Annotated in this window: 112 protein-coding genes and 6 tRNA genes (2 of these 118 running past the window's edge); 62 read left to right on the forward strand and 56 right to left on the reverse strand. The window is 44.8% G+C overall.

Annotated features, from left to right (window positions below):
• The 11 genes from ACP7FG_RS01150 to asnC all read right to left on the reverse strand — a co-directional run.
• Positions 1-2,026, reverse strand: partial view of an efflux RND transporter permease subunit gene (locus ACP7FG_RS01150; protein ID WP_439225266.1) — the 5' portion only. The gene continues 1,076 nt to the left of window position 1, outside the view; 2,026 of the gene's 3,102 nt are visible here — the first part of the coding sequence; the start codon lies at positions 2,024-2,026; its stop codon lies beyond the left edge, outside the window.
• 12 nt (positions 2,027-2,038) lie between these two features.
• Complete coding sequence (locus tag ACP7FG_RS01155; RefSeq protein WP_439225267.1) at positions 2,039-3,193, reverse strand: efflux RND transporter periplasmic adaptor subunit; 1,155 nt, start codon at positions 3,191-3,193, stop codon at positions 2,039-2,041.
• Positions 3,194-3,264: 71 nt separating this feature from the next.
• Positions 3,265-4,281, reverse strand: a complete 1,017-nt coding sequence (locus ACP7FG_RS01160; protein WP_439225268.1) for a zinc-binding alcohol dehydrogenase family protein — start codon at positions 4,279-4,281, stop codon at positions 3,265-3,267.
• Between the two features lie 72 nt (positions 4,282-4,353).
• Positions 4,354-5,364 carry an ArsA family ATPase gene (locus ACP7FG_RS01165; protein ID WP_054487920.1) on the reverse strand — a complete coding sequence of 337 codons (1,011 nt, stop codon included), beginning with the start codon at positions 5,362-5,364 and terminating at the stop codon, positions 4,354-4,356.
• A 35-nt stretch (positions 5,365-5,399) separates the two neighbouring features.
• Positions 5,400-5,672, reverse strand: a complete 273-nt coding sequence (locus ACP7FG_RS01170; RefSeq protein WP_011233950.1) for a cory-CC-star protein — start codon at positions 5,670-5,672, stop codon at positions 5,400-5,402.
• A gap of 15 nt (positions 5,673-5,687) precedes the next feature.
• Entirely contained in the window at positions 5,688-7,367 is a 1,680-nt protein-coding gene (locus ACP7FG_RS01175; protein ID WP_417447476.1) for a carbon starvation CstA family protein, read from the reverse strand.
• Positions 7,368-7,488: 121 nt separating this feature from the next.
• Positions 7,489-7,662 carry a DUF1328 domain-containing protein gene (locus tag ACP7FG_RS01180; RefSeq protein ID WP_074930764.1) on the reverse strand — a complete coding sequence of 58 codons (174 nt, stop codon included), beginning with the start codon at positions 7,660-7,662 and terminating at the stop codon, positions 7,489-7,491.
• A gap of 136 nt (positions 7,663-7,798) precedes the next feature.
• Entirely contained in the window at positions 7,799-10,417 is a 2,619-nt protein-coding gene (locus ACP7FG_RS01185) for a M14 family zinc carboxypeptidase (protein ID WP_439225269.1), read from the reverse strand.
• A gap of 94 nt (positions 10,418-10,511) precedes the next feature.
• On the reverse strand, positions 10,512-11,516 hold the full coding sequence (mnmH, locus tag ACP7FG_RS01190; RefSeq protein WP_439225270.1) for a tRNA 2-selenouridine(34) synthase MnmH: 1,005 nt from the start codon (positions 11,514-11,516) through the stop codon (positions 10,512-10,514).
• Positions 11,517-12,557: a selenide, water dikinase SelD gene (gene selD / locus ACP7FG_RS01195; RefSeq protein WP_439225271.1), complete on the reverse strand. Its 1,041-nt coding sequence runs from the start codon at positions 12,555-12,557 to the stop codon at positions 11,517-11,519.
• Complete coding sequence (gene asnC / locus ACP7FG_RS01200) at positions 12,554-13,024, reverse strand: transcriptional regulator AsnC (RefSeq protein WP_222235399.1); 471 nt, start codon at positions 13,022-13,024, stop codon at positions 12,554-12,556. The genes selD and asnC overlap by 4 nt, the downstream gene beginning before the upstream one ends.
• A gap of 150 nt (positions 13,025-13,174) precedes the next feature.
• On the opposite strand from asnC, the gene asnA reads away from it, so the two are divergent.
• From asnA to ACP7FG_RS01225, 5 genes are read left to right on the forward strand one after another with little or no spacing between them, the layout of a single operon-like run.
• The gene (asnA, locus tag ACP7FG_RS01205; protein ID WP_439225272.1) at positions 13,175-14,155 is read left to right on the forward strand and encodes an aspartate--ammonia ligase; all 981 of its coding nucleotides are present in this window, start codon (positions 13,175-13,177) and stop codon (positions 14,153-14,155) included.
• Between the two features lie 20 nt (positions 14,156-14,175).
• Positions 14,176-14,802: a TetR family transcriptional regulator C-terminal domain-containing protein gene (locus ACP7FG_RS01210; protein ID WP_439225273.1), complete on the forward strand. Its 627-nt coding sequence runs from the start codon at positions 14,176-14,178 to the stop codon at positions 14,800-14,802.
• A 20-nt stretch (positions 14,803-14,822) separates the two neighbouring features.
• Positions 14,823-15,560 (forward strand): SDR family oxidoreductase, encoded by a 738-nt coding sequence (locus ACP7FG_RS01215; RefSeq protein ID WP_199493730.1) that lies wholly within the window; start codon positions 14,823-14,825, stop codon positions 15,558-15,560.
• 6 nt (positions 15,561-15,566) lie between these two features.
• Complete coding sequence (locus ACP7FG_RS01220; protein ID WP_439225274.1) at positions 15,567-16,553, forward strand: LLM class flavin-dependent oxidoreductase; 987 nt, start codon at positions 15,567-15,569, stop codon at positions 16,551-16,553.
• A gap of 32 nt (positions 16,554-16,585) precedes the next feature.
• The gene (locus ACP7FG_RS01225) at positions 16,586-16,969 is read left to right on the forward strand and encodes a glutathione S-transferase N-terminal domain-containing protein (protein ID WP_439225275.1); all 384 of its coding nucleotides are present in this window, start codon (positions 16,586-16,588) and stop codon (positions 16,967-16,969) included.
• Here the strand turns inward: ACP7FG_RS01225 and ACP7FG_RS01230 are convergent.
• Both ACP7FG_RS01230 and ACP7FG_RS01235 read right to left on the reverse strand, forming a co-directional pair.
• Positions 16,966-17,799, reverse strand: a complete 834-nt coding sequence (locus ACP7FG_RS01230) for a TIGR02285 family protein (protein ID WP_439225276.1) — start codon at positions 17,797-17,799, stop codon at positions 16,966-16,968. The two genes, ACP7FG_RS01225 and ACP7FG_RS01230, sit on opposite strands and share 4 nt — an antisense overlap.
• 11 nt (positions 17,800-17,810) lie before the next feature.
• Positions 17,811-18,680 (reverse strand): hypothetical protein, encoded by an 870-nt coding sequence (locus ACP7FG_RS01235; protein WP_439225277.1) that lies wholly within the window; start codon positions 18,678-18,680, stop codon positions 17,811-17,813.
• A 78-nt stretch (positions 18,681-18,758) separates the two neighbouring features.
• Between ACP7FG_RS01235 and ACP7FG_RS01240 the strand changes: the two genes are divergently transcribed.
• Entirely contained in the window at positions 18,759-19,250 is a 492-nt protein-coding gene (locus ACP7FG_RS01240; RefSeq protein ID WP_439225278.1) for an alpha/beta fold hydrolase, read from the forward strand.
• A gap of 17 nt (positions 19,251-19,267) precedes the next feature.
• The gene (locus ACP7FG_RS01245; protein ID WP_439225279.1) at positions 19,268-19,672 is read left to right on the forward strand and encodes an HIT domain-containing protein; all 405 of its coding nucleotides are present in this window, start codon (positions 19,268-19,270) and stop codon (positions 19,670-19,672) included.
• Here the strand turns inward: ACP7FG_RS01245 and ACP7FG_RS01250 are convergent.
• A complete protein-coding gene (locus ACP7FG_RS01250) occupies positions 19,662-21,575 on the reverse strand; it encodes a methyl-accepting chemotaxis protein (RefSeq protein WP_439225280.1) in 1,914 nt (637 codons plus the stop codon). The genes ACP7FG_RS01245 and ACP7FG_RS01250 overlap by 11 nt on opposite strands.
• Before the next feature lie 125 nt (positions 21,576-21,700).
• Here ACP7FG_RS01250 and ACP7FG_RS01255 point away from each other — a divergent pair, with 125 nt between their 5' ends.
• Positions 21,701-22,759 (forward strand): Fic family protein, encoded by a 1,059-nt coding sequence (locus ACP7FG_RS01255; RefSeq protein ID WP_439225281.1) that lies wholly within the window; start codon positions 21,701-21,703, stop codon positions 22,757-22,759.
• A 27-nt stretch (positions 22,760-22,786) separates the two neighbouring features.
• Here the strand turns inward: ACP7FG_RS01255 and ACP7FG_RS01260 are convergent.
• Positions 22,787-22,863 (reverse strand) — tRNA-Pro (locus tag ACP7FG_RS01260).
• 86 nt (positions 22,864-22,949) lie between these two features.
• A complete protein-coding gene (locus tag ACP7FG_RS01265; RefSeq protein ID WP_439225282.1) occupies positions 22,950-24,584 on the reverse strand; it encodes a DUF3413 domain-containing protein in 1,635 nt (544 codons plus the stop codon).
• 67 nt (positions 24,585-24,651) lie between these two features.
• Between ACP7FG_RS01265 and yejK the strand changes: the two genes are divergently transcribed.
• Entirely contained in the window at positions 24,652-25,695 is a 1,044-nt protein-coding gene (gene yejK, locus ACP7FG_RS01270; protein WP_439225283.1) for a nucleoid-associated protein YejK, read from the forward strand.
• Between the two features lie 76 nt (positions 25,696-25,771).
• Here the strand turns inward: yejK and cspD are convergent, their stop codons facing one another.
• Positions 25,772-25,987, reverse strand: a complete 216-nt coding sequence (gene cspD, locus ACP7FG_RS01275) for a cold shock domain-containing protein CspD (RefSeq protein ID WP_054487879.1) — start codon at positions 25,985-25,987, stop codon at positions 25,772-25,774.
• Between the two features lie 213 nt (positions 25,988-26,200).
• On the opposite strand from cspD, the gene clpS reads away from it, so the two are divergent.
• Positions 26,201-26,509, forward strand: a complete 309-nt coding sequence (gene clpS / locus ACP7FG_RS01280; RefSeq protein ID WP_011233927.1) for an ATP-dependent Clp protease adapter ClpS — start codon at positions 26,201-26,203, stop codon at positions 26,507-26,509.
• 27 nt (positions 26,510-26,536) lie between these two features.
• Entirely contained in the window at positions 26,537-28,804 is a 2,268-nt protein-coding gene (clpA, locus tag ACP7FG_RS01285) for an ATP-dependent Clp protease ATP-binding subunit ClpA (RefSeq protein WP_439225284.1), read from the forward strand.
• A gap of 71 nt (positions 28,805-28,875) precedes the next feature.
• Here the strand turns inward: clpA and infA are convergent, their stop codons facing one another.
• The 5 genes from infA to ald form a co-directional block, all read right to left on the reverse strand.
• Positions 28,876-29,094: a translation initiation factor IF-1 gene (gene infA, locus ACP7FG_RS01290; RefSeq protein ID WP_054487875.1), complete on the reverse strand. Its 219-nt coding sequence runs from the start codon at positions 29,092-29,094 to the stop codon at positions 28,876-28,878.
• Between the two features lie 27 nt (positions 29,095-29,121).
• Positions 29,122-29,832, reverse strand: a complete 711-nt coding sequence (locus tag ACP7FG_RS01295) for an arginyltransferase (RefSeq protein WP_278358707.1) — start codon at positions 29,830-29,832, stop codon at positions 29,122-29,124.
• A complete protein-coding gene (gene aat, locus ACP7FG_RS01300; RefSeq protein ID WP_439225285.1) occupies positions 29,832-30,542 on the reverse strand; it encodes a leucyl/phenylalanyl-tRNA--protein transferase in 711 nt (236 codons plus the stop codon). The genes ACP7FG_RS01295 and aat overlap by 1 nt, the downstream gene beginning before the upstream one ends.
• A 9-nt stretch (positions 30,543-30,551) precedes the next feature.
• Complete coding sequence (gene trxB, locus ACP7FG_RS01305; RefSeq protein ID WP_224797382.1) at positions 30,552-31,511, reverse strand: thioredoxin-disulfide reductase; 960 nt, start codon at positions 31,509-31,511, stop codon at positions 30,552-30,554.
• A 145-nt stretch (positions 31,512-31,656) separates the two neighbouring features.
• On the reverse strand, positions 31,657-32,784 hold the full coding sequence (gene ald, locus ACP7FG_RS01310; RefSeq protein ID WP_054487867.1) for an alanine dehydrogenase: 1,128 nt from the start codon (positions 32,782-32,784) through the stop codon (positions 31,657-31,659).
• A 141-nt stretch (positions 32,785-32,925) separates the two neighbouring features.
• On the opposite strand from ald, the gene lrp reads away from it, so the two are divergent.
• The 6 genes from lrp (at position 32,926) to serS (ending at position 39,510) form a co-directional block, all read left to right on the forward strand.
• A complete protein-coding gene (lrp, locus tag ACP7FG_RS01315) occupies positions 32,926-33,417 on the forward strand; it encodes a leucine-responsive transcriptional regulator Lrp (protein ID WP_054487866.1) in 492 nt (163 codons plus the stop codon).
• 82 nt (positions 33,418-33,499) lie between these two features.
• Complete coding sequence (locus ACP7FG_RS01320; RefSeq protein ID WP_222235384.1) at positions 33,500-35,875, forward strand: DNA translocase FtsK; 2,376 nt, start codon at positions 33,500-33,502, stop codon at positions 35,873-35,875.
• A gap of 4 nt (positions 35,876-35,879) precedes the next feature.
• A complete protein-coding gene (gene lolA / locus ACP7FG_RS01325) occupies positions 35,880-36,482 on the forward strand; it encodes an outer membrane lipoprotein chaperone LolA (RefSeq protein WP_417442493.1) in 603 nt (200 codons plus the stop codon).
• A gap of 59 nt (positions 36,483-36,541) precedes the next feature.
• The gene (locus tag ACP7FG_RS01330) at positions 36,542-37,828 is read left to right on the forward strand and encodes a replication-associated recombination protein A (protein WP_439225449.1); all 1,287 of its coding nucleotides are present in this window, start codon (positions 36,542-36,544) and stop codon (positions 37,826-37,828) included.
• Positions 37,821-38,210, forward strand: coding sequence for a fluoride efflux transporter CrcB (crcB, locus tag ACP7FG_RS01335; RefSeq protein ID WP_224797386.1), 390 nt, complete (start codon positions 37,821-37,823; stop codon positions 38,208-38,210). Before ACP7FG_RS01330 ends, crcB begins: the two co-directional genes overlap by 8 nt.
• 7 nt (positions 38,211-38,217) lie before the next feature.
• Positions 38,218-39,510 (forward strand): serine--tRNA ligase, encoded by a 1,293-nt coding sequence (gene serS, locus ACP7FG_RS01340; protein WP_439225286.1) that lies wholly within the window; start codon positions 38,218-38,220, stop codon positions 39,508-39,510.
• Positions 39,511-39,518: 8 nt separating this feature from the next.
• On the opposite strand, the gene ACP7FG_RS01345 is transcribed toward serS, so the two are convergent.
• The 5 genes from ACP7FG_RS01345 to ACP7FG_RS01365 form a co-directional block, all read right to left on the reverse strand.
• The gene (locus ACP7FG_RS01345) at positions 39,519-39,848 is read right to left on the reverse strand and encodes a TusE/DsrC/DsvC family sulfur relay protein (protein ID WP_224797388.1); all 330 of its coding nucleotides are present in this window, start codon (positions 39,846-39,848) and stop codon (positions 39,519-39,521) included.
• A 5-nt stretch (positions 39,849-39,853) separates the two neighbouring features.
• Positions 39,854-40,123, reverse strand: a complete 270-nt coding sequence (locus ACP7FG_RS01350; RefSeq protein WP_054487852.1) for a hypothetical protein — start codon at positions 40,121-40,123, stop codon at positions 39,854-39,856.
• Positions 40,120-40,437, reverse strand: a complete 318-nt coding sequence (locus ACP7FG_RS01355) for a DsrE family protein (protein WP_439225287.1) — start codon at positions 40,435-40,437, stop codon at positions 40,120-40,122. Before ACP7FG_RS01355 ends, ACP7FG_RS01350 begins: the two co-directional genes overlap by 4 nt.
• Before the next feature lie 5 nt (positions 40,438-40,442).
• The gene (gene tusD, locus ACP7FG_RS01360) at positions 40,443-40,787 is read right to left on the reverse strand and encodes a sulfurtransferase complex subunit TusD (RefSeq protein WP_439225288.1); all 345 of its coding nucleotides are present in this window, start codon (positions 40,785-40,787) and stop codon (positions 40,443-40,445) included.
• A 68-nt stretch (positions 40,788-40,855) separates the two neighbouring features.
• Entirely contained in the window at positions 40,856-41,524 is a 669-nt protein-coding gene (locus ACP7FG_RS01365; protein ID WP_439225289.1) for a Bax inhibitor-1/YccA family protein, read from the reverse strand.
• Between the two features lie 246 nt (positions 41,525-41,770).
• Here ACP7FG_RS01365 and ACP7FG_RS01370 point away from each other — a divergent pair.
• The 10 genes from ACP7FG_RS01370 to ACP7FG_RS01415 all read left to right on the forward strand — a co-directional run bounded on the left by ACP7FG_RS01370 (position 41,771) and on the right by ACP7FG_RS01415 (position 48,586).
• Positions 41,771-41,862: transfer RNA gene (locus ACP7FG_RS01370), tRNA-Ser, on the forward strand.
• Between the two features lie 215 nt (positions 41,863-42,077).
• Complete coding sequence (locus ACP7FG_RS01375) at positions 42,078-42,872, forward strand: thioesterase family protein (protein ID WP_439225290.1); 795 nt, start codon at positions 42,078-42,080, stop codon at positions 42,870-42,872.
• Between the two features lie 7 nt (positions 42,873-42,879).
• Complete coding sequence (locus tag ACP7FG_RS01380) at positions 42,880-43,473, forward strand: DNA-3-methyladenine glycosylase family protein (RefSeq protein WP_439225291.1); 594 nt, start codon at positions 42,880-42,882, stop codon at positions 43,471-43,473.
• Positions 43,474-43,683: 210 nt separating this feature from the next.
• On the forward strand, positions 43,684-44,334 hold the full coding sequence (locus ACP7FG_RS01385; protein ID WP_199494552.1) for a LuxR C-terminal-related transcriptional regulator: 651 nt from the start codon (positions 43,684-43,686) through the stop codon (positions 44,332-44,334).
• The gene (gene uvrC, locus ACP7FG_RS01390) at positions 44,331-46,169 is read left to right on the forward strand and encodes an excinuclease ABC subunit UvrC (RefSeq protein ID WP_439225292.1); all 1,839 of its coding nucleotides are present in this window, start codon (positions 44,331-44,333) and stop codon (positions 46,167-46,169) included. Before ACP7FG_RS01385 ends, uvrC begins: the two co-directional genes overlap by 4 nt.
• Before the next feature lie 23 nt (positions 46,170-46,192).
• Entirely contained in the window at positions 46,193-46,741 is a 549-nt protein-coding gene (gene pgsA / locus ACP7FG_RS01395; protein ID WP_222235372.1) for a CDP-diacylglycerol--glycerol-3-phosphate 3-phosphatidyltransferase, read from the forward strand.
• A gap of 96 nt (positions 46,742-46,837) precedes the next feature.
• Positions 46,838-46,913 (forward strand) — tRNA-Gly (locus ACP7FG_RS01400).
• A 6-nt stretch (positions 46,914-46,919) separates the two neighbouring features.
• Positions 46,920-46,993: transfer RNA gene (locus ACP7FG_RS01405), tRNA-Cys, on the forward strand.
• Between the two features lie 25 nt (positions 46,994-47,018).
• Positions 47,019-47,105 (forward strand) — tRNA-Leu (locus ACP7FG_RS01410).
• A 161-nt stretch (positions 47,106-47,266) separates the two neighbouring features.
• Positions 47,267-48,586 (forward strand): tyrosine-type recombinase/integrase, encoded by a 1,320-nt coding sequence (locus ACP7FG_RS01415; protein WP_439225293.1) that lies wholly within the window; start codon positions 47,267-47,269, stop codon positions 48,584-48,586.
• A gap of 164 nt (positions 48,587-48,750) precedes the next feature.
• On the opposite strand, the gene ACP7FG_RS01420 is transcribed toward ACP7FG_RS01415, so the two are convergent.
• The 4 genes from ACP7FG_RS01420 to ACP7FG_RS01435 form a co-directional block, all read right to left on the reverse strand.
• On the reverse strand, positions 48,751-49,599 hold the full coding sequence (locus tag ACP7FG_RS01420) for a DUF4435 domain-containing protein (protein ID WP_439225294.1): 849 nt from the start codon (positions 49,597-49,599) through the stop codon (positions 48,751-48,753).
• On the reverse strand, positions 49,592-50,857 hold the full coding sequence (locus ACP7FG_RS01425) for an AAA family ATPase (RefSeq protein WP_439225295.1): 1,266 nt from the start codon (positions 50,855-50,857) through the stop codon (positions 49,592-49,594). Before ACP7FG_RS01425 ends, ACP7FG_RS01420 begins: the two co-directional genes overlap by 8 nt.
• A gap of 85 nt (positions 50,858-50,942) precedes the next feature.
• Complete coding sequence (locus ACP7FG_RS01430; protein WP_439225296.1) at positions 50,943-51,167, reverse strand: HTH-like domain-containing protein; 225 nt, start codon at positions 51,165-51,167, stop codon at positions 50,943-50,945.
• Positions 51,164-51,673 carry a hypothetical protein gene (locus ACP7FG_RS01435; protein ID WP_439225297.1) on the reverse strand — a complete coding sequence of 170 codons (510 nt, stop codon included), beginning with the start codon at positions 51,671-51,673 and terminating at the stop codon, positions 51,164-51,166. Before ACP7FG_RS01435 ends, ACP7FG_RS01430 begins: the two co-directional genes overlap by 4 nt.
• A 186-nt stretch (positions 51,674-51,859) precedes the next feature.
• Here ACP7FG_RS01435 and ACP7FG_RS01440 point away from each other — a divergent pair, with 186 nt between their 5' ends.
• Complete coding sequence (locus ACP7FG_RS01440; protein WP_439225298.1) at positions 51,860-52,420, forward strand: tyrosine-type recombinase/integrase; 561 nt, start codon at positions 51,860-51,862, stop codon at positions 52,418-52,420.
• Positions 52,421-52,588: 168 nt separating this feature from the next.
• Here ACP7FG_RS01440 and ACP7FG_RS01445 read toward each other — a convergent pair whose 3' ends face one another.
• From ACP7FG_RS01445 to ACP7FG_RS01470, 6 genes are all read right to left on the reverse strand, one after another.
• A complete protein-coding gene (locus ACP7FG_RS01445; protein ID WP_439225299.1) occupies positions 52,589-53,581 on the reverse strand; it encodes a DUF262 domain-containing protein in 993 nt (330 codons plus the stop codon).
• Positions 53,581-54,192, reverse strand: coding sequence for a hypothetical protein (locus ACP7FG_RS01450; protein WP_439225300.1), 612 nt, complete (start codon positions 54,190-54,192; stop codon positions 53,581-53,583). The genes ACP7FG_RS01445 and ACP7FG_RS01450 overlap by 1 nt, the downstream gene beginning before the upstream one ends.
• Before the next feature lie 129 nt (positions 54,193-54,321).
• Positions 54,322-57,498, reverse strand: a complete 3,177-nt coding sequence (locus ACP7FG_RS01455) for a type I restriction endonuclease subunit R (RefSeq protein WP_439225301.1) — start codon at positions 57,496-57,498, stop codon at positions 54,322-54,324.
• Positions 57,491-58,915: a restriction endonuclease subunit S gene (locus ACP7FG_RS01460; protein ID WP_439225302.1), complete on the reverse strand. Its 1,425-nt coding sequence runs from the start codon at positions 58,913-58,915 to the stop codon at positions 57,491-57,493. The genes ACP7FG_RS01455 and ACP7FG_RS01460 overlap by 8 nt, the downstream gene beginning before the upstream one ends.
• A gap of 44 nt (positions 58,916-58,959) precedes the next feature.
• Positions 58,960-59,871, reverse strand: a complete 912-nt coding sequence (locus ACP7FG_RS01465) for a restriction endonuclease (RefSeq protein WP_439225303.1) — start codon at positions 59,869-59,871, stop codon at positions 58,960-58,962.
• The gene (locus ACP7FG_RS01470) at positions 59,868-61,850 is read right to left on the reverse strand and encodes a type I restriction-modification system subunit M (RefSeq protein ID WP_439225304.1); all 1,983 of its coding nucleotides are present in this window, start codon (positions 61,848-61,850) and stop codon (positions 59,868-59,870) included. The genes ACP7FG_RS01465 and ACP7FG_RS01470 overlap by 4 nt, the downstream gene beginning before the upstream one ends.
• Before the next feature lie 239 nt (positions 61,851-62,089).
• On the opposite strand from ACP7FG_RS01470, the gene ACP7FG_RS01475 reads away from it, so the two are divergent.
• Positions 62,090-63,058, forward strand: coding sequence for a helix-turn-helix domain-containing protein (locus ACP7FG_RS01475; RefSeq protein WP_439225305.1), 969 nt, complete (start codon positions 62,090-62,092; stop codon positions 63,056-63,058).
• Between the two features lie 171 nt (positions 63,059-63,229).
• Here ACP7FG_RS01475 and ACP7FG_RS01480 read toward each other — a convergent pair whose 3' ends face one another.
• Both ACP7FG_RS01480 and ACP7FG_RS01485 read right to left on the reverse strand, forming a co-directional pair.
• Positions 63,230-63,433, reverse strand: coding sequence for an AlpA family transcriptional regulator (locus tag ACP7FG_RS01480; protein WP_439225306.1), 204 nt, complete (start codon positions 63,431-63,433; stop codon positions 63,230-63,232).
• Between the two features lie 152 nt (positions 63,434-63,585).
• A complete protein-coding gene (locus ACP7FG_RS01485) occupies positions 63,586-63,792 on the reverse strand; it encodes a helix-turn-helix transcriptional regulator (protein ID WP_417442475.1) in 207 nt (68 codons plus the stop codon).
• Between the two features lie 133 nt (positions 63,793-63,925).
• On the opposite strand from ACP7FG_RS01485, the gene ACP7FG_RS01490 reads away from it, so the two are divergent.
• Positions 63,926-64,384 carry a JAB domain-containing protein gene (locus ACP7FG_RS01490; RefSeq protein WP_439225307.1) on the forward strand — a complete coding sequence of 153 codons (459 nt, stop codon included), beginning with the start codon at positions 63,926-63,928 and terminating at the stop codon, positions 64,382-64,384.
• 46 nt (positions 64,385-64,430) lie between these two features.
• Here the strand turns inward: ACP7FG_RS01490 and ACP7FG_RS01495 are convergent, their stop codons facing one another.
• Complete coding sequence (locus ACP7FG_RS01495; protein ID WP_011233890.1) at positions 64,431-65,003, reverse strand: phage maintenance system killer protein Doc; 573 nt, start codon at positions 65,001-65,003, stop codon at positions 64,431-64,433.
• A 148-nt stretch (positions 65,004-65,151) separates the two neighbouring features.
• On the opposite strand from ACP7FG_RS01495, the gene ACP7FG_RS01500 reads away from it, so the two are divergent.
• Both ACP7FG_RS01500 and ACP7FG_RS01505 read left to right on the forward strand, forming a co-directional pair.
• A complete protein-coding gene (locus tag ACP7FG_RS01500; protein WP_439225308.1) occupies positions 65,152-65,628 on the forward strand; it encodes a JAB domain-containing protein in 477 nt (158 codons plus the stop codon).
• A 39-nt stretch (positions 65,629-65,667) separates the two neighbouring features.
• Complete coding sequence (locus ACP7FG_RS01505; protein ID WP_278420681.1) at positions 65,668-66,105, forward strand: hypothetical protein; 438 nt, start codon at positions 65,668-65,670, stop codon at positions 66,103-66,105.
• Positions 66,106-66,173: 68 nt separating this feature from the next.
• Here ACP7FG_RS01505 and ACP7FG_RS01510 read toward each other — a convergent pair whose 3' ends face one another.
• From ACP7FG_RS01510 to ACP7FG_RS01520, 3 genes are all read right to left on the reverse strand, one after another.
• Complete coding sequence (locus tag ACP7FG_RS01510; protein ID WP_439225309.1) at positions 66,174-66,470, reverse strand: hypothetical protein; 297 nt, start codon at positions 66,468-66,470, stop codon at positions 66,174-66,176.
• Positions 66,467-66,691, reverse strand: coding sequence for an addiction module protein (locus ACP7FG_RS01515; protein WP_439225310.1), 225 nt, complete (start codon positions 66,689-66,691; stop codon positions 66,467-66,469). Before ACP7FG_RS01515 ends, ACP7FG_RS01510 begins: the two co-directional genes overlap by 4 nt.
• A gap of 143 nt (positions 66,692-66,834) precedes the next feature.
• Positions 66,835-67,491, reverse strand: a complete 657-nt coding sequence (locus ACP7FG_RS01520) for an inovirus Gp2 family protein (protein ID WP_439225311.1) — start codon at positions 67,489-67,491, stop codon at positions 66,835-66,837.
• 532 nt (positions 67,492-68,023) lie between these two features.
• Here ACP7FG_RS01520 and ACP7FG_RS01525 point away from each other — a divergent pair.
• Positions 68,024-68,986 (forward strand): hypothetical protein, encoded by a 963-nt coding sequence (locus ACP7FG_RS01525; RefSeq protein WP_439225312.1) that lies wholly within the window; start codon positions 68,024-68,026, stop codon positions 68,984-68,986.
• 351 nt (positions 68,987-69,337) lie between these two features.
• Here ACP7FG_RS01525 and ACP7FG_RS01530 read toward each other — a convergent pair whose 3' ends face one another.
• Genes ACP7FG_RS01530 through ACP7FG_RS01540 form a run of 3 tightly spaced genes read right to left on the reverse strand, consistent with a single transcriptional unit; the run spans position 69,338 to position 72,265 of the window.
• Positions 69,338-69,691, reverse strand: coding sequence for a YdbL family protein (locus ACP7FG_RS01530; protein ID WP_054487835.1), 354 nt, complete (start codon positions 69,689-69,691; stop codon positions 69,338-69,340).
• Between the two features lie 18 nt (positions 69,692-69,709).
• Positions 69,710-69,895, reverse strand: coding sequence for a YnbE family lipoprotein (locus tag ACP7FG_RS01535; RefSeq protein ID WP_199494555.1), 186 nt, complete (start codon positions 69,893-69,895; stop codon positions 69,710-69,712).
• Between the two features lie 12 nt (positions 69,896-69,907).
• Positions 69,908-72,265 carry a YdbH domain-containing protein gene (locus ACP7FG_RS01540; protein WP_439225313.1) on the reverse strand — a complete coding sequence of 786 codons (2,358 nt, stop codon included), beginning with the start codon at positions 72,263-72,265 and terminating at the stop codon, positions 69,908-69,910.
• A gap of 365 nt (positions 72,266-72,630) precedes the next feature.
• Here ACP7FG_RS01540 and ACP7FG_RS01545 point away from each other — a divergent pair, with 365 nt between their 5' ends.
• A complete protein-coding gene (locus ACP7FG_RS01545; protein ID WP_439225314.1) occupies positions 72,631-73,941 on the forward strand; it encodes a TPR end-of-group domain-containing protein in 1,311 nt (436 codons plus the stop codon).
• Here ACP7FG_RS01545 and alkB read toward each other — a convergent pair whose 3' ends face one another.
• The 6 genes from alkB to ACP7FG_RS01575 all read right to left on the reverse strand — a co-directional run bounded on the left by alkB (position 73,942) and on the right by ACP7FG_RS01575 (position 77,586).
• The gene (gene alkB / locus ACP7FG_RS01550) at positions 73,942-74,595 is read right to left on the reverse strand and encodes a DNA oxidative demethylase AlkB (protein WP_439225315.1); all 654 of its coding nucleotides are present in this window, start codon (positions 74,593-74,595) and stop codon (positions 73,942-73,944) included. It lies immediately after the preceding gene.
• Position 74,596: 1 nt separating this feature from the next.
• Complete coding sequence (locus tag ACP7FG_RS01555) at positions 74,597-75,205, reverse strand: GNAT family N-acetyltransferase (protein WP_439225316.1); 609 nt, start codon at positions 75,203-75,205, stop codon at positions 74,597-74,599.
• Positions 75,198-75,719, reverse strand: a complete 522-nt coding sequence (locus ACP7FG_RS01560; protein WP_224797426.1) for a cytochrome b/b6 domain-containing protein — start codon at positions 75,717-75,719, stop codon at positions 75,198-75,200. Before ACP7FG_RS01560 ends, ACP7FG_RS01555 begins: the two co-directional genes overlap by 8 nt.
• A 20-nt stretch (positions 75,720-75,739) precedes the next feature.
• Positions 75,740-76,030, reverse strand: coding sequence for a PepSY domain-containing protein (locus ACP7FG_RS01565; RefSeq protein ID WP_224797427.1), 291 nt, complete (start codon positions 76,028-76,030; stop codon positions 75,740-75,742).
• Between the two features lie 73 nt (positions 76,031-76,103).
• Positions 76,104-76,622 (reverse strand): acyloxyacyl hydrolase, encoded by a 519-nt coding sequence (locus tag ACP7FG_RS01570; protein WP_439225317.1) that lies wholly within the window; start codon positions 76,620-76,622, stop codon positions 76,104-76,106.
• 79 nt (positions 76,623-76,701) lie between these two features.
• Positions 76,702-77,586 carry a LysR family transcriptional regulator gene (locus ACP7FG_RS01575; protein WP_224797429.1) on the reverse strand — a complete coding sequence of 295 codons (885 nt, stop codon included), beginning with the start codon at positions 77,584-77,586 and terminating at the stop codon, positions 76,702-76,704.
• An 80-nt stretch (positions 77,587-77,666) separates the two neighbouring features.
• On the opposite strand from ACP7FG_RS01575, the gene ACP7FG_RS01580 reads away from it, so the two are divergent.
• Genes ACP7FG_RS01580 through ACP7FG_RS01590 form a run of 3 tightly spaced genes read left to right on the forward strand, consistent with a single transcriptional unit; the run spans position 77,667 to position 80,072 of the window.
• Positions 77,667-78,317 (forward strand): LysE family translocator, encoded by a 651-nt coding sequence (locus ACP7FG_RS01580; protein WP_224797430.1) that lies wholly within the window; start codon positions 77,667-77,669, stop codon positions 78,315-78,317.
• 56 nt (positions 78,318-78,373) lie between these two features.
• Positions 78,374-79,258, forward strand: coding sequence for a 6-carboxytetrahydropterin synthase (locus tag ACP7FG_RS01585; RefSeq protein ID WP_224797431.1), 885 nt, complete (start codon positions 78,374-78,376; stop codon positions 79,256-79,258).
• Positions 79,251-80,072 (forward strand): M23 family metallopeptidase, encoded by an 822-nt coding sequence (locus tag ACP7FG_RS01590; RefSeq protein ID WP_271331368.1) that lies wholly within the window; start codon positions 79,251-79,253, stop codon positions 80,070-80,072. Before ACP7FG_RS01585 ends, ACP7FG_RS01590 begins: the two co-directional genes overlap by 8 nt.
• On the opposite strand, the gene ACP7FG_RS01595 is transcribed toward ACP7FG_RS01590, so the two are convergent.
• A complete protein-coding gene (locus ACP7FG_RS01595) occupies positions 80,069-81,838 on the reverse strand; it encodes a M61 family metallopeptidase (protein WP_439225318.1) in 1,770 nt (589 codons plus the stop codon). The two genes, ACP7FG_RS01590 and ACP7FG_RS01595, sit on opposite strands and share 4 nt — an antisense overlap.
• Positions 81,839-81,914: 76 nt before the next feature.
• Here ACP7FG_RS01595 and ACP7FG_RS01600 point away from each other — a divergent pair, with 76 nt between their 5' ends.
• The 4 genes from ACP7FG_RS01600 to ACP7FG_RS01615 are packed head-to-tail and all read left to right on the forward strand — an operon-like array spanning position 81,915 to position 85,361.
• Entirely contained in the window at positions 81,915-82,607 is a 693-nt protein-coding gene (locus tag ACP7FG_RS01600) for a flagellar brake domain-containing protein (RefSeq protein WP_199494566.1), read from the forward strand.
• Entirely contained in the window at positions 82,604-83,695 is a 1,092-nt protein-coding gene (locus tag ACP7FG_RS01605; RefSeq protein WP_224797434.1) for a sensor histidine kinase, read from the forward strand. Before ACP7FG_RS01600 ends, ACP7FG_RS01605 begins: the two co-directional genes overlap by 4 nt.
• Positions 83,695-84,513, forward strand: a complete 819-nt coding sequence (locus tag ACP7FG_RS01610; protein WP_224797435.1) for a LytR/AlgR family response regulator transcription factor — start codon at positions 83,695-83,697, stop codon at positions 84,511-84,513. Before ACP7FG_RS01605 ends, ACP7FG_RS01610 begins: the two co-directional genes overlap by 1 nt.
• Positions 84,514-84,515: 2 nt before the next feature.
• Positions 84,516-85,361 carry a DUF6279 family lipoprotein gene (locus ACP7FG_RS01615; protein ID WP_439225319.1) on the forward strand — a complete coding sequence of 282 codons (846 nt, stop codon included), beginning with the start codon at positions 84,516-84,518 and terminating at the stop codon, positions 85,359-85,361.
• Here ACP7FG_RS01615 and pyk read toward each other — a convergent pair.
• A complete protein-coding gene (gene pyk / locus ACP7FG_RS01620; RefSeq protein ID WP_224797437.1) occupies positions 85,358-86,788 on the reverse strand; it encodes a pyruvate kinase in 1,431 nt (476 codons plus the stop codon). The genes ACP7FG_RS01615 and pyk overlap by 4 nt on opposite strands.
• Before the next feature lie 104 nt (positions 86,789-86,892).
• On the opposite strand from pyk, the gene msrB reads away from it, so the two are divergent.
• Positions 86,893-87,294, forward strand: coding sequence for a peptide-methionine (R)-S-oxide reductase MsrB (msrB, locus tag ACP7FG_RS01625; RefSeq protein WP_439225320.1), 402 nt, complete (start codon positions 86,893-86,895; stop codon positions 87,292-87,294).
• Here msrB and ACP7FG_RS01630 read toward each other — a convergent pair.
• Positions 87,276-88,082: a DUF2989 domain-containing protein gene (locus tag ACP7FG_RS01630; RefSeq protein ID WP_244994771.1), complete on the reverse strand. Its 807-nt coding sequence runs from the start codon at positions 88,080-88,082 to the stop codon at positions 87,276-87,278. The two genes, msrB and ACP7FG_RS01630, sit on opposite strands and share 19 nt — an antisense overlap.
• Before the next feature lie 140 nt (positions 88,083-88,222).
• Here ACP7FG_RS01630 and ACP7FG_RS01635 point away from each other — a divergent pair, with 140 nt between their 5' ends.
• The 16 genes from ACP7FG_RS01635 to ACP7FG_RS01710 all read left to right on the forward strand — a co-directional run bounded on the left by ACP7FG_RS01635 (position 88,223) and on the right by ACP7FG_RS01710 (position 109,287).
• Entirely contained in the window at positions 88,223-89,668 is a 1,446-nt protein-coding gene (locus tag ACP7FG_RS01635) for a glyceraldehyde-3-phosphate dehydrogenase (RefSeq protein WP_054487791.1), read from the forward strand.
• A 66-nt stretch (positions 89,669-89,734) separates the two neighbouring features.
• Positions 89,735-90,862, forward strand: coding sequence for a M14 family metallopeptidase (locus ACP7FG_RS01640; RefSeq protein WP_439225321.1), 1,128 nt, complete (start codon positions 89,735-89,737; stop codon positions 90,860-90,862).
• 45 nt (positions 90,863-90,907) lie between these two features.
• Positions 90,908-92,584: an alanine/glycine:cation symporter family protein gene (locus ACP7FG_RS01645; RefSeq protein ID WP_439225322.1), complete on the forward strand. Its 1,677-nt coding sequence runs from the start codon at positions 90,908-90,910 to the stop codon at positions 92,582-92,584.
• Positions 92,585-92,712: 128 nt separating this feature from the next.
• Positions 92,713-93,042, forward strand: a complete 330-nt coding sequence (locus tag ACP7FG_RS01650) for a hypothetical protein (RefSeq protein WP_054487785.1) — start codon at positions 92,713-92,715, stop codon at positions 93,040-93,042.
• 5 nt (positions 93,043-93,047) lie between these two features.
• Complete coding sequence (locus tag ACP7FG_RS01655) at positions 93,048-93,347, forward strand: YeaC family protein (RefSeq protein ID WP_199494822.1); 300 nt, start codon at positions 93,048-93,050, stop codon at positions 93,345-93,347.
• Positions 93,344-93,817: a GAF domain-containing protein gene (locus tag ACP7FG_RS01660; protein WP_439225323.1), complete on the forward strand. Its 474-nt coding sequence runs from the start codon at positions 93,344-93,346 to the stop codon at positions 93,815-93,817. Before ACP7FG_RS01655 ends, ACP7FG_RS01660 begins: the two co-directional genes overlap by 4 nt.
• Position 93,818: 1 nt before the next feature.
• Positions 93,819-94,109, forward strand: a complete 291-nt coding sequence (locus ACP7FG_RS01665; protein WP_054487779.1) for a hypothetical protein — start codon at positions 93,819-93,821, stop codon at positions 94,107-94,109.
• Positions 94,102-94,728: an RNA chaperone ProQ gene (gene proQ / locus ACP7FG_RS01670; RefSeq protein WP_054487776.1), complete on the forward strand. Its 627-nt coding sequence runs from the start codon at positions 94,102-94,104 to the stop codon at positions 94,726-94,728. The genes ACP7FG_RS01665 and proQ overlap by 8 nt, the downstream gene beginning before the upstream one ends.
• Before the next feature lie 9 nt (positions 94,729-94,737).
• The gene (prc, locus tag ACP7FG_RS01675; RefSeq protein ID WP_199494820.1) at positions 94,738-96,795 is read left to right on the forward strand and encodes a carboxy terminal-processing peptidase; all 2,058 of its coding nucleotides are present in this window, start codon (positions 94,738-94,740) and stop codon (positions 96,793-96,795) included.
• Between the two features lie 111 nt (positions 96,796-96,906).
• Entirely contained in the window at positions 96,907-98,292 is a 1,386-nt protein-coding gene (locus tag ACP7FG_RS01680; protein ID WP_054487772.1) for a sodium-dependent transporter, read from the forward strand.
• Positions 98,293-98,304: 12 nt separating this feature from the next.
• A complete protein-coding gene (gene nhaC, locus ACP7FG_RS01685; RefSeq protein WP_222235358.1) occupies positions 98,305-99,759 on the forward strand; it encodes a Na+/H+ antiporter NhaC in 1,455 nt (484 codons plus the stop codon).
• Positions 99,760-99,777: 18 nt separating this feature from the next.
• Positions 99,778-102,369, forward strand: coding sequence for an aminopeptidase N (pepN, locus tag ACP7FG_RS01690; RefSeq protein ID WP_439225324.1), 2,592 nt, complete (start codon positions 99,778-99,780; stop codon positions 102,367-102,369).
• Between the two features lie 23 nt (positions 102,370-102,392).
• A complete protein-coding gene (locus ACP7FG_RS01695) occupies positions 102,393-102,620 on the forward strand; it encodes a DUF2835 domain-containing protein (protein WP_054487765.1) in 228 nt (75 codons plus the stop codon).
• 196 nt (positions 102,621-102,816) lie between these two features.
• Positions 102,817-107,664 carry an NAD-glutamate dehydrogenase gene (locus ACP7FG_RS01700; RefSeq protein WP_439225325.1) on the forward strand — a complete coding sequence of 1,616 codons (4,848 nt, stop codon included), beginning with the start codon at positions 102,817-102,819 and terminating at the stop codon, positions 107,662-107,664.
• Positions 107,664-108,668, forward strand: a complete 1,005-nt coding sequence (pyrD, locus tag ACP7FG_RS01705; protein ID WP_439225326.1) for a quinone-dependent dihydroorotate dehydrogenase — start codon at positions 107,664-107,666, stop codon at positions 108,666-108,668. Before ACP7FG_RS01700 ends, pyrD begins: the two co-directional genes overlap by 1 nt.
• Before the next feature lie 64 nt (positions 108,669-108,732).
• Complete coding sequence (locus ACP7FG_RS01710) at positions 108,733-109,287, forward strand: cell division protein ZapC domain-containing protein (protein WP_439225327.1); 555 nt, start codon at positions 108,733-108,735, stop codon at positions 109,285-109,287.
• A gap of 88 nt (positions 109,288-109,375) precedes the next feature.
• On the opposite strand, the gene ACP7FG_RS01715 is transcribed toward ACP7FG_RS01710, so the two are convergent.
• Positions 109,376-109,452 (reverse strand) — tRNA-Met (locus ACP7FG_RS01715).
• Between the two features lie 202 nt (positions 109,453-109,654).
• On the opposite strand from ACP7FG_RS01715, the gene rlmKL reads away from it, so the two are divergent.
• The 4 genes in view from rlmKL to ACP7FG_RS01735 are tightly spaced (at most 6 nt apart) and all read left to right on the forward strand, a layout consistent with a single transcriptional unit that may run on beyond the window.
• On the forward strand, positions 109,655-111,769 hold the full coding sequence (gene rlmKL / locus ACP7FG_RS01720; RefSeq protein WP_439225328.1) for a bifunctional 23S rRNA (guanine(2069)-N(7))-methyltransferase RlmK/23S rRNA (guanine(2445)-N(2))-methyltransferase RlmL: 2,115 nt from the start codon (positions 109,655-109,657) through the stop codon (positions 111,767-111,769).
• A gap of 3 nt (positions 111,770-111,772) precedes the next feature.
• Positions 111,773-112,012 carry a glutaredoxin family protein gene (locus tag ACP7FG_RS01725; RefSeq protein ID WP_011234529.1) on the forward strand — a complete coding sequence of 80 codons (240 nt, stop codon included), beginning with the start codon at positions 111,773-111,775 and terminating at the stop codon, positions 112,010-112,012.
• Positions 112,009-113,955, forward strand: coding sequence for an ATP-binding cassette ATPase Uup (uup, locus tag ACP7FG_RS01730; protein ID WP_439225329.1), 1,947 nt, complete (start codon positions 112,009-112,011; stop codon positions 113,953-113,955). Before ACP7FG_RS01725 ends, uup begins: the two co-directional genes overlap by 4 nt.
• A gap of 6 nt (positions 113,956-113,961) precedes the next feature.
• On the forward strand, positions 113,962-115,343 hold the 5' portion of the coding sequence (locus tag ACP7FG_RS01735; protein ID WP_439225330.1) for a DUF3466 family protein. The gene runs 361 nt beyond the window's last position; 1,382 of the gene's 1,743 nt are visible here — the first part of the coding sequence; the start codon lies at positions 113,962-113,964; the stop codon falls past the right edge of the window.

The following is a 115,343-nucleotide window of genomic DNA, read 5'->3' on the forward strand; positions in this document are numbered from 1 at the left end:
TAAAACCGCTGGAAACGCCGAGTTCCGGAATTGGTGGCAGGTTAAAGGCAAAGACCATGGCTTCTTTAATTGTCGCAAAGAAACCAAAAGCTCGTCCAATAACAGCTTCAACGCTCTGGCTTTCGTCACGCTCATCCCAGTCTTTTAAACGAACAAAAGCGATACCGTTAGCCTGACTGCGCCCTGAGAAACTAAACCCAACAACGGAGAAGACGGACTGCACTGCATCTTCCTGGTTCAGGTAGTAGTCTTCAATTTTGTCCATAGTGTTGACCGATTGTTCTATGGTAGAACCAACCGGTAACTGCATTTGGGTCAGAAATACTCCACGGTCTTCGTCAGGTAAGAAAGATGATGGCAGTTGAGTAAAGAGGTAGGCAAGAACGCCAATAATACCCAAATACAGCAAGCCAAAGCGAATGGTGCGGCGTAAAATTGAATGAATGGAGTTTGTATACTTGACGGTCCACTTCTCAAGGGTACGGTTGAACCATCCAAGCGGTCCCCAGCCACTGTTTTTGTCATGCTTAACCGGTTTAAGCAGAGTAGCGCACAGTGCCGGTGAGAAAATTATCGCCACAAGAACCGATAGACCCATAGAGGTAATAATGGTCAATGAGAACTGTCGGTAAACAGCACCAGTGGATCCCGGGAAGAAGGCCATGGGTGCGAATACCGCTGCCATTACCACACCGATGGCAACCAGTGCGCCGGTAATTTGCCCCATCGATTTTATTGTTGCCTGTTTGGGTGATAAACCTTCTTCAGACATTAGGCGTTCAACGTTTTCAACAACAACGATGGCATCATCAACCAATAAACCGATGGAAAGTACCATACCGAACATGGTCAGGGTGTTAATTGAGAAGCCAGCCAAAGACATGACACCCATAGTGCCCAGAATAACAACTGGAATTGCCAGCGTCGGAATTAGGGTTGCCCGTAAATTCTGCAGGAAAACGAACATTAACAGGAAGACCAGAATGATCGCTTCTATTAGTACCTGCGCAACTTCTGAAATTGAAATCTTAATAAAGGGTGTAGTGTCATAAGCCGTGACTAATTCCATTCCATCCGGGAAAAACTGTTCAAGTTCGTCCATGCGGGCTTTAACAGCATCGGCAGTTTCTAACGCGTTAGCACCAGTCTGCAAGTTTATAGCGAGACCCGTGGCAGGCTTTCCGTTGTAATTTGCCTTAATGGAGTAGTTTTCAGCACCTTTTTCGACCTCTGCAACATCTTTTAGACGCACCTGAGAACCGTCAGGTAAAACCTTTAAGGTGATGTTTTCAAATTGATCTGCGTCAGACATTCTGGTTTGGGCAATAATTGTCGAATTAAGACGTTGGCCGTCAACAGCCGGGGTTCCGCCTAATTCACCTGCCGCAACCTGAGCATTTTGTGCTCGGATAGCGTCTTTTATATCGGCCATGGTCATGCCGTAATTAACTAACGCAGAAGGATCGACCCAAATACGCATAGCATAAGGCGCACCAAATAACTGAACATTACCAACGCCGGTTGTACGGGCTATAGGATCCTGAATATTCGAGGCAATATAGTCACTTAAGTCGGTTTGTGTGTAGCGGTCGTCGGTCGCAACAAGCGCCGCAACCATTAGGAACGAACTGCTGGATTTACTGACAGTAATGCCCTGAGCTTGTACTTCCTGAGGTAGCTGTGGAGTTGCCTGTGACAGCTTATTCTGAACCTGAACCTGAGCAATATCCGGATCTGTTCCTGACGCGAAAGTCAGGCTGATACTTGCATTACCAAAGTTGCTTTGTGAAGAGAAGTAAAGCAGGTTATCGATACCTGTCATGTTCTGTTCGATCACTTTGGTAACTGTGTTAGACACCGTTTCAGCGTTAGCACCAGGGTAGCTCACCTGAATCTCGACAGCAGGCGGAGCAATGGTTGGATACTGAGCTATAGGCAGCTGTATCATAGCGATGGCACCGGCCATCATTGTCAGCAGTGCGATAACCCATGCAAATATCGGGCGGTTAATAAAAAACTTGGCCATTACTGACTTCCCTTACTGCTGCTGTTCAGAGTTGGACGAATCGATAGTGACTTCATCGCCGGGGCGAATCTTTTGTAAGCCTGAGGTGACCACAGTGTCTCCTTCTTTCAGGCCATCAGAGATCAGCCATTTGTTGTCGATGGCACGTTCAGTTGTAATCATTCGCTGTTCGACAGTATTGTCGTCATTAACCAGCATGACATAAGGGCGTCCACGTGGGTCTCGGGTAACGGCTTTTTGTGGTACCTGAATGGCGTCACTTATGCTGCCTTCGCTGACTTCTGCACGTACGAACATGCCTGGGTAAAGCGTCTTATCCGGATTAGGGAATACCGCACGAAGTAAAATGGCACCGGTGTCTTCGTCAACGCTAACCTCTGAGAAGAGTAATTCGCCTTTCTGGTCGTAATCGAGACCATTCAGTTTTAACCGAACTGGAGCGTTTCCCTTGTCGTTGGCCTGAATACGACCCGACTTAATGTCAGCCTGTAATTTCATAAACTGTTTACTGGACTGATTAATATCGACGTAGATTGGGTCTAGTTGGTTAATAGTAACCAGAGGGTCGGCTTGTGAGGCGGTTAACAATGCCCCTTCAGTAAAGTTTGAACGACCGATAATGCCACTAATAGGGGCGTTTACTTTCGTGTATTCAAGATTAATACGGGCATTCTTCAAATGAGCTTCAGCTAAAGAAACCGCCGCTTTATTTTGATAGAAAGTGGCTTCTGCGCTATCAAATTCATCTCTGCTAACGGCGTTTTCATTGAGGAGTTCCTGAAAACGTTTATAACGTAGCTCAGAGCTGCGTAATACGGCTTTAGCACTCTCAACCTCGGCTTCAGCACTGGCTAATTCTGCTTCGTACACGGCGGGATCAATTTGATAGAGCTGTTGTCCTTTTTCGACAAAAGTACCTTCCTCAAAGGTTCGATCAAGCAAGACACCACTGACCTGAGGCCGAACCTGTGCTACGCGGTAGGCGGCAGTCCGCCCCGGTAAATCAACGCTTAGATTCAATGATTCAGGGGTTATTGTAACCACTTCTACTTGGGCCGCTTGCTGTTGGCCTTGTTGTTGCTGCTGTTGGTCACTGCAAGCGGCTAGTACTCCTGTTAACAGGATACCCGTTGCTAAAATTGGGACAAACCTAAAACGCGTGTTCATTAAACCTACCTCTGGCCTATAAATTTATTAGCATTCCGGAATTATACATACATTCATGTATGTTTGTAAAACTATTCGGCAACAGTTAATGCAATTTTTCCTATGGTTCTCTGACTTTCAATTGCTTCATGTGCTTTGCGAAGGTTCTCTGCATTCATTTCGCCAAAGGTTTTACCAAGTGTTGAGCGTATTTGACCTTTTTCGACCATTTCAGAAATATGATTAAGTAACTCCTGTTGCTTTATCATGTCGTCAGTATTGAACATAGACCGGGTAAACATAAACTCCCAGTGAAGACTGATGCTCTTTTGCTTCATTAATGTAATATCAATATTTTCAGCAGGATCATCTATTAAGCAAAAGCGTCCTTGAGGCGCCATAAACTTCATGCACTGAGTAAAGTATTGCTCGCTATGCGTCAGGCAGGCAACATCCGTTACCGGATCTGAACCCGTGCTTTCAATTTGTTCGGCTAAATCGTCGTAATGATTAATAACATGGTCTGCGCCTAAGGCTTTCACCCATTGCTGAGACTCGGCGCGTGAGGCTGTGGCAATAATCGTAGCATCGGTCAATTGAGCGGCGAGTTGAATTAAGATGGAGCCAACACCACCGGCACCGCCAATGACCAATAAAGTCCTCTTTGCGTGAGTAGAGGGTTTATCAATTTGCAACCGGTCGAAAAGTACTTCCCAGGCGGTAATGCTGGTTAAAGGCAGGGCTGCTGCCTGACAGTTGTCGAGGTTTTCAGGTGCCTTTCCGACAATTCTGTGATCAACAACCTGCATTTGAGCATTGCAACCTGGACGGGTTAAATCACCTGCGTACCAGACTCTGTCTCCTGGTTCAAAACCTGTCACTTTATTACCCATTGATATAACTTCACCAACAGCGTCCCAGCCTATAATTTTATGGCCGGATTCAGGTGCCATTCGCATTCGAATTTTTGTATCGACGGGGTTAACTGCAATAGCTTTTACTTTAACGAGTAAGTCGTTTTCCTCTGGCTTTGGGTCATCAACCGTAATGTCCAGTAATGAGTTTGAGTCTTCTACAGGAAGTGATTTTTTATATCCTACAGCGCGCATAGTGCTCTCCTTAGTAACAATGATGACACTGTATACGTATTATAAGAGAAACCGATGACAAAAAAGTGGCAGTTAAGAAGAAAAGCCGGCTTGTTCCAGGTTATCTGCAAATGCTTCCAGAGCTGCTACTCCCTGAATGTCTTCCTCTAATAAATAAAGAGAGTAACTTGGCCAGGCGTTAAAACGCTTTGCTATGTCTTCTAAATAAGACTTTTCTTGTGTGCGTCGTTTTGCAAGAAAGCTTCCATCAGCTTGTTCAGGCAAAATGCGGTTAATGATAACGCCGCCAACAGGCAACTTCTCAGTGGTTAGAGACTGCAGTGCCCGGTCCGTTTCCTGAATAGGAAGCCGCTCGGGAGTTAAAACAAAGAAAATAGAGGTGTAATTTTCATCTTGTAATAATCGGCGGGTTCGCTGGAACAAGCGTTGCCGATTTAACAACTGTTCGGTAATTGCGCGAGTGCGGTCGGTCATACCATCGCTGGCGTTGTCTTTAGGATCGGACATGGGGTTATTAATGTCTTTACCCGCTTTAGGGGACAAATGATCCAATACCGAATCTAAGTTTTCAGAGCGCTTTTGTGAACGCAGCATTCCCTGAGTCCAGGCTGCCATGGCTTCGGGCAAAGTAAGCAAGCGTAATGTATGGCCAGTAGGGGCGGTGTCGAAAATGAGTAAGTCGTAATCTTTTTCTGCCTCATCAATAACGGCACAAATTCTCTCCAGCAAAGCAGCCTCCTGTGCTCCGGGCGACTGCTGTGTTAAGCGCATCTGCCGTTCAATTTCAGGAAAAAGATCAGGGTTAGTAAAGCGCTTCATCTGTGAACTGACACGATCGATATGTGCCTTTACTTCGTGGTCAGGATCGATTTCTAATGCGGTTAAATTTTCGCGTACAACCGTTTTGTGATCACCGATTTGCTGATCGAAAACATCAGCCAGACTGTGGGCGGGGTCAGTTGAGACCAGTAAAACCTTTTTGCCATGACGAGCCGCCAGCACCGCCAGTGCCGAAGAAACCGTTGTTTTACCAACGCCACCTTTACCGCCAATCAACAAAACTTTTTTATCGCTTAACAACATGAGAAATGAACCCTGTATCTGGTCGGGTTATAAAATTAGCAGCAACGGAAGTGATCAAGAGGTGAGTGTTCCATCCCCATGCGTTGATGCCACTCGTGGAAGCGTTCCAACATTAGCGGTTGTAGCTCCAGCGTATAATAGGCGGCCGGATTCGGCACGCCCATCATTTCAGAAAAAACCAGTAGCATGAACAAGTCGTCTTCATCACGCTTTGCACGGGCAATAGCAGAGCGATAGGGCGCATTATAAAACTCGTTTGCTAAGTCGCTTGCCCGACTAAACCAACGGCGCACGGACTGAATGTTCATGCTACTTACTCCTGTTTATTCTTGTTTCTGAGCCTTTTGTTCTTTACGGATTTTAGATAATCCGGCACTGGCCTCAAGGGCAATCCAGATAGCCGCAACCAGAACCACTAAATCCAGACCCATTAAGAACCAGTCGCCACTATCATAGAAGCCTTTAAGCTGAACGATAAGCGCGAATACGGTCATTATCAGTAAGAAAATTAAGGGTAACAGGGTGTAGTACATAGGACGACCCAAGCGTACCAGCATGACAGTAATGACCAATAAAGTTAAACCGGCCAGTAACTGGTTTGTGGTACCGAACAGAGGCCAGATGACTAAACCTCCGGTACCGTCCGCTCCACCGGCACCAAATGCCAGTAATAAGCAGCTACCTACAGCTAACAGAGTTGCCGGAAGGGCTTTCTGCATCCAGTTGATGTTATACAGGTTGCCCCATTCCTGAAAAATATAACGTTGTAAGCGCAGACCGGTATCCATGGTCGTACCGGCGAACAGCACCGCCATGACAGTCAGTAAAGTCTCGGAAATACCTACGTCCAGACCCAGACCCTGACTAATGATATTGGCACCGCCTTCAACGAAAGCTGCTACACCGCCCTGACCGAAGGAAGAATAGACGGCTTCCCAGTCGGCTAACGTAGCAAAACCTGCTGTCGCAGCAATAATGGTTGCCAACGAAAGAGAACCCTCACCAATAGCACCAAAGTAACCAACAAAGCGGGCATCGGTTTCTTTATCCAGCTGTTTGGACGTTGTTCCTGAGGCTACCAGCCCGTGGAAACCAGAAATAGCACCACAGGCTATGGTGACGAACAACAATGGCACCATGGAAGGAGTGCCTTCCGGGGTGTTGCTGTTAAAGGCCGGAGCTGATATTTCCGGGGCGAGCAGTAAAGTTGCACCGTAAAGCAGAATAAGACCAATAAATAACTGCAGGCCATTAATATAATCACGAGGCTGCAATAATACCCAAACAGGTAACAATGAGGCGATAGCAGCGTAACCAAACAGGATAAGTACCCATTGGGCGTTATCACTGATTCCCATAACGGTTTCAGGTAACTGAAGTGGGAAAGATGGACCGGCCCAAATAAGTGCATATAGTGCTAAAACACCAATGATCGATATGGCACCAAGACCCATCCATTTACGGAAGATTATCTGACCGATAATAAGTGCAACGAAAATCGCTCCCCAAACAGGAACCACAGAACTCGAGAACTTGATGAGCAGACCTGATATTGCTGTGGCGAAAACGGCATTAACCATCAGCAACACGAGGAATATCACGATCATAAATAAGGTTTGAGAGCGTTTTCCGACAACGTCGCCGGTTAAATTACCAATAGACTTTGCTTTATTACGGTTGCTTGCCCAAATAGCACCTGCATCATGTACGCCAGCAAAAAATATGGTTCCGAAAATGACCCATAGGAAGGCGGGAACCCAGCCCCAAATAACGGCGATAGCAGGGCCGATAATAGGCGCTGCGCCGGCTACAGATGTAAAGTGGTGACCCCAAAGAACATATTTATTGGTAGGGACGAAGTCAACGCCGTCTTCTAATTCATGAGCTGGTGTTCTGAAGTTTGGATCAAGCTTAAAGATTTTCTCAGCAATGAATTTTGAGTAAAAAACATAACCGAGAAACATAGCGCCTAAACCCAGAACCATCATTACGATTGCGTTCATGGCAAAGCCTCATTGTTGTGGTGTTAGACAGATAACGTAAAGTACCATCGGTTATTGTAGCGTAGATTCAATAACCGATGGCATACGACCAATGTCTAATATCTATAGAAGCTTAAAGCATTTAGAGCCTTTTGTTTCCCTGAAGCAGGCGCACAACCAATGAAATTACGAATAGAACGACGAAGATAAAGAAGATAATTTTAGCGATTTCAGCGGCTGCTCCAGCAATACCACCGAATCCTAAAATGGCTGCGATAACTGCAACGACGAAAAAGATAAGAACCCAACGTAACATAGTGACCTCACTAATTATTTGAGAAGTTTCAATTAGTAAGGTAGACCATGATTATGAGAATAACTAGTATTCAGAAATGTAAAAAACTGCTAAGGCGTATAAACCTTAGCAGTTTTCAGTTTTTCAGGAGTGATGATTAGTGAGCTTCTGCTGCTGCGTCCGCTGCTGCTTTATCATCTAGCTTATCGGCGTAAACCTGAATGCGGGGCGCTAAGTAAATAGCGTTACTCAGCAATTTCGCTGTTCCCCAGAAGTAGGCGCGGAAATTGACGTTGTCGGCAAAACCAATAACCTGTCCACTACCATAGCGATGAGCGGCAATGTTGGTTTTTCCTTTCAGAATTTCCCGGTTCCGTTCATCAGTGTAGCCACTCATTAATGGTTGTTCTGAATAACGAGCTACTGAGACAAAAGGAGACTCAGGCTCTTCCATGGCAGCAACCGAGTTCTTAAATACCGGCATTTGCTCACGTGGGAAGCCAAAGAAGAGTGGGTGAGACGTGTCGACTTCCATGGAGAATATCGCACCGGCAATTCGTTGTTCCGAATAGAAGCTATCGCGATCGTCATAACTCATACGATCTTTAGCGAAGGCATCCTGAAAGACGGAGTCTTCGATGAAGCGTGTATGCAGAAGATTATTTTCTGCCAGCCATTCAGCACCACCACGTTGACCAATTATTGTGCCGCCCTGACTAACCCATTGCTTGAGCTTTTTGCGTAACGCTTTGTCGAGGTTACCGTAGCGCCCATCAACCATAATGATATGGCTATAGCGAGTTAGGTCGGCGCGTGAAAGTCGCTCTGTATCGATCATAGAAAGCGGAATGCCCACATGACGGTCCAGGTAGTACCAGGTTTCGCCAGCTTCGTAGAGGTTTACACCAGCACCAGTCAGCATCATGACGCTGGGCTCTTCTACTGGCTGAATATTGCGGCTACCTAAATCAATACCTTCTGGGGTCAACCCGGTTTCTATAGAAGTGACGTGAACGCCTTTTTCTTTTGCTGCAGTTGCCAGGCGACGCTGAACATCTCGCCAGTCACGCTCCTGGTAAGCCTTAGGCACAATGACAGAGCCGGGAGAAAACTCCTGACGACCTTGTTGAGCCTCGACAGTAAACGGCTTGGTGCTTTGACGTACGTGAATATTCTGCTCTAACAACTCCTGGAGCAAGCCCGGAGCGTGGTAGTCATCCCAGTTAAACGCGTAGGCGTAAGCGTCGGTAAGTGCCGAAGACTTACGCTCAGGAGCATCCCAGGCTGCATCAGCAATTTGGACGCGACCCCGGTGTGTCTCAAATGGGACATTAAAGGCTAACGGAAGCGTCCAGCCAGATACATCATAGAAGGTATTGTCAGGGAAGCTCTTACGAGTGCTGAAAATGCCCTGAATTAAACCGTACTGCGCTTGTGCCAGTGGTATGTAGTAACTGCTGCCGGCTTTAAACTCTTTACCGTTTTTTTCAATGTCTTTTTCGACACGGTAAGCTTTAATATCGTGTTGCTTAAAAATTTCCAGCAAGCCTTCAACGCGTGAAGGGTCACTTGAGTCACCAATTAAGTAACCATCAAAGTTCGCTTTTTTAGCGGCTTCAAGGCCTTCATCGTAAGCCCGCTCCTGAAACTCAATAAAACGACTTTTGTTCTTGTGCGTGCCATAAATGGTACTAAGCGAAGCTACGAACTGGTTTCGGATAGTAAACGGGAAACTGACTTCACCGTTAACGGAATCCTGCAAATGACCGCGGCTGGAGGCCTGCTCAAATAAAATGCCGACTGACCCCTGGATGTCCGGATAAGTCGAACCTTTGCCGTAATAAAAGTCGTCGAACGATTCTTCGGTGTAATAAAGGCTGCCAATATCGTCTAAAGAGTCAGCGTGTTCTGCGGCTAGAATCTCTGTTAAACGAACGTTTTCATCCGGCGTTAGCGGGTTTTTGCGCGACGGAATACCAGGCTGGAAGAAATAGGTGCTGTTGGTGCCCATTTCGTGGTAATCGGTCAGAACGTTCGGTTTCCACTTTTGAAAGTTAGCCACTCGTGCACGTGACTCCGGGTGTTGTAATAACAACCAGTCACGGTTCATATCAAACCAATAGTGGTTAACCCGGCCACGAGTGAACGGCTGTACGTGTTCACGGTGCTGTGGGTCGGCAACCAGGTTTTGGCTACGGTGCTGGTTTGCCCACTGTGCAAAACGAGCCAATCCATCGGGATTGAATGCGGGGTCAAGCAAGATCACAGAATCACTCAGAAGCGCGTTAACGGCTTCTCCTTCAGCAGCGGCAAGGTAGTAGGCGAATAATATCGCTGCGTTACTGCCACTGGATTCATCGCCGTGAATACTGTAACCCATATACATGACTACTGGTGTATTGTCCGGATCAGCATCACGGTCAGGGTCGGCTGCCGCTAAATGACGTTCACGAACATTGTCAATATTGGCGTGGTTGTCTTCTGAGGTGACCGTAAGCAGCAATAACGGACGTTGCTCATGCGTACGACCGGTAACTTCCAGTGTAATACGGTCTGACTCTTCGGCCAGAACTTCCATATACTTAACGATTTGTTCGGGACGTGCATGCCACTCACCAACCTGATAGCCAAGAACATCTTTTGGCTTAGTAATTTCCGGGTTGTAACTGACATCCTGTGGTAGGTAATACGAAAGGTCTTTTGTTGCTGCCATAGAGGGCAGGGCAACGATGACCAATGCGGCCGCTGTTAAACGGCTTAACATTCGCTTCAACATAGATAGATCCCCTTGGTGTTATTATTTTTCCACCATAACAAAAGCTTTGGAGATTAACTGCTGTTTTCGGTAGGTCGCAGATTTTTAGCGATGCTTATCTCTTTTTCATTTGATAGTCGTACATGGGATCGTAATAGTCGACCAGTAGGCCTTTTATCCATTGCTTGTGCAGCTCTTTACTGTTGCTGCCCAGAGCCTGCTGCAACGTATCGCAAAGTTGACGAAACCTGAGATCGCCCAATCGCTTTCGAGTGCGGGCCAAACTGTCCAGCAGGTAGTTTTCAAACTGCGTTCTTGCTGAGTAACGTTTTTCCGCCTCAACAACGTATTCCTGGTAAATAACCTCCACACGTTGTTCAACAGTGGATTCAATACGATAACGCTCCGCTTTTTGAGTTGCCAGACGCAGGCACTCGGGAACAGAAACCGAGCCTATATGGCTGCCTTCGTCTTCAATGAAAAGGGTCGTTGCACCTTGTGCTTTTAACTTAATAAGCTCAATAGCTAACTGGTTCTCAAAGTCTATCTGGGTCGGCTGAGGTTCCGGGAAACGGCCGAACGCTGAACCTCGGTGATGTGCTAAACCTTCTAAATCAATGGAGTGGGCTTGTTCTTTAATAAACTCGGTTTTCTGGCACCCGGTGCGGCCACTGACCACAATCCAGTGAAACTGCGAGACAAGCTCCTCGGTACGTTGCATTAAATGCTGTCTTAAAGCTTTGTAACCACCTTTTACACGAGGGCGTTGTATGTTTTTATCAATTAGCCATTGCTGCACTATTTCAGAGCGCAAACCGCCGCGAAAGCAATAGATAACACCCTTTGGTTCAGCACTGAAAAAATCTTTCCAGACATTCACCCTACGTTTTTTAGTCTCGCCGCTGACCAGCGCATGGCCGAGTTCAATTGCTGCTTTCTGCCCATGCTGTTTATAACAAGTGCCAACTTTCGCCCGTTCGTCATCCGTCATCAGCGGGTAATTAACGGCTGTGCTAAAAGCGCCTTTTTTAAATTCTGAAGGTGCCCTTAAATCAAGTAATGGAGTGTCGTTAATAAACAGCTCGTCGAATTGTGAGTGAGTTATCCATTTACCGGTCATTTATTCGACGACCACCCGGTATGTTTGTGGCTGCGCAGAATAAAGCTCACCAATAACCTGTATTAGCTGATTATGCTCGCGACAAGTTTGATAAACGACTTCAACGTCTTCCTTTGCCACGCTGATGAGTAAGCCACCAGACGTTTGTGGGTCACATAAGAGGTTACGCTGCTGCTCCGGCACCGGGCTTATATGTTGACCGTAACTATCAAAGTTTCGCAAACTGCCTCCGGGGACACACCCCTGACTCAGGTAGTCTTTTACGTGAGGCAATGTTGGGATCTTGTCGAACTGAATTTTTGCATAGAGTTCGGCACCTTCGGACATCTCGATTAAATGTCCGGCCAAACCAAAGCCGGTAACATCAGTGATTGCGTTCACGCCCTTAATATCGGCCAAAACAGGACCAATTTTGTTCATTTGGCACATGGTTTCAATCGCAATTCCGCTATGTTCGGGTAACAGTTTTTTCTGTTTTTGCGCGGTCGTCAAAATGCCAACCCCTAAAGGCTTAGTCAGCATTAATACATCACCCTCGCGGGCCGTATCGTTTTGCTTGAGTTTCTGTTTCTCAACCTGACCCGTTACCGCTAACCCAAAAATGGGCTCTGGCGCATCAATACTGTGACCGCCGGCCAGCATAATACCCGCGTCAGCGCAGGCTTGTCTCCCACCATCAATAACCTGTTGGGCGACTTCCGCTGACAGTTTGTTGATTGGCCAGCCGAAAATAGCGATAGCCATCAAGGGCTGACCGCCCATGGCATATATGTCGCTAATGGCATTGGTAGCAGCTATGCGGCCAAAGTCGAAAGGATCATCACAGATAGGCATAAAGAAGTCGGTGGTACTTAATACAACCTGGCCATTGCCCATGTCATAAGCTGCGGCATCGTCACGGGTGCTGTTTCCCACCAACAGTTTAGGGTCGGGTGCTATATCGAGCTTACTTTGTAATATGGTCGATAGCACTTGTGGGGATATTTTGCAGCCACAACCGGCGCCGTGACTGTACTCAGTTAATTTAACGTCCTGACTCATGGCTGTATGTCTCTGTTGATAGGTTGCTGTAACGATATGAGCGTTTCTGTTGATTGTATTTCATCAATAGCCTGAATTCGATTGATAAGCGTGTGCTGCAGCTGGTTAATTGACGGTGTCATGATCTTAATAAAAACATTGTACTGTCCGGTGGTGTAGTAAGCCTCAATAACTTCTTCGAGCTTTTCCAGTTTCTCTATTGCTGCCGGGTAGTCACCTGCGCTTTTTAAGGTTATACCGATGAAACAACAGACGTCGTAGCCTAAGCGTTTGGCGTTAACCTGTAAACGCGTGCCTTCAATAATCTTGGCTCGTTTCATCTTTTCAACGCGAACATGGATAGTGGCCGGACTGACGTTGTAACGTTTGGCCAGCTCAGCATATGGAGTGCGCGCATCCTCCATTAAGGCGTTAAGTATTGAGCGGTCCAGATCATCGATTTGATAATTTTCAGCTGATTTTTTCATCGTTTATTAATGCTTCAATAATTAATGTGTCTTTAAATTAACGGAAATTATTAAGTAAAGCTATTTCTGTTAAACAATATTGAATAAAAAAATAAAAAAGGTGTTAATTGAATCGTTTTTAGCTCTTTTATTTAAAGATTCGGAGTGTTTATGAAATCAAAGTACAGGTTACAGCAGGAGAAAATCCAATTTGTAAAAAGCGGCTTTACCCAGCAACTACAAAGTCAGCTGGGGCTTATTGAGGTGCAGTCGCCATTACTTAGTGAGCATGGTAGTGGTATTCAGGATGATCTCTCAGGTTGGGAGCAAGCGGTTTCGGTCAAGGTTAAAGCCGTGCCGGATAAAAGCTACGAAGTGGTTCACTCCTTAGCAAAATGGAAACGTTACACTTTAGGTCGCTATGGCTTTAGTGCTGGCGAAGGAATCGTTACACAGATGAAGGCACTGCGGCCTGATGAGGAAGCTTTGAGCTCAGTGCATTCGGTGTATGTTGATCAATGGGACTGGGAAAAAGTCATTACAGAGGAGCAGCGTTCACTGAACTTTTTAACCCAGACAGTCAAGAAAGTTTACTCGGCCTTGCGTGAAACGGAGCGTCTGTACGCTGAGAAATATGACGCTAAAAATGTTCTGCCTGAAACTATCCATGTGGTTCATACGGAAGAGTTAATGAAAGCCTATCCGGAGCTCACGGCTAAACAGAGAGAACGCAAAATCGTAAAACAGTATGGCGCTGTGTTTTTGGTCGGTATTGGTGGTGAACTGAGTCATGGTCATGCTCATGATGCGCGCGCGCCAGACTACGATGACTGGAGCTCTGTTAATGAGCAGGGCAGTACGGGGTTAAATGGCGATATTATTGTCTGGCATCCGGGGTTGAATGACGCATTGGAGTTGTCCTCTATGGGAATACGTGTTGATCAGCAGGCGTTAAAGCGACAATTACGTTTAAGACGGCAGGAGGAAAAGCTTCAATTAGCCTGGCACCAGTCACTTTTGGCTGGCGAGCTGCCTTTAACTATTGGTGGGGGAATAGGTCAGTCTCGCGTGGTGATGCAAGTATTGCAAAGCGATCATATTGCCAAAGTTCAGTGTGGGGTATGGCCAGAGCCTATAGCTGAAGCTTTATGAGGCCTTATTTATGACTTTCCTTGAAAGCTCTAGACGACTGGTCTAATATTAAAGACATGAAGAAGAACGATACACGACAACACATCATCACCATAGGTGCTGACCTGATTTCCATTCATGGTTTCGGCAGCACCGGTTTGAACAAAATTTTGAGTGAAGCGCAGGTACCAAAAGGCTCGTTCTATCATTACTTTAAAAGTAAGAACGACTTTGGTCTGGCGGTCATTGAAACATACGCTGAAGAGTACGAAGCGCGTATGGATGAAACTCTGGGCAACGAAAGCTTACAGCCGGTCGATCGGTTACGTTCGTACTTGCGTTGTTCAGTTGAAGATATGAAGTCGTGTGATTTTTCCAAGGGTTGTCTGATAGGCAATCTGGGGCAGGAATTGGCTTCGCAGAGCCCGCTTTTCCGTGAACGGTTAGACGATATTTTTTCTGACTGGGAGCTGCGTATTGCGCATTGTTTAAAAGCGGCACAAGAAACACAGCAAATTAAGCAGGATGTCGACACTGAACAGATGGGCGCCTTTATCCTGTCTGGTTGGCAAGGGGCATTGCTGCGGGCCAAAGTACAACGTTCTATGCTGCCGCTGCTGCGCTTTGAAAACATGATTTTAAAGCAGTTAGGGGCAGTGGACCAATAGTGTCAACCGGAGGTAAAGCTATGTCAGAAGTACAAGATAAAGTTGTGATTATTACAGGGGCAAGCAGTGGTTTAGGTGAAGAAACAGCTCGTATGCTTGCTAAAAAAGGCGCAAAACTGATGTTAGCGGCGCGCCGTGAAGATCGTTTAAAAGAATTGACTGAGTCAATTAAAAAGGACGGTGGTCAGGCAGCTTACCGAGTAGTTGATGTGACTGATAAAACCGCAGTTCAAAAACTAGCAGATGACACTAAAGCTGAATTTGGTCGCATTGATGTATTGATTAATAACGCTGGACTAATGCCGCTGGCGCCGCTCGATGCACTGAAAGTGGATGAGTGGGACACCATGATTGACGTGAATATCAAAGGTGTTCTGTACGGTGTTGCCGCTGTATTACCGGTCATGCGCGAACAGCACGTGGGTCATATCATCAATTTATCATCGGTTGCTGGTCAGAAGGTTTTTGCTGGCGGAACGGTATATTGTGCAACTAAGTTTGCGGTAAAAGCGATTTCTGAAGGCATTCGTCAGGAGTCTAATGGTGAAATTCGTGCAACGAATATTTCTCCCGGCGCTGTAGCAACAGAGTTGACGGACCATATTAGCGACAAAGACGCGAAAGCAATGGCAGACGATTTATATTCAGATGCAATTGATTCAGCTGCTATAGCCCGTGCGATTACTTTTGCTATTGAACAACCTCAGCAAGTTGATGTGAATGAAATGATCATTCGTCCAACCAAGCAAGAGCTGTAATTTGTTATGAAATATTCAGTTCTTGATTTAGCGCCTGTCACGGAAGGTGGGTCAGTGGCTGAATCATTGCGAAACTCTGCTGATTTAGCCCAGCATACAGAGCGGTGGGGATACCACCGCTTCTGGATGGCTGAGCATCACAATATGACCGGAATCGCTTCGGCCGCAACCGCGGTTGCTTTAGGTTATGTCGCTGGTAAAACCGACAAAATTCGAATTGGCTCGGGTGGTGTGATGTTGCCTAACCATGCACCTTTTGTGGTGGCTGAACAGTTTGGTACGCTGGATGCGTTGTATCCTGGCCGTGTGGATATTGGTCTGGGCAGAGCACCTGGAACAGACGGTCGTACTTTACGAGCGCTAAGGCGTAAGCCGGACGATGCCGAGCAGTTCCCGAACGATGTCCAGGAGCTATTGGGGTATTTGGAAGAAGCCCAGGAAAGCGATGCGATTAAAGCGGTTCCCGGGTTTCAACAGAAAATTCCGGTATGGTTGTTAGGCTCAAGCACATTTGGTGCTCAGCTGGCGGCGCATTTAGGTCTGCCATACGCCTTTGCATCGCATTTTGCACCAGATTATCTGCAACATGCATTAAAAGCTTACCGTGATAATTTCCGACCGTCACGTTACCTCAGTAAACCTTACGTGGCTGCGGCAATGAATGTCTTTGCGGCAGATGATGAAAGTGAAGCACGTAAAATGATGAGTTCTATGCAACAGCAGTTTATTGCGTTACGTCGTGGTATGCCGGGTCCTCTAAAAGCCCCCGTGGATGATATAAGAGCGGTCGCGGCTCCGCATGAGCTGGCAGGCGCGAACCATGCATTAACTTATACAGCAGTAGGTACCAAGGAAACGGTTCAGCGACATCTGCAACAGTTTATTGACGATACCGGAATAGATGAAATTATTCTTACCAGTCATGTGTTTGATCATGACGCCCGGTTACGCTCCTTTGAAATTGCCGCTGATGCTTTAAACGCGTTAGAATAGAGCCATCTTAAACAAGCTATTTGGTTGTATTTATGAGAATTATCATTCGTTACTTTTTCCGGGGTTTGCGACTTGTTTTGACACCCATAGTGTTATTGGTTGAAAAATTAACAACGCCAAAGGGAAAAGAACGCTCAGAACAAGAGCAAAAGAAAGTTGACGAAGCGTGCAAGGCACTTGCGTTGTATCAATTTGCTGCGTGTCCGTTTTGTGTGAAAGTTCGCAAAGAAATAGCCCGTCTTAATTTGAACATTGAGTTACGAGACGCAAAGAATAACGATGAGCATCGCGATGCGTTATTGAATGGTGGCGGACGCGTTAAAGTGCCATGTCTGCGAATTGAAGAAGGCGACAAAGTACAGTGGATGTATGAATCTGACGATATTAATCAGTATTTGGAACAACGTTTCGCTTAATCTGTTCTGGGGCGGTTACTTCCCATCCACTTATCCAGAGCGCGTTGGAAGTCCGGGTCGGCTTTTATCTGAGGAATAACTCGATTGAGTTGGTTGACAGCCTTGCGACCCCATTCATTATTGCTGCAACCAACTGCACCTTCTATAAATTCATTTTTGTATTCTTCAATTGGCAGAAAAACCAAGCCACTTGGTTTTTCTTGCGTTTCATTGTAGTAGGCCATAATACTGCTGTAATCGATGGTGTAGTCGATACGTTCGTTCGCGATCATCGTTAATAGGTTAACATTTGCATTATCGCCACTAATAAAACTAAAGTTATCTGAGTCTATCAAAAACTCTTCAAGTACCCCTTGTAAACGTCCATACCGCCTCTCTGTCGGCTGTGCGAAGCGCAGATCAGGGTCTTGTACTAATTCTGAGAACACAACGGGGTGACCGTATTTTTTGACGATTTCCGAGGCTGTGGATGCGCGAGTAATAATGCCATGGGGCTGGTATAGATGAGTTGTTTCAGTATAGTTAAATTCAGCGTTGTAGCTCGCCTTATTAATTAAACAGGGAAAACACAAGTTCTTGTTTTTCTTCATAAGCATAGTAATTCTGCGGGAGGGTAACTTGCGTATTCGATGAGAGAGTTCAGGCAATTGCCGTTGAAAAGCAGTAACCAGGGCGTCACAAAATCCCAGATTTTTATATTCACCATAAAAAACATGAAAAGGAGGCGATGAGTTTACTCCCCATATAATGTCTTCTTCATCGGCAGCCTGACTGCTTTGAAAAAACAACAGGGTAAAAAAAAGAGCAGTTACTAGCTTTTGAAAACTCATAAAGTCTACCCTCATTTGGTTGTTAGCTCGTTTAACTTAGGCCTGTCCGTGCCCAGCCAGTAATCAAGGCTTTGTTGAAAGTCCTTATTACGACGGATGTCATTAATGCCCTTATCAATCAATTGGGTTGCGTTCTTACCCCATTCGTTATTACTGCAACCGACAGCTCCTCTAATTACTTTGCCTTCATACTCTTTTATTGGAATAAAGCTAAGAGCTTCCTTACTTTTTTGAGCTCCTGCGTTCCGTTGGTATGACTGAATCATCATTTCGTAGTCGATGGTAAAATCAACTCTGTTAATAAGGATCATGGCGAGTAAATTGTATAACGCAAGTTCCCCATATACTTGCTTATGGTGTTTGGTACCCACTAAATGTTCATCAATAAGGTGTTGAATATCACCGTAGCGGCGGCCAACTGGTTGAGCGAAACGCAATTCAGACTCGGCTAGTAGCTTTTCAAGTGACACAGGGTTTCCGTATCTCTCTGTAATGTCTTTAGCCAGAGAAGCGCGGGTAATAATGCCGTGAGGAGCGTACAAATGTGTGGTTTTGCTAAAGTAGTAATTAGGGTTGTAGCTGGTACGGTTTATCATGCAGGGAAAGCACATGCTGCCTTCGCGTTTCATAATGGTTCGGATTCGACCATGTGGCATTTTACGAATAACCTGATCAGTACCGGGCAGTTCGGCCTTGATAGTCTCAACCAAAACATCACAAAAACCGCTATTCACCTGGTCTCCCTGCGTAATATGAAAGGGGGGAGACTCATTGACGCCAAAAATCAAGGGCGCGGACAGCTCATCTTCTTGAGCAATTGCACTGCCGCTCAAAAATAAGAAACAAATTAACAGTTTCACGCTGTTTAATTTTACTGTCATGATATGGGGTAACTTTGTTATCAAATGATTAACGTTCATTCCAATTTATCTAAGCATCGAAAAATAGGCAATTGTTAAATGCAGGTTATTTTTAATCACGGTAAAGAAAGCGGTCCCTGGGGGGCTAAGATCAAGGTATTAGCAAAAACAGCTGAAGCTTTGGGAATGGAAGTGAGCAGTATTGATTATCAGGGCATTGATAATCCAGACCAACGTGTGGACACTCTGAAGCAAGTTATTCACTCTCTATCAACGCCTTTTGTGCTTGTCGGTTCGAGTATGGGAGGCTATGTCGCGACTGTTGCAGCAGAAGCACCCGATTGCAGAGGCTTGTTTTTAATGGCTCCGGCTTTTTATTTAGGTGGTGAAGCCGACTTTGACAAGATAACGCCAACTTGCGCAACGGAAATTGTTCACGGCTGGAACGATGATATTGTCCCGGTAGAAAACAGTTGGCGCTACGCTAAAAGGACTCACTCGCAGTTGCATGTGGTTAATGATGACCATCGTTTAGTTGACAGCCTGCAGCAGACTAACGCACTGTTTAAGCGTTTTCTTCAAACACTTTAAAGAATAAGGGCGGTTTTATGTCATTCACAGTAGCTACGGAGTTAGCCAGAGACAGTTACCATTTAGCGGATTGGCCGTTATGTGAGGTCAGGGTAATGGATGACGGGCAGTTTCCCTGGTTTTTGTTAGTGCCGAAAGTGGCCGATGTGCGCGAAGTAATTGATTTAAGTGAAGACGACCAACTGCAGCTGTTACGGGAAAGTCGCTTTTTGTGCCATTGGTTAAAAGCGGAGTATCAACCCGATAAGCTTAATGTTGCTGCGTTAGGAAATGTCGTTCCACAGTTACATATTCATCACATTGCACGTTTTCAAAATGACGTTGCCTGGCCCGCTCCAGTATGGGGGAAGCAGCCAATGCAACCTCTAAATGAAGGTGAGGTTGCACGACTGCAATCGGTGTTTGCTGATATTACGTTTTAAATTGCTCTAGCTGGTTGCGCAGGCTATCTGCGAGTGCAGACATTTGATCACACTCGTTGTGACTGCTTTTAACCGCCGTTGAAACCTGACTGGAGAAGTCTGCAATTGCCTGAATGTTCTTAGCAACGTCCTGGCTGACAGATGCTTGCTCTTCCGTTGCTGTAGCAATTTGAGTGCTCATATCTGCTGTTTCCTGTATGAGCACAACTAACTCATTAAGTTTGTGGTTCGCATTCAGAATACGTTCGCTGGTGCTATCTGCCTGGGTCCGGTTCGTTTCCATAGCTGAAACAGCAGACTTAGAACCATGTTGCAGACGCGAAATTTTTTCACGTATTTCTTCGGTCGACTGGCTGGTGCGTTGAGACAGGGTACGAACCTCGTCCGCGACAACAGCAAAGCCTCGTCCTGCCTCGCCGGCGCGAGCTGATTCGATAGCTGCATTTAACGCCAGTAAATTGGTTTGTTCGGAAATACCCTGAATGGTATCAATCACCGTAACAATACTGGCAACTTCATCGGCTAGCTGCTCAACAGAATTTGCGGCACTTTGCATTGAAGTCGACAACGCCTGCATAGTTTCTACGGCCAACTGCAACTGCTCCTGATTCTGCGACGTGGTAGTTCTCGACTCACTGGCATGATTGGCCGTCTGGTTGGCATTCTCGGCTATTTCCCTGACAGTGGTTTCCATTTCGTTCATAGCCACCGCAACTTGGTCGGTTTTGTTTTCCTGTTCAGAAGACAAACCATCAATTTGCAGCATGGACTTATCAATAGTTTGTACTTTTTCATTAACTTCGTAGGCTGTATTTCGAACGTGGGTAATAATACTGCCTAAGTTGGCTATAAAAGCATTAAAGCCTTTCGCCAGTTCGCCGACCTCGTCATTACTTTCTATATCTAGACGCTGAGTGAGGTCGCCACCTTCGTTAGACATTCTGTTAAGGCTATTGGCGACATATTTAATTGGACGAACAATACGGCGTGCATAAAACCAACTGGCAATAACAAAGCCCAGTCCAATGACTAAACTGATAAAAACAATTGCAGTAATGGTATTGTTCAGACCCGAATAGAGTTCATCTTCCGGTAGCTCAATGACGATTCGCCAGTCACTGTTGGGAAGGTTGGTACTGGCAACAATGAGGTCTTCGCCACTTTGGCTGGTGTAGTCAATTTCCACTTCATTATTACTCATTAATTTATTTGCTACTTTATTGCCAACTTCCGATGACAACTGCCGAAAATCAGTAATACGAGGGTGAATTTGAATTCGTCCCTCAGCGTCTACCAGGTAAGCTATACCGTTCTCGCCTACATTAAAGTTGGCAATTGCATTTTGTAATGCTTCCAGACTTTGTCCTATACCGCCAACTCCAAGGGTGCGCCCGTTATCCTGAATACGAACGTTGACAAAAACAGTGGGAATTCCAGACTGTTCATCAACATCAAAATTAAGTTCTTGCTCGGTATTACTTTCTACAAAGTCGAAAAACCACTGGTCTCTTTCTTCGTTAGCTGAAACGGTTTTAAATAGACCTTCTGCGGTGTAATAGTTGTTACTTTCGGCGCTGACTGTAAATGCTGCCACGGCATTTCTCTGCTGATAAATACGGTTAAGGTAGCTAACAATTTCGTTTTGATCGGTTTGCGACTCACCATTCTTTAATGCGTCAATTAAATACTGGTTATTAGCCAGTTCCTGGGAAATTAACATTGGAGTCGCTATTAATTGGCCAACTTCCCCTCTAATTTCACCCAGTGTGGCCGGGAGTTCTTGTTTGGTTACGCGCTCTTCAATTAAAGAGCGCATCATGAAGGTTGATATTCCCAGAGCGATGACAAGTAACGTGGTTAACGCAATTGCCATGCTGAGAGTGAGTTTATTCTGTAAATTCATGAGAACCTCAAATAGTTACCCGACCGCAATTATATGCGTTAAGCTGATAGATGTTGTATCGACCAGAATAATACAAATATTAGAACAAATAACGGAGAGTAACCTCTTGGGTTACTAAAAGAATAATGGCAACACCAGATTATTTGATTACCAGTCGATGCGTTAACCTCGTGGCGCAAATTAGTACTGAATTTGGACGATGGCTGGCTTTGTTAGAGTCAGAGGGTAGCGAGTTAGCAGAGTTTAAGTCTCAACAAATGCCGTTGAAAGTATTTGCTTCGGTCGGCATTGAAGAACAGTCACAATTGTTGCAGAACATTCGTTTAAATGAAGCTTATACGCAGTTGGCGCAGTGGAGCTTTTCTTCTGAGGCTGACTTAAAGAGTGTTCATCAGTTAGTTTGTGCAGGTGTCACTCCAAGTGCTGGTGGCTATCGTGCTACCGGAATGGGCGTTTATCAGAATAATAAACTTGTACATATGACTGCGCCGGCCGGGCAAGCCCGAAAGTCGGTTAGAGATCTGCTTAACTGGCTGCAGCAAAGCGACGAACATCCATTGCTTAAAGCGGCAATATTTTTGCAGCAATTTGAGTTTATCCAGCCTTTTTCTGTGGCAAATGGTTGTATCGGGAGGCTCTGGTTTAGCCTCATTCTTGCGGACTGGCATCCGGCCGTTGCATGGCTGAGTTTTGAAGAGACATTTAAAGCCAGTAAAGATGAGTACCTTGACTGCTTAAGACGATCAATTGCAGAGAATGACAAGGTGCCGATGGTTGAATTCGTTCTGAGCTGTATGCATCAGACAATTTCCCGCACAGTTAAATCCGAGATAGCTAAATCGACTGCTAAAAAAGAGAGTAATGCCGCTAATGCTTTAACTGTCCAGCAAGCCGAAGGTTCGGTTAAAAGTTCGTTGTTTTGTTCGGTTAACGGTTCGGAGAAGCGGGCTTATTCCGGTGTAAATACAAGAAATATGGTTCTTCGACTATTAAATGAACAACCTGACTGGAGCGCGGCCAGAGTGGCCGAGGTGTTGAATATTTCTTCGCGGGCGGTAGAAAAACACATTTCAAAATTGAAAGAGCAAGGCCTGTTGATTCGAAAAGGTTCTGCTAGGGGAGGTTACTGGAGAGTAACAACCGAAATAGAAGAGCAATTGAGCTTGCCTGCCGACTGGAATTAAAAAGAGTTTGATAAAACTAGGAAGAATTGGTCGGCGTGAGAGGATTTGAACCTCCGACCCCTGACACCCCATGACAGTGCGCTACCAGGCTGCGCTACACGCCGACCGAGGAGTGCTATGTTACTGTATTGGTCTGAATTAGCAAGCACGAACGCGGTTTAGGGCAGTCAACTGCTGCTATTTTCATCAATTAATTGGTTTCTTCCGTTTTGCTAAAGCGCTTTAAGTCTTTAAGTGCGTCAATCAGCACAGGAACTGGTGGCTCGGCTTGTTTCTTCAATTCAAATTTGTCGCTGCTGTATACACTAAACTGACCACTGTTATCCAGAATCGTAATCTCTTTTTCATCGTAGATAACAATGTAAGGGCTGTAGGTTTCAACTAAAGGCCAGCGGCGTTTAAGTGTTTGCAGGCTTTCGCCGTTTGTATAGTTTTTATGAGAGCCCGCGCAGGAAATCCGGTTTTCCAGCATGGTTGGTACAATGTCCATTAGCCCGGCAATCGGTTGATCAGCCAGTTGGTAGTCACGCTGCCAAAGCGGTACTTGCATATTCTCAAGTGCAAACTGCTTATTCCCTAACAACTCTTCACTTTGTGCGGGTGATAAGGATGTTATCAGCAACTGATGGCCTGCCGTTTGCTGAAGTACCTTGTCTAGTGCTGAAATATCGCTTTCGGTCATTAGAACAACATTCAGTTGATTTTGACTACGGGCCAAAAACTTTGTGAGATTTTGGCTGTGCCAATCACTGTTGAACTGGCTCAGGCTAAGCGAATCTTCCCAGTTCTGACTATGATACCAGCGAATATCAAAGTTAAAGTCATTCAGCGGCTTCAGATACGCCGGAGTGAGTTGCTGACGCTCAATAGATTCCTGATAAAAGTCGGGCAGACCATACAGAACCTGAAACAGACCACCCTCGCGGTTAGGGTGTGCCAGCAATTGCAGCTTGGGCTTCTCCAGCCGGTGTTTAGCTGCCAGAGTCTCTAATACCTGCTGTATGTCGGAACTTGCCCGGTCAAAGAGTACAAGAGTAGTTGACTGCTGTGTGTCGGTTTTTGAACACAGCAGGGGCTGCTGAGGGTATTTTAGTTTGATCTGATCAGTCGCCATGAGCATTTGCTGTCTGGCCTGATAACTTTCAACGTCTATTACCCCATGTTTCGCCATTAAGGTTTTTGCCGTTGTCGGGTAGGACAAGGGGAACATGTCGTCTTGTTGCGTAATGGGGTCGTAAAGCACCGCATCAGCCCACACATGAACGCTGTGACTAACAAAAAAGCATAGAACAAAAACCGCTGTTACGGGGGCCCCAATTTTACGATTTTGCAGATCATCGAGGCGCTTCCAGGCTAAATTAGCGAGCAGAAGCTGAATACCGACAATAAGCAGAAAGCCAAGTAAAATGGCAGAAATGATAACGAAACTGGCTCCGGTGAACACTGCCTCGGCGTCCCGGGTCATTTGCGCCAGAGAATAGGTATTTAAATGATAACCGTATTGACGGAAAAATAATGCATCGGCGATAAGTGCTATCAGGCCGAACGAGGTGATTAAAGCGGCAAAACCTCTAAGTATCTTTGAGTATGGGACAACCAGACAGAATGGAAATATCAGAATGATAAAGAAAACGAAGGGCAAAAATGCAAAGTGGCCAATCCAGCTAACCAGCATATAGAGGTTGCCAATAGCACTGGATGGCTTGGGAGCCGCCTCAATATATAAAAGGCCAATAAATAAGCAAAGAATGATATTGGCAAAGGTAAACCAATGTCCCCAGCTTATTAATCGGGCAATTTTATCTCTACGTTGGTACTTTCCCATCGTTCGTCAGTCCCGTGTTACAATGTCGGTATAGTAACACAGCAAAACAGCAAGGATAGTCCCCGTTATGCAATTGCGGATAGAAGAAAGCATTATTCACCAGTTTTACCAAAATGACGGGCAGGTCGGCTTGCGACTGGCTCCCTCAGCGTTAACGGAAGATGACCAGTTACATGACTTATTAGTTGAGTTAACGGATGTCTATACCAGCAAACCCGCAAAAGGGTATGCCAGCTTTATAAAAGAAGGCGAAGAGGGCGAGCCGGGGCCTTTCCCCGAGCAGCTAACCTCCTGGTATGACGGACAACTGGACTTTGTTGAATTCAGTCAACAGTCTGCCAAGTTACTTCTGGAAGAGCTGCAAAACTATAATTTATTGGAAGCGGGTTTCCTGTTAGTTACTCGTTACCAGCACATTAGTACTGAATATTTATTGGTGTGCTTCTTACCAGTAAAGGAAGGGGTCACAATTAGCCCTGACTTAGCTGTTGACCGCTCGTCCCAACTTGATATTACAAAAGTACAGTTAGCGGCAAGAATTGATTTAACCGAATGGAAAACGGCTCCTGAAAGCGAAAGATACATTTCTTTTATTAAAGGTCGTGCCGGGCGTAAGGTTTCCGATTTCTTTTTAGATTTTTTAGGCTGTACCGAGCGCTTAAATTCAAAAGCTCATACACAACAACTGGTTGATTCTGTACAAGAGTATGCCAAGCAGTCTGAGCTGGAGAATGAGCAACGGCAAGCGTTAAACAAAGCAGCTTATGAGTACTGTGATGATCAATGGAAGCAAGGCGATACGGTAAAAATTAAAGATCTCTCGGAGCAGTTTGCAGAAGCTTATCCTGCAGAAAAAAGCTTTGAAAGCTTCTCTAAAGATTTTGCAGAACAGAACTCACGTGAATTAGTTGATGATTTTCCGGCGGATAAGTCGACATTGCGTAAGCTGGTGAAGTTTCAGGGGCAGGGGGGCGGTGTTAGTGTCGGCTTTGATCACACAGCCTTAGGTGAGAGAGTGCATTACGATGCAGCCACTGATACGTTGACAATAAACGGGACGCCACCGAATTTACGTGATCAATTACGGCGTTACTTTGGTATAGATAGTTAGAAGATGTTTTTGAGTGAATTAAAACGCCGGACAAGCCGGCGTTTTAAAGGCACTTAATTGTTTGGTTAAGCCGGTATTATTTATCGGCAGGACCGGGAACAATGTTGTTGGCGTGCAAACCTTTGGGACCTTCCTCGAGTTCGAACTCTACGGGTTGTCCCGCTTTCAGTGTGCGATAGCCTTCCATCTCAATGGTTGAATAGTGAGCGAAAATATCACCTTCGCGGTCCTCGCTTTCGATAAAGCCGAAGCCTTTCGAATTATTGAACCATTTGACTTTTCCGGTAGCCATACTTCTACATCCTTCTTCTGCAACAGATAGTTTATTATTATTAGGTGCGGTGGCTTGAAAAATCGCCGATTTAGCACCATGTTTAACTCTAGGTGACGTGAGTGATTAGTCAAGCCCTAAAGTTTAAAAAATAACCTACGTTGTTAATATTTTGGTTGTTTTTTTATCATTTCGGGTAAATTTAAAACTATTATTATGGCAGGTTGTTAATAAATGAGTCAGTTTGACCACCAGCACCTTAGCGATACAGAGGAAAAGCAGGAGCTCAAGCCACCATCCATGTACAAAGTCATCATTAATAACGATGACTACACGCCCATGGATTTTGTGATTGAAGTGTTGATGAGATTTTTTAAGATGGATCAGGAGCGCGCCACGGACACCATGTTACAGGTGCATTATAAAGGGAAGGCCGTTTGCGGTGTATATTCTGCGGAAATCGCCGAAACTAAAGTCGTACAGGTAAACCAATACGCTCGGGAAAATCAGCATCCGTTATTGTGTACTATGGAGCAAGAATGAGCCGAGTTGTCTGGGAAGGAGTGGTCTATGTTGAATAAAGCCCTTGAATTAACGCTAAACGATGCGTTTCGGCTAGCGCGCGAACGTAATCATGAACTGATGACAGTTGAGCACTTATTGGTTGCATTGCTGGATAACCCAGATGCATCTGAAGCGCTTCGTGCCTGTGGGGCAAACTTTCAACAATTGAAAGAAGAACTACTGAGCTACATTGACCGCAGTACACCATTATTCGGTCCTGATGAGGAAAGTCCTGATACGCAGCCAACATTAGGTTTCCAACGAGTGCTGCAACGTGCAGTGTTTCATGTGCAGTCTTCTGGCAACGCTGAGGTTACCGGAGCGAACGTTCTTGTCGCTATTTTTAGTGAGCAGGAATCACAGGCTGTTTATTTACTGAATAAGAACGACATTACCCGGCTGGATATTGTTAACTTCATTTCGCACGGAATATCTCGTATTGATGACGAGCCGGTAGATGAAGAAATGGTCGAAGAAGAGGCCATGAAAGGTAATGACGAGCAGCAGAGTTATTTACAGCGCTTCTGCTCGAACCTTAATGTGCAAGCTAAAGAAGGCAAAATAGACCCGCTGATAGGCCGCGATTATGAGCTTGAGCGTTGCGCTCAAATTCTCTGCCGTCGTCGCAAAAACAACCCGCTTTTAGTGGGGGAAGCCGGTGTGGGTAAAACAGCCATAGCCGAAGGCCTGGCTTACCGAATTATTAAGGGCGAAGTGCCTGAAATTCTCTCCGATGCAACCATCTATTCACTGGATATGGGTGACCTGCTGGCGGGAACAAAATACCGGGGGGACTTTGAGAAGCGTTTTAAAATGCTTTTGAAAGAGCTTCAGGAAAAAGAGCATGCCATTTTATTTATCGATGAAATTCATACCATTATTGGGGCCGGTGCGGCCAGCGGTGGTGTATTGGATGCGTCTAACCTGATAAAACCTTTGCTTTCCAGTGGTCAGTTAAAATGCATTGGCTCGACGACGTATAATGAGTTTAAGAACGTTTTTGAAAAAGACAGAGCATTAGTTCGCCGCTTCCAGAAAGTAGATGTGGTTGAACCTTCAGTGGAAGACACCACAAAAATATTAATGGGTCTAAAAGAGAGATACGAAAGCCATCATGGCATTCGCTACACGCAGCCAGCTATTAAAGCAGCGGCAGAACTCTCTGCTAAATACATTAATGAACGGCATTTACCGGATAAAGCCATCGATGTCATGGATGAAGCCGGTGCTTCACAGCGTTTACTGCCGCCATCGAAACGTCGTAAAACGGTCGGTGTATCGGATATTGAAACCATTATTGCGAAAATAGCCCGTATTCCAGAGCAGTCGATCTCTCAGTCCGATCAAGACTTGTTGAAACAGCTTGATCGCAATCTGAAAATGGTTGTCTTTGGTCAGGATGAAGCGATTGATAAGCTGACAGCGGCTATTCGGTTGTCACGCTCAGGCCTTGCTAACGAAAACCAGCCAATAGGTTCTTTCATTTTTGCCGGGCCAACGGGTGTTGGTAAAACGGAAGTTACTCAGCAACTGGCTAAAGCTATGGGCATTGAGCTGGTACGCTTTGATATGTCGGAATACATGGAACGCCATGCGGTAAGTCGCTTAATCGGTGCACCTCCGGGCTATGTCGGCTATGAGCAGGGTGGTTTGTTAACCGATGCGGTTATCAAGCAGCCACACTGTGTGTTGTTGCTGGATGAGCTTGAAAAGGCTCACAGCGATGTATTCAACATACTGCTGCAGGTAATGGATAACGGTACTTTAACGGATAATAATGGCCGTAAGGCTGATTTCCGCAACGTCATTATTGTTATGACAACAAACGCAGGTGTTCGTGAAACTGTTCGTAAATCCATTGGCTTTAAGCAGCAGGATCACAGTTTTGATGCGCTTGCTGAAATTAACAATATTTTCACGCCGGAATTTCGTAACCGCCTGGACGGTATTGTTTGGTTTAACCACCTGACGCCGGAAGTGCTTGAACAAGTCGTTGATAAGTTTATTTGCGAGTTGCAGGCTCAGCTGGATAAGAAAGGTGTTTCGCTTGAGGTTGATCCCTCAGCTCATGCCTGGATAGCAGAGAAGGGCTATGACAAGGAAATGGGTGCCCGTCCAATGAGCCGGGTTATCCAGGAACACCTTAAAAAGACGTTAGCCAATGAAATTCTGTTCGGTAAGCTTGCCCGTGGCGGAAGCGTGAAGGTCAGCGCGAACGACAAAGACGGATTAACCTTTGACTACGACAGTAAGAACGAAACTGTCGAAGGCTAATTAAAGACGTCAGTCAGAAATGAAAAAACCGGCCCGTTAATCAGGCCGGTTTTTTTAATCCTCAGTGCGGATTAACGTGCGCGGAAGACGATGCGGCCTTTAGTCAGGTCGTACGGAGTTAACTGTACAGTCACGGTATCGCCTGTCAGGATGCGGATATAGTGCTTGCGCATTTTTCCTGAAATATGGGCAGTAACCACATGACCATTTTCCAACTCTACTCGGAACATAGTGTTAGGAAGGGTTTCAAGAACCGTTCCTTGCATCTCAATACTGTCTTCTTTCGCCATTAAAATCCTCTAATATTTGTTTGAAGCCTAAAGTGTGTGCGATTTTAGCTCTTTTTTCCAATGATTGCCAACCAGTCGTTCATATGGCGCAAATCGAGTCTTATAATTCATCTTCTTGCAGTCATCAATTTGGTACCCAAGATACAGTCTCGATACCTGTCTTTGCTGCGCTAAGCGGAGCATTTCCAGTACGGCGTATGTTCCCGGTGAGCGTTTGTCGTGATCAGGATTAAAAAAGGTATAAACTGCTGACATGGCGTCCGCGGTTCTGTCGACAACCGAAACAATAATGAGCTCTTCCTGGTCATTACGCCATTCTAATAATTCCGGTGTTAACCAGTCACAGGAAACCCAGTTCCAAAACTTATCAGGGTCAGGCGGGTACATCTCGCCGTCAGAGTGACGTTCATTAATAAAGCGCGAGAATAGCTCATCATAGTCAGCCTCCGGTGCTTGTTTAATGCTAAGAGTTAAATCGCTGTTTTTGTTTAACAGTCGCTTTTGATTCTTACTAAAGCGAAACTCGGGCACAACTACCCGGAGAGACTGGCAGGCGCTGCATAAACGACAATGAGGGCGGTAAACGTCGTTGTGACTTCTTCGAAAGCCGTGTTGCATTAATTGCTGATAAAGATCGGCGTTAAGTGGTTCAAGCTCATTGGGGAGGGCGACAACGAGACGTTCGTCTTCTGCCGTTAAGTAGTGACACTGACTTTCTTTCGTCACTCCAAACTGCACTATAACTCTCCGAAATTAGAAAGCTCGCGAGTTTGCCAGAAAGTTTCCGGCATGGACTGTTGTTGAGCTATATTCAATTTCATTAAAAAGCGTTCCCGATGCAGATTAACCGCACCCAATGAAAATAGATGAGGGTTACCGACCTGGCAATCGATAAGTTGTCCGCCACAGTTATTAAAATGCTGGGCAAAGCGCACTAATGCAATTTTAGAGGCATCACTTTTATAATGAAACATGCTTTCTCCACAAAATGCACGACCAACAGAAATACCATATAAACCGCCGGCGAGTTCGTTATCGAACCAAACCTCGACCGAGTGTGCATGACCTAACTGATGAAGTTTGCAATAAGCCTCAATCATTTCTTCGGTTATCCAGGTACCTTCGTTCTCTGAACGCTGATCGGCACAGGCACGAACAACATCAACGAAACAACGGTTAATACTGATTTGCCAGTTTGGTTTCCGGTTTGCCTTGGCAAGAGAGCGGCTGACGTGAATTTTGTCAGGAAAAAAGACGGCTCTGGGGTTGGGAGACCACCAAAGAATAGGGTCGTTATCAGAAAACCAGGGAAATATACCTTGTTGATAAGCGTGTATTAGCCGACCCGGCGATAAATCACCACCGACAGCGAGTAGCCCATTGGGTTCGTGCAAAGCTGTCGCTGTTGGTGGGAAACTGATCGATGCCGGATCGAGCTGGACAATCACTGTAGACGACTAAGACTTAGTCAGTGCGTCAAGGTAACGCTCGGCATCCAATGCAGCCATACAGCCTGTGCCTGCAGAAGTAATAGCCTGACGGTAGATATGATCCATGACATCACCTGCAGCGAAAACACCCGGTACACTGGTTGCCGTTGCATTGCCCTGAAGACCACTCTGCACCTGAATGTAACCGTCCTGCATTTCCAGTTCGCCGTCAAAAATACCGGTATTTGGCTGGTGTCCAATAGCAATGAAGCAACCAGCGACTTCCAGCTCTTCTGTACTGCCGTCTTTGGTGTCTTTAATACGAACACCGGTAACGCCGGCATCATCACCCAGAACTTCATCTAAGGTTTTGTTGAGGTGGAAGGTAACGTTCCCGTTTTGCTCTTTTTCATGCAGCCGATCAACCAGGATTTTCTCCGCACGGAAAGTGTCGCGGCGATGAATAACGTGTACTTCGCTGGCAATGTTCGACAGGTATAGCGCTTCCTCAACGGCTGTATTACCACCGCCGACAACGCAGACCTTTTGCTTTTTGTAGAAAAAGCCGTCACACGTTGCGCAAGCTGAAACGCCTTTACCCATGAAGGCTTCTTCTGAGTCTAAGCCTAAGTACTTAGCTGAAGCGCCTGTGCTGATAATAACTGAGTCCGCGGTATACTCGCCAACGTCACCTTTTAACTGGAAAGGGCGCTTAGAAAAATCGACGCTGCTGATATGATCAAACACAATTTCTGTATCAAACCGCTCCGCATGCTGTTGCATACGCACCATAAGATCAGGACCGGTCAGACCTTCTGCGTCCCCGGGCCAGTTCTCAACATCGGTAGTGGTGGTTAACTGCCCACCTTGTTGCATACCTGTCACCATAACAGGGTTTAAATTAGCGCGTGCAGCATAGACTGCAGCTGTATAGCCAGCAGGTCCTGATCCCAGAATAAGTAACTTACAGTGTTTGGCTTCAGCCATTAGAAAAACTCCATTAATGCGTTTTTGATTATTTATTATTTAGCTATGGGGATTGATTGTAGGGTTTACAAGCTTGACCGACAAGAACCGCAACAAAAAAGCCCGCAAACTTTTGTTCACGGGCTTGTTTCTATTAGAGTCAGTATTAACCCTGCAGAGCTTCGCGTGGGTCCTGGTAGTCCAGACCTAGCTGCTGACCCAGATCGTCGTGAATAGCTTTGTAGGTAATTTTACCCTTGTGCATATTCAGGCCGCGTAACAGGTGCTCGTTTTCCAACATGGCTTTAACGCCTTTGTTCGCAAGTGCAATGCCGTAAGGCAAAGTTGCATTGTTAAGAGCGATAGTAGAGGTACGTGCAACGCCACCTGGCATATTAGCGACGCAGTAGTGAACAACGTCATCAATGATGTAAACAGGGTCCTGGTGCGTTGTCGCTTTTGATGTTTCAAAACAACCGCCCTGGTCAATAGCTACGTCAACCAGTACTGAACCGGGTTTCATCTTACTGATGTTTTCACGCGTAAGCAGTTTAGGTGCTGCAGCGCCGGGAATAAGAACCGCGCCAACGACTAAATCGGCTTCCTGAGAATATTTATCGATGGCATCAACGGTAGAGTAAACCGTTTGTACACGGCCAGCGAAAATATCATCCAGTTCACGTAAGCGAGGCAGAGAGCGATCTAGAATAGTGACTTCAGCACCCAGGCCAATAGCCATTTTTGCAGCGTTAGTTCCAACAACACCACCACCGATGATCAGTACTTTGCCCGGCGCTACGCCAGGAACGCCACCTAATAAGGTACCACTGCCACCGTGTGCTTTTTCTAAGTAGTGTGCACCTGCCTGAATTGACATACGACCGGCAACTTCACTCATCGGTGCTAAAAGAGGCAAACCGTTGCGGTTATCTGTGACCGTTTCGTAAGCAATAGCAGTACAACCTGCTTTACCCAGTAACTCCGTTTGAGTTGGGTCTGGGGCTAAATGCAGGAAAGTATAAAGAATTTGGCCTTCACGAAGCATTTTGCATTCGTTTGGCTGAGGTTCTTTTACTTTTACAATCATGTCGGCACGCTGGAAAATCTCTTCTGGTGTATCAATAATAGTCGCGCCGGCTTCCATGTATTGTTCGTTCGTGAAGCCAATAGCAGCACCACCGTTGTTTTCAACGATAACGTCGTGGCCATTCTCCACATACTCGCGCACAGCAGCAGGTGTTAAGCCGATGCGGTATTCGTGGTTTTTAATTTCTTTTGGTACACCAATTAGCATTGTCTGCCTCTTAAAATTTTCGTGTTTAAGGGAAATTATTTGGCGCAAATTATAGACGTAAACCCTAGTGTATTACTTACTTTTTTTAAGTTGTTTTTTGGTGTGATACACTATTTAAAGTTAATTATTTAGAGAATTATGATGTTTAATGCCGAGCAGCCCGTAGAAGTCACTATTGATAAAACTGACAGGAAGATCCTTCGTCTATTGCAAGACGATGGACGCATGTCAAACGTGGAGCTGGCAAGGCGTGTAGGCCTTAGCCAGACAGCCTGCCTGGAGCGTGTTCGCAAGCTGGAGCGCGAACAGGTTATAGAAAGTTACCATGCTAAAATTAATCCTGCTAAATTAGGTGCTAACCTGATGGTTTTCGTTGAAATAACGTTGACGCGAACTTCCGCAGACGCTTTTGCGGAGTTTAGTGAGGCAGCACGAAAAACGGATGAAATTCTAGAGTGCCATTTAGTGGCGGGTGATTTCGATTTTCTGATAAAGGCACGAGTTCCCGATATGCGTGCATATCGTAAATTACTGGGTGAAACTTTGTTAATGATGCCCGGGGTTGATGAGTCACGAACTTATGTGGTCATGGAAGAGGTAAAACAGGAAAATAAAGTATTAGTAAAGGGGTAACATTAGGGCTGACATCCGCTACAATCATGCGGATACTAATGAATACCAATAATAATATTAACGAAGGCGCTGCAATAAGATAATGACAGGTGTACAAAGAGTTTTAGAAGCAGGGTTGCTAATAAGTGGTGCGCTAGCCATTTTCATTTTTTTGTCATTGGTGAGCTTTAACCCGGCTGATCCCAGTTGGTCACAAACAGGTTATGAAGGAAGCATACATAATGCGGGTGGAGCCGTAGGCGCGTGGGTGGCCGATGTCCTTCTATTTGCTTTTGGCTTTGTGGCCTATCTTATTCCTTTTGGCTTTGTCGGTGTAGGCTACTTATTATTCCGAAAAACCTACCAACTGCTGGAAATGGATTACCTGGCAGTCAGTTTACGTATGATTGGCGCAATGCTCGCGCTGATTGGCGCTTCTGCGCTGTCTTCCATTAACTTCGATGATATTTATTACTTTTCAGCCGGTGGCGTCATTGGCGACGTTATCGCCGCTTCATTACTGCCGTATTTGAATTTTGTGGGTACCACCTTACTGCTACTGACTTTCTTTTTTACCGGAGTAACCTTAGTTACCGGAATAAGCTGGTTGCAGGTTGCAGACAAATTAGGTGAGTGGGTTATTGACGGTGTTTTATGGCTGATAGAAAAGGCAAAAGTTCTATGGAATAGCCGAGGTAGCACAGAAGCATCAGATAGTGAAAATGACGAAACCTACAATGAAAAGCGAGAGCAAGCGCTGGAAGAAAAAAGCGCTTCGAGCTTAACCAGCGACTTATTTGGCGCGGATAAACAAGAGCCGGTATTGAGCCTGCCGTCGATAAACTCTGTCGATGATGAGCATGATGAGAGTGGTGCACCACGGTTCAGCAAACAGGCAGCGAAGAAAAAAACAAACAGTAGCGAACCGGCAACACCAAAAACAAAAGAGCCGGAAAGCGATGATGCAGACGAAGGAGAATTACTTCCTCCTTTACCGTCGATAGAGCTTCTGGACCGCCCAAACAAAAAAGACAACCCCATTACCCAGGAAGAACTTGATCAAGTTTCACGTACGGTTGAAACCGTATTAAAAGAGTTTGGCGTTGATGTTCGTGTAGCCCACGTTCAGCCGGGACCTGTTATAACCCGGTTTGAGCTGGACCTAGCGCCGGGGGTTAAGGTTTCGAAAATATCGAATTTAGCAAAAGATATTGCTCGTACGTTGTCCGCTGTTGCGGTGCGGGTAGTTGAGGTTATACCCGGTAAATCTTATGTGGGGCTGGAGCTTCCGAATAAGCATCGCGAAATCGTACAGCTGAGCGAGGTGATCAACAGCGACCAATTCACGAACAGCGACTCGCCACTGACAATGATTTTAGGTAAAGACATTGCGGGTAAGCCTGTGGTTGTGGACTTAGCTAAAATGCCGCACCTTCTGGTCGCAGGTACGACAGGTTCAGGTAAGTCCGTTGGTGTCAACGTGATGATTCTGAGCTTGCTTTATAAGAGCACACCGGAAGATGTCCGACTCATTATGATTGACCCGAAAATGCTCGAGTTGTCTGTCTACGAGGGTATTCCACACTTGCTGACAGAAGTTGTGACTGACATGAAAGATGCGGCAAACTCTTTACGCTGGTGTGTCGGCGAAATGGAGCGTCGTTATAAGTTAATGTCAGCATTAGGTGTGCGTAACTTAAAAGGCTATAACGCCAAAGTTAAGGCGGCAGAAAAAGCCGGCGAACCGCTGCGGGATCCTATCTGGAAACCGGGTGACTCTATGGATGAGTTGCCACCGGTGTTAGAGAAGTTGCCAAACATAGTTGTTGTCATTGATGAATTCGCCGACATGATGATGATTGTTGGCAAAAAAGTAGAAGAGCTTATTGCTCGGATAGCTCAAAAGGCCCGAGCTGCTGGTATCCATCTTATTTTGGCAACACAGCGCCCGTCAGTGGATGTCATTACTGGTTTGATAAAAGCTAACATCCCAACCCGTATTGCGTTTCAGGTGTCCTCCAAAGTGGACTCTCGTACTATCCTCGACCAACCGGGGGCAGATCAGCTTTTAGGTCAGGGTGACATGCTTTATTTACCGCCGGGAAGTGGTTCTCCGGTTCGTGTTCACGGAGCCTTTGTTGATGATCACGAAGTGCATGCCGTGGTTAAAGACTGGAAGAAACGCGGTCGACCAAATTATTTGGAAGAAATACTGTCCGGCGACCAGGGTGAAGAGGGTTTACTGCCGGGTGAGCAACAAGAAATGGATGACGCAGAGTCCGATCCGCTTTATGACGAAGCTGTTGCTTTCGTGACCGAAACTCAACGAGTATCTGTGTCCAGTGTACAGCGGAAATTCCGTATTGGTTATAATCGCGCTGCACGCATTGTCGAACAAATGGAAATGTCCGGTGTCGTAACCAGTGCGGGTAACAATGGCCAGCGCGAAGTGTTGGCCCCAAGAGCTCCAAGGGATTAAATTCATGAAAGCAGTTGTATTTACCATGATTATGGCCGTTTCTTTTAGCGCATTTGCTTCAGAGTCTGAGTCAGATAAGCATGAGTTACAGAAACTCCTGAAACAAACGCAAAGCCTATCTGCCGACTTTCAGCAAAGGGTGAGAGACGAGCAGGGCAGTGTATTGCAAAACCTTAGTGGCACATTAAAGCTAAAGCGTCCGGCAAGCCTTTACTGGCATACTGAAGAGCCGGATGAGAGTGTAATGATCGCTAATGGTACTAAGGTTTGGTACTACAACCCATTTGTCGAGCAAGTCACTGTCTATGCACAGCAGGACATGGTGGATGACAGTCCGTTATTGTTGGTGCTGGACAGCAATGGCAAGCAATGGGAAAACTATAGCGTGAGTTCAGAAGCAGGACGTTATTTCGTTGAGCATGAAACCAATGGTCGGAAGCTTGAGCTTCTTTTCTCCGATGAAAAGTTAAAAGAGATAACGATGGTTCAGGCACAAGGTGAACGCACCGAGTTGATGTTAAGTGACGTTGTTTTAAACGAAAGTATTGATGATGAGCAATTCGTTTTTGACGTGCCTGACGGCGTTGATGTTGACGACCAAAGTTAACTGTTGTGGCCAGCCTTGATTTAGACTTTCAGCCTGATTTCAAACCTCTTGCGGCGCGCATGCGTCCGCAAACTATTGAAGAGTATGTCGGGCAACAGCATTTATTAGCCCCCGGAAAGCCGCTGCGAGTGGCGGTTGAACAAGGTCATTTGCATTCAATGATTCTCTGGGGGCCTCCGGGTACCGGTAAAACCACCTTAGCTGAGCTCATCGCCACTACCGCCAATGCTACTGTCAGTCGTATCAGTGCGGTTACCTCCGGTGTAAAAGACATAAGACAAGCCATTGAAGAAGCAAAGCAGGTTGCCCAACAGCAGGGACGCCGAACTATTTTGTTTGTCGACGAGGTGCACCGTTTTAATAAAAGCCAGCAGGACGCATTTTTACCGCATATTGAAGACGGTACTATTGTGTTTGTTGGCGCGACGACAGAGAACCCAGGGTTCGAATTAAACAATGCGTTGTTATCACGTGCACGGGTTTATCGGTTGCAAACCCTGTCAAAAAACGATCTTGAAGTTGCTTTGGAGCGCGCGTTAAAAGATTCTGAAAGAGGGCTGGGGGACAGACAGCTTCAACTTGAAGGAGAGGCCAGAGCAAAGTTACTGGACTTAGCCGGTGGCGACGCTCGACGGTTGCTGAATTACCTTGAAGTAGTGGCCGACTTTGTTGAAAGCAGCAGCCAGCCTATAACACCTGAGCTAATTACCGCCGCTATTGGCGAAAAGGCAACCGCATTCGACCATCAGGGTGACCATTATTACGATATTCTATCGGCATTTCATAAATCGGTACGAGGCTCTTCGCCAGACGGTGCCTTATATTGGTACGCGCGCTTATTAACAGGCGGCGGTGACGCTCTGGTCATAGCACGTAGGTTACTGGCTATTGCCTCTGAAGATATTGGTAATGCTGACCCAAGAGCCCTGCAGTTAGCGTTAAACGCCTGGGATACGTATCACAGAGTAGGGCCGGCAGAGGGCGAAAGAGCCATAGCTCAGGCCGTTATTTATTGTGCTTGTGCCGCTAAGAGTAATTCGGTGTACAATGCGTTTAAAGGGGCACTCAGGGCGGCAAAAGAGCACAGCGACGCGCCGGTACCGGAACACCTACGCAATGCACCCACCAAAGTGCATAAAGAGCAGGGCTACGGTGCTGATTACCAATATGCGCACAATTACCCAAATGCTTATGTGCCCGGTGAACGTTATTTACCGTCAGAACTGGCTGAAACGCAATTTTATCAGCCCGAGCCGCGCGGCTTAGAAATTAAGTTGCAGGAAAAGCTGCGCTGGCTACAAGATATGGATGCTAAGTCAGACTGGAAAAGGGAGCCGGATGAATAACCTACTGCTGCATTTTTTCTGCGTTGCTGCCGGCGGAGCCATTGGCGCCTCGGGACGTTACGCTATTGGCCTTGGGATGCAATCATTTGGACTGCGGGCATTCCCTTTTGCGACGCTGACCGTTAACATATTAGGCTCTTTTTTATTGGGGCTGTTACTGGCGTACGGGCAACAACAATCCGTGTCAGAGACAACCCGCTTATTCCTTGGTGTAGGTGTATTAGGCGCATTTACAACCTTCTCAACGTTCTCGGTTGAGGTTGTAACGCTTGTCAGCCAGGGCGAAATGCTAAAAGCCGCCTTGCACGTCGGCTTAAACGTAATTATCTGTATTGCTGCTGTTGTTGCAGCAATGATGTTGTACTCAACAACGGTTAAATAGGACACTCATGCTAGACGCTAAATACTTCCGTGAGGAATTAGACAATACCGCAAAAGCACTTGCTAAAAGAGGCTTCGACTTAGACGTTGCTAAACTCAGCAAGCTTGAAGAACAACGTAAAGAGGTACAGGTACGTACTGAACAACTTCAGGCTGAACGTAACAGTCGCTCCAAAGCGATTGGTAAAGCGAAAGCAGCGGGTGAAGATATACAGCCGTTACTCGATGCGGTGAGTGATTTAGGTGACCAGCTGGATAGCGCGAAAGAAGAACTTAAAGCGATTCAGGAAGAGCTTAACGACATTATTATGGGTGTGCCGAACTTACCGGCAGAAGAAGTACCACAAGGTAAAGATGAGAGTGAAAACCAGGAAGTATTAACCTGGGGTGAACCTAAGTCGTTCGACTTTGAAGTAAAAGATCACGTTGATCTTGGCGAAGCGTTAGCCAAAGGTATGGACTTTGAAGCCGCCGCGAAATTAACCGGGGCGCGCTTCGTTGTTATGCGTGGTGGTATTGCTCGTCTGCATCGTGCGCTGACTCAGTTCATGCTGGATTTACACACACAAGAGCACGGTTATCTGGAAACCTACGTGCCTTATATGGTGAATCAGGATTCTTTGCTGGGAACAGGGCAGTTGCCTAAATTTGGTAAAGACTTATTCCACATTGAAGGCGAGTCACAAGACCAAATACCAATGTCATTGATTCCAACGGCCGAAGTACCGTTAACGAACCTATACCGTGACGAAATAGCCGATGAAGAAGAATTACCGCTTAAATTTACGGCGCATACACCGTGTTTCCGCAGCGAGGCTGGTTCTCATGGTCGTGACACCCGAGGCCTTATTCGTCAGCATCAGTTTGATAAAGTCGAGCTTGTCTGGCTAGTGAAACCTGAAGAATCAATGGACGCTTTAGAGCAACTGACTGGCCACGCTGAAACCGTGTTGCAAAAGCTTGAGCTGCCTTACCGTAAGGTAATGCTTTGCACAGGTGACATGGGCTTTGGTGCCGCTAAAACTTACGATTTAGAAGTATGGTTACCAGCGCAACAGGCGTACCGTGAAATCAGCTCTTGCTCAAATATGCAGGACTTTCAGGCACGTCGTATGCAGGCTCGTTTTCGCCGCAAGGGTGCGAAAAAACCAGAGCTTATGCACACACTAAATGGCTCTGGACTGGCAGTAGGCCGGGCGTTAGTCGCTGTACTGGAGAACTACCAACAGGAAGACGGCTCAATAGTTGTGCCTGAAGCCCTGCGGCCTTATATGGGTGGCCTTGAAGTTATTAAGGGCTAAGGTTAACCCTAAATGCATTTAGCTGGTTTCGGCAGGCCCGCAATTCGTGTGGCCTGCTTAGCCGGGCCTTTCGGGAACAATTTGTAAAGGTAACGACTGTTGCCTTTATCTTCTCCCAACTGCTTTTTCATGGCTTTAACCAAAACACGCATAGCAGGACTGGTATCGAATTCTCGGTAAAAGTCTTGTACAAAATTGACAACTTCCCAGTGTGCCGGTGTCATATCAATGCTTTCAAGCTCCGCAATATGCAGGGCCAGCTTTTCATTCCAGTCATCAATATTGGCTAAATACTCGTGCTTGTCGGTTTCGTATGTTTTACCGTTAAATTCAATCATGCGGACTACCAGGTAATTTGCTGCTGAAAACTGAGAACCAGTTCAACCCATTCTTCGTCAGATTTTAACATGACATAAGTTGGTAAGGTATTTCCTAAACACTCAGCGTCATTTTTTCTGGCATATATTGACTGCTTTACAGGCTGTTTATCAGGTAACTGACCCAGTTGTTCCCCGGAAATAAGCAGAGCGTCCCTATTGCCGAGTAAATGACTGTACTGTGCTAACCATTGAGTTAGTGCCGTATTTCTTAACCAGTGCAGGGTAGATGTCATGAGAACTGTAGAACCTCGTCAAATTGATCCAGGTGCTGCTTTAGTTCATTTGCAGAAATAATTACTGTGTCTAACGAATCCGGCAGAGCGTCTATGTTAATTGTAGACTCTGAGCTTATAGCGATAGGTTCTGCATCGAGTAGCTCCAGCATGCCGTAACGCTTTGAAGGGCTATTGAGTAAGCAGTTAACTGCTTCGCCTGACAGTATAAGTTGAACAGGGTGATCAAAGCTTGCCAGCGATAAAGCGACATCTAATGCTTCGGTTGCTGCGTTAGTGTCTGAACTGCATTGTAAAATAGCGATTTTCTTCATAATGGTTAAAATTGTAAAGTCCGGTCACTGTTGGCGATAGCTGTTGCCAGAGCGGTCAAACCTGAGGCTTGAAAGCTTGGGTGGAACTCTTCAATTCCTTTACGCTCTGCTACCGTGTGACACACCACTAAGGGGATATCATGATGACGGCTTATTGTTTCCCATTGATTTATTAAAGCCCTATTTTCATCTGGTGTTGGCAGTAGGGCATGTTTTACAGCTTCTCGGTAGAAAAAGACACAAGCAATCTCATGGCCGCTGTTAATTGCAGCCAGAGCAAAGGATAAAGCTTCCTGAGACTTGAGGCTCTCTTCAGGGCTGTTTTGAACTATGAGCGTTATTTTGGCCATAAATAGTCACTTTAAACAAAAACGCCCCGCATGGCGGGGCGTTTATTATAACCCTGTAGGCAGTCGCTTTATTCATCGCCGCCAAACGCCATTAGCAGCTGTAGCATGCTAAGGAATAAGTTATAAATTGAGACATACAAAGTCACTGTTGCGAGGATGTAGTTACGCTCGCCACCGTTAATGATGTCGCTGGTCTGCCACATAATCAACATTGCCATTAGTGGAATCATTATCGCAGAAATAGCTAATTGCAGAGCTGGCAACTGGAAGAACAGGTTCGCTAACATTGCGACGAAGACCATGATAATACCGGCAGTAACCAGGCCACCTAATTTAGACATGTCCTTTTTAGTGGTTAAGACGTAGGCTGAAGTTGCAAAGAACGTCAGGGCTGTGCCGCCGAGGGCAGTAGCAACCATTTCGCCGCCTCCAGGCATTGATAGTGCCATATTGAGGATAGGACCGAGGGTATAACCTAAAAAGCCAGTTAGAGCGAAGGTTAATACAATACCCATGCCGCTATCTTTGGTCTTGTGAATACCAAAAAGCAAACCAAAGTAGGCAACTAAAGTAATGATGAGGCCCGGATAAGGTAAGTTCATCATAGTGCTGATAGTTGCAACAACAGCACTGAAAGCCAGTGTCATTGCCAACAACGTGTAGGTGTTACGTAATACCTTATTAACGGCCAGCGTCGATTCGTTCTGACCGACATAAGTCTGACTGCGATTGTTCATAGATTTCTCCGTGTTGAACTTACTGTCTGTTAAGACGGTTTTTTATTTAAAAAGTTTCCTAAATACTACAGCATTAATGGGGGCCTTGGGTAGGAAATTAAAGGGTAATTTCTAGCGAAAAACGTTCAGTTTGTCTAATAAACGCCCAAACGGACACTTTGTTCAAATTTTTCCTTTACAAGCGTAATTTAGGTCTTTAATATTCGCTTCGTTCTCAACGACGCAGTTGAAGAGAACGAACAATACGGAGAGGTGGCAGAGCTCGGTTGAATGCACCTGACTTGAAATCAGGCGTGGGTTCATTCCCACCGGGGGTTCGAATCCCTCCCTCTCCGCCAAATTTAGCAAAAAAGCCCAGCTCCTTGAGTTGGGCTTTTTTGCTTTTTACGCACCTCCAGAGCCATTCGGCAATTCCTCCTTCGCTGATATGTTTATAAAACCTTTATGCTAGTAACGCGGTTTATTTGGTTTTGTTAATAACATCCTTTGTCATCATGGTGATAATTGGTATTCTTAATAGCTAATTCAAACAACTGTTTAACAGGGAAGCGTCATGCTGTTTCACGAGACTTTAGCGTTAATAGAAAACGATAAAAACAATCAAACCATTAAGCTACCGGAAGGCTGGGCACAGGGTAGGGCATTTTTTGGTGGTTTTAGTGCGGCTTTGGCTGCACAGTTTCTATTGCGACAGTTCCCGGGAGATTACCATTTGCGTAGTTTAGCTATTTCTTTTGTCGCGCCGGCGACACCAGGGGATGCAACGTTAAGTTATCGGGTATTAAGACAGGGATCTTCTGTGTTGCAGGTGTCGGTTGAAATAACACAAAATGACGAAGTCATGTTAGCTGGATTAGCCAGCTTAGGTAAAGGGCGCTCATCCTCTGTATCGGTTAGCGGTGAAACACCGCCTGACTTAAAAACAATTAATGACGGTCCTGGCTTACCTGAAGCCGATATTGTTCCTGAATTTGCAAAAAACTTTGATTACCGTATTACTTCCGGTGGTATGCCATTTAGTGGGCAGCCGGGTCGAACCTTTGGTGGCTGGATACGCTTTCGTAAAGAGCAGCAAGAACTGACCACTGCAGCAGTTTTGGCGTTAGTTGATGCCTGGCCACCTGCGGTACTCCCTCACCTTAATAGCCCCGCACCGGCTTCGTCACTTACCTGGACTATCGAATTTCCGGATCTCCCCCTGGACGAATTTAACACCAACGACTGGTTTCAGTACGAAGCTTTTATTGAGCATGCGGAACATGGCTATGGCCACAGCAGAGCAGGCTTATGGAGTGAAGAAGGGAAATTGTTAGCTATTAGTCGACAGAGCTTCACTGTGTTCGCATAATAGGTTTATGGAAACTACACCTGAAATAATCCGACAGCACCTTATCGATACTCAACCGGGTATCGATTTGCTGTTGTTACAGTTACCGTCACGAGAGTTGCTGGCTCCTTCACATATGCCGGTAATTGAGGCATTACCCCGAATCATTATCCGTCAAATGCTGTCATTGAAAGCGTCGGCGACCATCATTGAAAGAGCTGAGCAAAAGGCTAAATCACTTGGTGCCGGAGGTATCGCTTATCTTCCGGTCGAAGAACTTATGAGTTGCGGCGTTAGTCGCACCAAAGCTGCCGCTATTAGTAGTGTTGCGCAATGTCAGCAAAAAGAACCGGATAGGGTAGAGTCGTGGTCTGGCATGGGGTCGAAAGAGTTAATTGCCGATGTCACCCGGCTTAAGGGGGTTGGTCCGTGGACTGCCTCTATTTTAGCGATGTTTCACTTTGCCCATCAGGATCTTTTCCCAATTCAGGACAGCTCGCTTCGTAAAGCTATGAGTCTTTTAAAAGATCAGGATATTTTAATTATTCCGGAAAGGGCTCAACCCTACAGAAGCTACCTGGCTTGCTATTTGTGGGATATGCTGGATCAGGCCCGCTTGTAATCTCTATTCAAAAATTCCACCTTTGACTTGTCTTCAATAGCTATTGCGACACCTTAAAATTGGCTTTTCCCGAGCTTTTGTAAAATTCTGTAAAAGCAACTTGTTATCGTCGTTAAAAGCTCAGAATATGCGACGCGAATTCGGGCAGGGCGGTACGGATTTAAACTAATAAGGATGACCAACAAGGTATACAAATAAGGAATGTAACCTATGAACCGTATTATATTAGCAATCCCCAATCCAATTATAAGTGCCGGTATGGCCTCTGTTTTACAGCAGCACTTTAGCGACAAGGTGCTGACTGTTACGGGAATAGCTGACTTGCGTCGCACGTGTTATGAATATGAAGATGCTGTGGTGGTACTTTGCAGCCAACTGGGCGGGGCCGCTACAGTTGAGCACTGGCGGCGTCTAAAAAGGCGTCATTGCGACTTAAAGCTCATTGTGTGGGGAAGAAACCAGCAGGATATACTGGATTTTCAGTGTGGTATCAGTGTTGTCGATGGCTACTTGCTTGACTCATGTGACAGCTCCGATTTAGTTCAGGCAATTCGGTCATTAAAACAGGGCAATGTTTATGTCGCGGCGCCGGTAGCGGCATACTTGGCGCAAAACCCACGTTCTCAAAGACAGAAAAGCATGGTTGATATGCTCAGTGAGCGCGAGTTGCAAGTTGCGCAAATGCTCAGTCGTGGTATTCGTGTCAGAGAAATAGCCCGGCATCTGTGTATCAGTAGTAAAACAATTAATACTTTCCGTTATCGTATTTTCTCTAAACTCGGTATCGATGGTGATGTACAATTGTCCCATCTTGCAATTCAGCACGGTCTTGTCGACCTAATTCAGTTTGAAGGTAGATGACGGAAGGTAATACACAGAAACATTTTGACAGCGACAGCTTTCTTCGTCACTTGACTCATCAACCCGGTGTATACCGCATGTACGATGAGTCGGGTGACGTAATTTATGTTGGTAAAGCAAAAGACTTAAAAAAACGCGTATCCAGCTATTTTCGCGATAAAGTTGATCGTGTAAAGACTCAGGTCATGGTTAAGCAAATTGCTTCTATGGATGTCACCGTAACCAACACCGAAGCTGAAGCTTTAATACTCGAAAACTCCTTTATTAAAAAGTATCGCCCACGTTACAACGTGTTACTGCGGGACGATAAGTCTTACCCGTACATTATTCTGACAGCGCACCAACATCCCAGGCTGGGCTTTCACCGCGGAGCCCGTCGCACCAAGGGCGAATACTTCGGGCCTTTTCCAAATGGCTCAGCAGTGCGTGAAAGCTTAAACCTGCTACAAAAGCTGTTTCCGATTCGCCAATGTGACGATACCTATTATCGGGCACGTACCAGGCCTTGCCTGCAGCATCAGCTGAAACGCTGCCTTGCGCCTTGCGTTAATGTCTGCACTGATGAGGAATACAGTGAGCAAGTGGCTCTGGCGCGGCAATTCCTGCAAGGGAAAAACCAGCAGGTTATTGACGAGCTTATGAGCAAGATGGAGCAGGCGAGTGAAAACCTGGATTTTGAAAGGGCTGCAAGGTTTCGTGATCAGATTGCCGCATTAAGAAAAACGCAGGAGCGTAACTCCGTGACCGGTAGCCAGCAGGAACTGGACGTTATTGGTTTAGCGCGTGGTAATGGAATGACCACAGTACAGATGCTTTTTATCCGAGATAACCACTTACAGGGCAGTCGTAGCTATTTCCCTAAGGTGCCAACCGATACGCCTGACGATGAAGTGCTCAGAGCCTTTTTGTTGCAGTTTTATTTGTCGGATACGGCTGGACGCAAAATTCCAAAGGAAGTGGTTCTTCCCGTCGATATTCAGCCGGACAACGTATTAGCCGAAGTGATGAGTGATGCGTTGTCACAACCCGTCAAACTGCAAAGCAAAGTGAGAGGGGATAAACGTCAGTATCAGTCGCTGGCTCAGAAAAATGCCGTTAATGCGCTGGAAAGCCGGTTAAATCAACAAAGTACAATGAACCGTCGCACTCAGGCATTACAACAAGTGTTGGATTTCGGCGTGCCCATACAGCGCATGGAATGTTTTGATATTAGCCATACTATGGGGCAACAAACGGTAGCCTCTTGCGTGGTGTTTGATCAAAACGGACCTAAAAAGTCTGACTACCGTCGCTATAATATTACCGGCATTACTCCGGGAGATGATTACGCAGCAATGTCAAAAGCTCTGGCTAAGCGTTATGATAACGCCAAAGAACAAGGCAACATACCCGATATATTGTTTATTGACGGCGGTAAGGGACAGTTGGCCCAGGCAGAGAATTACTTTAGTGACTGGGGCAAAGAGGCGCCGGTTTTAATTGGTGTTGCGAAGGGAGAGTCGCGTAAACCCGGACTGGAAACTTTAATTATGGCCGGTAGTCACGAGACTATTCCGTTAAGTAAAGACGCCAGCGCGCTACATTTGATTCAACACATACGTGATGAATCGCATCGTTTTGCTATAACGGGACACAGACAGAAAAGAGCGAAAGTTAAGAAAACCTCAACCTTAGAACGAATTGAAGGGGTAGGGGCAAAGCGCAGACAAACAATCTTGAAAAATCTAGGTGGATTACAAGAGGTAAAAAACGCTAGTATTGAGAAACTTGCCAGCGTACCTGGTATTAGCCGAGCATTGGCGGAAAAAATTTATTACTCATTTCGTGATGAGTAAAAACAATAAGGAATGAGCGGATAATGAAGTGGAATATCCCTAATATTTTGACCAGCTTTCGGATAGTACTGATACCGGTGTTTCTGGTGGTTTTCTATTTGCCAATGGAAGATGCGCGCTTTTGGGCTGCATTTATTTTTTGGTTAGCTGCAATTACCGATGCGTTAGATGGCTATATCGCCCGGCGCTTTAATCAATTCACTAAGTTTGGTGAGTTTCTTGATCCGGTAGCAGATAAAGCGATGGTTGTTGCTGCTCTGGTGGTGATTGTCGAAGATTACAACTCCGCCTTTATTACTATTCCTGCTTTAACAATGATTTGCCGAGAGCTTATTGTGAGCGCCCTGCGGGAGTGGATGGCACAAAGTGGCAATAGAGCAAAAGTCGCGGTTTCCAATTTAGGAAAGTGGAAGACGGTGGCACAAATGATTGCCTTAATTGGATTGCTCTGGAACGCTAATATTTATATTTATTGGTTATCGATGTTTTTATTCTACGCATCCTTTGTATTAACGGTTTGGTCAATGTGGGAATATTTACGCGGAGCCAAGGGCGAATTGACCAGAAAATAACATCTTTGCCGCAAATTTGCGCAAACAGTCACTAAATTGATAAAAAGTCATTGACTGAAAATGATTAAACAGTAGAATGCCACGGCAGATGACGGTGCGGGAATAGCTCAGCTGGTAGAGCACAACCTTGCCAAGGTTGGGGTCGCGAGTTCGAATCTCGTTTCCCGCTCCAAATTCTGGCGGGTTGGCAGAATGGCTATGCAGCGGATTGCAAATCCGTGGATCTCGGTTCGACTCCGGGACCCGCCTCCATTATTCGAGAACACTTCTATGTAGTGCCCGGGTGGTGGAATTGGTAGACACAAGGGATTTAAAATCCCTCGAAGGTAACTTCGTGCCGGTTCAAGTCCGGCCCCGGGCACCAATTCCGATTATTTAAAAGTCTATTACATGCCGCGAGCCATTGATTTTACTGGCTTTCAAGGCAAATCCTGATTCCTTCTTTCTACATTAAATCGTTGCAAATCGATACTAAGTGGTGCTACTTTTGGTGCTATCTCAATTCGGTTATACGGATGTAGCACCATGTCTGATGACAAGCTAGTCATATCAACGCATAAGCATGTCGAACACCTTGAACCCTCTGAACGTGATGAATGGTATCGGGTAGCCGGTGGCACGGGCTTAAGGCTTCTTGTAAGGAAGCAGGGCGGTAAATATTGGCGTTTGAAATATCGCTTCAATAAGAAGCAGAAAACGCTGGCGCTTGGTGTATTCCCCAATGTAACTCTCAAGCAAGCAAAAGATGCGACTATCAAAGCCAAGGCCATGTTGGCTGATGGTGTTGATCCTGGTGATACAAAGTCAACCAATACGAATGATAATAGTTTACGATTTTATGCTGCTAAATGGCTTGAGTATCAATCCCAAGCAACGGCCCGAGTTTGGTCTGAAGATCATAAGGCGAGGGTATGGAAGCGTCTTGAAAATGGCATCCTTAAAAAGTTAGGTGATAAGTTGATCACTGACGTCCGTAAAGAGGATATCAGACGTTTAATTGAGAATGTTGAGGCGAAGGGTCACCATGAAACCGCCAAACGCATAGCGGACGATACACAGCGCCTATTTGAATACGTTGTCGATCAATACTCACTGGAAGACGATGTCGACATTCGTCTGCTTAGACCCGTCAAGGTAATTTCCAAACCGGTTGTCCACCGTGAAGCTCTGGATATCAAGAACCTGCCATTTTTCATGCAGGATCTAGCTAACTATACGCAGACGGGCAGGGAATTGACGGCTCTGGCTATTGAATTACTGATTCTGACGTTTGTGCGTTCTGGGGAGCTTAGAGGCGCTCGTTGGGAGGAATTTGACCTAGATAGCAAGGTTTGGTCGATTCCTGCAGAGCGTATGAAGATGAAGCGAGCACATGACGTGCCGTTATCAGCCCAAGCCCTTGATGTCATTAAACGTATTAAACGCATTACCGGCCACTATGAGTTGCTATTCCCGTCTGAAACCAAACCCGATGAGCCGATGTCAGACAATACAATGCGCCAGGCAATGTTCAAAATGGGCTACTTTCCTAAGGCGAAAGACACTAAAGACGGCAGAGTCGCCAAAACCTACCTTAAGTACCAGGACAATGCTCATTACCCCGATGGCCGTTTAAAGGAAAAGGCTGTACCACATGGCTTTAGAACTATGGCATCGTCAACGCTGCATGAGAGTGACCAGAAGTTTCGCTCTGACGCTATTGAGCGTCAATTAGCACACGTTGAACAGAATAAAGTGAAGGGCGCGTATTCGCATAAAGCGGAATATTGGGATGAAAGAGTTGAGATGATGGAGTGGTGGGGGGATTTTGTTTTCGAATCTGGCTTTGAGAGTAAGGGGCCATAAATTAGAGTTACTCATATGCTGGTAACTAACACAGCCAACTCCAGTGGTGATATTTCGTACCGTAATTATTGACAACGTTTTGACGATTTATTTATCACTGAGTTGTCAAGCATTTAGTAATAACTTTGCTTCTACCAGTTTATTAAATTGAGCATTAAATTTTTCTATTCAGGAACTTCAGGTAATAGCTTAAAACTATCCTCATAAACCTTAAAATGAGGGTGGTTGGTATTAAAAACTAGCTCAAAAGCTTGGATTAAATTTGAATACAGGGCGTCGCCAGAAATAGTTAATCTCTTGCCAAACTGTTTTGATGAGAACCTAACGTAACGCATGGCTGCCGAGAATATAAAATGCCCGCGAGTGAGGTCAAAGACTGATAAGTCAGAGTTTTCAACCTTAGCCTCCCAGTACTCTATGGTATCTTCAGGTATATCCAAATTTAGTTGCTCATAATGCTGTTTAATTTTGTCACTACATAATGAAGCACAAGTCGTTGTTTGAAAAAAGCGATCAGCGTTATCGGGTGTAACTTTCTTTCCTAGCTCCTGAGCCTGGTTGATAATATCCAAAACTAAAAGTGGTTTGAGTGATTGACTTGAATTAGCAATCCATTCCGCAGTCAGTATTTTTGGTTCTTGGGCGGCAGATAGTCGACATAGGTTTTTTATTATTTTACTAAGTGACTCAGCTGTAACTAGAGAATTCTCGATTGAGTAACCGGCCGTTGTAAAAATTGCCTGATGCTCGATTTCATGTTCAAAAAGACCATCATAATCTAGGTCCATCGCTACAAAAAAATTAGCTTCATCTTGCATTACCTGCTCGATATAATTTTTTAGCTTAGGCTTACCACCAACTGGTTCGATCTTAACTTCAGAAGGGTAAAACTTATTAAAAACTATCTCCCAGAAAGGGATATCGTCGGAACCCTCAACGAAGACAATTTTATCAACCCGGTAAAACTTTTTAAGTATATTTTTTGCGTTATTTGAGTGCTCTAGTTCAGCCAAGGATGATATCCTCCATGTCTAAAATCGAGTCTGGAAAATTGGATGCTACTTCAGGTGAGTGCGTTGCCACTAACACTTGAGCATTAGGGTTTATGTCACGCACAGCTGGAATTATTTTTCTTTGCCAATCAATGTGCAGGGAAAGCTCTGGTTCATCAGTTAAAAAAACATGTGTATTTTGACGCTGAAGTAAAGCCTCAATCAAAAGAATAATCAGTTGCTTTTCGCCTGATGACATTTTTTTGTGATCTATCACTCCGTGCTCATTTTCAATAATTAAGCGGCCAGAAGAAAAATCAAATTTCTTATCAAAAATGAATTGAGAGAGTATAGAGAGAAATAGCTCGATTGGCTCATATATCTGACGGTTATCGTCTTTTGCCGCTAGAGAAAGTTCGATTATTTTCTTTGTTTTTCTTAAAGCCTCCAACGGCTTAATATCGATCGCTGAACGCTTATTTTGCTCTTCTGAGCGTATGCTATTAACGGACTTATCAATTGCATCTACATGAAACCTTATTTTCTTTCGAATTTCAGTATCTACTGCATTAAGCTGAGAATATGCGGATAAAAGTTTTGCTTGTTCTTCCTCTCTGTTGTAGTCAATGAACCAACCTTGCTCATTCATATCCTCTTCGCTATAGAGTACAGATGCTAAAACATTACGTTGCAGCTTTTTTGAAACTTGTTGTGCTTTTTCAGCTAGCTCCAATTGATAATGAGATAGTGCTCTGAGCGCTTGCTCCAACCTGTAATCTACTGGGGCAACCACTCTTGACCCATGCCGGTCTCGTACTTCGTATTCGTCATCGTTTCGCAGGCGATATACCGATAAAGAGGAAATTGCTATAAGTGACTGAAGCTCTGACTTTATGACCTCTGTTTCTTCATACAACCGCCGGCGTGCTCTAAAGGTCATTCTGCGGTCATCGTCTGCACTTAACCTGACTGTCTTACCTTTTTGATTAGAAATCTGGTAAGTGATTGTAGATGTGCCATATTCATTCTTTAAGGCATCCTTTTTAACCGAAATTGTTTTCCTCTTTTTCTTATCGAGTAAAACGATTTTAGCTGTCTCGAATTCATTATCAGAGAGCCCGCTAACATCAACAGTCAAAATAGAGTGTAAAATGTTCATGAAAGTTGTTTTGCCGGTGCCGTTGCGGCCGATAATAATGTTTACATCACCGCTGAACTTTGCTTTGGCAGTTGAGCGCCCCCAAAACCCATCTATTTCAACTGTATCAACCTTAAACACTTTTCATCCTCTCTCCATTTTGAAACAATTAAATCCAAGCTACCATAATGACAATAGGCAAGGCTAATTAAAAAGCTAATTGTGGCTATTTGGGACGAACGAACTCAGCCAACCTAACAGCTTTTGAAAGTTCGGTCGCATATGACTTGCTGATTCCGGCAGTTTCTACAATTTCTCTTTTCGAAGAACCAGAATTTTTGATTTCGTGAGCGTACTTAATTCCAAAAAGGTGAATCATAACTACTGATTCACCTTTTTTTGAGTTAAAATACATCTCTTGAAGTGTTTTTCCTAACTCTTGCAATGTCATGCACTAGGCTCCTCTAGTACGAATAGTTCGTTGTATAACTCATCAAACGTCGAAAACTTTTTAAATTCACCTTTATTAAGTGTTCTTAAATTTGGCCTTTCGGCTTTTAGACCATCTGCGTTTCCTTTGGTGTGCTTAGCCACGCGGTAGTCACTGATATCGGGTAAGGGAAATCCCGGTCTACCACCAAAAAATAAAAATGGCCCCAGTTCCAGAGTATCCTTATCGAAATATACCCAAACAACGCAGCCTGACGGCTTAGCGCCCAACGATAGATGAACGGTTTGCCGTGCGGTTTTGGCACCAATGAAAGCTGACTTTAGTTGAACGTGACGAATAATGCCTTTCGACTCAATGATCAAATCGTAGCCTGAATTATCAACTTCAGGTTTTGCCACCTCTACTGAGAAGCTGTTACAGCGCCACGAGTGTTTTAACAATTCGCCTACGAATAGATGTTCGATAAGCCGTTCTCGGTAAGATGAGTTTATCGAATGCTCTTCCATGATTAACTTATCCTCAAAATTTCAAACATACATTATGTTCGTGAAGCAAGGGAGGCCCTTGCTCTTAGGCTTGTTCCCAAAATAACGAAATGGGAACAAGCAAACCCACTAAAAACGGGTTACTTACCTCTTTATACCCCCTTAAGTACTCAAAATCACGTTTTACAGCAAAAAAGGAACTAGACCATGGCCGAAGTACAAGCGGTTAAGAATCTGGATACCGTGAAGCTAATAAGCTACCTTCTCAAACGAACTTACGGTCAGCAAATTGCTGATGTTTGGGATGTTGGTTTAAATCTAGCGTTGCGGATCTCAGATTTACTATCCATCAAGTTTGAAAATATCGAGCACGATCGGCTGTTGCTTGTCGAAGGCAAAACGTCGAAGTTAGCGACAATTAAACTCAATGAAAAGGCGAGGGCGGTCATCGCTCGTATTCGCGCTGAACACCCTGACCACATTTATCTTTTTCAGTCTTATCGCAACCAACGGTCTAAAAATACACCTGCAAAACCATTAAGCCGCCGTTACGTGTCGCGAGCATTTGCGGCAATAGGTGAGGAGGTTGGTATCGACTTAGGTACGCACTCTATGCGTAAAACCAGAGGTTACCATCTGTATAAAAACACCAACGACATTGCACGGGTAATGAAAATGCTACGTCACAGCTCCGAAGCTATAACGCTGCGGTACATTGGAATTACCCAAGAGGACATCGATCGAGATTTCGAAGAACTTGAACTTTAACCGTATACGTTCAGTTTTGTAAAAACGATTCCAAAACCTAGCTATAATGCCTTCAAGCTTATTTCTATTTAATCAGCTTCTGTGTATGGGCCCCTTGAATATCATTCTTCTGAGTCGCTTCAGATCAATATAAAATGAGGGCCCTAATAGTTTTAATAACCTATCAGGTTAGTTTATACCCAATATGTGCTTTCTAAATAACTCTGAACGAATCACACGAGCTTTTCTGTCATTCGTACCTGAATACATACAATGGTAAAATTGCCCATAATCAGTGTCTCGTAGATTCTTGCTTTCTAATACAGCCGCATCAAACTTGTTAAGTCGTTCAGTCAAGTCTCTGGGTATGTTGTCAGCGTTACATAACTCAACAACAATTGTAAAGAAACATGATTTTCTAAACCAAATTGAGTCTAGTTCCAAGTCCAATTTTTGTATTTGTGCCACTGACTTCAATACTTGGGACTTGATTTTGTGAGCATCGTTAAACTCTTCATTAAATTCTGCTACGCACTTTTCTACTTCACTATCTCTTGGGAAATATCCCCCTCTGACTAAAGTGGACATCACCAGTAAAAAGAAATGGACGTCGGCCATCCGAGTAAATTCGGATTCATGAAACACACCGAATTCTTCAAGTGCAATTTCGTCTGAAAGTTCTTTGGCTACTTGTATGAACTTCCCATCATAAATAGCGTTGTGTATTTCTATGTTATCAAGCTTGAATTTAGTTAAATTAATTCGTCTAAATATTTCTTTTACAAGGCCCCCTTCAACTTTACCTAAATCCCTGACAACAACCTGATATGATAAAAAGTCATCACGTTGCTCTTCGGTTAACTGGTCAAATGAGGGTATCTCTTTCAATTCTTTTTTAAAGTCATCCTCTATGTAATTCTTTATTGTTGTAAGGCGTTGCTGACCGTCTATTACTTTTTGAGATGTTCGTAGTTTTTTTGTGTCGGTTGGGCCTTGGCAAACATAAATTTCAGGGAAAGGATAACCGTGCAGAATAGTGTCAATAAATTTTTCTTGGTGCTCATGAGTCCAAACAAATTTCCGCTGAAAATCGGGGCTTAATTCTAGTCTGCCTGTATCAATTTTCTCATAAATGTCCGCTATGGTGGGGTTAGTTACGGAGGGCTTGATCTGTACCGGCATTATTTTATTCCTTTTATTTTCGAGCGTTTTAAGTCATTTACACCTGAAAAGGTATAGTTTTCGAGGTGTTGGTAGCTTTTGAATACGCCTGCGTTGACACTAAAATTTCCAACCTCAGATTTTCCATGAGATATGCTTCTAAAAAATTCAAACCAATCGTCTTTTATTGCGCGCATTTGAAAGGATACTGGTAATTTGTCTGGCCGAATCCAACCAAGAGCCACGTACTCAAGAAAGGTGTGATACATCGTCATTTCACTTAACTGTATGCTAGTTCGGTTTTTTCTTATCATCATTTGATACTCAGCGATGTTAGACATCATATGCTCGAAAAGAGTCGGTGAGACAATTGCTACGTCAATGTCTGAGTCGTAATCAAAGACTCTATCTTTAAAGGGACTGAACCCTAACTTAGCAGAACCCGTGATAAACACTTCATGGAAAGGGATCTCAAATTTTAAAGCAATCCTTTTTCTGAACTCATAGTAATCTTCGTCTCTAGAATCAAAAATGTAAGGTGTCCCGTGTAATACGTACTTCCTGCAAAAATCTAGAGTTGAGTCTTTATCTTTTGTGTTTTGAAGCTTTTCATTGAAAACACTTAAATCCATAATGCATCCTAGCAAGTGAATTAAAAATTAAATTCTAAACTGTATTTTTATCGCCCCGGGGAAATACGCTAATTTAAAACGAAACGGTAATTGGTACCTTCGCCCGGGGAAATGTTATTAAAACAGACACTAAATCTCTTGGTCCCTAGTTGATACTGAACTCACCAGCATCTTCAATATCAACCGAGCAAACCCATCCCTCACTGCTGGATTTTCCAGCACTTCCATCGACAGCTTTTCATGGTCGTCCATCGAATCAACAACACGGTCTAATAGACGCTGTGGTAGTAGGCCATGCATGACTTCATTTTCAGAGTGTTTGTTGACCTGGGCCATAACCTCGTCGTCTTCACGCAGGCGGCCGGCGATGCCTTCAGCATAACGGAGCTTGTGCTCGTCACCCACTTCAGCGCCGAACAGGTCGTTTAGTGCATCGATAATTTCCTGCAGATTTTTCTTTTCAGGGTCGTGGGGTTTACCACTACCAACCGCTTTCACTGAGCTTAAGTAGCCACCGTCTTCCTCACCCAGTTTCAATTCTTTTTCAGCTTTCTTGGTCGTGCGGTAGTGGGTCAGGGTTAAACCGGAAACGTCGACATCGTCCTCATCATCCAGTCGCTCCACACGTAGCAGTGGTAATAGATGCTTGGCATACACGCATAAAGATTCAAGCTCATGGTCATTGTAAGGTGTAATCTGTGATAAAAACTCGTACATCCGCACGTAGCTGTTCAGGTTCTTCTTAAACAGGTCGAGTTGGTCAACCATTTCACCAGCGGCTTTAACCGAGTCTTCAGCTTTATTAATGCTAACCTTGTCGCCCGAAATACGTGCCTGGTTCAGCATATCCTTCGCTTGCTTTAGCGTATCAACTGCATGGTTATACCGTGCCATGAAGCGCTCTTTGGCAGGTTTGCAGTAGTAACCTAACTTAGCTGCTGGGGCATTTGGGTCGTAAAATGCCTCTGCAAACTTCTCAACTTCCGACCATTCGTAAATATGCTCTTCATCGAGCTTGCTCATAATGTCGAACAGAATGTGTGGGTCAGTAACAGAATCAAGCTCTGCGGTGGTGTAGTAAGGTTTGAACGACTCCAGAATGTCTTCTTCGCTGTTAAAGAAGTCAAGAATAAAGGTCTGGTCTTTACCTGGGAAAGTACGGTTTAAACGCGACAGCGTCTGTACACACTCAACGCCTTGTAGTTTCTTATCGACGTACATCGCACACAGCTTGGGCTGGTCAAAGCCGGTTTGATACTTATTGGCCACGATCATCACGTTAAAGTCGTCGGAGTCGAGCGCTTTATCGTGCTTACGGCCGTTCAAACCCGGGTTTAATTTTTTGTCGTACTCGGTCACGCTCTCAGTAATGTAATCATCGGCCGGAACCTCACCGGAGAAAGCCACCAGCGCATGTACGTCCTGATAGCCTTTCTCGACAATGTAACTGGTCATTGCTAACTGATAACGGACCGCTTCCTGACGGCTGGCGGTAACTACCATGGCTTTAGCCTGACCGTTCAGTAAATGACGTACGTTTTCCCGAAAATGCTCAACGATGATTTCAACACGCTGATTGATGTTGTAGGGGTGCAGCCGCACCCATTTAGCCAGCTTAATGCGCGCCTTTTTGCTGTCGACTTCTTTGTCTTCGCCTTCGGGGTGAGCAATTTTCCAGGCCGTGGCGTAGGTGGTGTAATTTTTCAGAATATCGAGAATAAAGCCTTCTTCAATAGCCTGACGCATAGAATACACATGAAACGGCTTGGGCTTGTTGTCATCGCTAATCGGCGAATGTGGATCATTCGGGCGGCCAAATAGCTCCAGCGTTTTACCCTTGGGTGTGGCGGTAAACGCATAGTAGCTGATACGCTCATTCGGCATACGTGCCTGAACGGCAGCGTCCAAAAGTTCTTCGGCACTAACATCCTCTCCTTCAGGACGGTCAGAGCCCAGTAAGGCTTTTAGCTTACTGGCAGACGCACCGGTTTGAGACGAATGCGCTTCGTCCGCAATAATTGCGTAGTTACCGGCTTGAAGAGCAGGGTACTTGTCGATGGCATCGTACAAGGCCGGGAAAGTCTGGATGGTCACAACGATAATCCGTACCTGCTCCTGCAGCGCTTCGGCCAATTGCTCAGACTTACTTTTGTTGCCGACATCACGGGTAATGGCTCGAACCACACCGTCGGCGTGCTCAAATTGGCGTATGGTGTTTTGCAGCTGCGAGTCGAGTACTGTGCGGTCAGTTACCACCACAATGGAATTAAACAGCTTAGAGCCGTCGTCAGCATACAGTGAGGATAATTGATGCGCTGTCCAGGCAATCGAATTGGATTTACCTGAACCGGCACTGTGCTGAATAAGGTACTTACTGCCCGGGCCTTCACGGCGCGTGGTATCGATAAGCTGATTCACCACGTCCCACTGATGGTAGCGGGGGAATATCAGCGTTTCCTTTTTCTGTGTACGTCCGTCGAAGTTTTCTTTTTCTTCAACTTCCAGATGCATAAAACGACCAATGACTTTTAGCCAGGCGTCTTTATTAAACAAACGCTCCCATAGGTAACTGGTGGCGTAGCTGTTTTCGGATGCAGATTGTGGGTTACCGGCACCGCCATCATCTTTGCCTAAGTTAAACGGCAGGAAGAATGTTTCCTTGCCCGCTAACTTGGTGGTCATGGCCACTTCGTCTTGGCTGACCGCAAAATGCACCAGCGCACCGCGCTTAAAAGTTAACAACGGCTCTGGCTTGCGGGTAACAGGGTCTTTTACCGGACGGTCGTTTTTATACTGGCGTTTAGCGTGTTCAACGGTCTGCTTAAACTCGCTTTTAAGCTCCATGGTGGCCGTTGGAATGCCGTTGACAAAAAATACTAGGTCGATGCGTGGGTTATAGTCGCCTTCGCGGGCATGGGGCGAGTAGGAGACTTCCTCAACTACTCGCAAGCGATTAGCCTGATAGCGACGTTCGGTATCGGGATTCATGCCATGGTCAGGGCGAAAGGCACAGACTTTGATGGTGCCGCCAATGGCTTTAAAACCATGACGTAACACATGAAGTGCACCGTCACGGGTCATGCCTTTAACGGCGGCGTGGACTAAGAGCTTTTCCGGGTCACCGGGGTTGGACTTGCAAAAGCGCTCCCAACGGTCAGGGTAAGCGTCTTTCACAAAACCGATTAAGTCTTCGGTGTACACCGCATTGGCTTTATCATAATTAGCTGCGGGACCAATTAACCAGCCATCTTTTTCCAGGCTGTTAAGTATATCCGTCTGGAACTGACGCTCTTTGGTGTCAGCCATAATGCCTCTCCGTTTGCACTGACGCGTTTGAATCCACTGTATCGGAACCCGCAGGCGGTTGCCAGTCACGCACATCAATTTTGCCGGTAACCGCGGCTGATATTAGGGCTGAGCGGCGTTCCTGTAGTAGTTTAACCGTCTTTTCGGCTTGCTCCATTAACTGGTTTGAGTTTGATTTAAACCTGTGCCATTCCTCGACGATATCTTTTTGTTCTATCAACGGTGGGACAGCAACCTTCACATTTTTAAAGTCTTCTTGCGCTATGTTTTGCATGCTAGAGCTCGCACCAGCGCAAACTAATTTTATCTGGCTTCTGTAGCTTTTTGACAGCGTGAACATGAAAATAAATTGAGCCTCCACATTTTCAAGCGTAATTTGCCAGAGACGATCAGGAAGAAATAAGTTGCCAGGGTTTGCTAAACTGAAGCCTGTAGCACCGACGAGCTCAGGGGTATTCATCCTGGATACAATTAGCCTATTAGCCTTCAGCTGACATGAAACACGGCTTTCTTCTTCCTTTACTACTGTTTTATTTTGATTAACATCGAGTTCGTCACCATAAACTGCGCTAGTTTTCAAAACCCCAAGCTCACCTTCGGACGCTGGAGTATCTGCCGCGTTAACGCTTGTACCTGATTCAACCAACCTTATAAATGTCTTTAAACTAGCAACTTCCCAATGCTCAGGCACTTCTCCAAGCCACTCAACACCAGAGTCTTTCATCGGTGCGTCTGGGTTAAGCCCTTTGGTAACCGCATGACTGATAACCGCCTGGCGCTTTTCTTTAAGCAACTCAATCAACCGCTTTTGCTCGTCAATCAACGCATCAATTTTTGATGTTTCGTGATCAAGGAATTGGGCTATTTTTTGTTGTTCTTCATAAGTTGGCAGCCAAACAGGGGCGCTCTTTAATATTCCCTGACTGATGCTAAAAACTTTTACACCCTTAACTAGCAATCTAATTTGATTTCTGAACTCTTCAGAATGAAACAGATATGCGAAGAAACGGGGAAAAATTTTGCCGCTGGGTCGCGCAATAATAGTGTGATAACCCGCAAAAGTAGGTTGTTTTGATACTAGCTGACTAAAGTTACCTGCTCCCTCTATGTCTTCAGATGTGTCGGCGAAAACAAAATCCCCTGACTCAAGCAGCGCGTTAAGGTTTGTTTGTAAATAAGACTTCGGCACGCATTTCAGAGGATGAATAGTTGGATTTACTTCAAATCCATATTTCGAGTGAACTTCGCCGTAATTCAGGCAGGGAATCCCTTCATCAACCAAGTCCTGCTTGGTAATAGTCAGTCCTTTGCCAAGATTAAATAAGTAACCAAGTTTATTTTCAGACCAATGGGCTGGAAGGCTTTCAATACCTAAAATTTGGCAACTGGCAATGTCTTTGTATGTATTAAGTGTCAAAATCTATCCTCAATTCCTTTTAACTCAGATAAGATTGCTTCAAGTTACTCAGAAAAATAGTCCGAATCGAGTTGCTTAACCTCGAAAACCTGACGAGTCGAAACCCCCACCCCAAAATCAATCATAAGCCCAGTTAAGCGCTCGCCGTCGATTAAAACAATTTTGCTATCGACGTTATTTACATACTCTTTGGCTTCGCGGCTAAACGATGATGTCGTTATGAACACTCCTTTCTTCGCGCGTTCGCCTTGTAGGGCTCCTGCGAACTTCTGGATCTCGGGTCTACCAACGACATTGTCCCAGCGTTTAGCTTGAAGGTAGATGGTATCCAGTCCCAATCGGTCTTCGCGAATAATTCCGTCAATACCACCGTCAGCACTTGGCCGCGTAGCTTCTCCAGCTTCCTTTCGAGAGCCGCCGTATCCCATTTTGATCATTAAATCGACGACCAAACGCTCAAAGAAAATCGGGGAGGAGTCTTTAATTTGGCTCATTATTTCTGAGGCTAACTCAGCCCTTAACCGCTGGTAAGCGGCTTCAATAGCCTCTGTAGGGGTTGCTTCATCTGACGCCACTTCCTGAGCAGGATTTGTGTCGCTGTTTGATTCTGATGTTTGGTTAGTAAATTCCTGAAACTCATCAAATTGACGAAGGTCGCGTGCTTTAAGTTCAGCATAACCTCGTTTTAAAAGCTTTAGTCCGCGTTGGGTTATTTGAACATGACCGCGCTTAGGATACTCAAGCAGGCCTGCTTTTTTAAGGTAGGTTTTTGCCCAGCCGATGCGGTTTTCAATAATTGACTGGTTACCACTTGGAAGCAGCTCAGCACGCTCTTCGTGACTTAAACCGAACTCATCACTCAACCGCTCATAGAGTGAACGTAAAGTGTGAGTTTGCTCGTCTGAGACCATTTTAAGTAGTGGAAGCAAAATACTTTGGTAATCTGGAATACTCATGCCGACAGCTCCTCAATCATCTTTTTGATCTTGTCGGTGCATTGTTTGAGGTCTGCATCAATTTCCTCGAGTGGACGAGGGGGCTCGAATACGTAAAAGTGTCGGTTGAACGGAATTTCAAAGCCTACGATACCGACTTTGCCGTCTTGCTCGTCGCGCTTGCTTTCGTCTATCCAGGCGTCAGGCACGTGTGGTTTGACTTCACGTTCAAAGTATTCGTAAATGTCTTCCGTTAGGGGTACGTTTTCAAAGTCGCGTAAGCCAACATCAGCTTCTGCATTACCTTTTTTGTCGGTACAGACATCAGCGTCGCTGTCGCGCTCGCTTAAGGCATTGAGCACGGCTTTTAGTTGTGCAGCGGTTAGCTTTAAGTCGCTTGCTTTGAGTTCGGCGCTCAGCGCTTTTGTGAAGTCATCACGATTTGTGAACAGGGTGTCAGCTTCAATACGCTGAATAGCCTGTTTCAGTCGGTAAAAATCGTCGGTTTTAAGCTTTTGCAGTGCCTTTTCGTCTTCTAACCGAGCGACACGCTCTTCACTGCCCTGGAAGTTAAGTCGCAATGGGCGTTCAATCGTGATGCGACGGTAGCCGAAGGCTTCGTTTGGGAATAACTTGCTGTTTTTGGCTTCTTCCATAGCGCCGTATAAACGCACCAGTTCGTTGATGTTCTCTTCAGTGAGGTACTTGCGTTTGCTGCCGAGTGATTTACGCATTTTGGCGAAGGCTTCACTGCCGTCAATCAATTGCAGCTTGCCTTTACGCTCCGGCTTTTTGGCATTGGATAAGATCCAGATATAAGTGCTGATGCCGGTATTAAAGAACATATCGGTCGGCAGAGCGACGATGGCTTCGACCAAGTCGTTTTGTAGCAGGTGACGCCGGATTTCGGATTCACCGCTACCGGCAGAGCCGGTAAACAATGGACTTCCGTTTAAGATAATACCGATACGAGAGCCACCATCACGTTTGTTTCGCATTTTGCTGACCAGATGCAACAAAAAAAGCAGTGAACCGTCTGAAACACGGGGTAGCCCTGGACCAAAGCGACCATCGGAGCCTTTTACCTTGTGCTCGTCGTTAACAACACGTTGAGAGGCTTTCCAGTCCACCCCGAATGGAGGATTTGCCAGCATGTATTTAAACCTCTCATGCGCCAGCTGATCGTTTGAAAGCGTGTTACCCAGTTTAATGTTCTCAACCTGTTGGCCTTTTATCATCATGTCGGCCATACAAATAGCGTAGGACTCGGGGTTGAGCTCCTGGCCAAACAGTTTAACGGAAACCTTTTCACTGATTGACTGAATATATTCTTCGGCTTCTGACAAGAAGCCACCGGTGCCTGCCGTTGGATCATAAATGGTAATGATGCTGTTAGGCGAAAGCACTTCTTCCTGGCCGGTCATCAATAACGAGGTTGCTGCATGTACACAGTCACGCGGGGTAAAGTGTTCACCGGCGGTCTCGTTTGAGCTTTCAGCAAACTTGCGGATGAGCTCTTCAAAGATAAGGCCCATGCCGTAGTTAGAGATATTGTCGGTTGATAAATCAATCTTGGAGCCGAATTGTTGAGTGACCTGATATAGCAGGTCAGCTTCAGCCAGTTTCAGCACAAACTCTTCAAAGTTAAAGTGCTCGAATATCTCACGGGCAGAGCTGCTAAATGACTGTACGTAAGAGATTAAATCCTCTGCTGTATGGGTATCCGACAAAGTTGCCAAAGTCAAAGCTGAGGCGTTGTAAAAATCATTCTGCGACTCGCGTAACAATAATTGCTCACGGACTGCGTCTGGTTTGTTCTGATGCTGATTTGCTGCTTCTAATACCTTTTGTTTATTCGGCGCTAAAACACACTCTAAGCGACGTAAGAGGGTAAAGGGCAATATGACCCTTCCGTACTGAGATTGCTTAAAGTGGCCACGCAGCAGGTCTGCCACCGACCAGATAAAGGAAGCGGTTTGAGAGTAGTTTTCAGTATTCACAGCACACCCTGTTGTTTGTTATATCGTCCTTAAGTTGCAGTCATTATGCCACGGATAAATCCGATGTCACTGCCAGCAGGGTAAACGATGTTTGCGACAGTTTGGGTCGCAACCGAGGTAGCGTCTTGGGCTACCTTGTTAACTACTGTCAGTTCACTGTCACCTTTAAGTGCTTTCTATCGTTAATGCCATCGAATAAGCTGACCTTCACTTAATAAAACAAACTAAAGGATTAGAAAATGAAGTTGGCAGATAACAAGTCATACGACATAAGCAAGGCGCTAAATGTTAAGCTCAAAGGGAAATTAAACAAGAGTATTGTAGGCAACATTAGTGAGCGCACGTTAATTCGTGCTAAACAAGGGATTCCAGTAAGCGCTTATAGCGTCAAGCATATAGCATCGGAGCTAGGTTGCCAGCCAGAAGACTTGCTCAATCAAAATGATGTTTGTTGGTTAAGCACTCGAAATGCAAGCCTAACAAATCCTGCAGCGATAAACATTCATGCGTCTCTCTCTGAGTTTATAGACGGCGTTATCGCCGCAGCCGGGATACTGAGTTACAAACTTGATCAAAGTGATCTGGAGCTTTCGGTAGATTTTAAAACGACGTCACTTCGTCTCGAACTGCGTCAACTAGAGAGTGGCATCAAAAACTATTGGAGCGTTAAAGCCGGATACCCCGATGATACCGGAATTACTTATATTGAATCGAATGATTCTGCAGAGCTTCAACTTGAGTTAGCAGTGGAGCGCTTACGTATGGGTGTCACGGATAACGTAATCATTAACGGTATAAAGCAGTTTAGTTACTGCCATAAACCAGGTTGGTTGGTCATGTTTCACAAGTTTAAGCCGAACGATTTTGAAAGTTACGTAGGTGAACAGCACTTCTTAAATGCAGAAGACTTTCAAACAACTTTGAATGAGTGGTTGCAGGGTAACAAACTGACGGACGTAAATAGCGAGGAAGGGGGAGTCGCCATCTCAGTAGACAAAAAAGAATTAGGCTGGAATGTAGCTCTTTTTAGTCGCGCAAACTTTGGGCCTGGTGGCGGTGTCGTTGAAGCTGCAATACCCCCTAATTTCGCTAAAGAAATAACGACGGAAATACGTAGTAAAGATAAACCGATAAGCTGTATATCGAACCCAAAGTGCGGATCAAAACTAAAGTTTGGTCCGTGTAAGCAGTCAGTTTCAACTTATTAACTGACTAACTAAAACTAACTGAAAAGGAGATTATGATGGGACTTAAAAATGGACCGAGCAAAACGGGCGGACCTAGCGGGAAAGGTCGTAGTAACAACCCACCATCAAAAAAATAACGGCGTGTCTTCGTGCTAAATAAAGAAGAAGCCTAATCGGCTTCTTCTTTTGTTTCTAATCAGCTTCTATATCACTTTCCGCATCACGCTCAGCAATGCACTGCATAATCCAGTCATCAATTTCATCTGCTACCCATGCCACGGCTCGGCCACCTAAAGATACCGGTTTTGGGAATTGTCCTTTGGCCATGTACTTGTAGATAGTAGGGCGGGCCAGGCTGGTAGCGTGCATGACTTCTTTAACTTTCATTAGTTTCATTGTGCTTCTCCTCTTAGTGTCAGAGGATGATGTAGGGCTGTAATTTTTTAGATTAGATATAAACCTGTGGCGCTCTTTGCAAGCCTTCTTGAGTGCGGATGTTAGCGAGGGAAAAATAAAGGCGGCTTGGAAGCCGCCGTTTAGAAAATAAATTAGCAGTTAACTGCGGATATGGTATCGCTACGTTGTTCGGCAACGCGCTCTAACATCCATTCATCGACTTCTGAGTCTACCCAGGCTACTTTTTTTCCTAAAACTCGAACCGGCTTAGGGAAGGTGCCTTCGTTGACCATTTTATAGATTGACGTTCTACCAAGCCCTATGCGCTCTCTCACTTCGTTTATTCTTAAAAATCTCATGATGATTTCCTCTGTTCGGTTTGTTTCAAAGGATTAGTGCGAGCTGTAACGAATAATTATAAACAACCAACCCTGAGAATTTGAGACCTATATTACCGCTGTGCATCGATACATTAATACTTAAGGAATCCATATGCACAAGCAAATCACAAATGATAAAAGCGCTGAGTTCAACTCAGAGCGAGAGTTGTTGGACAAAGCGTATCTCCTAATCCAGTCACGATTCAAACAGGGAGAGGGCTTTACCGAGCCTGCAATGGTTAAAGAGTTCGTCCAGGGGAGCTATCAGCAGTGCTCAAAAGAAGTCGCGGGTTTACTTCTACTCGATAGCCAACACCGACTCATAGATAACGTTGAGTTTGAAGAGGGCGAAGAGCTAGCTGCTTCCAGAGTGTACCGAGAGGTACTTAAGGTTAATGCTGCCGCTGTTATTGTCAGTTATTTCTCACCGGCTAAAGAGCTGAGTCACTCTGACAAAGAGCATGAGTTATCAACACTTAAGTCGGCTCTGAACCTGATTGACGTATCCCTACTGGATTGTATGTTGGTAACTGATGAGGTCGTCTCGCTTGCTGAGCGGGGGCTACTATGACTGGGCGGCTGTACTGCTAGGGTACAGCCGTTTTGCATCCTGAGTTTTATAAATCAGCTAATCTGACCCAACGCTTTCTGCGGCCACTTAACCTAGGTTTCTTTATTTTTTGGCAAGCCCCGTAGTCTCCGTTTACGTCATAAGCCATTTTTATAGCGGAAGTAAGCGACACAGCCATGTCTTCATCGAGAGCTATATCAGCAATGTCCATAGGCACATGAGGCCGTTGAAGATGGAGAGACTCAACATAGCTTTCAGCTCCGGCATAAGCACCGGAAAGGCAGATAGCCATAGTTTCAGGGTCTGCATGTCGCTCGACGAAATTGTAAAGATACTGCTGTGTACAGACAAAACCGTGACCGTAGAGCCGAAGGAAAAGCAGGGCGCAGACCAAAGCAGTATCACCGCTTTGTCTACCAAAAGCGTTTGAGCGAATGAGCTGGTACGCGTAAACACCTGCCGCTTCAAAAGCTCCATATGTCGGATTATTCCAAATTTCGTTGGACGCTTGTTTTACTGCAGACTCCAACGCATCCCTTTTAATGTAGTAAGGGTCGTCGTGAAAGTGATTGTGAATGAGTTCGATATGCTTTGCGTCAAAGGTAAAAGGATTATACATGATGACTCCAAGTTTCAGATGTGTTGATTGATCGTGCTTGTTCTCAAAGCATCGGTCTGAGCCGTAATGTTTTATTGCGATAGTTAAGAGCCCATCGGATTTCAGACCTATATCACTGCTGTGCATTTACCAAATTAGGAGGTTAACAATGCACACACTTGATAAAGGCTTTTACTCGTCAGCCAACAATGAAGCTGAGCGAGACGTTTTTCATCGCGCCAGCCAGATCCTGGAAGAGCGTCATTTACGAGGCAAAGAGCCTTACAACCCGAACGTCATTAAGGATTTCCTGACGTATAAGCTGGCGCACTACGAGCGTGAGGTATTCAGCATCATCTTCCTGGATGAAACGGGACACTTCATCGAGTACCGCGAGCTGTTCTACGGCACCATCAATGCGGCCAGTGTGTACCCACGGGAAGTGGTTCGAGCCGCACTGGAAACCAAGGCGTCTTCACTCGTCCTGTCACATAACCACCCCTCAGGAGAGCCGGAGCCTTCCAATGCGGATATCCGTTTGACGGAGCGCCTGCAAAAGGCCCTGGCTGTTATCGACGTTGACGTGAAAGACCACATCGTTGTCGGCAAAGAGTGCGTGTCATTCTCTGAGCGCGGTCTTCTTTAGCGCTAGTTCACTTGTAACCTAATACTGGAGTAAACCTTTATGGCGGCAATATTTAAGACACCGGCATCGAGAAAGTGGGTAGTGCTGGGAATTAAGGCAGCAATAACCGCATTAGCGCTTTTACCGCAATTGCGAGAGCGCCAGCAAAATACTGGATGCTTACGGTCAGAGTCAGACTTTCCTAACGCTATGTCAGCAAGCCCGCTTGGCCTGCTTCTGCTCGATGAGAGGGGCTATGTCATCACGTCCTACCAAATCCGTCACCACATCAGGGATGACTCTACGGTTGATAGTGAAGGCATTAAACGGGCAGCGTCCACAGCGAAAGCGTATGGAGCTGTTTTAACGTTCGACAAAGGTGTGTATGCCAATGGCCTGTCGATAGAGCCTGACGTTGTTGAGAGCGTTAGAGCGGCTTTGGAAGAGGTCGGTGTACGGCTGTTTAACCAAAGTTTTTCGTCTAGAACTGCACAATAAACGTCTGATGAAGCTTGGAGGCGGAGAGTGCTTTCCGCCTCTTTATTAGGTTTTGCTTGAAGCTATTACTAGAGTGAACGGCCAAGCCAGTACTGAGGGCGTCGGTGGTCGTGTGCAATAGCGAGAATTTGAATGTCGTCTATGGACCGCCGATAAATTATCGATAAAGGGAAACGGTGTAGAGGGGCCTTTCGGATACCTGGTTTTGCTTCAACTTGCCAAGCGTCAGGGTTGTCGACAATTAAACTAACCAGAGCTGAAAACTCGTTAATGAGCGCTTGCCCAAGTCCCTGAACCTTTGATTCATAATAACCGACAGATTCGAGAAACTCTGATTCCGCAGCAGGATGAAATGTGTAGCTCATTTAATCAGAGCTTGAGCTTTTTTTAATACAACATCGCTTGGAACAGGATCTACTGCGCCTGAATCTAATTGCGCGGCTCGATCTTTAGCAACCGACAACCATTCAGACTTGAGTTCATCAGCCGAAGGGGAGTCGATACTTTCTACAAGCTTTTGAATGAGGTGAGCTCTATCTTCTGCAGATAGGTGCATCGCTTCATTTTCAATTTTTTTTAGTTCCATTGCTCCAACTCCGTAACTTGAGTCTTTAGTAATTTTGGCACGATTTTGAAAGCGATACCACTTTATCGAGCTTCAGTGTAAAACGCTTTAAATAGGACATAGATATAGACTGGGAGTTCCGCGGAACTCCCGTATATGACACTTCATTTATTACTACACCCAAACCATCGAGTCCCATCTCGGTAACGTTTGGTTGCGGCCTTCGCAAAGTAACTAAGACGAAAGAAGGCATTGCCAAACTGATTGAAGTAGTCTGGCGAATTACGGTTGAGTTCGTATATCGCATTTTGGGGAAAGTGAACCAAGCCTCTGATATCGAAAATGTCGCACTCGAGAGCTCTTGCCCAAGACATTTCAATACGAAGTCTCATCGTCTCCGCTGCGGTGTTAAACTTTCCCAGCTTGTGATAAGCGTCTTTATTCAGGAAGATAGCTACGTGGTAGTGGGGAGGCCGATTAACATCGGGTTGCTCTTTGACCCAACAGTAACGAAGTTCGCAAGGATGTACACGCTTACCTTGTCGCTGTTTATTTTCCTGGTCCCATCGGATTTCATCATTCAACGCCTTGAAGAACTTTGAAATGAGCGCGTCATTGTCACCCCACGGGCAGTTAAACTGTCTTAGGTCGAACCTAATCATCAATGTGCGAGAGTATCGGTTCAGCGAGGCTGTTACGCACTCGTACATCCTATCTAGATAATTTTCAATTAAGTATCCGTGGTTGTGATTTACCTTCAGGCCCTTGTATAGCTCTTCTTGTAGCAGTTTTAGATTGGTGTTTTCGGGTAAGCGTTTCATGCAGTAGTTTCCTTATGATCGATTGATTCATAAGGTCATGCCGCCCTGTAAACTTTTATATTGATTCATTGGTTTAGCTTCCTCTAAAGGGGGCTACTAGTTATTGCTTACTTGTATATATTACCTATACCGACATAAGCAGATATTTCTTAGCCGGATTTGCTTGGTGATTAACGGGGGAGCCATTAAATATTCTCGATAGCGAGCGAATCCTTAATTTAAGAGTTATATCAACTTTAGAAATCTAGAGGTTTGTTTCAGGGATTAGCAAGGTTGGCTTTTCGAGCGCTGACTCCTCAGTAAGAAGTTCGATTGATAACATGGCGACGTGACAGTTAATGCACCAAGTTCAAACTGTGCTTTATTCGGAGTATATAGCAGCAAAGCCCTTTGTTTACAAAGCTTTCACTTCTTAAAGTAGTGTTTTTTATTATGCGTTTTAAATGTGTTTTCTAAACACCTTAAGGGTGTTATCGTTGTTTTAATGTGTCGTTTTAATTACGTTATATTGTTTTTAATTGAGGTAAAAGTGATGGCAATTCACAACGAGGTTACTGATGCAATCGGTTCTTGGGATCTTAAGAGTGAAGCTAAAGTAGCTTGGCTATATAACAAACTGATCATTGATGGGATGATTCGGCGACCAATATCCATGGTTAAAAGCTCTGAAAGAAGATATGAAATCAGCCAGGTTGAGGAGACGAAATTTAAGAATCTTGGGCCGGCGCAAACTAAGCAATGGCGGAATGAATTAGATACGGAATATCAAGCTTCCGGCTTAAGGGATGGTGATATACGCTGGATAAAAGAGTTGTCCCACGACCAAGTGTTCTTGTGTTGGCTTTATGTGGCTACAACATATGGGCAAAAACGAAAAGACGAGTCCCAAAGTGGCTGGATGTCTGAATTTTATGAGCACTACCCCTTGAAGTTCTATGACGCTGACGCAGAATCGGCTAATAACCTGGCCTTTGACTACTTGTCTCTAGGTTTAGAAAGTAGCCCTGCAACCAAAGAAGGGTTGTTGTCCAACATTTTGGACTTCGTGAGTATTTTTAATCCGTCTTTTGAAGTGAAAAGTGACTATCTAATAGGCTTGAAAGCCAAGGTCGATGAAGCCTCAGTGTGCGATTACTTTAAGTTCGCGGAAGATGGAAGCTTAAATCAAATTAAGTGGCTTTGGTCCTATTTAAGAAAAACGCAAAAGATGCCTGGTCAAATAGCCGACTCTATGGAAAAGCACGGTTTGTCAAGAGTTTATGGTGCCTTCCATCTTTGGGGTAGAGACCCGCAATTTAAAAATGAAATAATTCGACTAGCCAAAACTGCATATAAGAATAGTGTTGAAGTTTCTACTGGCGGCAGAAAAGCGAGAGTTAACCTCACGCTGTCAACTGAAGTTAAGGAGCTTCTGGAAGATATGGCCGGAGGATCGCGCTATAAAAGTCAGTTTGTTGAAAATTTAATTTTAAATGCAAAGAGAAGTGCTAAGTAAGGCTTATACTGGTGTATAAACGGTACTTAAAGACTGGTGCTACATGTGGTGCTATATTTAGTGTGGTTTATACTTTTGTGTAATTGTAACAGCTGGTTTGGGTTTTTATTCTAATCCGGCCCCGGGCACCAATTCCGATTAGATTAAACTTCAGTTCCCTTTGAACTATTTTAGTGTTTTCCCCAGCTAACTTTAACTAGTATTGCTGGTCTTACAATCATTCCTCTCGCATTTTGTGGCCTTGCAGAGCAAGGGCGTGCAGCACCGTCAAAACCGTTAGAACTGCCCTCATACCCAGCACAAGACTGGGAGTCGCTCTAAGACATCTGGAAGGTAGCGTTTAGAAGCCGCTTAAGGCTTCTTCCGCCACTCTCCATCGACATTGATGTAAAGGCCTGATTTAGTCAGCTCAATGGCACGCTTTCCGGCTACTAACTCAACATCGGCAACAGCAATGTCGTTCTCGTTAGCAATTCGGGTGTATTCTTTACGGCGAGCCTCGTTAATTTTCTTAACGATTTGCTCAGTAACTTCTGTCGATTCTACTACTCCCAGGTAACCGTCAGCTTTTTCGCCCACCAGACCTTGTTCCTTCGCTTCACTTAATTGTGCCTTTGCCTGTTGCAAATCTAACTGTTGTGCTTGCGCCAGCGGGCTTGATAAACCAATAAAAGTAACTAATAGCAGCGTCAGTAAATATTTCATAGTTGCATTCCTTTGTCGTTAAAATAAGCCACTGGATTCAGAAATTACATCGTCGAGCGCTTTATCAACTTTGACGTAAATTTGGTGTTCAATCTTAACATTTAGGTTGATAGTAATGGGCTCTTTAGGCGCAGCTACCTGAACCGTTGGGGTACACCCCAAAACGAAAAAAGGTACGCTTACTAGTAAAAACAATTGTCTCATATCATCCCCTGATTAATTGATTTTCTGTTGTACTCGCTTACGAATGGCTTCGTTCAAGCTGTTACTAAGTGTTAGTCCTTTCATCAATGCAGGTAAGTCCTCTTCTAAATTTACGTTAAGTTCTACCGGGCGTCCATTTTCTACCTCAGGGTTTGAGCCCTTTAATTTCACCGCTAAGGTCAACTTACCGTTTTTATCATAGTCGATCACCGTGGACAGCTGCTGATAATAGAAGTTACTAAGAACGCCGGCCAGGGTCTGTAAACTCGGATTATTGCCGGCTACCGACACTAACGCCGATGAATCTACCTGCAAGTGACCACCGGGAGCCAGGGCATTTAAATAACCTCGGTCAACTGTAAACTGGTTAGAGTCCCAGTGCACTGGTATGGTTCCGGAGACATTACCGTCTATCGCCACTTTATTACTTGGGTATTGGCGCATAAGCTCGCCCAGAGAAATTTCTTCGAAAACAACGGGCAGTGCAAACTTGTTGGCCATAGAATAGCTTTGGTTAGGAATACTGATACTTCCGCCAAGGCCTTTTATGCTGTGGCTGGTTAAGTTAAGCGTGGACTGTTTGGGGTTATCAAAGGGTATTTGAGCCCCAAACTCAGCCGTTACAGGGCCTAGCGTAAATCCCTGTTGCACACTACTGATGTAAAGTTGAGCGTTATTAACATGGAGCTGTTCGTTATTGGCATTAAACTGAAAGTTGAGGCTACTATCAACCGCCGATAAAGTATCCGCAACCCAGTCGCTTTGCTGAATATCGACCTGACCATTATCGAGCTGCCAGCGATTATCATTCCAGTCGAAGTTTACGTCTGCGTGACCATTAATCGTCGCTTTACTGATAACAACCTGAGGCGCGAAGTGCTTGAGTAGCGCATCGAGTTGTGGTGTTTGCTTCCAGTTAAAGTCGTGAATTTTAACCTTACTTTGTAAGCGGTTGGTTGTAATTTCGCTGTGATGTTGTACACGAATGTGCTCGCCAAGTCTAAGTTCTCCGTTACCGATAAGCTTTTGCTGTCGATATTTAAAGTCACTGTTAAAAGCCGCCTTTATTTGAGGTAGCTGATCAAAACTAAGCGCGTCGGCATGAATACTGAGACCAAGCTCAGCGGTAATGTCGTCAGGCTCTGAGTATGGATAAAAAACATGTGAGAAATTGACGACTGCAGTGGCATCGTTATTTAAGTGCGAGAACTCAATGTGCGTCGACTCAGTGCTTTGGAGCGTGGCAGCCTCATTTGAAATCTGACCGGAAAACGCTGCTGTAAGCTTATTAATAATCAATGATTGCTCTGCAACGGGTAAGGCTACGTTGTCGAGCTGAAGGTTTAAATGATCGAAATTAACTGAGTTAAACTGCCACTGTTTTTGCTCAACGGACAGCTCTGATGAGAGGTTGAGTGTCTCGTTTTTCTTGCCCTTAGCAACGGCTTTGGCACTAACAGGCCAGTGAGTCTTATTTACTGCCTGCTGAATTTTAAGCAGCGGCAATGCAAGCTGATCATTGCTACTTAACTGCCAGATTACTGATTCTAATTGTACCGGCAACTCAGGCACGTTTAAGGACATTAGATTGTTGGTTTCACCATTCAATTCAAGTGTATAGAAGTTAATAACGCCTTTACTCAAATTAAGCTGAAGCTTGCCCGATGCTGCGGTGGTGCTATCAGCCGCGACTATTTCAACGCTATCTTTAACCGACAGCAATAATTCACCGGACAGGGCGGATGTAATGCTTTCAAGGCTTATGAATTCAGTATCAGGTGAAAAGTTACCTCGCCATTGTGCACTCATTGGAATTTGCCCGGTGCTTAGACTCTCTGCAACGCGCCGAGCTGCCAGTAAGTAGCTCGCGTTGGCGGTGAGCTGGCCTGAGCTATAGTTGTAATTTGCCCGCAAAGTGGCACTGCCGTGTTGAGCGGAGAGATCAAGACTGCCATTTTCTCGGGTCAGTTGCAGAGAGGCTGCAACAGGCTCCAGGCTGTTAACTTTTAGCTGGAGCGGTTCTCGGTTTAATAACTTAAAAGTCGCTGAAATTGGCTCTGGTAATAATGTTCCTTTTACGCGCAGAGATTTGATATCAAAGCGTTCCGGAACTATGGTCGGCACTTTGGCGGAGAGTATCTGTCTTAGGTTTAGTACGGTTGAGGACTGACTTGCGGAGGACTCTGGTAATGAGTCTATTGTTAACTCCAGCCGCTCAATAATAATGTGATTAATTGATAAGCGTTCAAACTCTATGCTCCAGTCGCTGATACCAAGCGATTTGAGTTGTTGATTCAAATAGGAATAACCTAATAGACCTATAGCGAATGCAATAACTAATATTGTAAGCAGTACGCGCCATAGCTTCATTCCGATATCATTCCCTTTGATAAACGCTGAGTTCCAATTGTAGCTCAACCAATATAACCAGCACTTGGGTTCTCTACAAGTTAGTGTTCTGTATAAAAATTGACCAACCCATAAAGAGGGTATACTCTATTGTTATAGAAATAGTTGAGTCACTTATTCATAAGTGCCGATTATCATAAGTTCATATAATTAATTGCGCTGGCTTCAGGTCTACTCATTATTTTCTTTGGCTTCTAGTCAGAAATTGCTAGCAAAGGTTAAAGTTCTGTAAAGGCTCTTTTATAGGGTGGATGACAAAGATAGTCTGAGAGCTGTCTAATAATTCACCTGTAGTGGCTTTGACTAACTTGTGACAGGAGCTGACCGTGAGCACGATAACCAATACAGCAGTCAATGTGACGCCGGATAGCCCGGCGTTTCTGGGAAGTAGTAATCCGCTGGAAAATGATGCTCAGTACAGTTATTTCTTTAATGGCTGTTTCATCTATTCGTACAACCATACGACAGGTCGTTGTGCCTGCCTTACTGAGCTCGATGTTGCTACTACCACAGTTAAGCCTTACGGATTGGTCGATAAGCATTACGTTGTTATCGGTGATAAGGCATTTCGTTCTGTCACACAAGCTCAAAAAGCCAGAAGTAAAGTGTCTGTCGCAAATGCTTCTAATGATAATAGCCCGGGTAAACATCCGGCACTTCCTACCATAGAGCAATTGTCTCCGATAAAATCGTTAGCCAGGATAGAGGAATGGTTTAATACGGACTTTGAAGCTAAATGGGAAGCCTATAGAGAAACCCCAGAATTTTACAACCTTATTCAATATTACCTGGCACTTAGCTGCGACGCTTATAAACAAAAAGCGGACACAGCATTTTTGGATGCAGGAATTGAGTTCTATTTAAGTATGGCCCATTACAGTTGGTTAAACCCATCTATTCTGCATAATGCGGCCTGTGTTTACTGGTTAGCCGGTGAGAAGGAGAATGCTCTCGATTGCATAGAGTTAGCTCTTAACTTCCGTTACTCAGGTATGGACAGTTTATTAGCAGATGAAGACCTTCAGGGACTTAGAAAAACTCGAAGATTCCGTCAGTTGGTACGTGAGTATGAAGCTCTTAAGCCTCGGTTTAATTATGTGACACTTGAATTATTTGAGGTGTTCGAAAATTTCGCAGTGCAACAGCCCGAACCTTTTGTCCGGTTCATGCGCAGTCATCTTTTAACCAATTTCAGGTTTTACGATATATCGGATTTAAACGCACGCATTGACGCTAGCGAAGATGAAGATGAGCGTGAGTACTGGCAACGTCTTGCCGCATTTAATAACAGTTATCTTTACAAGTATATGTTGATTGATGAGCCTATGGAGCTTTTAACGGAGGAGGGCAAGACTAACTACCAACGTTTTCAACAGTATCGGCATTATCGAGTACTGAACCCTATTGTATTTGCCCGAGTTTCAGAGCAACTCTTTCATCATGCTCATTACTGGGCCAGCAGACATCAGGGTGTTTTTAATGAAAGAGATCAAGCATTGCTGTCACAGAGCTTTCAGCTACTTGAAGAGTTTAGTGTTGCGACGGAAAGCCTGTGTTTTGAAAAAAGAAATGAGCTTATGGAGAAGGCTAAGAGCTATGACATTCACCACTATATGCAGAACTTAAAGCGCTTTTAATTATTCTGCCTGACGAATGGTCAGGTTAACTCTGCAGCGCCCTGTAACGGGGTGAACTCCGTCCTTAAGTTGCTGTACCCCGTGATACCGGAGTCTGTCACTCCCACCCCAAACTAAAGCATCCGCGTGTTGAAGCTGAAACTTGTGGTATTTCTCCGAGCGTTTAAATCCACCCCATAAGAAGTTAACCGGTAAACCAAAGGAAAAAGAAACGATAGGCTTTGTAAAATCCGCCTCATCTTTATCCTGATGCAGGCCCATTTTTGCGCCGGGTAAATAAACATTAATAAGACAGGAGTCTGGTTTAAAATTTTCAAATCCTGCAAGTGCTGCCGCTTCTATTGCTTTGGTTTTAATGAGAGAGGGCATTTGGGGCCAGGGTGCTTTGGTGACTGGGTCAATCCTTTGGTACCGATAGCCCTGGCTATCGCTCAGCCAGCCATACTCGCCACAATTACTACTTTTGACTGACATTTTATGCCCGGCGGGCGTTTGTAAGTGACGTAAGGGAGCGCTCTTTAATACACCGCGAACGTCGGTTAACAAGGCCTCGTCATTTTTAGCCAAAAACTGATGAAACAGTGTTGCCTGTTCACTAATATTTGAACGCAGTGGTTCAGAACCCAGGTTGCCGAATAAATCCAGAGAGGTCATGTTATGTCTTTGCTAAAGGTAAGCTCATTAGAATGCGATCTTCACCAGGCCCTAAGTAATCTTTAATAGAATCAGTCGTCTGAAAGCCAAACCTTTCATATAAACAAACGGCGGATTTATTTTCCGGGGAAACGCTCAATTCAAGGCGTTTATAATGAAGTGACTGGGCAAGCAAAATAGACTGCTGCAGTAATTCCTTACCCAATCCCTGTCCCTGAAAGCTTTTTCCAATAAGCAAGGACATAAGTGCTAAAGCGTTGTCAGCCAGAGGGACCATAAGGCTGTAGCCAGCCACTTTGTTATCAACTTTCAGTGATAAAAATGTATCGCGCCACTGTTGCAAAGCCTGATAAAAAAATAGAGGAGGGTATGCCTGGTTTGAGTAGAGCTGCTTTTCCAGAAACGCCATTCTGGCAATGTCATCATAAACCGTTTTGGCGATGGAGAACTCATTCTCATTGTGAGCAGTTGCTGTTAGCGAACCGACACACAAACGGCAGTCCTCCTCGATGGGGGCTGAGGCTTCGACATAACGCAGTTTATGAGATGCTCGCTCACGGTTAGTGGAAACCTGGTATATACGTTCTCTGGGTTCTTTTTCCTCAGTCATGGCGCTTTACCCGGCGTTTGCCGTTAATCATAGGTCGGATAAGCTCTATTTTACCAAAGTAAGCGGTAATAAATACGGCAATAATGTGAATAATCACGAGCGTAAAAATGATGTTGGCGGATATGCCGTGCAATGAGGTTAAAAAGCTGTCTCCATATAGTGCATCCACTTCTTCACGAAGAAAGCCAGTAACAGCCTGAACTAAAAACAAAGCTAGTATAGAAAACACCATAAGGCCACCGAGTGGATTATGACCCTGAGTCTGCTTCACCTCTCTCTCTTTCAGTTCATTAAGATGTTTTTTTATACCAGAAAATGAAGGGAGAAAACTTTTAAAGCGCGCATTAGGAGGCCCAATAAAGCCCCAGACAACACGACTCATAACCAAAGCTGCGGCAGTATAACCTACTGCCTGATGGATGCTGCTGCCATGTTCGAGGAAAAAATAGTTCAGACAAAAGCACAGTACCAATAACCAATGAAAGGTTCTTATAAACTTATCCCAAATGATCATTGGCACTGCCTTTACCGTTATTATTCAGTTTCTTGCTTAACAATATTGCCATCTACTGGGTTAAAGTAAATTTCAACTTTCTGCTTATTCTGGTTAAACCCGTAAATTTCATAACAGTTTCCATCGGTTACTTTAAACTCGTTTATTTCATAACCTTGCTCTTTTAACGAGCTCTGAAATTGCTCCTGATCCAACCAGTTTTCTTTAGGCTCCATAGTGCACTGGGTCATTCCTGACTCAGGGCTGCCGCAAGCTGAAACAAATAGTCCCGCAGCCGCAATAGCTGATAGTTTAAGAAGTTGTTTTCTCATTTGACCTCCAGTTGAATAGAACTTAAGACTAAATGTAGCAACTTCAGACAGATAACGCTAATTCATCCGAAGGTTAAAATGGTAGGGCCCAACTTAACCAAAAGAAATCGAGTCCGTCGTTAGGCTGTTTGATATCAGCGTTTGAATAGTGGGTATAACCTATGGCGACAAGAGCTTTCGAGCTGCGGCTGTATTGCCAGGAGAGTGATATTCTGTCCTCAAATTGAAATTGGGTTGATAAGCGGCGATTACTTATTTGTGTTTTGTCGAAGTAACCGGCACCTATACCAGCCTCTACAAATAACGGTCGCTGAGCTCCGGCTATGTGCCAGGAAAGAATCGGGCTGATAGTAAAAGCCGTTATATTATCTTCTGTATTGTTTGAGTCCTGCCAGTGGTTTAAAGCCGCTTCGACATGAAGTTTTGGTGAGCCAATCCAGGCCGGCAATTCGACCGGTAAGTTTGTTAACCTGTAACCAGCCCTGACGCCCCTTAGCTGATCCGCAGAATAAGCTCCGGTAAAGTGAACCTCATCAGCAAAAGATGGGGAATTTAAGATTATCAGTACAACCAGTGATGCTATACGCCACATATCACTCTCCAATAATAAAAAAAGAGCAATATTTTACATACAAACATGAATGTATGTAAATGAGGGCGTCACCGTTAATTTATGAAATGATTAGCTGCAACCATTTTATAAAAGCAACAAGGGCAACAGGCTGTCGTTGTCGTTTACGGTAGTAAACACTTAATGGGTACTGACAGGGGCGGGCGAAATCATTATAAACTTTTAAGTTAGACAGACCGGGCGTGATAAGACTGCTGTCGATAAGTGCAATTGCCTGTTCTGCCGCAGATAAGTCGAGAGACATTTGTACATCGTTACAGTGGATCATGCGTGTAGAGGCTAACTCCTGGCTGTAAGCTTTTAACATAGCCTGATGATCTGGGTTATCCGGGTTGATTAACCAGGGTAAATGAAATGGGCTTTCATTTGTCTGAATAGCCGAAACTGGTACCAGCTGGTTCTTTTGTAATGTAACAGACTGAATGTTTTTATCCGTCGTCTTGCCATAACCAATAGCGAGATCCCAGCTTTGGTGTTGTATTGCTGATGCCATTTCCGCGGCACTTTCATTAACAAAATGCTCATTACAACGACTAAAACTCAATTGTATGTGAGGATACAGAGAATGAAAGTCTGCAAGCTTTCCGGCCAGCCAAAAACGTAAACGCTCGGAACTGATTGCGACGGTTAGCTGTGTTGTTGTATTGTCACTTAGGTTTCGGGTGCGTTCTATCGTCCGTTCCAGCTGCTCGAATATTTGTTCAATTTGAGGAGCTAGCTCAAGACCCACCGGGGTGAGTGAATGAACTCTGTTGTCGCGTTGAAACAGGCGAACTTCGAGCTGCTCTTCCAGAGTTTGTATTTGTCGGGTTACGGCGGACTGAGTGACTCCAAGCTCTTGTGAGGCTTGCTTAAACGATCCGCTTCTGGCAGCAACATCAAACACTCTCAGTGCATTTAATGAGGGGAGTTTCGTGTTTTTCATATTGATTAATAGTAATCTATAATTAATAAAAAGTAACTTTGATTCTGGCAGTTAAAGTATAAATACGCAATAAGGAGTTTGTGTTGTCTTACTGGAGTGAGTTTTTAACCATTGCCTTGATTCATCTGTTCGCGGTTGCAAGCCCTGGTCCTGATTTTGCGGTCGTATCACGTTATAGCTTAAGTTTTGGGCGTAAGGCAGGTTACTGGGTGAGTCTTGGAATAGCCGCAGGAATTGTCATTCATGTGACTTATTCACTTGTTGGCGTTGCGCTCATCATTCACCAGACAGACTGGTTATATCAAACCCTGCTTTGTGCAGGTGCACTGTACTTAGGTTTTATCGGAACTCAGGCAATTAAAGCCAAACCAAGAAAGGATATGTCGGACAGCGAGCTTGTCTCTACTCAACCACGTAAGCGTAAAGCCTTTATTGTTGGTTTTATTACCAATGGTCTCAATGTGAAGGCAACAATTTTCTTCTTAACCCTATTTACTACTATTATTGCGCCGGAAACACCTTTTAGTATCCAATTTGGGTACGGCGTGTACCTTATTGTTGCAACTGGGCTGTGGTTTTTGTTTTTAACCTGGCTGCTTACTCAGCCCCGTATTTTTAAAACACTCTGGCACTACAGCCACTGGGTAGATCGCACCATGGGCGCTGCATTAATTTTACTTTCACTGAAATTACTGTGGGAATGGGCCAACCTGATTGAGCTTATCGGATAAGGCGTTTCAGGTTATACTGGTTGCAGTTCTTAAAGAAGAGATGAGAAAAGCTCACTATGCAGTTATTTGTGAATGATTTGACCGTTATTGATTGCTCTTACCTATGCCCAGAGAGGGGAATAGTCGGTGAGAGCTGGATTGTTGATATTGTGCTGGATGGCGCTCTAAATGAGCAATCTATGGTGCTGGATTTTGGTCGTGTGAAAAAGCAAGTTAAAGCCATTATCGATAATTCGGTTGATCATAAGTTGGTTGTGCCGGCGGAACATCCATACACAAAAGTCACGCATAACTCCGATGACAGTGCTAACTGGGTTGACTTTGTGCGCCCGGAACAGCGCTCTATCCATTTGTTCTGTCCTGCGGATGCCTTTGCTTTTATCGATGCGGAAGTTGTCTCCATTGAAACGGTTACTGACTACCTTAAAGCCGTCATAAAAAGAGAGTTGCCGGTTAACGTTGAAGGGCTTAGCTTGTTTTTACGACCTGAGAATATTGATGGTTTTTATTATCACTACACTCATGGTCTGAAAAAGCACGATGGAAATTGCCAACGTATAGCCCATGGCCATCGCTCAAAAATCCAGATTAAGTTGGATAACATACGACAGCCGGTACTTGAAAAAGAGTGGTCGGATAAATGGCAGGATATTTATTTAGGTACAACGGAAGATGTCTGCACTCGCAGCAATCTTAAATTATCTGACGCGGCCAGTGATTTGAGCTCTGATTCCAGCCATACTTTTTATAGCTATATTGCTGATCAGGGCCTGTTTGAGCTTGTGGTTCCTAATGCAGAAAACTTTGTTATTGATACCGACTCAACCGTTGAATGTATCGCGGATTATTTAGTTGCAGAAATAAAATCACAAAACCCCGATAAAAAAGTCGAAGTTCGTGCGTTTGAAGGGGTTGGGAAGGGAGCCATTGCCTATGCGTAGAACAATTACCGCTTTTATTTTGTCGCTTTGCTCAATAAACGTTGCATTGGCGGACGAACCTATTGAACTGGAGATAAAAGGGCCATTGACTCAGGGAGCGCTTATTTTAGCTAAATCTGAGCCCGGAGTTACTGCCACTTTGAATGACGAACCTCTGCAAGTTACCGAGCAGGGTTATATTGTTTTTGGTTTCGCACGAAAAGCTCCGCTTAAAAACACCTTAGTAATTCAGAAAGGTGACAGCAGAATAACCAAAGAGCTCACGTTAACGCCTCGTGAATATAAAATTGACCGTGTCGACGGAGTGCCTCAAAAGACGGTAACACCAGATCCCGCACAGGTTAAAAGGGCAAGAAAAGAAGCAGAGAAAGTTTGGGTAGCGCGGCAAAAAGAAACGCAGAGAACGGACTTTCTAACCCCAGTCGTTAAACCTGCAAAGGGGCGTATTAGTGGTGTTTACGGAAGTCAGAGAGTTTTTAACGGAGAACCTCGTAACCCGCATTATGGTGAAGATATCGCAGGGCCGACGGGTACTCCGGTAAAAGCCCCTTGGCCGGGTGAGGTGGTGTTAGCTGAACCCGACTTATTCTATTCGGGCGGCACAATTATTATTGAGCATGGCTATAAAGTCACGACCACATACTTGCACTTGAGCGAACTTAACGTGGACGTTGGCGATAAAGTTAAGCAGGGCGAGTTAATCGGTGCTATTGGTGCTACCGGTCGTGCAACCGGGCCTCATCTTGACTGGCGGGTTAACTGGGGAAATGAACGACTCGATCCAGCGTTACTTCCCCAGCTTTATCAGGACTAACCGGAAGGCGTTAGCCAACCTTTCAACTTATCTGGTTGTTTCACGCTTAACAGGTAACTGCTTTTCGCGGGCTCCAGCCAGGTAAGCTCCAGGGTCATCAATTCATCTCTTCGGAATGCATGAACCGTTACTGTATCCCCGGGAACGTAGCGTTCAAGAATGGTTTTTATGGACTGCTCATTTACCTGCAAGTGATCAACCGCAATAATTCGGTCTCCGGCTGACAACCCTGCATGATAGGCGCTTTCGTCGTGGTAAACATTGATGATCTCCAGCCCTTGTGCAGATGCTTTATATTTTGCGCCGAAGTTTACTCTCGCTGGCTGATCGGCTGCTTTGCCTCCACTGTTGTTGTCATCTACTGGTACTTGCCGTTGAACGTCTAGACCGAAGTTTTGTAGCAACTCGATAAGTGGTATGGAGTCCTTGTTGTATAGCGCGTCTTTTAAGAAGTCGGAAACATCAATGCCAGGATAATGATTTAGCCAACTCAGAACGGTATCATCGGCTGTGCCAATTGAGGTTTTACCGAATTCGTGCCACAGGTCTTTCATGACGTTGCCCAGAGTTAACTTATGCTCAGATTGCAGGCGTAACATTAAATCCAGACTTAAAGCAATTAATGCACCTTTAGCGTAATAACTGACAATGCTGTTAGGCGCATTTTCGTTCTGTTGATAAAACTTAGTCCACGCCAGAAAACTCGACTCGGTAACACTTTGTTGATACTGACCCGCGCCTCGTTCAACTCTTGAGAGCGTATCACCAAGCACTTTTAAATAGCGCTTTTCATCAATGATACCGCTGGCATGAAGCAGATAGTCATCAAAATACGAAGTCATTCCTTCGTAGAACCAGAGCTGCTCGGTATAGGACTCTTTGTCCAGTTGATACGGCAGAAACGCTCGTGGCTTTAGGGTTTTAATGTTCCAACTGTGAAAATACTCGTGGCAACAAAGGCTCAGAAAAGTTTGATAGTTGTCATTCATTTCATATTGATGAGCACTGATAAGATCTTTACGGCTGCATAGTAGGGCAGTTGAGTTTCTATGCTCGAGTCCACCGAAGCCGTTACCGACAACCATGGTCAAAAATGTATAAGACTGGAAGGGGGCTTCGTCGAACATTTGCAATTGGGTTTCACAAATACGAGCAAGGTCAGCGGTTATTCTTGAGGTATCCGCAAAGTGCCGGCCACTTAAAACAAAGGAATGTTTTATCCCGTGAGCGATAAATTCCTCAATGGTCAAGTCACCGATTAAAAACGGATAATCAATTAAAGCGTCGTAGTTTTCCGCCTGAAATGTTCCCCATGAGTGTGCTTGTCCATTTTTTCTTGGCATACCGGTTGCCACTTTCCACTGAGGTGCTTCAGGTGGCGCGTGAAGATGCAGTTCACAGGGAAGATCGGTCTGTCCTTCAACTGCCAGACATAAACTTGTGTTGTTAAAGAACCCCTGGAACTGATCAAGATATGCGGAGCGAACAGACAAGTCCCAGGCGTAGACTTGATAATGGACGGTAATGGGATGGTTTGATTTGTCGAGACGCCAACGATTCTTTGCTATTTGCTCAATCGTTAACTCTTGTCCGTTACTTTCAGCATGTAGCCCTATGATGTGCTTACTAAAGTCTCGTATTAAGTAACTGCCCGGGATCCAGTTCGGTAACCAAAGTTCTTGTTCGTCAACCGCTCGTTCAATAGTGAGCGAGACATTAAATAAATGCCCGTGTAAATCGATGGGGGTTATATCGTAAGCGACCAAGGGACTCTCCTTTGCTTGACACAGCCAGACAACTAGCGATCATAGTAACATATCGATTCATCTCAAAGAGACCCCTATGACAAGCAAAATTTCGGAGCTCGTAACCGGTCAAAGAATAGAAGTTCAATTAGCCAGCTCAAATGTCCCGGCTCGTTTTTTCTCAGAGTTTATAGGTGCAGTTAATGACCGCTGGGTCATTATTAATATGCCGGACGTACGCAAATACAAGGATGTTCGAGATTTTTTGCAAGAGAAAACGCCAGTTATTGTTCGTTTTGTACTCGAAAATGAGAATGGGGAGATCTGTGCTTTTCGTAGCGAGGTAAGTTACGTCATCTCACATCCAACAAAAATGCTTTTCATTTTGTGGCCTAACCAGATAGAGCACAGAGTCATTAGAAAAGGGCGTCGGTTTGACGCTTTTTTGCCTGCCGAAGTAGCCGGAAAGTCGGTGAGCGGTGACGAAGTATCTTTTAAAGGCCACGTGTTGGATGTTTCAGAAAGTGGCTGTCGGTTAAAGCATGAAAAACCGGACGGTAAGCTGGAAGAACTATGGGAAAATGGTAGTAAAATTGTTCTGAATATAGAACAAAAAAGAAATGGTGATCTCACCCTTAATGCAATAGTCCGACAAATAAAAGTGCTTGAGGAGCAGGTTGAGTTAGGCGTGCAGTTTATGGGAAATCAGAAGGAGCAAGTCAATTCACTTTTCTCAGGAAGCTTAGTTGATATTGATGAGCTATCGAGACTAGAGTCTTCAGCGCGATGAATAAACCGATAAAAACGCAGTGGCAGTTACTGATGGACAATCGTAACCGCTTTTTTTGGTTATTGCAGGCGGGTGGCTGGATAGGCTACGCATTAGTGAATTATATTGGCTCACTAATGCATGAAATGCGAGACATATACACCTTGATTATTATTCTTGGTGCCTATGCTGGTTTTTTGATAACAATCCCTTTGCGGTATTTGTATCGCAGAATATGGGAGCTGCCGCCACCTTTGATGGTTCTTATCGCAATTGGTGTTTCATATATTACAGCGGTAGCCTGGGCCATTGTTGATAACGCAACCTATTGGGAAATTTACAAATTTGGGTTTCGGCCGGACAGTCCTTTTTTCTATTTAAAAAACAGTTTGGCTAAGTTCTACATTGTTCTTAGCTGGAGTGGATTGTATTTTGGCATTAAGTACTATCAGATGCTGCAAGAAGAAAAGCAAAAAGCGTTGCTTGCCTCGTCTATGGCGCATCAGGCACAGTTAAAAATGCTGAGATATCAGTTGAACCCGCACTTTTTGTTCAACACTTTAAATGCGATATCGACACTGATTCTGCTAAAAGACAACGAAAAAGCCAATTTAATGGTAAACAAACTTAGCCGCTTTTTGCGTTTTTCGTTAGATAATGAGCCGATTAAAAAAGTGACGCTAGAGAAAGAAGTTGACGCGCTGTTGCTGTATCTGGATATCGAGAAAGTTCGTTTTGACGAGCAACTTGAAATTGATATTCATTTGTCCGATGAGACAAAACACGCGTTGGTTCCAAGTTTGATTTGCCAGCCTTTGATTGAAAATTCAATAAAGTACGCTATTTCTAACGTTGAGGGGGTCGGGCTAATAAAAGTGCGCTCGTGGGCTGATAATGGCAATTTGATACTGGAAGTTTGTGACAACGGTCCCGAAATACAAACAGACCCTGAAAAGCTTTTCCGTAAAGATGGTGTGGGACTCAATAACACTCGACAACGATTAAAATCTTTATACGGCAAGCATTATCGGTTTGAGATGCTCAAAGGTGAAGAAAGTGGTCTTTGTGTTCGCATTACTATTCCGATCGAAACGGTGGAGAATCAATAATGAATCGATTGAAAACCTTGGTTGTTGACGACGAGTCACTTGCCAGAAAAGGTTTGGCTATTCGTTTAAAAGAATTTGAGCAACTGGAGCTGATGCCCGAGTGTAAAACCAGTCGAGAGGCTGTGGAAATTATTGTAAAAGAAAAGCCCGATTTGATTTTTCTTGATATTCAAATGCCTGGTCTTAATGGATTTGAAGTGTTGAAAGCGGTTAAGGAGCAAGGACAGGACTTGCCTATTGTGGTTTTTGTAACCGCTTATGATGAATATGCGATAAAGGCATTTGAAGTCAGGGCACTGGATTACTTGTTAAAGCCCGTGGATGATGCTCGCTTAGCGGAATGCGTTAAACGTGTGATAAGCGAGCATCAAAACGTCAATGACGAACAGCAGAGTAAATTAATCAGCCTTGTAGCTGAGGTGACCGGGCAGGACGCTGACACCTTGCTGGAAAAGTTATCAGCGGGAGAGAACATTACTGCTGATGAATATCCGGATTACATTGCAATAAAAGATAGTGGCGAAATTACTCGAGTGGCGGTTAAAGATATCAAGTGGGTTGATGCCGCCGGTGATTACATGTGCATACATGCCGGAGACGAGACCCACATACTGCGTCGTACCATGAAAGAACTGGAACAGGACTTAAACCCTAAGTTATTTCAACGGGTCCATCGCTCAGCTATCGTCAATATAAAACAGGTGGAGAAGTTGTGTAACCAGCAAAATGGTGAGTATCATTTACAATTAAAAAATGGTCAAAAACTGAAAGTCAGCCGTAGTTATAAAGACCGTATTAAACAACTTATTCTGAGCTGAACATGTATCGACTGACAGGCGTGCTTACCGTTCTTATTTTTATTGCTGGTTGTACAGCTAATATAGGCTATCAGTTTGCTGATACTCTGGTGGAATGGAAGGTAAAGGACTACGTTGACTTGAACGGTGAGCAACAAAAGCTTTTATCAAAAAAAGTGGATGAACTCCATCAATGGCATGCTCAGACACAGCTTCCTTTGTACCGCAAGGAACTAAAAGCATTGCGCGATAAGGTTGAGGAAAAGTCGTTAACACAAAACGATATTGGTGATTTTGAAGATACTTTGTGGGCTTTTTGGGAAAACGTACTCATAAAAATTGAGTCCGAAGCCGACTTACTCGCAACACTTTCTGTAAAACAGCGCCAGCAACTGGTAAGCCGACTAGAGGAAGCTCAGGAAGAACGCTCTCAGCGTTTGAAAGAAGATAAAGAACAGAGTGACATACTACGCCGTCTTGATCGCATTTCCGAAGTTGAGGAAGATTTAGAGGATATCCTCGGCGACTTAACAACAGAGCAAGATAAGTTATTGCGTAGTTGGGTAAGTGATTCACCCCAGCTACGAGAGCCTTGGTTAAGTTACCGTGCAAGCTGGATAACCGAATTTGAAAAAGCGCTACTGAAACAGCCTGTTGATGAAGAAAGGATGTCGTCTTTAATCCTTGATCCTAAACAACTCAGAAGTGAGTCTTTTCAACAGAAATCAGAAGAAAGCAGCGAACTGCGAAATAAATTTCTTTGGGATATGTATCAAAGTCTGACTCAGGAACAGCGTAAAAATGTGATTAAAAAGGCCGATGAATATATCGACCTTCTCGACTCGCTAATTAAAGATTTTAGTAACTAGCGCACTTCAATAATTTTACAGGTGTTACTTGAGCCTACGGTTTCCATAACGTCACCATGAGTGAGTATGACTAAATCACCCGCTTTAATGTGACCACTCTTTTTAACCACATCGATAGCTTCAGTGATTGGGTTTTCTACACTGGTGGAATCAAAGTTTATAGGATAGACACCACGATAAAGCGCTGACTTATCGCGGCTGTGAGAATGGCGCGATAACGAGAATATTGGCAGGTGCGAGGTTATACGAGACATTAACTTGGCAGTAAAGCCCGATTCTGTCAGAGCAATAATAGCGGTCACACCATTGAGATGTGTGGCAGCGTACATTGCAGACATTGCAGTAGCCTCGGTAATACTGGAAAACATTTCTTCCAGGTCCTGATGGCGCAGTTGAGCTGAAGGGTGTGTTTCAGCACCAAGACAAATATCCGCCATTGCTTTAACGGTTGCTATCGGGTGTTTTCCTGCAGCGGTTTCAGCTGACAACATAACGGCATCTGTGCCATCTAATACAGCGTTGGCAACATCCATTACCTCAGCACGAGTTGGCATAGGGTTTTCGATCATCGACTCCATCATTTGAGTCGCTGTGATAACAACACGATTTAATTGACGAGCACGAGAAATGATCTGTTTTTGCTTACCAACTAATTGTGCATCGCCAATTTCAACACCTAAATCACCACGGGCAACCATAACAGCGTCAGAAGCTCTGATAATATCGTCTAAAGCATGCTCGCTGGCGACAGCTTCTGCTCGCTCTATCTTTGCGCACAACACGCCTTGGCCGCCGGCCTCTCGCAGTAGGTGACGTGCTTGATTTATGTCGTCTCCGGAGCGAGGGAAAGAAACCGCGAGGTAATCGACACCAATTTCTGCGGCCAACTTTATATCGGCATAATCTTTTTCAGTTAATGCTGCGGCTGATAAACCACCGCCCTGACGGTTAATCCCTTTATTGTTGGAGAGGAGACCTCCAACGGTTACTTCAGTCATTACCTGACTGCCGTTAATTTCTTCAACTTTTAATTGAATACGGCCGTCGTCAAGTAACAGAATATCGCCGGGGTTAACGTCATTAGGTAAATCTTTATAGTCCAGCCCGACTCTGTTCTGGTCACCACTGTCTTTTTCAAGCTCAGCATCTAAAATGAACTTATCGCCAACGGATAACGTAATTTTATTTTGTTGAAAGCGCGCTACGCGAATTTTAGGGCCTTGTAGATCACCTAAAATAGCAACATGCGCTTCTAGTTCGCGGGCTATTTTTCTGACCATTGAAGCTCGGTGTTTGTGATCGTCTGCATTACCGTGAGAGAAGTTAAGGCGAACGACATTGGCGCCAGCTCTGATAAGTTCTCTGAGAGTTTCCTCAGAGTCTGTGGCCGGTCCAAGAGTGGTCACAATTTTGGTACGACGAAGCATGCAAAACCTCAGCAAAAATTAGCCATGAATGTTAGCTTAAGTTTAGCATACGCAGTATGACAGTAGTACGAAATTTAATTGAAAGATAAAGAGGTTAGTCCTTTATGAGTGAGCATAACTGGGAAGATAAAAGCGAGCATGAGTGGCGTGAATTGCTAGGTGATGAAGCCTATTATGTCTTAAGGGAAAAAGGCACGGAAAGGCCTTTTTCAGGTAAGTACCTCAGTTGTGATAAAGAGGGCATATACCGGTGCGCGGGCTGTGGGCAAAAACTTTTCGACGCGAACCACCAATTCGATGCACACTGCGGTTGGCCAAGCTTCGATAAGGCAATACAAGGTTCAGTTGACTACGTAAAAGATGCAAGCCATGGGATGATAAGGACGGAAATACTCTGCAGTCGCTGTGGTGGTCATCTGGGCCATGTGTTTGATGACGGGCCCACCGAGACCGGGCAGCGTTATTGTGTTAACTCGCTAGCTATGCGTCACGAAGACGATGAGTAATAACCGCGAAAGTTTCCTTCTTCGATTTTCTCAACTATGTCTTCGGCTTGTTCGTCCCACTGTTCGTATTGTTCTTCGCTGGCATTAACAATGTTCTTCATACTGTTTTTCTCCAGGTTGTCCTGACCAAGCTGCCAGGCAACCTGAGACCATATATAGGCTTGAGACCCATTACCTTCTTTGAGGTACATGGAGACTAAGGTTGACGGTATTTCAGGGTTAATACGATCACCGGGTTTATATAACCGTAATGCATTGTAGAGAAGCTCGAATGTTTTTTGCGAGTCCTGCTTTGCATAATAGGTGGCCAGGGCGAGCTTCAGTTCAGGCGTCTCCATTTGCGGAGTCCCTTCTAAGGACAGCAGTTTTTGTAAAGCCTGGTCGTTTCCCCGGTTTGACCAATGCCAATATAACCAAAGCGGGTGGTCGGAACCGGCCGTTTTATCGGCTAACTTTTTAATGTTTTTTTGCGAGTTGATATAGGCTTCAATACGGTTTGACTGTTTTTGCTTGAGCTTTTTGTGCTCAATAGTTGAAGCTAATTCCATACATTGGGCGTACTCTTGCAGGTCACGCATTAAAAAGTATTGGTTTTCACTGGTATCTTTCTGGTGTCGCTCGTAACGACTGAATATAAGCTGCCTGCGCTCAGAGTTACACCAGTTATCGTCATTTAAGTCACTGCACATTGCGGGGTTGGACTGGCAAATTTCACGTACAGTTGGTTTTCCTTCAACACAACCGACGAGGGCAACGACAGCACTTGTAATGGCGATTCTTTTTAACATAGGCTTCAACATTTAATTAGTGAAATACGATTGTTTCTTAAAATTGGCTTCATGCCAAGCTTTTCAGTACAATATCGCGGTTTTTAAAGCGTAGCATTTTAATTAGCTCACTGACATTAGCATAGAGGACAGGGCTCACTATGAACTCTAACCAGCAAGATCCAACCTTATCAAGTTGGCAGGAACGCCAGGAATTCGCCGAGCAAATGCAACCGTTGCTTGGTAAGTTGTACCGCAACTTCGGTGTCGAAATTTTAGTTTACGGACGTTCATTATTGAATGTATCAACTATCAATATCATTAAGGCACATCGTCTTATTCTTCGTCACGAAGGGCAGAAAGTTCGCTTACGTGAAAGCTTTCCTTTCCTGCAGGCTATGGCAGAACTGAAGCTGTCACCAGCCCGAGTTGATTTGGGTAAACTTGCCTATGGTTATTTGTTTGGTGGCAAAGGCGATAACTTGTCGGTTACTGAGTATGTTCAGCGTGAATTAGCGGACATCATCGACTCGGAAGATAACATTGAGCCGCGCGATGTCGTTCTATATGGTTTTGGCCGTATCGGTCGTTTGCTGGCGCGTTTACTTATTGAGCGTAACGGTGCAAACAATAAAATGCGTTTGCGTGCAATTGTTGTTCGTGGTGGCCGTGACGGAGATTTAGAGAAACGGGCAAGTTTATTACGTCGCGACTCTATCCATGGTCTGTTTAACGGTTCAATCACCGTTGATCACGAAAACCAGAGCATAAAAGCCAACGGTACTAATATTAAAGTTATTTACTCTGATGGACCAGATCAAGTTGACTACACCCAATACGGTATTGATAACGCAATCGTTATCGATAACACAGGTATTTGGAAGGATGAAGCCGGGTTAGGTCTGCACCTTAAGTCAAAAGGTGTGAATAAAGTTCTTCTGACTGCACCATCAAAAGGTGACATTAAGAATATCGTATTCGGTGTTAACGACAATATGATTGAAGACAGCGATAGCATCGTTTCAGCTGCAAGTTGTACAACGAATGCGATTACACCTGTTCTTAAAGCCTTGAATGATGAGTATGGTATTCGTAACGGTCACGTTGAAACTGTGCATTCGTATACAAACGATCAAAACTTGATTGATAACTATCATAAAGCCGACCGTCGCGGTCGCTCTGCGCCATTAAACATGGTTATTACTTCTACAGGTGCTGCTAAGGCCGTTGCAAAAGCACTTCCTGAAATGGAAGGAAAGCTGACAGGAAACGCTATTCGTGTGCCGACACCGAACGTTTCAATGGCTATCATGAATTTGAACTTTGAAAAATCGACTAACCGTGATGAGTTAAATGATTATCTGCGTCAGGTAGCGTTGCATTCAGAGTTGGTTAATCAGATAGACTATACCGCCTCAACTGAAATTGTTTCGTCGGACTTAGTGGGCTCGCGTCATGCCGGCGTTGTCGACTCTCAGGCGACCATCGTAGAGGATGACAGGGCTGTACTGTATGTTTGGTATGACAACGAATTTGGTTACAGTTGCCAGGTTGTACGTGTAGCAGAAGCTATGGCTGGGCTAAAAGTACCTAATTTACCTAAATAATTGAAAAAGCGCCTTAAAGGCGCTTTTTTTCTAGTATTTTTTATTTAACAAAGCAAAGGGTGACGTATGCATATCACTGCAAACTTTGACAGTGGCAATATTCAGGTTATCAGCGCAAATAATGCAGATGATATCCGTCTGGCAATCAGAAAAGATCACCAATCCGATTTTTACCAATGGTTCCATTTTAAGCTGTTTGCTGAGGCCGGCGAAGAGCATGTAATGACAATAGAGAACGCATCTGGGTCAGCTTATCCTGACGGTTGGAAAGGTTATCAGGCGTTAGCTTCTTATGATCGTGAAACCTGGTTCCGGGTGCCGACTGAATATAATGGTAAAGAGCTGGTTATTCGTCATACACCGGAACAAGAAAGTGTTTATTACGCTTACTTTATTCCTTATTCGTATGAGCGTCATCAGGATCTTATCCAATCTGCTCAACAGTCTATCGATTGCTACCATGAGCTACTGGGTGAAACCATTGACGGGCGTGAGTTGAACTTGCTAGTAATTGGCGAGCCGGATGAGAGTAAAAATACCATTTGGGTAACCGCTCGTCAGCATCCGGGTGAGTCAATGGCCGAATGGTTTATGGAAGGCTTTATTACTCGCTTATTGGACGACGAAGACGGCGTAGCTCGCAAATTGCTTGATGAAAACGTATTTTATGTCGTGCCGAATATGAACCCGGACGGCAGCGTTCGTGGCCATCTGAGAACCAACGCCGTAGGTACTAACCTGAACCGTGAATGGGCTGAGCCGAGTCTGGAAAAAAGTCCGGAAGTTTTCTACGTGCTAAAACGCATGCAGGAAACGGGCGTTGACATGTTCCTTGATGTTCACGGTGACGAAGACTTACCTTATAACTTCGTAGCAGGTTGTGAAGGCATTCCATCTTACGATGATCGCCATAAAGAGCTGGAAGATACCTTTAAAGCAGCGTTCTTGGCAGCAACACCTGAATTCCAGACGGAATATGGCTACGAACGAGATGAGCCGGGTAAAGCTAACATGACGGTTGCTAATTCGGCAGTTGGCGAGCGCTTCAAGTGTTTGTCTTACACGCTTGAAATGCCGTTTAAAGATAATGCGAATTTACCAGACGAAGATTTCGGTTGGTCTGTCGCCCGTTGTCAGCGTTTAGGGGAAGATGTTTTAACGGCAATGTTGGCAGTCTCACCTAAATTACGTTAAAACTAGAGTTGTATCACAAAATAATAACAACAAAGGGGGTCTTCCTTGGAAGTGCTCAACAATTTTTTGCTTTGGATTGATGGGTTCTTAGGTTCTGCAGCCTATTTCCCATTTATTTTGCTCGGTGTCGGTTTATTTTTCACCTTATATCTTGGCTTTCCTCAAGTGCGCTATTTTCGGCATGCCTGGAGAGTACTAGCGGGCAAGTTTGATAAAAAAGACTCGCAAGGTGATACCAGCCACTTTGAAGCGTTATCTACCGCTTTATCCGGTACCGTCGGTACCGGTAATATCGGCGGCGTCGCACTAGCCATTTTTTTAGGTGGTCCGGCGGCTATTTTCTGGATGTGGATGACCGCATTCCTTGGTATGACCACGAAATTTGTCGAAGTTACTCTGTCGCATAAATATCGTGTTAAAACCGAAGACGGAACGATGGCAGGCGGTCCAATGTATTACATGGATCGTCGTCTAAATATGAAATGGCTGGCTGTAATTTTTGCCATTGCAACAATCATCAGTTCGTTTGGCACCGGGAATATGCCGCAAATTAATAATATCGCCCAGTCGATGGAACAGACCTTTGAGATTGATCCGATCTGGACTGGCGCCATTTTATCGATTTTGCTGGCGATGGTTATTATTGGCGGTATTAAACGAATCGCGGCGGTTACCTCGAAAATCGTACCGATAATGGGGATTCTTTATGTTATCGGTTCTTTGAGCGTTATTTTCTTCAATATCGATAACATTGGTGAGTCGTTTGTTTCTATCTTTCGTGATGCCTTCACTGGTTCAGCTGCGGCTGGCGGGTTCCTTGGTGCAAGCTTTGCTTATGCCTTTAACCGTGGTGTAAACGGTGGTTTATTCTCGAACGAAGCCGGTCAGGGTTCTGCTCCTATTGCACACGCATCGGCAAAAGCGAAAGACCCTGTAGCTGAAGGTTTGGTTTCGATTCTTGAGCCGTTCCTGGATACCATTTTAATTTGTACTTTAACCGGTTTGGTTATTTTATCTTCGGGTGTTTGGACTGAGAAGTTTGAGAACAATTTTGCCCGAAGTGATCTGGATTTTGTTGTCGGTGAATACAACGACGTTGACAGCGAAGACAGACAAGAACTGTACAAGTACTTAAATGGTATTAGCGATACTGAAATAAAACGTTACTCGGGCACTTTACAAGTTGTAGATGGCCAGGCTCAGACGAATGGTGAAATCACGATTTTACACGCGCGTTCTGTTGCTGAAGATGTACGTTTTGTTATCGCAGGAGAAGATGCTTACAACGGTCAGGTTAGAATTGAAAATGGTAATCTGATCAAAGAGGATATTCAGGTTGTTGGTAAGTCATTAGTGCACTCAGCGGCTCTTACCTCACTGGCTTTTGCAAACGGTTACTTTGGTGATTACGGTCAGTATATTATCCCAATTACCTTGTTAATGTTTGCATTTTCAACTGCCATTGCCTGGTCTTATTATGGTGACAGGGCGGTTGTCTACCTGGTTGGGCAGAAAGGGGTGATGCCTTATCGCATACTGTATGTGGCAGGCTTCTTCTGGGCGTCTTTTGCCGATACAACGTTGGTTTGGACAGCCTCTGCCGTTGCCATTGTCTTAATGACATTACCCAACTTACTGGGCATGATTTTACTTCACCGCGAAATGAAATCGACCGTTAAGTCTTACTGGAAAGACTTTGGTGATGCCGATAAGAAGAAGTGATTTATGGCAATAAACTGAAGCTAAGCGGCCAACGAAAAGTTGGCCGTTTTACTTTTATTCCCGGGTAACGCTTGAAATTAAGAGCAAAAGCCTTATATTGCAAGGACTGCATAAGAGATAGGTTGTATATGGCGTTAACACAATGTCCTTCGTGTAATAAACGAATTTCAAGCAAAGTAAAAGAATGTCCGCATTGTCAGTTTGTGCTGGCCGGTCAGTCAAAGGAAGATATGGAACGTGAGTGGCTAAGACTTAAACAAGAAAAGTCTGACAAGCTGGTGTCTCGTTCAATGCTCGCCTTACTTATTGCTATCGCTGCTTTTACTTATTTGTTCATGCAACAGCCTATGCCTAACACCTGGCAGTATGGTATCGCTGTTGGGGCGATGGTTGGTGGAGTCGTCTGGTTTTTAATCAACCGTGTGCAACTTCTCTTCTTAAAAAAGAAAAAGCGGTAACCCCTATGCAATTCGACGATTTAATTAAAAGTATGAACCAGGAGGTCTATGAACGCCTGGTACAAGCTGTTGAAACGGGGAAATGGCCTGACGGCAACCGTTTATCTGACGAGCAACGTGAAAACTCCATTCAATTAGTTATGGCTTATCAGGCGCGCTATGCAAGCTCTGATGAGGCCTTTACTATTGGTGCTAATGGAGAGATGGTGACAAAAACAAAACGCGAGCTTAAAGAGCAGTTTAAAGACACTCCCGAAGAATCAATCGCGCGTTTTAAACTCGATGGACAAGAAGGCGGACTATGAGCTCTCAGCTGTATTCAGATTTGTTAGCCCAAAGCAGGGCATTAACAGAGGCCGAGCCCGATTTAATTGCAAACCTCGCGAATATTTCTGCGCTACTTTACGAACATATTGATGACGTTAACTGGTTAGGTTTTTATTTAACCCGCTCAGACGATGAATTAGTGCTTGGCCCTTTTCAGGGGCGAGTTGCCTGTGTCCGAATACCTTTTGGCAAAGGCGTTTGCGGAGTAGCGGCACAGTCACAAGAGTGCCAGAGAGTCGAAGATGTTCATCAGTTTGCCGGACATATTGCGTGCGACTCAGCATCAAACAGTGAAGTGGTGGCACCTGTTGTTGTAAACGGCAAAACGGTTGCGGTACTGGATATCGATAGCCCATCAATTGGCCGTTTTAGCGAAGAAGATGAAAAAGGTATTAAAGCGATTGTTGAATATTGCCAGTCATTAGATTGGTCAGGGTTGCAGCGCTGATATGTTTGTTGAATTCGATATTCATAGCTATTTGGTGACGAAGCAGGACGTTGTTTTTTTCGAAGAGCAGGAAGAAGAAGCCGCTGACCGAATCAATGAAATGCTTCATCACATTAATGCATTACGAGAGGATGACGATACAACAGAGCAGCTTGAAGAAATGGTTCGTCGTACGCTGTACGACTGGATCGAAGAGCCTGCCTTATTAGATTTGTCATTTGATGAAATGGACGACTATGTTCGAAACTTAATGAAAGTTGTCCGCGAACAGGAAGAAGAATGGAATGAGTGAACCTGAAAAGCTGACGAAGAGCAAAGATGTTATTGCCTACTTAACTGAGCAATTTCCTGAGTGTTTTAGTATTAAAGGCGATGCTAAGCCATTAAAAATTGGTATTTTTGAAGACTTAGCAAAACGTCTGGAAAATGATGACAAAGTGAGTAAAACGCGATTAAGAACAGCGTTACGTCATTATACGAACAGTTGGCGTTACCTTCACAGTATTAAAGCTGGTAGTCAGCGCGTGGATCTTGATGGTAAGTCAGTTGAAGCGGTTACTGAAGAGCATCAGCAACACGCTCAGGAGACATTAAAAGAGTCAAAGGCGAAAGTTGCCGAAAAGAATAAGGCTTCTGCTAAGGCTAATGCAAAGAAGGCGCCGGCTAAGAAGAAAGCGGAAGGTGCAGGTAAACCTAAGTCTAAGCCCACCAAAAAAGCTAACAAACCTGAAGTTAAATTGGCCGATGTGGAACTCAATAACCTTTCCGTTGGTCAACAGGTACAGGTAAAAGCAGGGAATACCCCAATGTCAGCAACAATTTTGGAACTGGACAAAGATGATGTTCAGGTTCAGTTGCAAAACGGGTTAACCATGAAAGTTAAAGCAGACAAGATTTTTCTGCGCGCGTAGGAGTAGTCGATGAAACACTGGGCTGTAAAAAAATGTGCATTGGCACTGATGTGTGTTGTTCCTGCCGCGGTTGCAATACCGCCAGAGCACAAAGTCAGTGAGTTACCAGAATTAGAGCAAGAAGCTCAACACGATACAGCCAGTGAGCGTATTACCTCTTATTTTACCCGCTATCATTTCAGTAGTCTGACGCTTGATAATGAACTGTCTGAAAAGATTCATGAACGCTATTTCGAGCTGCTTGATTACAGCAAGATGTTTTTGCTTAAAGAAGATGTAGAAGCGGCAGATGAATATCGCCATTTATTCGATGACATGCTGAAGCGTGGTGAGTTGGATGTCGCTTTCGATATCTATCAGAAAAGCCTGGAACGCCGTTTCCAGCGTTATGAGTATGCCTTGTCTTTGCTTGATGAAGAGGAGCCTATGGACTTCTCAGCAAAAGATGACAAGTACTACTACGACCGGGAAGACGCAGAATGGGCATCGTCTCTGGAAGAGCTCAATGAACTTTGGCAAAGCCGGGTTAAATACGACGCTCTTAACTTGAAGCTTGCCGGTAAAGAATGGCCGGAAATTGTTGAAACCTTAGGCAAGCGTTATAACAGCGCATTAAACCGATTGACCAAATCTAAAAGTGAAGACGTTTTTCAAACCTTGATGAATGCATTTGCTCGCTCGGTTGAGGCGCATACCAGTTATTTATCTCCTTCTAATTCAGAACGTTTTCAGCAGAATATGAACCTTGAACTTGAAGGTATCGGTGCCGTTTTGCAGTCAGAATATGATTACACCGTAATCCGCAGCCTGGTTCCGGGTGGTCCGGCGGACAAAACTGGAGAGCTCTCACCTGAAGATAAGATTATCGCTGTTGGCCAGGGTAAAGGTGAAGATGAAGAAGACTTCGTTGATATTATTGGCATGCGGTTGGATGACGTTGTTGAACTCATTAAAGGGCCAAAAGGAACCACGGTTCGCTTACAGGTCTTAAAGGCTAGCCAGGGCGCTGGCGGTACGCCAAGCGAAGTTGAGATTGTCCGTGACAAAGTTAAGCTGGAAGATCGCGCGGCCAAAGCTGAAGTAAAAGAATTTGAAGAAGGCCCTTATAAAGGCCGACGCTTGGGAGTTATTGAAATCCCGGGGTTCTACAATAATTTAACTGCTGATGTTAAAAAGCTAATAGAAGACTTAGAAAGCAAAGATGTCGAAGGCCTTATCGTAGATTTACGTGGTAACGGCGGCGGAGCGTTAACCGAGGCTATTAGCTTAAGTGGTTTATTCATTGATAAGGGGCCCGTTGTACAGGTGAGCGATGGGCGTGGCCGAATTGACGTCAGTGAAGATAAAGACGGAAAGACATATTATGAAGGACCATTGTTCGTTATGGTCGACCGTTACAGTGCATCAGCCTCTGAAATTTTTGCTGCAGCTATGCAAGATTATGAACGGGCACTTATTATTGGTGAAAACACCTTTGGGAAGGGCACTGTACAGCAGCATCGCGGTCTGGCTCGTCGCTTTGACTTTTACGATAATCCGTTAGGAAGCGTACAGTATACGATTGCGAAGTTTTATCGTATTGACGGTGGTAGCACCCAACTGAAAGGTGTTCAGCCTGACGTTGTTTTCCCTTCTTTTGTTGAAGCTTCTGAGTGGGGTGAAAGTAAAGAAGACAATGCTTTGCCTTGGGATAAAATTGATAAAGCGACATATAGCACAGTTGGCAACATCAATAGTGCAGAGGTAAAAGAGTTGCAACAACAACTGAATCAACGAATAGAGGATGATCCTGAATTCTCTTATGTGTTTGAGGAAATTGAACGATTCAGAAAGGAACGTGATAAAACCTGGGTTAGCCTGGTTTTAGCTGAGCGTGAAGAGAAACAGGAAAAGCAGAAAGCAATACAGCTAGAACGCGTTAATGAACGTTTAAAGCGTGCGGGTAAAAAGCCTGTTGAAGATATCGAAGAAGCGCCGGAAGACTTTGTTGAGGTTGATCCTTACCTTGACCAGGCCGCTCTGGTTGCATTCGATTTTATTGATGATAAGCAACTTGCTTCGAATTAAGAGTGTAATTTTTAAAGTACCGCCTTTACGGCGGTATTTTTTTGTGAACTTGTCATAGACCCTGTTTTTGTGGTCATATAGCGCGTTAATAAACACAAACGATTAATAATAATGACAACAAATAATCAAGCTATCTCGAGCCGGTGGTCAAGCCGGCTAAGTTTTATATTGGCTTCTTCTGCCGCTGCTGTTGGCTTAGGTAACATTTGGAAGTTTCCTTATGTAATGGGCGAAAACGGGGGCGGTGCTTTTGTCCTTGTTTATCTGCTTTGTATTTTGGCTATTGGCATACCCATTATGATGGCTGAGGTCATTATAGGACGGCGTGGGCGCCACTCTCCAGGGTATGCCGCAAAATCAGTTGCGTTAGAATCCGGTAAGCACTCTGCCTGGCAATCGGCCGGATGGCTGGGCATGCTCACTGGCTACTTAGTTTTAAGCTTCTATGCCGTGATCGCAGGCTGGGCATTAGCTTACGTATTCAAAGCAGGACAAGGTGCATTTACTCAGGCTTCAGCTGAAGAGATAGGAAAAACCTTTGAGGGGTTATTAGCATCTCCTGGTGAGCTAATGCTTTGGCACAGCCTGGTGATCATAGCCACAGTTTTGGTTGTTGGTAATGGTGTAAAAAATGGCCTTGAAAGGTCGGTTAGATTATTACTGCCCTGCATGATTGTTCTATTGGTGGTCATTGCGGTCTACTCCGGCAGTATTGGCGATTTCTCTGCTGCAATAGGCTTTATGTTTGAGCCTGACTTTAGCAAGCTCAGTGTTAATGGTGTCATGATAGCACTCGGCCATTCATTCTTTACTTTAGGCCTGGCCTCTGGCGTTGTCATTATGTATGGTGCCTACCTTCCCCGTGAAACCTCAATTGTGCAAACCAGCCTCTGGATTGCTGTCATAGACACTTTTGTAGCATTGCTTGCCGGCCTGGCCATATTTCCGCTGGTTTTTGGTTATGGTTTAACCCCAAGTGAAGGCCCGGGGCTTATTTTCACAACCCTGCCTTTAGCCTTTAGTGAGATGCCGGCGGGTGGTTTTGTCGGAACGGTATTTTTTATCATGCTGGTTATTGCTGCATTTACATCGGCCATAGCAATGATTGAGTCGTCGGTGGCTTTTGTTGCTGAAAAATTTTCTTTAAGTCGCTGGCCGGCAACAATCGTATCGGCCGGAGTATTGTGGCTTCTTGGGCAATTAACGATTCATTCCTTTGCCGGGTCTGAATGGGCGCAGTTAAGCGGTGAATGGTTTGGTAAGCCAATTAATTCACTCTTTGATATCATAGATGTTTTAACATCGAGCTTGTTACTACCACTAGGCGGTTTACTGTTGGCGGTATTAGCAGGTTGGGTGATGCGTTCTGAGTTCACAAAAGACGAACTGGATACCAAAAAAGGCATTTTCGATGTCTGGTTACTTTGTGTTAAATACATTTCTCCAGTCGCCATCATTATTATTTTTTTACAGCTGATTGGCTTTATAAAACTTTAGGTTGAATAATTAATGAGTCATAAAACAAAAGCACCCAGTTTATTACAAGCGCTGATCCCTTTATTTGCGCTAATTGCCATGTTGTCTTCGTCGGTTTATTTGTTTGGCGAAGACTCTTCTTATGGACCGAACCAGATAGCATTGTTAGTTGCTGCAGGCATTGCCGTTATTATCGGTTTCCGAAATGGTTTTAGCTGGCAGCAAATTGAAGAGGGTATTACCGAGGGTATTTCCGTTGCTCTGGGTGCGATGCTTATCATTCTTGCGGTTGGCTCATTGATTGGCACCTGGCTCTTATCGGGTACCGTCCCTACACTCATTTATTTTGGCCTTGAGCTATTAAATCCAAGTTTATTCTATGCAGCTAGCTGTGTTATCTGTGGCGTTGTTGCCTTGTCTATCGGTAGTTCCTGGACTACCGCCGCGACTATTGGTGTGGCTTTAATGGGCGTAGCATCCGGAATGGGGTTAGAGCCTGGTATCGCGGCGGGCGCTATTGTTTCAGGTGCTTATTTTGGCGATAAAATGTCACCATTATCTGATACCACAAACCTGGCCCCTGCCGTTTCGGGTACTGAGCTGTTCGCGCACATCCGTTACATGGGCTACACCGCAGGGCCTGCGTTTGTTATTTCCGTTGTGCTGTTTTTAATTCTTGGCCTTAATGCCGATACCAACGTGAGTTTACAGCGGCTTGAGCTAATGCAAGAGCAGTTGCAGGGCACCTTTAATATCGGTTGGCCGATGCTAGTGCCATTAGCTGTATTGCTTTATTTGGCTGCGACCCGAAAGCCAGCCTTACCTACGGTATTTTTTGGCGCATTACTGGGCGGTGTCTGGGCGCTTATTTTTCAGCCTGAAATGATCAGTTTTATTGCCGGAGAAGAAGGTTGGGTACCTGCTATTAAAGTTGTTTGGTTAGCATTATCAGACGGTGTAGAGGTTAGCACCGGTAGTGCCAATTTAGATTCCCTGCTAAGTGGCGGTGGAATGGTGTCAATGCTGAATACGGTTTGGCTTATCTTAAGTGCTATGACATTCGGCGCTATCATGGAAAAGGTCGGCCTGTTAGAACGCTTTATCCGCGGCATGCTGAAGTCGGCTAAAAGTGTTGGCTCGCTAATTACAGGCACCATTTTTACTTGCTTTGGGGCAAACGTGTTAACGGCTGATCAGTATATGGCCATTGTATTGCCTGGGCGTATGTTTAAAGAAGAGTATGAACGCCGCAATCTTGATCCTCGAGTTCTGTCCCGAACACTGGAAGACAGCGGTACGATCACCTCGGCTCTTATCCCATGGAACACCTGTGGTGCTTATATGTTCTCAGTACTTGCGGTGAGCCCGTTTGAATATGGTATTTATGCGTTCTTTAACTATCTGACACCGCTTATTGCCATTGTATTTGCTTACACGGGTTGGACGATATTGTATCTAAACCCTAAAGAAGAGACAGCTAAAGCTTAATCAATACAGAAGGAAGCTATGACACAATTACCAAAGGCTAAATATCGTAAAGATTATCAAGAACCTGAATTCACAATAACGGATGTCGATTTAACGTTTGATCTTCATCCGACTGAAACTCGGGTAAAGAGCGTCTTAAAAGTTGTACGACAAGGCGAACATGAAAAGCCTTTGGTACTTGATGGAGAACAGTTAACTCTGCTGAGTATCAAAGTTGATGGGGAAAAGGTTTCGGAAGACTTATACCAGCATGATGAGCATAGTCTGACCCTCAAAACGCCTCTCAACTCTTTTACTTTAGAAATTGAGAACCGTGTTAATCCGACGGCTAATGAAGCTCTCGAAGGTTTATACCTGGCAGAAAATACGTTCTGCACACAGTGTGAAGCGGAAGGTTTTCGGAGAATAACCTTCTACCTTGACCGCCCGGATGTTTTAGCTAAATTCACCACGACTGTTATTGCCGATAAGAGTGACTTTCCGTACTTGCTATCAAATGGTAACCGGATCAAACATCTTGAGCTTGAAAACGGTAAGCATTTGGCCACCTGGCAAGACCCTTTTCCTAAGCCTTGTTACTTGTTTGCTCTGGTTGCCGGCGACTTTGATATCTTACGTGATGAGTTTACTACCCGGGAAGGGCGAACTGTTGATTTAGAACTCTTTGTCGATAAAGGTAATCTTGATCGCGCTGATCATGCCATGCTGTCGCTTAAAAATGCGATGAAGTGGGATGAAGAGCGTTTTGACCTGGTTTACGATCTTGATATCTACATGGTCGTCGCTGTGGACTTCTTCAATATGGGGGCGATGGAAAACAAAGGTCTGAATGTTTTTAACGCAAAGTATGTATTAGCGAATCCAAAAACCGCAACCGATCAGGACTTTCTCAATGTTGAGTCGGTTATAGGCCACGAGTATTTTCACAACTGGACCGGCAACCGAGTCACTTGTCGTGACTGGTTTCAACTGAGCTTAAAAGAAGGCTTAACTGTGTTTCGTGATCAAGAATTCAGTTCAGATTTAGGCTCTCGCGCAGTTAACCGAATTCAGGATGTTCGGGTTATTCGTAGCCACCAGTTTGCTGAAGATTCAGGTCCAATGGCGCACCCAATTAGACCGGATAAAGTGGTTCAAATGAACAACTTCTACACGGTAACGGTCTATAATAAGGGTGCTGAAGTTATTCGTATGATCCACACTCTGCTTGGCGAAGCAGGTTTCCAAAAAGGCATGAAGCTTTATTTTGAGCGTCACGACGGCAACGCAGTTACCTGCGAAGACTTTGTCAAAGCCATGGAAGATGCTAACGGTAAAGATTTCACCACTTTCCGTAACTGGTACTCGCAGGCTGGCACACCGGTTGTGACCGTTGAGGAAGTTTACGACGAAAACGAAAAACGTCTTACGTTGGTATTAAAACAGTCAACAGCTTCAACTCCCGGCCAAGAGGAAAAGGCCCCGTTCCATATTCCCGTTAAATGGTCCGCCTATAGCGAACAGGGTCAACGTTTGTCATTAAGCGATGATGACGTTTTGCATTTGAAAGATGCCGAAGCAACTTTTGCTTTTGACAATGTTGCAGAGAAACCGATTTTGTCCTTATTTGACAACTTTTCGGCCCCGGTAAAAGTAAAACGATCGTTAACCGATGGCGAGCTTAGAGTATTGCTTGCTCATAGCGAAGACGATTTCAGCCGCTGGGATGCTGCCCAGTCTCTGTTTACGCGTATTGTGGAAAAGGGCATTGCTACTAAAAGCAGCGCCGAACTGTCCGAACAAACCATTCAGGCGTGCCGGAACTTACTTCAGGCGAATACGGATCCGGCTTTAAAAGCTCTCGCCTTAACTCTGCCAACGGCATCAACTATCGCTGATGGTTATAAAACCATTCCGGTTGAAGCCATTAATGCTCAGTTGAAGTCGCTAAAACTGCAGTTGGCCGAAGCCTTAGAGGATGACTTCAAAGAGCTTCTGGATGTTTGTGTCTCTGAAAAAGCTTACCAGTTAAATGGCGAGGACATTGCTAAGCGTCAATTGAAGCAGGTTTGCTTAAGTTACTTAGCTGAACTTGGTGACAAAACTTCTAATCGCTTAAAGCAACAATTTAACCAGGCTGATAATTTGACCGACCAGCTTGGCGCTTTACAGGCGGCTGTCTGGGCGAATAACGCCGTTGCGGAACCTTTGTTAAATCAGTTTGAAGAACAGTGGCGTGGTGAAAAACTGGTTATGGATAAATGGTTCAGCACCCAGGCACTTGCTAACAATGAAAAAACGGTTGAACGAGTTAAAAGTTTAATGAGGCATCCCGACTTTTCACTGAAAAATCCTAACCGTATATATTCTTTATTAGCAGCATTTACGCAAAACCAGCCGCAATTTCATAGAGATGATGGAGCAGGGTACGAGTTAATTGGCTCAGTCATTCAGCAATTAAATACCAGCAACCCTCAGGTTGCTTCGCGTTTGCTTTCCGCTTTTGTTAGCTGGCGACGTTATGACAGTAGCCGGCAGCAACTTATGCGTAAAGAGCTTGAGACATTACGAGAACTGCCAAACTTGGCGAGTGATTTGTTTGAAAAGATAGAAAGTTGTCTAAGTGAATAATTATCTAAAGGTATAACGCGACGGTGATCATTGAATATGTTTTTAACCTGGGAATGAGCTATCAAGAGTTCTGCGATGTTTATTACAGTAAAGGTTATCAACAAGTCGTTGTTACAACGGTTAACGGCACGCGGGTTGCACTTCCCGCGGGTCGTTTAATTCCTTTTATTGACACCCAGGGAATACACGGACGCTTCCTTTTACAGGTTGACGAGCAACAAAAGTTTGTAGGTTTAAAGCGACTGACCTAGAGTCCATTCAGTTAAACTAAATACTTATATTAGTTTCCCCGTCATATCTGGTCTAAACACCTGTTTTTAGCGCGAATAAGCGTTGAAACCCCAGCGTAAATGTTCGACAATAACATCAATCATATATTCTCTGGCCGTGGGCCGCATTTGGGCTTGCCTACGACGTTTCACCAACAACCTCAAGGACTCTGTAATTATGTCGTTGGTCGATAGTCAATCTCCGGTTTTACTGGAAAAAGTCGTTGAATTGATAAATAAGAAAGTTCCTTCCTCTCAGGCGCACTTAGTAGCAGATTTTGCCAAGCGCCTATATCGTAATATTGCCAGTGATGACTTAACTAACCGCCACGACAGCGATATGTATGGTGCGGTTTTAGGCTTGTGGCACAGTTTTAATGAATATAAGTCCGGTGATAAAGCGCTGATTAAAGTTTACAACCCTGAAGTTCCAACCGATGGCTGGGAGTCACCGCATACCATTATTGAAATCATTCAGAGTGACATGCCTTTTATGGTCGACTCCGTGCGGATGGCGTTGGCTAGGCTAGGGATCACCTCTCATTTGTTGTTGCATATGCCTTTAAGCCATAAACGCGACAATAATGGCCAGGTTACAGAGCTGCAAAAGCCGGGCACCCGTAGCAATGACAACTATGTAGATACGGTATTTTTGATTGAAATCGACCGTCAGACAAGCCAGAAAGAAATTAAGACTTTAAAAAGTGAACTGGTTTCTGTCATGGAAGAGATCAGTCTTGCGGTGCAAGATTGGCAGTCGATGCGCAGCCGTCTGCAGGTTGTTTCGGAACAATTGAGTAATGATTATTATCCAGGCTCAAAAAAAGAGAAAAAAGAAATTCAGCGTTTTTTACAGTGGCTGGCAAACGATAATTTCACGTTAACAGGTTATCGCTCGTATGAATTAACCCCGGTAAAAGGGGACTACGAACTTAAACAAGTAAAAGATTCCAGCCTGGGTCTGATGAAAAATTCCGTCAGCGACAAAGGCCGTATGGTTTCAAGTTTACCGGAAGATGCCCGCGAAATTACCCAAAATGATCGTTTGTTGTTGTTAACAAAAACGAACTCTAAATCGCGGGTGCATCGCCCGGCATATTCTGACTATATCGGTGTTAAGCGATTTAACGAGAAAGGCGAAGTGGTAGGTGAGGATCGTTTCATCGGTCTTTATTCAGCAAACTTCTACAATAACAGCGCGCGTGATATTCCGCTTGTCAGCGAAAAAATCTCTCGTGTGTTAGAGATGTCAGGCTTTGCTCCACAGTCCCACGCCGCAAAAGCTTTATTGAACATTTTAGAAACGTATCCGCGAGATGAAATCGTTCAGGCTGAAGAAGATGACTTGCTGACTGTTGGCCTGGGCGTCTTACAAATGCAAGAGCGTGACATGACCCGCGCTTTTCTGCGTCGTGATATCTTCGGTCGCTTTATGTCCTGCATGGTTTACGTACCAAAAGAGCGTTATAACACGCTGTTACGCCAGAGAACTCAAAGCGTTTTAGCCCGTACATTAAAAACTGAATATGACGTGGACTTTACCACTTACTTCTCCGAGTCTTCATTAGCGAGAACACATTACACTGTGCGTTTGAGCCAAGATCATCAGGATGTGAACGTGAAAGAATTAGAACAGAATTTAATTGAAGCGGCCCGCACATGGGAAGATAATTTCGAACGTATTTTGCAGTCGACATTTGGGGAAGCAAATGCAACGCGTTTAAACAAACGTTACGCCACAGCGTTCCCACGAGCTTATAAAGAAGACGTACTTCCCTCAGTTGCTATATCAGACATTAAGCAGCTTGAGTCGCTAAATGATGAACATAAGTTGGGTATGGTTTTATACCGTGCGCAGGAAGAAAAAGACGACAGCAAACATTTACACCTGAAATTGTTCCATAAAGATGAACCGATTCATCTGTCAGATGTTTTGCCGATGTTAGAAAACTTTGGTTTGCGCGTCATTGGTGAGAGTCCGTACCAGATAAAAACTGCCGACGGCGATGTGTACTGGGTGCTGGATTTTCATATGTTGCATACCGCAGGTTCACTGAACCTGGAAGAAAGTCGTGAAACTTTCCAGGAAGCGTTTGCACTCGTCTGGAATGGTAAATTAGAAGATGATGGATTCAACCGTCTGGTGCTAGGTGCCGGCATGAATGGTCGCCAGGCAACTATTTTGCGCATGTTCGCCAAATATATGCGCCAAATTGGAACGACATTCAGTCAGAGTTACATAGAGAGCACATTCAGTAAGTATCCGCTGTTGGCCAAGCTGGTTGTGAAAATGTTCTACAGCAAGTTTGAGCCGGGAACAAAAGGCGCAGAGAAGAAAATCGAAGCGCTTCATACTCGTATCAATACTGAACTGGATAACGTAGCAAACCTTGATGACGATCGTATTATTCGTCGCTATGTTGAGCTCATTGATGCCGCGTTACGCACTAACTTCTTCCAGCAGGATGAACAAGGTAACGATAAACCCTATATTTCGGTTAAGTTCTTACCTGAACTTGTTCCGGAAATGCCATTGCCGTTGCCTAAGTTCGAAATCTTTGTTTACTCTCCGAGAGTGGAAGGTGTGCACCTTCGTGGTGGAAAAGTAGCGCGTGGTGGTTTGCGTTGGTCTGACCGTCGGGAAGACTTCCGTACTGAAGTGCTTGGATTGGTTAAAGCGCAGCAGGTTAAAAACACAGTTATCGTTCCTGTTGGTGCTAAAGGTGGCTTTATTTGCAAAGCGTTACCAGAAGACCGTGAAGGTATGATGACCGAAGGCAAAGAGTGCTATAAAACCTTTATCCGTGCTTTGCTGGATATCACAGATAACATTGTTGAAGGTGAGATTGTTCCACCTAAAGATGTGGTTCGTCACGACGAAGATGACTCTTATTTAGTGGTTGCTGCTGATAAAGGTACCGCTACTTTCTCTGACATTGCTAACGGCATTTCTGCTGAGTACAACTTTTGGCTCGGTGATGCTTTCGCATCAGGCGGTTCCGTTGGCTATGACCACAAGAAAATGGGTATCACCGCTCGCGGCGCCTGGGAGTCTGTAAAACGTCACTTCCGGGAAATGGGTATCGATTGTCAAACAACCGACTTTACCTGCGTCGCTGTCGGCGATATGGGCGGGGATGTTTTCGGTAACGGTATGCTGCTGTCCAAACACACTCGCTTGCAGGCGGCATTTAACCATTTACACATTTTCATCGACCCTGAACCGAATGCGGCGAAGTCATGGGAAGAACGGGATCGCTTGTTTAAAATGCCTCGTTCAAGCTGGGACGACTACAATCGCGACTTAATTTCAAAAGGTGGTGGCATATTCTCAAGAAGCGCGAAAGCTATTGAGCTAACGCCTGAAATTAAGAAGATGCTGGGCACCCAGAAGAAGTCCATGACGCCTAACGAATTAATAAAAGCCTGCTTAACAATGGAAGTCGATCTTATCTGGAACGGCGGCATTGGCACCTATGTTAAAGGTAAGGCCGAAACGGACAGTGATGTTGGCGACCGTGCTAACGACGCATTACGCGTAAATGGCCGGGATCTAAACGCTAAAATTATTGGAGAAGGCGGTAATTTAGGCTTTACTCAGTTAGGACGTATTGAATTTGCCCAGAAGGGCGGTCGAGTCAATACGGACTTCGTCGACAACGTTGGTGGTGTCGACTGTTCGGATAACGAAGTTAATATCAAAATATTGCTAAACGGTTTGGTCAATAATGGCGACCTTACTAAGAAGCAACGCGATAAGCTGCTTTATGATATGACCGACGACGTTGCAAAGATTGTGCTTGATGACTGTAACAGACAAACACAATCTATCTCTGTAACGGCATTGCGCGGTACCGATCAGGTTAAAGAATACCAGCGCTTCATTCATCATCTCGAGCGGGAACATGCATTAAACCGTCAGCTTGAGTTTTTACCCGATGATGACGAACTGGTCGAACGTCAGGCTGCTAACCAAGGCCTGACACGCCCAGAATTGGCCACTATAACGGCTTATGGGAAGATGGTTCTGAAAGAGCAACTGATTACGGATGAAATTACTGAAGATCCGTATCACATGCGCGAGTTATTTGATTCTTTCCCGGAAGCATTGCGTGAAAGCTTTGCGGATAGCATGACATCACATCCGCTAAAAGGTCAGATTATTGCTACTAAGTTGGCTAATAATATCGTTAACGATATGGGACCGAACTTCGTATTCCGTAAGCAAGAAGCTACCGGCGCATCGTATGCGGAAATTGCATCAGCTTATGTGGTTGCGCGTGAATGTTTTAAAGTTGAAGAACTTTGGGAACAAATTGAAGCTTTGAATAACAAAGTTCCGGCTGAAGTTCAGAATGATGTTTTATTCCAGCTTCGCCGTATGGTGCGCCGGGCAACGCGTTGGTTCTTGCGCCATCGTAACCCGGCATTGAGTGGCGTGCAGGAACACCTGGACTTCTATATGGGCGCCTTCGATGACTTGCGCAAAAATAGCCTTAAGTACATGGTGGAAGAGGAAGCGAATGTCATTGAGCAAAGTATTGAGAAGTATAAAGAACATGGCTTCCCGGCTAACCTTGCTAAGCAGGTTGCCAGCCTGAGCACGGTGTTCTCTGCTATGGACTTAGCGGAAGTGGCTAATGAAACAGGCCAATCGTTTAAGACTGTCGGCACATTGTATTTCCGTTTGGGCGCAGAGATAAACCTGCACTGGTTCTTAACTCAAATTAATAATCAACCTGTTGCAAATCACTGGCAGGCACTGGCACGAGCTGCGTTCCGGGAAGAGCTGGATTGGCAGCAACGTTCTTTGACTCAGGTTGTGCTGCGTTCCACACCGGATGTTAGCGATCCTGAGAAAATGATCAGTGAGTGGATAGAGCAAAATGAAGTCTTGCTTTCCCGTTGGCAGCAGATGTTATCGGATTTCCGTACAACGAAGAGCCATGAGTTTGCTAAGTTCTCGGTTGCTCTGAGAGAGCTGATGCTGTTAAGCCACAACTGTGCACCGAAAGTTGTCAGTTAATGTATAAGCTGATTCGACCATGGTTGTTTAAACAAGATCCCGAGAAAACGCACGAGCTTACGCTCGGGATCTTAAGTAAATGGCATCGTACTCCGTTGTCTTTGCTTTGGAAGCAAAACTTACCAAGTAAACCTGTCCGGGTTATGGGAATAGACTTTCCTAACCCGGTAGGCTTAGCGGCGGGGCTTGATAAAAATGCTGAGTGTATCGATGCGTTTGCACAAATGGGCTTTGGATTTATTGAAGTTGGTACAGTTACGCCTTTAGCACAGCCAGGAAATGATAAACCGCGTTTATTTCGACTGGTAGAAGATGAAGCAATTATCAACCGCATGGGGTTCAACAACCACGGTGTGGATGTATTGCTCGAAAACGTAAAGGCCTCATCTTATAAAGGTGTGCTGGGTATCAATATCGGTAAGAATAAAAACACCCCGGAAGAGCGAGCCCTTGATGATTATCTTGCGTGCCTGGAAAAGGTTTACCCTTACGCCGGTTACGTGACAATTAATATTTCATCACCCAATACACCTGGTTTAAGAGACCTTCAACATGGCTCAAGTCTTGATGCTTTGCTTTCCGGGCTTAAGGAGTCACAACTTGAACTGGCGAATAAGTATAATCGCTACGTTCCGTTGGTTGTGAAAATAGCCCCGGATCTTGAAGAAAGCGAAGTTGAAGTCATGGCTCAATCTTTACTGCGAAATAAAATGGATGGTGTGATTGCCACAAACACGACGCTTTCGCGAGATGGTTTGCGTGATGATAAAGCTAAAGAAGCAGGGGGGCTAAGTGGTAAGCCATTACAAAATAAAAGTACTCGGATTATAGAGCTCTTATGTAAAACTTTGCAAAGACAGATACCAGTAATTGGTGTTGGGGGCATAGATTCACCCGAGGCCGCGCAGGCCAAATTCAGGGCTGGAGCTAGCCTGGTGCAAATTTACACAGGGTTTATCTATCAGGGGCCGGGGCTTATTCGCTCAATTGTTAACCGCTTGTAATAGCCGGGCGAGTTTAGTATCTTATCGCAAGGCTTAAATTCTTCTAATTATAAAGGCTAACACTGTGGAATCGGAATCCCATTGGCTATGGTTGTTCAATGCAGAAACTGGCAAGCTCAGCATTAAGCTGAACGAAGACAGCGTCTTTGAAACACCTTACAAACCGAGTCAATTAGTCAATATCCACTTTAGTGAAAAACTAATGGATATTGAGGATGCGACAACCTTCCAAAAGGTTAGTGAGGTTTTAGAGTCTTATCCTTCAGATAAAATCCCCTGTACCCCATGTAGTGCGGCACTCAATGCAACTGCATGGAGCCGTTTTGGTCGTCCCCAAATGCCCCAAAGCTGGCATTTCCAAAAGTCCGACATTAATGAATGGCCGGCAGAGCGTACCTTATGCGAATTAAACTCAGGCTTTGATCAAGGGTTATTTCTAATTCTTGATGCAGATGATGAATTTGCAACCTGCTTATTACTAAGTGATGGAATGCAGCTTTCGGCAATTAAGTCTTTGAAACAGTTTTACGTTATAAAAGTCACATTAAATCGACTTTTACCTGCGACAGTCGACTTGGCAATGTCAGCTCAATCTAACTGGAGCCAACAACTGGCTTAGTAAGTTTATTTATTAATTTTTTCAGGGAAGTACAGAAAGTACAGATGTGTTCTGGGGAATTAATATGAAGACATTTCTGTCCGGACGTTGGTTGCGGGGGCAGGATTTGAACCTACGACCTTCGGGTTATGAGCCCGACGAGCTACCAGACTGCTCCACCCCGCGTCCGATTGAGAGCGCATAGTATAGCCATAATTCGTGCTGCGCAAGCTTTATTTAAGCCAACCGCATAGTATTTATACAAATAAGACTTAACTGCTGTTTTATTAGTCATTCTCTCTGTAATTCCCTTATTTCAGCTGGAATTACAGACAGCCACTGAGCTCTCCGTTATAATTGTCCCCTTAATTTTTTAGGCGAAGTTTCTATGTATCGTTTTTTTATTGCGTGCTCCAAAGGTCTTGAAGGGCTTTTGTTTGATGAGTTGCAAGAGTTCAATTTAAGTCATGTTAAGCAAACCCTTGCGGGTTGTTATATCGAGGCTGATTTGCAGCAGGCTTATACCGTGGCTATGTGGTCCAGGTTAGCAAGCCGTATGCTATTACAACTGGGTGAAAAGGAAATTTCCAGCCTGGATGAGATTAAACTGGCATTGACTCAATTCTCGTGGAGCAAGGTTTTCGATGCGAACAGAACTTTCGTGGTTGATTTTTCCGGCGGTAATGACGACATTCGCCATACCCAGTTTGGCGCACAGTTAGTTAAAGACTGCATTGTCGACAACTTTCGCAATAACGGGTTTGAACGCCCCAGTATTGATAAGCAGGATCCGGACATTCGTATTGCGGTACGAGTGCATAAAGACAAGCTAACCTGGTCTTTAGACTTTACCGGCGACGGTATGCACAAAAGGGGATACCGCCTGCAGCAGGGCGAAGCGCCGTTGCGGGAAACCTTAGCTGCGGCCATATTAGTTCGTGCAGGCATCAAAAATGAATTAGAAAAAGATGAACCTGTTATTTTTGACCCGTTTTGTGGTTCAGGCACCTTAGTAATAGAAGCAGCCATGATGGCTATGGATCACGCACCAGGCTTGAGCCGCGCGCATTGGGGCTTTTTGTATTGGCATGAGCATTCGCCGCAATTATGGCATGACGTACTCGAGCAGGCAGAACAGCGCTTTAAAGAAGGGAAGAAGAGCTTTAAAGGCCAGCTAAAAGGCTCTGACAACAACCCACACCTGGTCGCTAAAGCTAAAGATAACGCCAAGCGGGTGTTATTACATGAAGTGATAGAGTTTGAAGTTGCAGATGCGACAAACTGCGAAGCACCGGCGGAAAGTGGCCTGTTAGTCTGTAATCCTCCTTACGGGGAACGTCTGGGTGAGGCCGTTGAAACCTTACTCTTGTACCGACGTTTTGGTCGTCAATTAAAAGACACTTTCCATAATTGGCATATAGCCGTACTGGCAGGAGACGAACAGTTACTTAAACGCCTTAAATTGCGCAGTCATAAGAAATACCCGCTGTTAAACGGCGCAATCCCGGTTAATCTGGCGCTTTACGACTTAACTAAAGAGCAACCTGACTTCGCAGAGAGTCAAGCTGATGACTTGATTAATAGGGTTAAGAAAAATTACGCCAAATTAAGCAAGTGGGCAGACAAGGAAGGACTGGATTGCTGGCGTGTTTATGACGCGGACATTCCTGAGTACAACGCCGCTATCGATATCTATCAGGATTACGTGGTTGTGCAGGAATATGCAGCTCCAAAGGATATTCCGGAAGGCGTTGCCAATGACCGTTTGTGGTTCATGCTCGAGTCTTTGAGTTCAGCCTTGCCGGTGTCAGAAGATAAAATCATTTTGAAACGCCGCCAACGGCAAAGCGGTAAGCAACAATACGAAAAACAATCGCAGGACAGCACGGTGTTAACGGTTAATGAATACGGCGCCAAGTTTGAGGTGAATTTAACTGATTATCTTGATACCGGCTTATTTATGGACCACAGACTGGTGCGTAAAGAGCTACTGGATAAATGCGAAGAATTGGATGTGCTGAATTTATTTGCCTATACCTGCACCGCCTCTGTTCAGGCCGCCAGAGCCGGAGCCGCACGAGTCGTTTCCGTTGATATGTCGAAAACTTATCTGAAGTGGGGCGAGCGTAACTTTGCTCTAAACCGTTTAAGAGGTGATTATCAGTTTATCCAGGCTGACTGCTTTAGCTGGATGCGGGAACAACGTGGCAAACAACTGTTTGACGTTATTTTCCTTGATCCGCCCACCTTTAGTAACTCAAAACGGATGAGCGGAACCTTAGACATACAGCGTGACCACGTCGGTTTGATAAAAACCGCCACGGGAATGTTGAAAGAGGATGGCGTGATTCTATTCTCTAACAATAGAAAGAAATTCCGCATCGACACCGAAGGCCTGGATAAAGCCGGTCTTGAAGTAAATGATCAGACCCAGGCCTCAATACCCGAGGACTTCAAACGCCATAAAGGTATTCATCATTATTATATTATTTCACGGGCTTAATTAATGTCTGCGTTTTATTTGCTTACGAAACCAAACTGTCCGCTTTGTACTCAGGCTATTCAGTTACTGCATTCGCTTGACCTCGAAGAGCCGGTTGAACTTGGAGTAGTCGACATTGCCGAACAGCAGGAGCTGCAAGAAGAGTATGGCTGGTTAGTACCAGTATTTATTCGGGGAAAAGACGACGCAGAGTTGCGTTGGCCTTTCGATGCTAATCAATTGCTGGAGTTTGTAGAGCAATGAGTTTATTACGTGTACAGGATGCGCACCTGGCCTTTGGCGCCGATGCAATTTTAGACGGTGTTGATTTTACTATTGAAGCTGGTGAGAGGGTTTGTTTAGTTGGTCGTAATGGTGCGGGCAAATCAACCTTACTGAAAGCTATCGACAGTGAAGTGGTTCTGGACTCTGGGCAAATACAGTGGGTTGGAGATACCAAGGTGACACGCTTACCTCAGGATCCGCCCAAACAGTCTGAGCAGAGAGTATTTGACTATGTTGCCGAAGCTCTGGCGGAATCGGGTAAAGCGTTGGCTCGTTATCATGAACTCTCAGCCAGCCTTACAGACTCGCCAAGCAGTGCCACACTTGATGAAATGGATAAATTGCAGAATCAATTGGACGCAATTAATGGGTGGCAGGTTAATACGCGAATAGAGCAGGTCTTAACGAAACTGCAATTGCCGGCCGATGAAACCATGGCTTCACTTTCTGGTGGTTGGCTACGTCGTGTGGCTTTGGCTCGTGCCTTGGTTGTTGATCCTGACATTCTGCTGCTGGACGAACCGACCAACCATTTGGATATTGAAATGGTGCGTTGGCTGGAAGAGCAAATCGTTAATTTCTCTGGTGCTGTACTATTTATTAGTCACGACAGGGCATTTATTCGTCGTCTGGCCACCCGAATTATCGATCTTGATCGTGGCCATTTGACCAGTTATCCCGGAAATTACGATACCTATTTACAAAAGAAGCAAGAAGCGCTGGAAGTCGAAGCAACTCACAATGCCGAGTTTGATAAAAAGTTAGCTGCTGAGGAAACCTGGATTCGACAAGGAATAAAGGCACGACGAACTCGCAACGAAGGTCGGGTACGTGCACTCCAGGATTTGCGTAAACAACGACAGCAACGTCGAGAACTTCAGGGCAAAGCGAACCTGTCTGTTAATGAATCATCTCGTTCAGGTAAAAAAGTTTTTGAAGGGGAAAATCTGTCCTTACGTTTTGGTGAAAAGCCGATTATTAATGATTTGGACTTATTACTAATGCGCGGCGACAAAGTCGCTTTTGTCGGTCCGAATGGTTGCGGGAAAAGTACCTTAATCAAGGTTATTCTGGGCATGCAGGACGTTGATAGCGGAAAAGTTCAACTGGGTACAAACCTTGAAGTTGCTTATTTTGATCAACATCGATCGCAGCTTGATCCTGAACAAACCGTGATGGATAACGTTGGTGATGGTAAGCAGGATATCGAATTTCAGGGGCGTAGCCGTCATATTCTTAGTTACTTACAGGACTTTCTGTTTAGCCCTAAGCAGTCCCGGACTCCCGTTCGTGCCTTATCTGGTGGTGAGAGAAACAGAGCTTTGTTAGCTAAGATCTTGCTGAAACCCAGCAATATTTTGGTACTGGATGAGCCGACCAACGACCTTGATATCGAAACTTTAGAGTTACTGGAGCAGATTGTTGCAAATTATCAAGGAACTGTGCTGTTAGTCAGCCACGATAGGGAGTTTGTCGATAACACCGCCACTAGCGTTTTGTATTTTGAAGGTGAGGGCGTTATTACGGAAATAATCGGCGGATTTACCGAGTTAAACCACTATTTAGCCGCTAAGGCTGAAAATTCATTTTCAAATAGCGGAACCAAAGCATCGTCAAAAGAGTCAGACAGCAACAAAAGTTCGCAAAATAAGCAGAAAACGGCCGACAAAGGTTCAGACAAGCCTAAGAAGAAGTTATCCTATAAACTGCAGCGCGAACTAGAACAGTTACCAAAGGTTATTGCTGACAAAGAAGCAAAACTTGAAGAATTACAAAAAATAATGAATGAACCGGGGTTCTTTGAACAGCCACTAGATAAAACGGAACCAGTGATGACTGAAATTGCCAGTATTGAGGAGCAATTGATGCAGGACCTGGAGCGCTGGGAAGAACTGGAAAACTTATCAGAACAGAGTAGTTAGTTAATAATGAAATCATTTACGCTGAAAACACTCACAGTCGCGATAGTGTCGACAATATCTTTCTCTGCTGTAGCAGATAAATATGAAATTGAAGAAATTCCAACCGCTGATAATTTTCGCCACAGTTTTGCGAAGGATATCAATGCTCAGGAGTTTGTTGTCGGTGTTTCGCGCCTACCGACCGATGTTGAACTTGATCTGACTAAGATATCTCCAGCTATTTTGCAGAAAGCGGGAATCGCCGACATAGAGGAGGTTGATACCTTAACGCCGGAACAACGAGAATACATTATTCAGCAAATAGCCAATGAGCGAAACTCTGAACCTCAGCAGCAAAGGGTCGGCATTAACCGTTCTTATTATTTTGATACGACTGTTCAGTCCATTGTTCCCTTTCCTGCAAACGAAGATCAGTTAGAAGACAGCACAGACAGCTTTTTTTATTCAATAAATAACCAGAATTCGGCAGTGGGTTACAGCAGCGCTCCGTTTGGTCTCATTGAGTACACATATACAGATGGTGAAGGTGAGGAGCAAACTTCTGAATTTTTTGTTTCAGACTTCATTACTCGGGGCGTTTGGTATAATAACGGAGAAACGACTTCAATAACGCCTCCAGCAACGGATTACCTTGGTGGTGAAAGTGCTCTTTTCGATATTAACGATAGCGGACTAGCGGCGGGATATGCCAGTGTAGGTGTAAGCCCAAGATCCGAAGAGCGCATAGCTAACTGCGAACCAGAAGATGAAGATGATATCGTTTCTGCTCCACTTCAGGTTTGCGCCTGGAACATCTGGTTTGAGACAAAAAGCACCGGCGCGTCAAATATAGAGCCTTTTTATAATCCTCGCTTTGGTGGCGGGAGATCAAGCTTCTCTGCACGACGTTCAATTTATGATGTTAGAGGCTTCTTATGGCAGCTTGATGCTAGTGGCGAAGTTATTAGCCAGCAAGAGCTTGGGACATTAGTTCCAAGAAACGAGGAAGATGATCGAGATTTCTCAAGTTATGCTTTTGCTGTCAACAATAACGGTATTGCTGTCGGCCAGAGTTGGACTTACCATCCTCAGCGCGGCGCTATTCGTATGCCAGCCATTTTCGTTGACGGTGAAGCAGTACCTGTGACAGAAGATGAAAAATATTTCTGGGGGTCAGCAAAAGACATCAATGATAATAACCAGGCGGCTGGTTATTTAGTTGAAAACTTGTCTGGTACCTTAAGAAACACAGCTTTCATTTATGATGTTGATCTCGATGAACTGACGATGGTACCGGGGTTCTTCACTGGATCCTCAACCATTATTCATTCAATTAACAATAATGGCATGGCAGTAGGTACAGGCGAGATTGAAGCAACGTTGTCTAACGTTCGGCAACGCGTTGGTTT

This window comes from Idiomarina sp. ST10R2A5 (assembly GCF_051842325.1).
In the GTDB taxonomy this organism is placed as follows: domain Bacteria; phylum Pseudomonadota; class Gammaproteobacteria; order Enterobacterales; family Alteromonadaceae; genus Idiomarina; species Idiomarina abyssalis.

Bases quoted from the DNA above. Each gene is read 5' to 3' on its own strand.
- ACP7FG_RS01155 (WP_439225267.1), bottom strand. From the start codon at position 3,193: ATGAACACGCGTTTTAGGTTTGTCCCAATTTTAGCAACGGGTATCCTG.
- ACP7FG_RS01160 (WP_439225268.1), bottom strand. From the start codon at position 4,281: ATGCGCGCTGTAGGATATAAAAAATCACTTCCTGTAGAAGACTCAAAC.
- ACP7FG_RS01165 (WP_054487920.1), bottom strand. From the start codon at position 5,364: ATGTTGTTAAGCGATAAAAAAGTTTTGTTGATTGGCGGTAAAGGTGGC.
- ACP7FG_RS01170 (WP_011233950.1), bottom strand. From the start codon at position 5,672: ATGAACATTCAGTCCGTGCGCCGTTGGTTTAGTCGGGCAAGCGACTTA.
- ACP7FG_RS01175 (WP_417447476.1), bottom strand. From the start codon at position 7,367: ATGAACGCAATCGTAATGATGGTTCTGGGTTTAGGCGCTATGTTTCTC.
- ACP7FG_RS01180 (WP_074930764.1), bottom strand. From the start codon at position 7,662: ATGTTACGTTGGGTTCTTATCTTTTTCGTCGTTGCAGTTATCGCAGCC.
- ACP7FG_RS01185 (WP_439225269.1), bottom strand. From the start codon at position 10,417: ATGTTGAAGCGAATGTTAAGCCGTTTAACAGCGGCCGCATTGGTCATC.
- mnmH (WP_439225270.1), bottom strand. From the start codon at position 11,516: ATGACCGGTAAATGGATAACTCACTCACAATTCGACGAGCTGTTTATT.
- selD (WP_439225271.1), bottom strand. From the start codon at position 12,557: ATGAGTCAGGACGTTAAATTAACTGAGTACAGTCACGGCGCCGGTTGT.
- asnC (WP_222235399.1), bottom strand. From the start codon at position 13,024: ATGAAAAAATCAGCTGAAAATTATCAAATCGATGATCTGGACCGCTCA.
- asnA (WP_439225272.1), top strand. From the start codon at position 13,175: ATGAAATCAAAGTACAGGTTACAGCAGGAGAAAATCCAATTTGTAAAA.
- ACP7FG_RS01215 (WP_199493730.1), top strand. From the start codon at position 14,823: ATGTCAGAAGTACAAGATAAAGTTGTGATTATTACAGGGGCAAGCAGT.
- ACP7FG_RS01220 (WP_439225274.1), top strand. From the start codon at position 15,567: ATGAAATATTCAGTTCTTGATTTAGCGCCTGTCACGGAAGGTGGGTCA.
- ACP7FG_RS01225 (WP_439225275.1), top strand. From the start codon at position 16,586: ATGAGAATTATCATTCGTTACTTTTTCCGGGGTTTGCGACTTGTTTTG.
- ACP7FG_RS01230 (WP_439225276.1), bottom strand. From the start codon at position 17,799: ATGAGTTTTCAAAAGCTAGTAACTGCTCTTTTTTTTACCCTGTTGTTT.
- ACP7FG_RS01235 (WP_439225277.1), bottom strand. From the start codon at position 18,680: ATGACAGTAAAATTAAACAGCGTGAAACTGTTAATTTGTTTCTTATTT.
- ACP7FG_RS01240 (WP_439225278.1), top strand. From the start codon at position 18,759: ATGCAGGTTATTTTTAATCACGGTAAAGAAAGCGGTCCCTGGGGGGCT.
- ACP7FG_RS01245 (WP_439225279.1), top strand. From the start codon at position 19,268: ATGTCATTCACAGTAGCTACGGAGTTAGCCAGAGACAGTTACCATTTA.
- ACP7FG_RS01250 (WP_439225280.1), bottom strand. From the start codon at position 21,575: ATGAATTTACAGAATAAACTCACTCTCAGCATGGCAATTGCGTTAACC.
- ACP7FG_RS01255 (WP_439225281.1), top strand. From the start codon at position 21,701: ATGGCAACACCAGATTATTTGATTACCAGTCGATGCGTTAACCTCGTG.
- ACP7FG_RS01265 (WP_439225282.1), bottom strand. From the start codon at position 24,584: ATGGGAAAGTACCAACGTAGAGATAAAATTGCCCGATTAATAAGCTGG.
- yejK (WP_439225283.1), top strand. From the start codon at position 24,652: ATGCAATTGCGGATAGAAGAAAGCATTATTCACCAGTTTTACCAAAAT.
- cspD (WP_054487879.1), bottom strand. From the start codon at position 25,987: ATGGCTACCGGAAAAGTCAAATGGTTCAATAATTCGAAAGGCTTCGGC.
- clpS (WP_011233927.1), top strand. From the start codon at position 26,201: ATGAGTCAGTTTGACCACCAGCACCTTAGCGATACAGAGGAAAAGCAG.
- clpA (WP_439225284.1), top strand. From the start codon at position 26,537: ATGTTGAATAAAGCCCTTGAATTAACGCTAAACGATGCGTTTCGGCTA.
- infA (WP_054487875.1), bottom strand. From the start codon at position 29,094: ATGGCGAAAGAAGACAGTATTGAGATGCAAGGAACGGTTCTTGAAACC.
- trxB (WP_224797382.1), bottom strand. From the start codon at position 31,511: ATGGCTGAAGCCAAACACTGTAAGTTACTTATTCTGGGATCAGGACCT.
- ald (WP_054487867.1), bottom strand. From the start codon at position 32,784: ATGCTAATTGGTGTACCAAAAGAAATTAAAAACCACGAATACCGCATC.
- lrp (WP_054487866.1), top strand. From the start codon at position 32,926: ATGTTTAATGCCGAGCAGCCCGTAGAAGTCACTATTGATAAAACTGAC.
- ACP7FG_RS01320 (WP_222235384.1), top strand. From the start codon at position 33,500: ATGACAGGTGTACAAAGAGTTTTAGAAGCAGGGTTGCTAATAAGTGGT.
- lolA (WP_417442493.1), top strand. From the start codon at position 35,880: ATGAAAGCAGTTGTATTTACCATGATTATGGCCGTTTCTTTTAGCGCA.
- ACP7FG_RS01330 (WP_439225449.1), top strand. From the start codon at position 36,542: ATGCGTCCGCAAACTATTGAAGAGTATGTCGGGCAACAGCATTTATTA.
- crcB (WP_224797386.1), top strand. From the start codon at position 37,821: ATGAATAACCTACTGCTGCATTTTTTCTGCGTTGCTGCCGGCGGAGCC.
- serS (WP_439225286.1), top strand. From the start codon at position 38,218: ATGCTAGACGCTAAATACTTCCGTGAGGAATTAGACAATACCGCAAAA.
- ACP7FG_RS01345 (WP_224797388.1), bottom strand. From the start codon at position 39,848: ATGATTGAATTTAACGGTAAAACATACGAAACCGACAAGCACGAGTAT.
- ACP7FG_RS01350 (WP_054487852.1), bottom strand. From the start codon at position 40,123: ATGACATCTACCCTGCACTGGTTAAGAAATACGGCACTAACTCAATGG.
- ACP7FG_RS01355 (WP_439225287.1), bottom strand. From the start codon at position 40,437: ATGAAGAAAATCGCTATTTTACAATGCAGTTCAGACACTAACGCAGCA.
- tusD (WP_439225288.1), bottom strand. From the start codon at position 40,787: ATGGCCAAAATAACGCTCATAGTTCAAAACAGCCCTGAAGAGAGCCTC.
- ACP7FG_RS01365 (WP_439225289.1), bottom strand. From the start codon at position 41,524: ATGAACAATCGCAGTCAGACTTATGTCGGTCAGAACGAATCGACGCTG.
- ACP7FG_RS01375 (WP_439225290.1), top strand. From the start codon at position 42,078: ATGCTGTTTCACGAGACTTTAGCGTTAATAGAAAACGATAAAAACAAT.
- ACP7FG_RS01380 (WP_439225291.1), top strand. From the start codon at position 42,880: ATGGAAACTACACCTGAAATAATCCGACAGCACCTTATCGATACTCAA.
- ACP7FG_RS01385 (WP_199494552.1), top strand. From the start codon at position 43,684: ATGAACCGTATTATATTAGCAATCCCCAATCCAATTATAAGTGCCGGT.
- uvrC (WP_439225292.1), top strand. From the start codon at position 44,331: ATGACGGAAGGTAATACACAGAAACATTTTGACAGCGACAGCTTTCTT.
- pgsA (WP_222235372.1), top strand. From the start codon at position 46,193: ATGAAGTGGAATATCCCTAATATTTTGACCAGCTTTCGGATAGTACTG.
- ACP7FG_RS01415 (WP_439225293.1), top strand. From the start codon at position 47,267: ATGTCTGATGACAAGCTAGTCATATCAACGCATAAGCATGTCGAACAC.
- ACP7FG_RS01430 (WP_439225296.1), bottom strand. From the start codon at position 51,167: ATGACATTGCAAGAGTTAGGAAAAACACTTCAAGAGATGTATTTTAAC.
- ACP7FG_RS01435 (WP_439225297.1), bottom strand. From the start codon at position 51,673: ATGGAAGAGCATTCGATAAACTCATCTTACCGAGAACGGCTTATCGAA.
- ACP7FG_RS01440 (WP_439225298.1), top strand. From the start codon at position 51,860: ATGGCCGAAGTACAAGCGGTTAAGAATCTGGATACCGTGAAGCTAATA.
- ACP7FG_RS01445 (WP_439225299.1), bottom strand. From the start codon at position 53,581: ATGCCGGTACAGATCAAGCCCTCCGTAACTAACCCCACCATAGCGGAC.
- ACP7FG_RS01450 (WP_439225300.1), bottom strand. From the start codon at position 54,192: ATGGATTTAAGTGTTTTCAATGAAAAGCTTCAAAACACAAAAGATAAA.
- ACP7FG_RS01455 (WP_439225301.1), bottom strand. From the start codon at position 57,498: ATGGCTGACACCAAAGAGCGTCAGTTCCAGACGGATATACTTAACAGC.
- ACP7FG_RS01465 (WP_439225303.1), bottom strand. From the start codon at position 59,871: ATGAGTATTCCAGATTACCAAAGTATTTTGCTTCCACTACTTAAAATG.
- ACP7FG_RS01475 (WP_439225305.1), top strand. From the start codon at position 62,090: ATGAAGTTGGCAGATAACAAGTCATACGACATAAGCAAGGCGCTAAAT.
- ACP7FG_RS01480 (WP_439225306.1), bottom strand. From the start codon at position 63,433: ATGAAACTAATGAAAGTTAAAGAAGTCATGCACGCTACCAGCCTGGCC.
- ACP7FG_RS01485 (WP_417442475.1), bottom strand. From the start codon at position 63,792: ATGAGATTTTTAAGAATAAACGAAGTGAGAGAGCGCATAGGGCTTGGT.
- ACP7FG_RS01490 (WP_439225307.1), top strand. From the start codon at position 63,926: ATGCACAAGCAAATCACAAATGATAAAAGCGCTGAGTTCAACTCAGAG.
- ACP7FG_RS01495 (WP_011233890.1), bottom strand. From the start codon at position 65,003: ATGTATAATCCTTTTACCTTTGACGCAAAGCATATCGAACTCATTCAC.
- ACP7FG_RS01500 (WP_439225308.1), top strand. From the start codon at position 65,152: ATGCACACACTTGATAAAGGCTTTTACTCGTCAGCCAACAATGAAGCT.
- ACP7FG_RS01505 (WP_278420681.1), top strand. From the start codon at position 65,668: ATGGCGGCAATATTTAAGACACCGGCATCGAGAAAGTGGGTAGTGCTG.
- ACP7FG_RS01510 (WP_439225309.1), bottom strand. From the start codon at position 66,470: ATGAGCTACACATTTCATCCTGCTGCGGAATCAGAGTTTCTCGAATCT.
- ACP7FG_RS01515 (WP_439225310.1), bottom strand. From the start codon at position 66,691: ATGGAACTAAAAAAAATTGAAAATGAAGCGATGCACCTATCTGCAGAA.
- ACP7FG_RS01520 (WP_439225311.1), bottom strand. From the start codon at position 67,491: ATGAAACGCTTACCCGAAAACACCAATCTAAAACTGCTACAAGAAGAG.
- ACP7FG_RS01525 (WP_439225312.1), top strand. From the start codon at position 68,024: ATGGCAATTCACAACGAGGTTACTGATGCAATCGGTTCTTGGGATCTT.
- ACP7FG_RS01530 (WP_054487835.1), bottom strand. From the start codon at position 69,691: ATGAAATATTTACTGACGCTGCTATTAGTTACTTTTATTGGTTTATCA.
- ACP7FG_RS01535 (WP_199494555.1), bottom strand. From the start codon at position 69,895: ATGAGACAATTGTTTTTACTAGTAAGCGTACCTTTTTTCGTTTTGGGG.
- ACP7FG_RS01540 (WP_439225313.1), bottom strand. From the start codon at position 72,265: ATGAAGCTATGGCGCGTACTGCTTACAATATTAGTTATTGCATTCGCT.
- alkB (WP_439225315.1), bottom strand. From the start codon at position 74,595: ATGACCTCTCTGGATTTATTCGGCAACCTGGGTTCTGAACCACTGCGT.
- ACP7FG_RS01555 (WP_439225316.1), bottom strand. From the start codon at position 75,205: ATGACTGAGGAAAAAGAACCCAGAGAACGTATATACCAGGTTTCCACT.
- ACP7FG_RS01560 (WP_224797426.1), bottom strand. From the start codon at position 75,719: ATGATCATTTGGGATAAGTTTATAAGAACCTTTCATTGGTTATTGGTA.
- ACP7FG_RS01565 (WP_224797427.1), bottom strand. From the start codon at position 76,030: ATGAGAAAACAACTTCTTAAACTATCAGCTATTGCGGCTGCGGGACTA.
- ACP7FG_RS01570 (WP_439225317.1), bottom strand. From the start codon at position 76,622: ATGTGGCGTATAGCATCACTGGTTGTACTGATAATCTTAAATTCCCCA.
- ACP7FG_RS01575 (WP_224797429.1), bottom strand. From the start codon at position 77,586: ATGAAAAACACGAAACTCCCCTCATTAAATGCACTGAGAGTGTTTGAT.
- ACP7FG_RS01585 (WP_224797431.1), top strand. From the start codon at position 78,374: ATGCAGTTATTTGTGAATGATTTGACCGTTATTGATTGCTCTTACCTA.
- ACP7FG_RS01590 (WP_271331368.1), top strand. From the start codon at position 79,251: ATGCGTAGAACAATTACCGCTTTTATTTTGTCGCTTTGCTCAATAAAC.
- ACP7FG_RS01600 (WP_199494566.1), top strand. From the start codon at position 81,915: ATGACAAGCAAAATTTCGGAGCTCGTAACCGGTCAAAGAATAGAAGTT.
- ACP7FG_RS01605 (WP_224797434.1), top strand. From the start codon at position 82,604: ATGAATAAACCGATAAAAACGCAGTGGCAGTTACTGATGGACAATCGT.
- ACP7FG_RS01610 (WP_224797435.1), top strand. From the start codon at position 83,695: ATGAATCGATTGAAAACCTTGGTTGTTGACGACGAGTCACTTGCCAGA.
- ACP7FG_RS01615 (WP_439225319.1), top strand. From the start codon at position 84,516: ATGTATCGACTGACAGGCGTGCTTACCGTTCTTATTTTTATTGCTGGT.
- pyk (WP_224797437.1), bottom strand. From the start codon at position 86,788: ATGCTTCGTCGTACCAAAATTGTGACCACTCTTGGACCGGCCACAGAC.
- msrB (WP_439225320.1), top strand. From the start codon at position 86,893: ATGAGTGAGCATAACTGGGAAGATAAAAGCGAGCATGAGTGGCGTGAA.
- ACP7FG_RS01630 (WP_244994771.1), bottom strand. From the start codon at position 88,082: ATGTTAAAAAGAATCGCCATTACAAGTGCTGTCGTTGCCCTCGTCGGT.
- ACP7FG_RS01635 (WP_054487791.1), top strand. From the start codon at position 88,223: ATGAACTCTAACCAGCAAGATCCAACCTTATCAAGTTGGCAGGAACGC.
- ACP7FG_RS01640 (WP_439225321.1), top strand. From the start codon at position 89,735: ATGCATATCACTGCAAACTTTGACAGTGGCAATATTCAGGTTATCAGC.
- ACP7FG_RS01650 (WP_054487785.1), top strand. From the start codon at position 92,713: ATGGCGTTAACACAATGTCCTTCGTGTAATAAACGAATTTCAAGCAAA.
- ACP7FG_RS01655 (WP_199494822.1), top strand. From the start codon at position 93,048: ATGCAATTCGACGATTTAATTAAAAGTATGAACCAGGAGGTCTATGAA.
- ACP7FG_RS01660 (WP_439225323.1), top strand. From the start codon at position 93,344: ATGAGCTCTCAGCTGTATTCAGATTTGTTAGCCCAAAGCAGGGCATTA.
- ACP7FG_RS01665 (WP_054487779.1), top strand. From the start codon at position 93,819: ATGTTTGTTGAATTCGATATTCATAGCTATTTGGTGACGAAGCAGGAC.
- proQ (WP_054487776.1), top strand. From the start codon at position 94,102: ATGAGTGAACCTGAAAAGCTGACGAAGAGCAAAGATGTTATTGCCTAC.
- prc (WP_199494820.1), top strand. From the start codon at position 94,738: ATGAAACACTGGGCTGTAAAAAAATGTGCATTGGCACTGATGTGTGTT.
- ACP7FG_RS01680 (WP_054487772.1), top strand. From the start codon at position 96,907: ATGACAACAAATAATCAAGCTATCTCGAGCCGGTGGTCAAGCCGGCTA.
- nhaC (WP_222235358.1), top strand. From the start codon at position 98,305: ATGAGTCATAAAACAAAAGCACCCAGTTTATTACAAGCGCTGATCCCT.
- pepN (WP_439225324.1), top strand. From the start codon at position 99,778: ATGACACAATTACCAAAGGCTAAATATCGTAAAGATTATCAAGAACCT.
- ACP7FG_RS01700 (WP_439225325.1), top strand. From the start codon at position 102,817: ATGTCGTTGGTCGATAGTCAATCTCCGGTTTTACTGGAAAAAGTCGTT.
- pyrD (WP_439225326.1), top strand. From the start codon at position 107,664: ATGTATAAGCTGATTCGACCATGGTTGTTTAAACAAGATCCCGAGAAA.
- rlmKL (WP_439225328.1), top strand. From the start codon at position 109,655: ATGTATCGTTTTTTTATTGCGTGCTCCAAAGGTCTTGAAGGGCTTTTG.
- ACP7FG_RS01725 (WP_011234529.1), top strand. From the start codon at position 111,773: ATGTCTGCGTTTTATTTGCTTACGAAACCAAACTGTCCGCTTTGTACT.
- uup (WP_439225329.1), top strand. From the start codon at position 112,009: ATGAGTTTATTACGTGTACAGGATGCGCACCTGGCCTTTGGCGCCGAT.